The sequence below is a fragment of the Alloyangia pacifica genome (assembly GCF_020524285.1).
Lineage (GTDB): Bacteria > Pseudomonadota > Alphaproteobacteria > Rhodobacterales > Rhodobacteraceae > Salipiger > Salipiger pacificus_B.
Genome location: NZ_JAIVKX010000016.1, coordinates 1 through 113,644 on the forward strand (window position 1 = coordinate 1; position 113,644 = coordinate 113,644).

The 113,644-nt window shown below is 64.3% G+C and carries 104 protein-coding genes and 3 pseudogenes (1 of these 107 cut by a window edge); 46 read left to right on the plus strand and 61 right to left on the minus strand.

Features of this window, described 5'->3' with window-relative positions; translation table 11 throughout:
• From LC039_RS19735 to LC039_RS19745, 3 genes are all read right to left on the minus strand, one after another.
• A partial coding sequence (locus tag LC039_RS19735) for an alcohol dehydrogenase catalytic domain-containing protein (protein WP_226627638.1) occupies positions 1–353 on the minus strand: 353 nt, incomplete at its 3' end.
• Positions 353–1,120 carry an SDR family oxidoreductase gene (locus LC039_RS19740; protein WP_226627639.1) on the minus strand — a complete coding sequence of 256 codons (768 nt, stop codon included), beginning with the start codon at positions 1,118–1,120 and terminating at the stop codon, positions 353–355. The genes LC039_RS19740 and LC039_RS19735, both read right to left, overlap by 1 nt.
• On the minus strand, positions 1,117–2,322 hold the full coding sequence (locus tag LC039_RS19745) for a mandelate racemase/muconate lactonizing enzyme family protein (RefSeq protein ID WP_226627641.1): 1,206 nt from the start codon (positions 2,320–2,322) through the stop codon (positions 1,117–1,119). Before LC039_RS19745 ends, LC039_RS19740 begins: the two co-directional genes overlap by 4 nt.
• Before the next feature lie 177 nt (positions 2,323–2,499).
• On the opposite strand from LC039_RS19745, the gene LC039_RS19750 reads away from it, so the two are divergent.
• Entirely contained in the window at positions 2,500–3,201 is a 702-nt protein-coding gene (locus LC039_RS19750; RefSeq protein ID WP_066108998.1) for a FadR/GntR family transcriptional regulator, read from the plus strand.
• Between the two features lie 162 nt (positions 3,202–3,363).
• Here the strand turns inward: LC039_RS19750 and LC039_RS19755 are convergent, their stop codons facing one another.
• A complete protein-coding gene (locus LC039_RS19755) occupies positions 3,364–3,741 on the minus strand; it encodes a cytosine permease (protein ID WP_226627642.1) in 378 nt (125 codons plus the stop codon).
• A gap of 242 nt (positions 3,742–3,983) precedes the next feature.
• Here LC039_RS19755 and LC039_RS19760 point away from each other — a divergent pair, with 242 nt between their 5' ends.
• Entirely contained in the window at positions 3,984–4,178 is a 195-nt protein-coding gene (locus LC039_RS19760) for an MHC class I heavy chain (RefSeq protein ID WP_226627644.1), read from the plus strand.
• A 30-nt stretch (positions 4,179–4,208) separates the two neighbouring features.
• Here the strand turns inward: LC039_RS19760 and LC039_RS19765 are convergent, their stop codons facing one another.
• The 16 genes and pseudogenes from LC039_RS19765 to rfbC all read right to left on the minus strand — a co-directional run bounded on the left by LC039_RS19765 (position 4,209) and on the right by rfbC (position 21,499).
• Entirely contained in the window at positions 4,209–4,904 is a 696-nt protein-coding gene (locus LC039_RS19765) for a hypothetical protein (protein WP_226627646.1), read from the minus strand.
• 1,538 nt (positions 4,905–6,442) lie between these two features.
• Positions 6,443–8,743, minus strand: coding sequence for an FdhF/YdeP family oxidoreductase (locus LC039_RS19770; RefSeq protein ID WP_226627647.1), 2,301 nt, complete (start codon positions 8,741–8,743; stop codon positions 6,443–6,445).
• Between the two features lie 33 nt (positions 8,744–8,776).
• Entirely contained in the window at positions 8,777–9,604 is an 828-nt protein-coding gene (gene fdhD / locus LC039_RS19775) for a formate dehydrogenase accessory sulfurtransferase FdhD (RefSeq protein WP_226627649.1), read from the minus strand.
• A gap of 133 nt (positions 9,605–9,737) precedes the next feature.
• Positions 9,738–10,535, minus strand: coding sequence for an ABC transporter ATP-binding protein (locus LC039_RS19780; protein ID WP_226627651.1), 798 nt, complete (start codon positions 10,533–10,535; stop codon positions 9,738–9,740).
• Positions 10,532–11,518, minus strand: a complete 987-nt coding sequence (locus LC039_RS19785; RefSeq protein ID WP_226627652.1) for a FecCD family ABC transporter permease — start codon at positions 11,516–11,518, stop codon at positions 10,532–10,534. Before LC039_RS19785 ends, LC039_RS19780 begins: the two co-directional genes overlap by 4 nt.
• Positions 11,519–11,654: 136 nt before the next feature.
• A complete protein-coding gene (locus LC039_RS19790; protein ID WP_226627654.1) occupies positions 11,655–12,569 on the minus strand; it encodes an iron ABC transporter substrate-binding protein in 915 nt (304 codons plus the stop codon).
• Positions 12,570–12,573: 4 nt separating this feature from the next.
• Positions 12,574–13,227: pseudogene (locus LC039_RS19795) on the minus strand (molybdate ABC transporter substrate-binding protein); the annotation flags it as partial.
• A gap of 40 nt (positions 13,228–13,267) precedes the next feature.
• A protein-coding gene (locus tag LC039_RS19800; protein WP_226627657.1) for an IS3 family transposase occupies positions 13,268–14,394 on the minus strand; the annotation gives its coding sequence in 2 pieces (ribosomal slippage) (positions 13,268–14,130 and positions 14,130–14,394; 1,128 coding nt in all).
• Positions 14,395–14,431: 37 nt separating this feature from the next.
• A complete protein-coding gene (locus LC039_RS19805) occupies positions 14,432–15,226 on the minus strand; it encodes a hypothetical protein (RefSeq protein ID WP_226627658.1) in 795 nt (264 codons plus the stop codon).
• 118 nt (positions 15,227–15,344) lie between these two features.
• The gene (locus LC039_RS19810; protein WP_226627660.1) at positions 15,345–15,506 is read right to left on the minus strand and encodes a hypothetical protein; all 162 of its coding nucleotides are present in this window, start codon (positions 15,504–15,506) and stop codon (positions 15,345–15,347) included.
• Positions 15,507–15,797: 291 nt separating this feature from the next.
• Positions 15,798–17,171, minus strand: a complete 1,374-nt coding sequence (locus tag LC039_RS19815) for a phosphomannomutase (protein WP_226627661.1) — start codon at positions 17,169–17,171, stop codon at positions 15,798–15,800.
• 45 nt (positions 17,172–17,216) lie between these two features.
• Complete coding sequence (gene kdsA / locus LC039_RS19820; protein WP_226627663.1) at positions 17,217–18,038, minus strand: 3-deoxy-8-phosphooctulonate synthase; 822 nt, start codon at positions 18,036–18,038, stop codon at positions 17,217–17,219.
• The gene (locus LC039_RS19825; RefSeq protein ID WP_226627665.1) at positions 18,035–18,823 is read right to left on the minus strand and encodes a 3-deoxy-manno-octulosonate cytidylyltransferase; all 789 of its coding nucleotides are present in this window, start codon (positions 18,821–18,823) and stop codon (positions 18,035–18,037) included. The genes kdsA and LC039_RS19825 overlap by 4 nt, the downstream gene beginning before the upstream one ends.
• Before the next feature lie 177 nt (positions 18,824–19,000).
• Positions 19,001–19,879 (minus strand): glucose-1-phosphate thymidylyltransferase RfbA, encoded by an 879-nt coding sequence (gene rfbA, locus LC039_RS19830; RefSeq protein ID WP_226627666.1) that lies wholly within the window; start codon positions 19,877–19,879, stop codon positions 19,001–19,003.
• 2 nt (positions 19,880–19,881) lie between these two features.
• Positions 19,882–20,928, minus strand: coding sequence for a dTDP-glucose 4,6-dehydratase (gene rfbB / locus LC039_RS19835; protein ID WP_226627668.1), 1,047 nt, complete (start codon positions 20,926–20,928; stop codon positions 19,882–19,884).
• Positions 20,929–20,935: 7 nt separating this feature from the next.
• Entirely contained in the window at positions 20,936–21,499 is a 564-nt protein-coding gene (gene rfbC / locus LC039_RS19840) for a dTDP-4-dehydrorhamnose 3,5-epimerase (protein WP_226627670.1), read from the minus strand.
• A gap of 359 nt (positions 21,500–21,858) precedes the next feature.
• Between rfbC and LC039_RS19845 the strand changes: the two genes are divergently transcribed.
• Positions 21,859–23,031, plus strand: coding sequence for an IS5 family transposase (locus LC039_RS19845; protein WP_226627913.1), 1,173 nt, complete (start codon positions 21,859–21,861; stop codon positions 23,029–23,031).
• Positions 23,032–23,514: 483 nt separating this feature from the next.
• On the opposite strand, the pseudogene LC039_RS19850 reads toward LC039_RS19845, so the two are convergent.
• A pseudogene (locus LC039_RS19850) lies at positions 23,515–23,894 on the minus strand (transposase); the annotation flags it as partial.
• A gap of 229 nt (positions 23,895–24,123) precedes the next feature.
• Here LC039_RS19850 and LC039_RS19855 point away from each other — a divergent pair.
• Positions 24,124–25,236, plus strand: coding sequence for a zinc-binding dehydrogenase (locus tag LC039_RS19855; RefSeq protein ID WP_226627671.1), 1,113 nt, complete (start codon positions 24,124–24,126; stop codon positions 25,234–25,236).
• Between the two features lie 49 nt (positions 25,237–25,285).
• On the opposite strand, the gene LC039_RS19860 is transcribed toward LC039_RS19855, so the two are convergent.
• Complete coding sequence (locus tag LC039_RS19860) at positions 25,286–25,966, minus strand: type 1 glutamine amidotransferase domain-containing protein (protein ID WP_226627673.1); 681 nt, start codon at positions 25,964–25,966, stop codon at positions 25,286–25,288.
• A gap of 132 nt (positions 25,967–26,098) precedes the next feature.
• On the opposite strand from LC039_RS19860, the gene LC039_RS19865 reads away from it, so the two are divergent.
• Positions 26,099–27,016 (plus strand): LysR family transcriptional regulator, encoded by a 918-nt coding sequence (locus tag LC039_RS19865; RefSeq protein WP_226627674.1) that lies wholly within the window; start codon positions 26,099–26,101, stop codon positions 27,014–27,016.
• Positions 27,017–27,160: 144 nt separating this feature from the next.
• On the opposite strand, the gene LC039_RS19870 is transcribed toward LC039_RS19865, so the two are convergent.
• From LC039_RS19870 to LC039_RS19895, 6 genes are all read right to left on the minus strand, one after another.
• On the minus strand, positions 27,161–27,409 hold the full coding sequence (locus LC039_RS19870) for a ParB N-terminal domain-containing protein (protein WP_226627676.1): 249 nt from the start codon (positions 27,407–27,409) through the stop codon (positions 27,161–27,163).
• A 738-nt stretch (positions 27,410–28,147) separates the two neighbouring features.
• Positions 28,148–29,284, minus strand: coding sequence for an ATP-binding protein (locus LC039_RS19875; protein ID WP_226627677.1), 1,137 nt, complete (start codon positions 29,282–29,284; stop codon positions 28,148–28,150).
• A complete protein-coding gene (locus LC039_RS19880; protein ID WP_226627679.1) occupies positions 29,281–30,291 on the minus strand; it encodes an ATP-binding SpoIIE family protein phosphatase in 1,011 nt (336 codons plus the stop codon). Before LC039_RS19880 ends, LC039_RS19875 begins: the two co-directional genes overlap by 4 nt.
• The gene (locus tag LC039_RS19885; protein WP_226627681.1) at positions 30,288–30,707 is read right to left on the minus strand and encodes an ATP-binding protein; all 420 of its coding nucleotides are present in this window, start codon (positions 30,705–30,707) and stop codon (positions 30,288–30,290) included. Before LC039_RS19885 ends, LC039_RS19880 begins: the two co-directional genes overlap by 4 nt.
• Complete coding sequence (locus LC039_RS19890; RefSeq protein ID WP_224906250.1) at positions 30,700–31,044, minus strand: STAS domain-containing protein; 345 nt, start codon at positions 31,042–31,044, stop codon at positions 30,700–30,702. The genes LC039_RS19885 and LC039_RS19890 overlap by 8 nt, the downstream gene beginning before the upstream one ends.
• A gap of 10 nt (positions 31,045–31,054) precedes the next feature.
• The gene (locus LC039_RS19895) at positions 31,055–31,930 is read right to left on the minus strand and encodes an STAS domain-containing protein (protein WP_224906248.1); all 876 of its coding nucleotides are present in this window, start codon (positions 31,928–31,930) and stop codon (positions 31,055–31,057) included.
• Between the two features lie 445 nt (positions 31,931–32,375).
• Here LC039_RS19895 and LC039_RS19900 point away from each other — a divergent pair.
• A pseudogene (locus tag LC039_RS19900) lies at positions 32,376–32,786 on the plus strand (sodium:calcium antiporter); the annotation flags it as partial.
• 34 nt (positions 32,787–32,820) lie between these two features.
• On the opposite strand, the gene LC039_RS19905 reads toward LC039_RS19900, so the two are convergent.
• From LC039_RS19905 to LC039_RS19935, 7 genes are all read right to left on the minus strand, one after another.
• Positions 32,821–34,599: an SLC13 family permease gene (locus tag LC039_RS19905; protein ID WP_226627684.1), complete on the minus strand. Its 1,779-nt coding sequence runs from the start codon at positions 34,597–34,599 to the stop codon at positions 32,821–32,823.
• Positions 34,600–35,085: 486 nt separating this feature from the next.
• The gene (locus tag LC039_RS19910; RefSeq protein WP_226627685.1) at positions 35,086–35,247 is read right to left on the minus strand and encodes a hypothetical protein; all 162 of its coding nucleotides are present in this window, start codon (positions 35,245–35,247) and stop codon (positions 35,086–35,088) included.
• 736 nt (positions 35,248–35,983) lie between these two features.
• Positions 35,984–36,955 carry an HAD family hydrolase gene (locus LC039_RS19915; protein WP_226627687.1) on the minus strand — a complete coding sequence of 324 codons (972 nt, stop codon included), beginning with the start codon at positions 36,953–36,955 and terminating at the stop codon, positions 35,984–35,986.
• Positions 36,956–37,054: 99 nt separating this feature from the next.
• The gene (locus LC039_RS19920; protein ID WP_226627689.1) at positions 37,055–38,665 is read right to left on the minus strand and encodes an arylsulfatase; all 1,611 of its coding nucleotides are present in this window, start codon (positions 38,663–38,665) and stop codon (positions 37,055–37,057) included.
• A 162-nt stretch (positions 38,666–38,827) separates the two neighbouring features.
• Entirely contained in the window at positions 38,828–39,187 is a 360-nt protein-coding gene (locus LC039_RS19925) for a response regulator transcription factor (protein ID WP_226627691.1), read from the minus strand.
• A 54-nt stretch (positions 39,188–39,241) separates the two neighbouring features.
• On the minus strand, positions 39,242–39,871 hold the full coding sequence (locus LC039_RS19930) for a response regulator transcription factor (protein ID WP_226627693.1): 630 nt from the start codon (positions 39,869–39,871) through the stop codon (positions 39,242–39,244).
• Positions 39,868–41,784, minus strand: coding sequence for an ATP-binding protein (locus tag LC039_RS19935; RefSeq protein ID WP_226627695.1), 1,917 nt, complete (start codon positions 41,782–41,784; stop codon positions 39,868–39,870). Before LC039_RS19935 ends, LC039_RS19930 begins: the two co-directional genes overlap by 4 nt.
• Positions 41,785–42,296: 512 nt before the next feature.
• Here LC039_RS19935 and LC039_RS19940 point away from each other — a divergent pair.
• Positions 42,297–44,216 (plus strand): DUF3604 domain-containing protein, encoded by a 1,920-nt coding sequence (locus LC039_RS19940; protein WP_226627697.1) that lies wholly within the window; start codon positions 42,297–42,299, stop codon positions 44,214–44,216.
• A gap of 224 nt (positions 44,217–44,440) precedes the next feature.
• Here the strand turns inward: LC039_RS19940 and LC039_RS19945 are convergent, their stop codons facing one another.
• A complete protein-coding gene (locus LC039_RS19945) occupies positions 44,441–45,145 on the minus strand; it encodes a Crp/Fnr family transcriptional regulator (RefSeq protein WP_226627698.1) in 705 nt (234 codons plus the stop codon).
• Between the two features lie 157 nt (positions 45,146–45,302).
• Here LC039_RS19945 and LC039_RS19950 point away from each other — a divergent pair, with 157 nt between their 5' ends.
• Positions 45,303–47,636 (plus strand): sulfatase-like hydrolase/transferase, encoded by a 2,334-nt coding sequence (locus LC039_RS19950; protein ID WP_226627700.1) that lies wholly within the window; start codon positions 45,303–45,305, stop codon positions 47,634–47,636.
• Positions 47,637–49,343: 1,707 nt separating this feature from the next.
• Here the strand turns inward: LC039_RS19950 and rpiB are convergent.
• The 5 genes from rpiB to LC039_RS19975 form a co-directional block, all read right to left on the minus strand.
• Positions 49,344–49,790 carry a ribose 5-phosphate isomerase B gene (rpiB, locus tag LC039_RS19955; protein WP_226627702.1) on the minus strand — a complete coding sequence of 149 codons (447 nt, stop codon included), beginning with the start codon at positions 49,788–49,790 and terminating at the stop codon, positions 49,344–49,346.
• A 24-nt stretch (positions 49,791–49,814) separates the two neighbouring features.
• Positions 49,815–51,089 carry a TRAP transporter large permease gene (locus LC039_RS19960; protein ID WP_226627704.1) on the minus strand — a complete coding sequence of 425 codons (1,275 nt, stop codon included), beginning with the start codon at positions 51,087–51,089 and terminating at the stop codon, positions 49,815–49,817.
• 1 nt (position 51,090) lies between these two features.
• Positions 51,091–51,546 carry a TRAP transporter small permease gene (locus tag LC039_RS19965; RefSeq protein ID WP_226627706.1) on the minus strand — a complete coding sequence of 152 codons (456 nt, stop codon included), beginning with the start codon at positions 51,544–51,546 and terminating at the stop codon, positions 51,091–51,093.
• 89 nt (positions 51,547–51,635) lie between these two features.
• Positions 51,636–52,625 carry a TRAP transporter substrate-binding protein gene (locus LC039_RS19970; protein WP_226627708.1) on the minus strand — a complete coding sequence of 330 codons (990 nt, stop codon included), beginning with the start codon at positions 52,623–52,625 and terminating at the stop codon, positions 51,636–51,638.
• 24 nt (positions 52,626–52,649) lie between these two features.
• Positions 52,650–53,390 (minus strand): FadR/GntR family transcriptional regulator, encoded by a 741-nt coding sequence (locus LC039_RS19975; RefSeq protein ID WP_226627710.1) that lies wholly within the window; start codon positions 53,388–53,390, stop codon positions 52,650–52,652.
• 258 nt (positions 53,391–53,648) lie between these two features.
• On the opposite strand from LC039_RS19975, the gene LC039_RS19980 reads away from it, so the two are divergent.
• Complete coding sequence (locus tag LC039_RS19980; protein ID WP_226627712.1) at positions 53,649–54,071, plus strand: hypothetical protein; 423 nt, start codon at positions 53,649–53,651, stop codon at positions 54,069–54,071.
• Positions 54,072–54,150: 79 nt separating this feature from the next.
• Here the strand turns inward: LC039_RS19980 and LC039_RS19985 are convergent, their stop codons facing one another.
• Positions 54,151–54,621 (minus strand): Lrp/AsnC family transcriptional regulator, encoded by a 471-nt coding sequence (locus LC039_RS19985; RefSeq protein WP_226627714.1) that lies wholly within the window; start codon positions 54,619–54,621, stop codon positions 54,151–54,153.
• A gap of 127 nt (positions 54,622–54,748) precedes the next feature.
• Here LC039_RS19985 and LC039_RS19990 point away from each other — a divergent pair, with 127 nt between their 5' ends.
• From LC039_RS19990 to LC039_RS20035, 10 genes are all read left to right on the plus strand, one after another.
• Positions 54,749–55,252, plus strand: a complete 504-nt coding sequence (locus LC039_RS19990; RefSeq protein ID WP_226627716.1) for an RrF2 family transcriptional regulator — start codon at positions 54,749–54,751, stop codon at positions 55,250–55,252.
• A 112-nt stretch (positions 55,253–55,364) separates the two neighbouring features.
• Positions 55,365–55,574, plus strand: a complete 210-nt coding sequence (locus LC039_RS19995; RefSeq protein WP_226627718.1) for a hypothetical protein — start codon at positions 55,365–55,367, stop codon at positions 55,572–55,574.
• A 24-nt stretch (positions 55,575–55,598) separates the two neighbouring features.
• Positions 55,599–56,621 carry a sulfate ABC transporter substrate-binding protein gene (locus LC039_RS20000; protein ID WP_226627720.1) on the plus strand — a complete coding sequence of 341 codons (1,023 nt, stop codon included), beginning with the start codon at positions 55,599–55,601 and terminating at the stop codon, positions 56,619–56,621.
• Positions 56,622–56,626: 5 nt separating this feature from the next.
• On the plus strand, positions 56,627–57,454 hold the full coding sequence (gene cysT / locus LC039_RS20005; protein ID WP_226627722.1) for a sulfate ABC transporter permease subunit CysT: 828 nt from the start codon (positions 56,627–56,629) through the stop codon (positions 57,452–57,454).
• Entirely contained in the window at positions 57,447–57,734 is a 288-nt protein-coding gene (locus LC039_RS20010) for a hypothetical protein (protein ID WP_226627723.1), read from the plus strand. Before cysT ends, LC039_RS20010 begins: the two co-directional genes overlap by 8 nt.
• On the plus strand, positions 57,727–58,584 hold the full coding sequence (cysW, locus tag LC039_RS20015; protein ID WP_226627725.1) for a sulfate ABC transporter permease subunit CysW: 858 nt from the start codon (positions 57,727–57,729) through the stop codon (positions 58,582–58,584). The genes LC039_RS20010 and cysW overlap by 8 nt, the downstream gene beginning before the upstream one ends.
• A 12-nt stretch (positions 58,585–58,596) precedes the next feature.
• Positions 58,597–59,376: a sulfate/molybdate ABC transporter ATP-binding protein gene (locus tag LC039_RS20020; protein WP_226627727.1), complete on the plus strand. Its 780-nt coding sequence runs from the start codon at positions 58,597–58,599 to the stop codon at positions 59,374–59,376.
• A gap of 105 nt (positions 59,377–59,481) precedes the next feature.
• Positions 59,482–60,999, plus strand: a complete 1,518-nt coding sequence (gene murJ, locus LC039_RS20025; RefSeq protein WP_226627729.1) for a murein biosynthesis integral membrane protein MurJ — start codon at positions 59,482–59,484, stop codon at positions 60,997–60,999.
• Between the two features lie 441 nt (positions 61,000–61,440).
• On the plus strand, positions 61,441–62,646 hold the full coding sequence (locus LC039_RS20030; protein ID WP_226627731.1) for a low temperature requirement protein A: 1,206 nt from the start codon (positions 61,441–61,443) through the stop codon (positions 62,644–62,646).
• Positions 62,643–63,677: an ion transporter gene (locus tag LC039_RS20035; RefSeq protein WP_226627733.1), complete on the plus strand. Its 1,035-nt coding sequence runs from the start codon at positions 62,643–62,645 to the stop codon at positions 63,675–63,677. Before LC039_RS20030 ends, LC039_RS20035 begins: the two co-directional genes overlap by 4 nt.
• On the opposite strand, the gene LC039_RS20040 is transcribed toward LC039_RS20035, so the two are convergent.
• Positions 63,618–64,523, minus strand: coding sequence for a LysR family transcriptional regulator (locus LC039_RS20040; protein ID WP_226627735.1), 906 nt, complete (start codon positions 64,521–64,523; stop codon positions 63,618–63,620). The two genes, LC039_RS20035 and LC039_RS20040, sit on opposite strands and share 60 nt — an antisense overlap.
• Positions 64,524–64,640: 117 nt before the next feature.
• Here LC039_RS20040 and LC039_RS20045 point away from each other — a divergent pair, with 117 nt between their 5' ends.
• The 10 genes from LC039_RS20045 (at position 64,641) to rodA (ending at position 79,062) form a co-directional block, all read left to right on the plus strand.
• The gene (locus LC039_RS20045; RefSeq protein WP_226627737.1) at positions 64,641–65,573 is read left to right on the plus strand and encodes an alpha/beta hydrolase; all 933 of its coding nucleotides are present in this window, start codon (positions 64,641–64,643) and stop codon (positions 65,571–65,573) included.
• Between the two features lie 80 nt (positions 65,574–65,653).
• Positions 65,654–66,616 carry an alpha/beta hydrolase gene (locus tag LC039_RS20050; RefSeq protein ID WP_226627739.1) on the plus strand — a complete coding sequence of 321 codons (963 nt, stop codon included), beginning with the start codon at positions 65,654–65,656 and terminating at the stop codon, positions 66,614–66,616.
• A 769-nt stretch (positions 66,617–67,385) separates the two neighbouring features.
• Positions 67,386–68,210, plus strand: coding sequence for an ion transporter (locus tag LC039_RS20055; protein ID WP_226627741.1), 825 nt, complete (start codon positions 67,386–67,388; stop codon positions 68,208–68,210).
• Positions 68,211–69,238: 1,028 nt separating this feature from the next.
• Positions 69,239–69,610 (plus strand): hypothetical protein, encoded by a 372-nt coding sequence (locus tag LC039_RS20060; protein WP_226627743.1) that lies wholly within the window; start codon positions 69,239–69,241, stop codon positions 69,608–69,610.
• Positions 69,611–69,778: 168 nt separating this feature from the next.
• Positions 69,779–71,506, plus strand: a complete 1,728-nt coding sequence (gene ybaL / locus LC039_RS20065; RefSeq protein WP_226627744.1) for a YbaL family putative K(+) efflux transporter — start codon at positions 69,779–69,781, stop codon at positions 71,504–71,506.
• Positions 71,506–72,135, plus strand: a complete 630-nt coding sequence (locus LC039_RS20070; RefSeq protein ID WP_226627746.1) for an exopolysaccharide biosynthesis protein — start codon at positions 71,506–71,508, stop codon at positions 72,133–72,135. The genes ybaL and LC039_RS20070 overlap by 1 nt, the downstream gene beginning before the upstream one ends.
• Before the next feature lie 217 nt (positions 72,136–72,352).
• Positions 72,353–73,375 (plus strand): TerC family protein, encoded by a 1,023-nt coding sequence (locus tag LC039_RS20075; protein ID WP_226627748.1) that lies wholly within the window; start codon positions 72,353–72,355, stop codon positions 73,373–73,375.
• 6 nt (positions 73,376–73,381) lie between these two features.
• A complete protein-coding gene (locus LC039_RS20080; protein WP_226627750.1) occupies positions 73,382–74,656 on the plus strand; it encodes a hemolysin family protein in 1,275 nt (424 codons plus the stop codon).
• 596 nt (positions 74,657–75,252) lie between these two features.
• Positions 75,253–77,856 carry a protein translocase subunit SecD gene (gene secD, locus LC039_RS20085; protein WP_226627752.1) on the plus strand — a complete coding sequence of 868 codons (2,604 nt, stop codon included), beginning with the start codon at positions 75,253–75,255 and terminating at the stop codon, positions 77,854–77,856.
• A 66-nt stretch (positions 77,857–77,922) separates the two neighbouring features.
• The gene (gene rodA, locus LC039_RS20090; RefSeq protein WP_226627754.1) at positions 77,923–79,062 is read left to right on the plus strand and encodes a rod shape-determining protein RodA; all 1,140 of its coding nucleotides are present in this window, start codon (positions 77,923–77,925) and stop codon (positions 79,060–79,062) included.
• A gap of 499 nt (positions 79,063–79,561) precedes the next feature.
• On the opposite strand, the gene LC039_RS20095 is transcribed toward rodA, so the two are convergent.
• The 3 genes from LC039_RS20095 to LC039_RS20105 form a co-directional block, all read right to left on the minus strand.
• Complete coding sequence (locus tag LC039_RS20095; RefSeq protein WP_226627756.1) at positions 79,562–79,975, minus strand: RidA family protein; 414 nt, start codon at positions 79,973–79,975, stop codon at positions 79,562–79,564.
• A gap of 170 nt (positions 79,976–80,145) precedes the next feature.
• Complete coding sequence (locus LC039_RS26995) at positions 80,146–80,532, minus strand: ester cyclase (RefSeq protein ID WP_226627758.1); 387 nt, start codon at positions 80,530–80,532, stop codon at positions 80,146–80,148.
• A 416-nt stretch (positions 80,533–80,948) separates the two neighbouring features.
• The gene (locus LC039_RS20105; RefSeq protein WP_226627759.1) at positions 80,949–81,899 is read right to left on the minus strand and encodes a DMT family transporter; all 951 of its coding nucleotides are present in this window, start codon (positions 81,897–81,899) and stop codon (positions 80,949–80,951) included.
• Between the two features lie 98 nt (positions 81,900–81,997).
• Between LC039_RS20105 and LC039_RS20110 the strand changes: the two genes are divergently transcribed.
• Positions 81,998–82,780: an AraC family transcriptional regulator gene (locus LC039_RS20110; RefSeq protein WP_226627761.1), complete on the plus strand. Its 783-nt coding sequence runs from the start codon at positions 81,998–82,000 to the stop codon at positions 82,778–82,780.
• Between the two features lie 913 nt (positions 82,781–83,693).
• Positions 83,694–84,650 (plus strand): DMT family transporter, encoded by a 957-nt coding sequence (locus tag LC039_RS20115; protein ID WP_226627763.1) that lies wholly within the window; start codon positions 83,694–83,696, stop codon positions 84,648–84,650.
• Positions 84,651–84,736: 86 nt separating this feature from the next.
• Here LC039_RS20115 and LC039_RS20120 read toward each other — a convergent pair whose 3' ends face one another.
• From LC039_RS20120 to LC039_RS20130, 3 genes are all read right to left on the minus strand, one after another.
• Positions 84,737–84,910: a class II aldolase/adducin family protein gene (locus tag LC039_RS20120; RefSeq protein ID WP_226627914.1), complete on the minus strand. Its 174-nt coding sequence runs from the start codon at positions 84,908–84,910 to the stop codon at positions 84,737–84,739.
• Positions 84,911–85,318: 408 nt separating this feature from the next.
• A complete protein-coding gene (locus LC039_RS20125; protein WP_226627765.1) occupies positions 85,319–85,642 on the minus strand; it encodes a hypothetical protein in 324 nt (107 codons plus the stop codon).
• Positions 85,643–85,700: 58 nt separating this feature from the next.
• A complete protein-coding gene (locus tag LC039_RS20130; protein ID WP_226627766.1) occupies positions 85,701–86,453 on the minus strand; it encodes a FadR/GntR family transcriptional regulator in 753 nt (250 codons plus the stop codon).
• Between the two features lie 90 nt (positions 86,454–86,543).
• On the opposite strand from LC039_RS20130, the gene LC039_RS20135 reads away from it, so the two are divergent.
• The 4 genes from LC039_RS20135 to LC039_RS20150 all read left to right on the plus strand — a co-directional run bounded on the left by LC039_RS20135 (position 86,544) and on the right by LC039_RS20150 (position 90,367).
• Complete coding sequence (locus LC039_RS20135) at positions 86,544–87,299, plus strand: sulfite exporter TauE/SafE family protein (RefSeq protein ID WP_226627768.1); 756 nt, start codon at positions 86,544–86,546, stop codon at positions 87,297–87,299.
• A 53-nt stretch (positions 87,300–87,352) separates the two neighbouring features.
• The gene (locus LC039_RS20140) at positions 87,353–88,498 is read left to right on the plus strand and encodes an HPP family protein (protein WP_226627770.1); all 1,146 of its coding nucleotides are present in this window, start codon (positions 87,353–87,355) and stop codon (positions 88,496–88,498) included.
• 900 nt (positions 88,499–89,398) lie between these two features.
• Entirely contained in the window at positions 89,399–89,716 is a 318-nt protein-coding gene (locus LC039_RS20145) for an H-NS family nucleoid-associated regulatory protein (protein ID WP_226627772.1), read from the plus strand.
• Between the two features lie 18 nt (positions 89,717–89,734).
• Positions 89,735–90,367 (plus strand): plasmid pRiA4b ORF-3 family protein, encoded by a 633-nt coding sequence (locus LC039_RS20150; protein ID WP_226627774.1) that lies wholly within the window; start codon positions 89,735–89,737, stop codon positions 90,365–90,367.
• 46 nt (positions 90,368–90,413) lie between these two features.
• Here LC039_RS20150 and LC039_RS20155 read toward each other — a convergent pair whose 3' ends face one another.
• On the minus strand, positions 90,414–90,926 hold the full coding sequence (locus LC039_RS20155; RefSeq protein ID WP_226627776.1) for an RES family NAD+ phosphorylase: 513 nt from the start codon (positions 90,924–90,926) through the stop codon (positions 90,414–90,416).
• Positions 90,927–91,010: 84 nt separating this feature from the next.
• Positions 91,011–91,673 carry a hypothetical protein gene (locus LC039_RS20160; RefSeq protein WP_226627778.1) on the minus strand — a complete coding sequence of 221 codons (663 nt, stop codon included), beginning with the start codon at positions 91,671–91,673 and terminating at the stop codon, positions 91,011–91,013.
• A 244-nt stretch (positions 91,674–91,917) separates the two neighbouring features.
• On the opposite strand from LC039_RS20160, the gene LC039_RS20165 reads away from it, so the two are divergent.
• Together LC039_RS20165 and LC039_RS20170 are read left to right on the plus strand one after the other, a co-directional pair.
• Entirely contained in the window at positions 91,918–92,124 is a 207-nt protein-coding gene (locus tag LC039_RS20165) for a cold-shock protein (RefSeq protein WP_226627779.1), read from the plus strand.
• 630 nt (positions 92,125–92,754) lie between these two features.
• Positions 92,755–93,933, plus strand: coding sequence for an MFS transporter (locus LC039_RS20170; RefSeq protein WP_226627781.1), 1,179 nt, complete (start codon positions 92,755–92,757; stop codon positions 93,931–93,933).
• 62 nt (positions 93,934–93,995) lie between these two features.
• Here the strand turns inward: LC039_RS20170 and LC039_RS20175 are convergent, their stop codons facing one another.
• On the minus strand, positions 93,996–94,244 hold the full coding sequence (locus tag LC039_RS20175; RefSeq protein ID WP_226627783.1) for a WGR domain-containing protein: 249 nt from the start codon (positions 94,242–94,244) through the stop codon (positions 93,996–93,998).
• Between the two features lie 449 nt (positions 94,245–94,693).
• Between LC039_RS20175 and LC039_RS20180 the strand changes: the two genes are divergently transcribed.
• Complete coding sequence (locus tag LC039_RS20180) at positions 94,694–95,017, plus strand: hypothetical protein (RefSeq protein ID WP_226627784.1); 324 nt, start codon at positions 94,694–94,696, stop codon at positions 95,015–95,017.
• A 1,119-nt stretch (positions 95,018–96,136) separates the two neighbouring features.
• Here LC039_RS20180 and LC039_RS20185 read toward each other — a convergent pair.
• From LC039_RS20185 to LC039_RS20210, 6 genes are all read right to left on the minus strand, one after another.
• The gene (locus LC039_RS20185) at positions 96,137–97,354 is read right to left on the minus strand and encodes a relaxase/mobilization nuclease domain-containing protein (RefSeq protein WP_226627786.1); all 1,218 of its coding nucleotides are present in this window, start codon (positions 97,352–97,354) and stop codon (positions 96,137–96,139) included.
• Positions 97,347–97,898 (minus strand): plasmid mobilization protein, encoded by a 552-nt coding sequence (locus tag LC039_RS20190; RefSeq protein ID WP_226627788.1) that lies wholly within the window; start codon positions 97,896–97,898, stop codon positions 97,347–97,349. The genes LC039_RS20185 and LC039_RS20190 overlap by 8 nt, the downstream gene beginning before the upstream one ends.
• Before the next feature lie 437 nt (positions 97,899–98,335).
• The gene (locus LC039_RS20195) at positions 98,336–99,436 is read right to left on the minus strand and encodes a ParB/RepB/Spo0J family partition protein (protein ID WP_226627790.1); all 1,101 of its coding nucleotides are present in this window, start codon (positions 99,434–99,436) and stop codon (positions 98,336–98,338) included.
• A 2-nt stretch (positions 99,437–99,438) separates the two neighbouring features.
• Positions 99,439–100,182 carry a ParA family protein gene (locus LC039_RS20200; RefSeq protein ID WP_226627792.1) on the minus strand — a complete coding sequence of 248 codons (744 nt, stop codon included), beginning with the start codon at positions 100,180–100,182 and terminating at the stop codon, positions 99,439–99,441.
• A 362-nt stretch (positions 100,183–100,544) separates the two neighbouring features.
• A complete protein-coding gene (locus LC039_RS20205) occupies positions 100,545–101,429 on the minus strand; it encodes an ArdC family protein (protein WP_226627794.1) in 885 nt (294 codons plus the stop codon).
• A gap of 1,004 nt (positions 101,430–102,433) precedes the next feature.
• A complete protein-coding gene (locus tag LC039_RS20210; protein ID WP_226627796.1) occupies positions 102,434–102,949 on the minus strand; it encodes a hypothetical protein in 516 nt (171 codons plus the stop codon).
• A 470-nt stretch (positions 102,950–103,419) separates the two neighbouring features.
• Between LC039_RS20210 and LC039_RS20215 the strand changes: the two genes are divergently transcribed.
• Positions 103,420–105,525 carry an LssY C-terminal domain-containing protein gene (locus LC039_RS20215; protein WP_226627798.1) on the plus strand — a complete coding sequence of 702 codons (2,106 nt, stop codon included), beginning with the start codon at positions 103,420–103,422 and terminating at the stop codon, positions 105,523–105,525.
• Positions 105,526–105,533: 8 nt separating this feature from the next.
• On the opposite strand, the gene LC039_RS20220 is transcribed toward LC039_RS20215, so the two are convergent.
• Positions 105,534–106,754 carry an MFS transporter gene (locus LC039_RS20220; RefSeq protein WP_226627800.1) on the minus strand — a complete coding sequence of 407 codons (1,221 nt, stop codon included), beginning with the start codon at positions 106,752–106,754 and terminating at the stop codon, positions 105,534–105,536.
• A gap of 130 nt (positions 106,755–106,884) precedes the next feature.
• Positions 106,885–107,646, minus strand: coding sequence for a glutaredoxin family protein (locus LC039_RS20225; protein ID WP_226627802.1), 762 nt, complete (start codon positions 107,644–107,646; stop codon positions 106,885–106,887).
• A 148-nt stretch (positions 107,647–107,794) separates the two neighbouring features.
• Here LC039_RS20225 and LC039_RS20230 point away from each other — a divergent pair, with 148 nt between their 5' ends.
• Positions 107,795–108,529 carry a DUF4396 domain-containing protein gene (locus LC039_RS20230; RefSeq protein ID WP_226627804.1) on the plus strand — a complete coding sequence of 245 codons (735 nt, stop codon included), beginning with the start codon at positions 107,795–107,797 and terminating at the stop codon, positions 108,527–108,529.
• Between the two features lie 81 nt (positions 108,530–108,610).
• Complete coding sequence (locus LC039_RS20235; protein ID WP_226627806.1) at positions 108,611–108,808, plus strand: heavy-metal-associated domain-containing protein; 198 nt, start codon at positions 108,611–108,613, stop codon at positions 108,806–108,808.
• 58 nt (positions 108,809–108,866) lie between these two features.
• Here LC039_RS20235 and LC039_RS20240 read toward each other — a convergent pair whose 3' ends face one another.
• Entirely contained in the window at positions 108,867–109,169 is a 303-nt protein-coding gene (locus LC039_RS20240) for an SHOCT domain-containing protein (protein WP_226627808.1), read from the minus strand.
• 167 nt (positions 109,170–109,336) lie between these two features.
• On the opposite strand from LC039_RS20240, the gene LC039_RS20245 reads away from it, so the two are divergent.
• The 5 genes from LC039_RS20245 to LC039_RS20265 form a co-directional block, all read left to right on the plus strand.
• The gene (locus LC039_RS20245) at positions 109,337–109,723 is read left to right on the plus strand and encodes a DUF302 domain-containing protein (protein WP_226627809.1); all 387 of its coding nucleotides are present in this window, start codon (positions 109,337–109,339) and stop codon (positions 109,721–109,723) included.
• Positions 109,724–109,879: 156 nt separating this feature from the next.
• A complete protein-coding gene (locus LC039_RS20250) occupies positions 109,880–110,311 on the plus strand; it encodes a c-type cytochrome (RefSeq protein WP_226627811.1) in 432 nt (143 codons plus the stop codon).
• 105 nt (positions 110,312–110,416) lie between these two features.
• Positions 110,417–112,888, plus strand: a complete 2,472-nt coding sequence (locus LC039_RS20255; protein ID WP_226627812.1) for a heavy metal translocating P-type ATPase — start codon at positions 110,417–110,419, stop codon at positions 112,886–112,888.
• Positions 112,885–113,322: a c-type cytochrome gene (locus LC039_RS20260; protein WP_413463852.1), complete on the plus strand. Its 438-nt coding sequence runs from the start codon at positions 112,885–112,887 to the stop codon at positions 113,320–113,322. Before LC039_RS20255 ends, LC039_RS20260 begins: the two co-directional genes overlap by 4 nt.
• A gap of 168 nt (positions 113,323–113,490) precedes the next feature.
• Positions 113,491–113,644, plus strand: the 5' portion of a protein-coding gene (locus LC039_RS20265; protein ID WP_226627814.1) for a hypothetical protein. It continues 200 nt past the right edge of the window; the window shows 154 of its 354 coding nt (coding positions 1–154); it begins with the start codon at positions 113,491–113,493; the stop codon falls past the right edge of the window.

Sequence of the window (113,644 nt, forward strand, 5' to 3'; positions counted from 1 at the left end):
CGCATGGCCGAGCCGTTGAAGCGCATGTCGAGGCAATGGTTGGCCAGCCCGCGCAGGCAGTATTCGCAAGCGCCGCAGGGCCGCGAGGGGTTCACCGCCACGCGGTCGCCCTCGGCCAACCCAGTCACGCCACTGCCAATCTCGGTGACGATGCCCGACACCTCGTGCCCCAACGCCATCGGCTCGCGCACCCGCACGGAGCCGAAACCACCGTGATGGTAATAGTGCAGATCCGAGCCGCAGATCCCGCCGTGGCTGATTGCGACGCGCACTTCGCCCGCTGCGGGGGCAGGGGCCGAGGCAATCTCGTCGACACGGAGGTCTTTTGGGGCATGAATGACGATGGCACGCATCACAGCACCGAGCTCATGCCGCCATCAGCGAAGATCAGCTGCCCCGAGACGTAGTTCGAGGCATCCGAGGCGAGGAAGATGGCGAGCCCGGCGAGCTCTTCGGGCTTGCCCCAGCGGCGCATCGGCGTGCGCCCCTTGACCCAGGCGTCGAAATCAGGGTTCGACACCAGCGCCTCGTTCATGTCGGTAAGCATGTAGCCAGGCGCGATGGCGTTCGATTGAATGCCCAACTCGCCCCATTCAGCGGCCATCGCCTTGGTCAGCATCTTGATGCCGCCCTTGGCCACCGTGTAGGGCGCGACGGTCGCGCGGGCGAGGTCAGAGGTCAGCGAGCCGATATTGATCACCTTTCCGGAGCCGCGCTGCGCCATGCGTTTTGCCGCCTCGCGGCCGATGACGAAGGCCGAGGTCAGGTTGACGTCGATGACCCGCTGCCAGTCGGCGGTGTCGAGCTCGAGCATCGGCTTGCGGAACTGGATCCCGGCGTTGTTCACCAGGATGTCGATCTCGAGCCCTTCAGCATCGAAGCGGTCGAAAGCGGTGCAGATGGCCGTCTCGTCGGTCACGTCGAAGCAAGCACCCTCGGCGGCGAAGCCAGCGGCGCGCATCTCGTCCACGGCCTGCGCAAGGCGGGCCTCGTTCGAACCGTTCAGCACCACCTTGGCACCACAAGCGGCCAGCCCCTCGGCCATGGCGCGGCCGAGGCCCCGCGACGAGCCGGTGATCAGCGCCGTGCGCCCGGTGAGGTCGAAAAGTTTCAGGCTCATGCGCTCACCTCCGAAACACGGGTGCTGAGATCGCCGCGCTCGAAGAAGGCCGGTACCAATTCGGTGCCGAGGCCGGGCCCTTCCATCGGGTAGACATAGCCGCCTTCGATGCGCGGAACCTCCGTGACGAGCTCGCGGTACCAGCCGTTGTAGAAGGCCCGGACCGACTCTTGGATCAGCGTGTTGGGCTGGCTGAACGACATGTGGATCGCGGCGACAAAACCCACCGGCCCGATGCAGTCATGCGGGGCGAAGGGCCGGTGGTAGGTGTCGGCCATGGCGGCGATCTTGCGGCCCTCGGTCAGCCCGCCGGTCCAGCACAGGTCTGCCATCACCACATGCGTGGCGTCGCGGTCCATGTATTCCTTATAGGCAAAGCGCGAGCCCAGCGTCTCCGAGGCGCAGGTCCAGACCGGCGTCGAGCGGGCGAATTCGGCCAGCGCCTGCGCGTTGTTCATGCGGATCGGGTCCTCAAACCAGCGCGGCGCATAGGGCTCGACCGCCCGCGCGATCTCTTTGGCCGTGGGCAGGTTCCACAGCGAATGCATCTCGAGCATGATCTCCATCTTGTCGCCGACCGCCTTGCGGATCAGTTCGAAGGGCTTGATCGCGGTCTTCATCTGCTCGGCTGTGATGTACATGCCTTTGTTCTCGATCCCGGCCGGATCGAAGGGCCAGATCTTCATCGCCGAGATGCCGTTTGACAGAAGATCCTCGGCGAGTTCATCAGCGCGATTCATGAAGGCGTCGAGATCCTCGTAGGGCGAGGGCTCGGCGTCGAGGTTCCAAGTGTCGACCGGTTTGATCTTATTGGTACGCACATAGCGAGTGCCGGCGCAGGTGTTGTAGACCCGGACCTTTTCCCAGCTCTGGCCGCCGAGCACCTTGTGGACGGGAAGGTCCGCGACCTTGCCAAAGATGTCCCAGAGCGCGATGTCCACGGCCGAGGCGGCGCGATATTCGACGCCGGTCGAAGCCTGCGCGTTGGGCAGGCTGACCATTTCCTTGTGCAGCAGTTCGATGTTCAGCGGGTCTTGACCCAGCAGCCGCACGGCAAGTGTGTTGTGTATATGGGCCTCGCAGGCCTCGGCTCCGTAGAAGGTCTCACCAAGCCCGGTGATGCCAGCGTCGGTCTCGATGTGAACCCAGAGCACGTTCGCAAATTCTTCCGCACGGAAGGTGCGGATCGCGGTGATTTTCATGATTTCCTCCAGACCCGGCGGGCCGAGCTGTCTCTCCGTGTCCCGCGCAGAGCGCATCGGCGTGATGCTTCCGTCGGGTTTCCCGGGACAAGGTGTAGACAGGCTGTTAGGGTATTATCAAGCTAAAATCCATTTTTGGTGTTATCAAAATCGTGAACCTGTATGAAAGGTTGGGAAATGAGCGCACAGGAGAAGGGTCTCGTAGATCGCGTCGTCGCAGACCTTCGGGCCTATATTCGCAAGGAAAACATGAAGGTTGGAGATGCTTTGCCGAGCGAGCAGGCACTGGCGACGCAGCTAGGCGTGTCGCGTACGGTGGCGCGCGAGGCGATGCGCGCACTGGCGGCGCTTGGAGTGCTGCAGCTCGGCAATGGGCGCCGCGCCCGCGTCGCCGCGATGAATGCCGACGCGATGTCGATTCTCCTCGATCACACGGTCTATACCGGGCAGCTCTCCATCCAGCAGGTGCTCGACGTGCGCCGCACGCTCGAACTTCGCACGGTCGGGCTCGCCGCGCTGCGCCGCACGGACGAACAGGCCAAGGAGCTTCTCGAGATCGTAGACCGGATGTTCACCGCACTGCGGACGGAGCCGACGCAGATCATGGAACTCGACATTCGGTTTCACACGCTGATCGCCCGAGCTTCTGGCAACGCGCTCTACGAGCTTCTGGTAGACAGCTACGGGGTGATCACGAGGCAGACTTGGTCGATCGGATGGCATGCACGCGCCACCGAGGCCAATCGCGAAGAGAACATTCGCTGCCACGAACGCATCGCCACCGCGATCATGATGCAGGACAGCACCAAGGCCGAAGCTGCCATGACCGAGCACTTCGAGACCGCGATTTCAGTGCTGATACGCGCAGGCGTAACCTGAAGCGCGACGTGAGCCCGGTCTTCCGGTCACTCGGTATCGAGGAGCCTGCCAACTCTTGGCGACCGCCCTTGTCTGACGTCAGGGCTTTCGCTTTCCTGGCTTAGGAACGGAGTGATGCCCGGATTGCGGTCCGGACATCCTTTCTCATTGGGCGTCAGCGCTTCAGGCGTGGCCGAAGGTGTTGAGCGCAGCCTCACGGACCTTTTGCATCTCGGTGGCAAGATCGACCCTGCGGGCAAGGACGGCGTAGACAATCGAGGAGACCGGCAGCCCGACGATGAACGACACGTCGACCCCGTGCATGCTTGCCGCGAGCGGGCCGGTGTAGATGGCCGAGCTGAAGAACGGGGTCATCGCGACGAAGCCGATGGCGTAGCTCGCAATGCCGATGCCACCCCACGCGCCGTACATTCCGCCGTCCGGGCGCATGATGTCCGTGATCGAACAGCGCCCGCGCCGCACGAGGTAATAGTCGGTCAGGTTCACCGCGGTCCACGGGATCAGGACGTAGCCGAGAATGGCGAGGTAGGCACCGCCCAACTCTTCAGAATTGACACATAATTATCCTTACGCGCCAACGAACAAATGTCGAACATTTGACTTGCCACGCCCCACTTTCGGCCTCTATTCACACGACAAGTCTCGGGCAGAAGCTAGCTCAATCTGCCTGAGGTTGAAATCTCCCCTTGCCGAGACTGGGCCCTATCGCCGACGGTGGAAGAAAGCAGAACACTGCTGCAGGCAAGACATCGAGCGACGGCATCACTGCGCTGGAGGAAGACATGTCAGCCGAATGGATGAACATTCAGATCATGGAATGCGAAGACGTGATCGGCCGCGCCGTCACCGTGTTCAGGCAATCTAATGGAACCCACCAACGCTATGTGCTGGGCAACGGGCGCAAGGTCGAGGCGAACGCGGACGGCACCTTCGTCATCCCAGAGACCGCCACGGAATTGCGGGTCATGGGCATCTAGCGCGGTCTGCAGCGCGGGCCTGGGGCAAGGCTAGGCAGCTGTCCTTTTCCGGGTTCGTGCTGCGAGTCCGCGCATGACCTGCTCGAAATCGCCCTCAGCAAAACGTGCGACCCCATTGTGGGCGGCGCAGACGGACTTCGTGCCGCGCCATCGCGCCCCAATTTCCTCGAGCCAGCGGCAGAACTTCTCTTCCGCACCGTCTTCGGCATTCATCGCCGCCCCTAGCGTGGGATGCAGGACGAGCCGCGGCACGTACCCGCGCAGAGCTCCTGGCACAGGAAGAACATTCAGCGTGTCGTCAACGTGCAGAGACCCGCTGGCCGGATGAAATGCCAGAAGCGAGCCCGCGTGCACCTTCTCATTTTCAGAGAAATACTGGATGCCCGCCGGCAGCGAAAACTGCAGGTCGCGAAAATACCGATCCGCCACCGCCGCGCTTTCCACGCGCTCGGTTTCCCAGGGCACCGAGGTACAGACACGATGGTGCCGCTCGGAGCCGTAGAACTTCGCGGTCGGAAAATCTCGTGCCATGGCAGCGCAGTGCAGCGTGTGGAACGGATGAAGATTGAGGACCGCTTCCACCATACTGCCATCCTGGGTCAGTCCCATGACGAGCTCGCGGATTTCGCCATTCAATGTGTAGCTGTCCAGAAACACGAAACGGCCGTTCTGCAGCCGAACGATCGAGACCTGCGTCCCGACGTTGACGATTCCGGCCACCTTCATGGTGCAACGGATATTCCAGAAACCGCTCCCGAGGTTCACCAACCGTCGAGTCAACGCTCTCTCCCTTTGAATTGGTGCGGCGATCTTTCGTAGCTTTTCCTCGCACCTAGGCCAATGACCTCGTTTGACCAGACCGGAAGAGTAAGTTCCGAGCGAGCCCAGCCGCGTTCACAGTCGTCATGGGTCGGGTGCCACCGTGCATGAGTGTGCCCTGCCACTCTCCCGAGGTCGGGCAACCTTCAGGTCCCGAAAACTGCGTTCACCTTCAGGTAGGCGATCACCGCGACTAGTGCCGAAGTGTAATTTGGCTTGGGCTCTGGAGAATAATCTGCGGTCTTCCCTTGTAGAGCTGGACCGTTCCAGACAGTGCGATAGTCTGGCCCTCAAGTGCGCGAACCTCTGAGAATTGCCTCGAATTACTCTTGAAGATCACACCATAGAACTCTTGATTGGGATACCGACCGCCGAAGTTTATGAAGATCGTCCCCCCACTGCTGACCGAAACCTGGCTAACAACACCTTCGACAGTAACTGAGCTTCCGACGTGGTGTGCTGAATCGCCGGGCGTTATAGTCTCAGCATGAGCTGACAGAGAAAGAAGAAGAACGAAGCCAATGGCCGAAATGATTTTACATGCGAAATTCATACTCAATTCCTACCTAGGCCGGAAGGCATAGGGCGTCGCTATGGCTTCCGAATGTACACTGATACATTCTGTATCTTCGGAAAGTTCCGCTCAAACAAGGAAAACATTCTGAATACTTCAGTCGCGCTATCTATGTCAGACCTCATCTTGAAGAGCGGCCAAAGATCTCCTGAGAAAGGTTCCCACCTATTTTTTCAATAGGATCGCGCAGCCTTCGGAGTTCCGTAGGAGTGCGCGGGACTGGATAGGTGAATTTTGGTGCTGCGCGAATTGGCTCTAAACAAGAGGTATTCTTAGAGATTGACCCACTTCATTCGACAGCGGTTGGTCCATACTACACCGTGTCTCGTGTTCGGCGCGAATGCTGTCATCTCGTGCGCACGACCCGCTTTTCAGCCCACGGAGGAGCGATCTTCATATCTTGCGTGATTGGGTAATTCATATGGTATTCAAAGTCGTCGTATCGACGATCATAAGCGCCCCACTCGCAGACATACTCTACTCGGTACCCTGCCAACTTCATGAGACCTTTGATCATCGCTCCGCCCTCGCGCTCGCTATTTGGCCGGCCACTCGCTGTTGCCGCCGGTCAGTACTTTTAGTTTGGCTGGAACAATTTTCTTAGCCCCGCGGAGGGATGTCGAGGTGGCACCGAAGACGACGTCGCTACCCCTCAGGATAGGTTTGCGGATCAAAGGCGCCATCTGGCTTGTGCGTGCTGAAGGGAAGATGCGGGAGCAGAACCGTATTGGACGGAAACACAAAACGCCGCGGACAGCCGAAGCACAACTCACTCATCGAGCAAGCTCCAAACCTGTTCAAGGGCTCTTCGTCAGTACCAGCAACGATCTAACACGATAGAAGCGCCCCAGCCTGGACGGTCGAGCCCGTCCTAGGGGTCCGCCTGGTTCGCCTCCACCCGCACCAGCACCGATTTCGACGCCGGTGTGTCGCTGCCATCGCCGAAGACCCCATGCGGCACCAGCGCGTTCATCTCGGGGTAGTAGCCAGCCAGGCAGCCGCGTGGGATGTCGTAGGGCACCACCCGGTAGCCCTCGAGCACCCGGACGATCCCGTCGTCGTGCAGCCCGCGCAGGGTGACCGTTGCACCGAGATCCAGCTTCAGCATCCGCGCATCGGCATGGTGCATGAAGACCACCCGGCGTTCGTTGAAGACGCCGCGATACCGGTCATCCATGGCATAGACCGTGGTGTTGTACTGGTCGTGCGACCGAAAGGTCTGCAGAACGAAGCAGCGCTCCTCGCGGCTGGCGCGCTGCCATTCCGTGGCCTCTGACAACGCGTGCCTGCCGAATTGTGCGCGGCCTGTCGGCGTTTGCCAGATGCGTTCCGCCGCGCGGTTGCGCAGGTGGAAGCCGCCGGGCTGGCGCACCTCGGCGTTGAAGTCGCCGAAGTCGGGAAGCACGCGGGCGATGCTGGCGCGGATCAAATCGTAATCCTCGGCCATCGCCGCCCAGTCCACCACCTCGGAGCCCACCGTTGCCGCAGCGATCCCAGCGACGATGCCGACCTCGGACTTCAGCGCCGGGCTGGCGGGCGGATTGAAGCCGCCCGAGCCATGCACCATGCTCATCGAATCCTCCACCGTCACGATCTGCCGTGCGCCTTGCGCATTGCGGTCGATCTCGGTGCGCCCAAGACAGGGCAGTAGGTAGGACTGCCGTCCGGTCAGCAAGTGGCTGTGGTTGAGCTTGGTGGCGATGCTGACCGTCAGCTCGAGCCGCTGCAGCGCCTCGGCGATCAGCGCGCTGTCGGGGGTGGCACGGGCGAAGTTGCCCCCCAGCGCGACGAAGGCCCTGGCCCGCCCATCGAGCATCGCCCCGATCGCCCCTAGCACGTTGTGGCCAGGCGCGCGCGGCATCGCCACGCCGAGTTCGCGCTCCATCGCGTCGAGGAAGTCGTCCGAGGGGCGCTCGTTGATCCCGACCGTGCGGTCGCCCTGCACGTTGGAATGGCCGCGCACCGGGCAGAGTCCGGCCCCGGGCCGTCCGATATTGCCGCGCAGGAACATCACGTTGACCATCTCGCGGATCGTCGCCACCGAGTGCCGGTGCTGGGTGATGCCCATCGCCCAGGTCAGGATCACCCGCTCCGAGGACATGTAGACCTCGGCGGCATGGCGGATCTCCTCGCGGCTCAGGCCGGACTGCTCGAGCACCTGCTCCCAGGGCGTCGCCACCACCTCGGCGCGCCAGGTCTCGAGCCCGTCGCAAAACTCCGCCAGGAAGGCATCGTCGAGCACCGGCGCGCGCCCTTCGGCACGGGCCAGATCATCCTCGGCAAAGATCTCCTTGGCCATGCCGCGGAACAGCGCCATGTCGCCGCCGAGCCGCGGGCTCAGGAAGTCAGTCGAGGTCGGCTTGCTGCCACCGCTCAGCATCTCGAGCTTGTCCTGCGGGTCGGCGAAGCGCTTCAGGCCTTTTTCCTTCAGCGTGTTGACCGCCACCACCCGCGCGCCGCGTGCCGTCGCGCGGCGCAGATCGGCCAGCATCCTCGGGTGGTTGGTGCCTGGGTTCTGCCCGACCACGAAGATCGCGTCGGCGAGCTCGAAATCCTCGAGCCGCACCGTGCCCTTGCCGATGCCGATGGCCGCGCTCAGTGCGACGCCGCTGGCCTCGTGGCACATGTTCGAGCAGTCGGGGAAGTTGTTGGTCCCGTAGAGCCGCACGAAGGTCTGATAGAGGAAGGCGGCCTCGTTGCTGGCCCGGCCGGAGGTGTAGAACTCGGCCTGATCCGGGTGCTCGAGGGCGCGCAGCGCCGCGCCGATGCCCTGGAAGGCGGTCTCCCAGCTCACCGCCTCGTAGCGGTCGGTTTCCGCGTTGTAGCGCATGGGCTCGGTCAGCCGGCCCTGGTGCTCGAGGTCATAATCGCTCCAGCTCCGCAACTCGCTTACGCTGTGCTCGGCAAAAAACTCCGGCGTCGCCCGCGCCCGTGTCGCCTCCCAGGCGACGGCCTTCACGCCGTTCTCGCAGAACTCGAAGGACGAGCGATGCTCCGGATCGCCCCAAGCGCAACCGGGGCAGTCGAACCCGTCTTCCTGGTTGGCGCGCAGCAGGGTCTGCGCCCCGCGCAGCGGCACGCCGCTGCCCATGAGGTGCTTGCCGACGCTCTTCAGCGCGCCCCAGCCGCCCGCCGCACGAGAGGGTTTTCCGGTGAAATCGTCCTTGGCCATGGTCAGGCTCCGTATCTTGTCTGGGAGGGGCTATCAGGCGCTTTGCGCGACAGCGAGGGTCAGTCGGTCCGGGTGGCTGAAGAGATCCGCCGCGCCGTTGCGGGCCGATCCAATCAGCGTGATTCCGGTGCTTTCGGCGAGGCGCAGCGCATGCGCGGTCGGAGCCGAGACCCCGATCAGGCAGCCGCAGCCGGCAATGGCGGTCTTCTGCACCAGCTCCATCGACAGGCGGCTGGTCATCACGATCGCCCCCCTGCCGGGGTCGATGCCCTGCCGCAGCAGCGCGCCGAGCAGCTTGTCGAGCGCATTGTGGCGGCCAACGTCCTCGCGCAGGCAGACCATGCCGTGCCCGGGCACGTAGAAGCCCGCCGCATGGGCGGCGCGCGTCGCTGCGTGCAGCACCTGCCCCTTGCGCAGCAGTTCCGGCGCGGTGAGCACCTCGTCGGCGCTGAGCCCGAGCGCCCGGAAGGGCACCTTGGGTAAGGGACGCATCGCCGCCTCGAGGCTTTCGATCCCGCAGAGCCCGCAGCCGACCGGACCGAGGCCCGAGCGCCGGCGGGCGGTCAGCGCGACGGAGCGGTCCTGCTGCAGCCAGATGCGCGCCTCGACCCCGCCTGCGGCGGCGTCATGTGGCACGATCTCGATCTCGCGCACATCCGTTGGACCGGTGATGATCCCTTCGGACAGGGCGAAACCCAGGGCGAAATCCTCGAGATCGCTCGGGCTGGTCATCAACACCGCCTGGGTCGCGCCGTCGAAGACCATGGCGACGGGCGTCTCTTCGATCAGCGCGCGGCGCGCGGACTGCGGGCTGCCGGGGGTAAGACGCAGGCTCGGTCGGCTTGTATGTGTCGGTCGCACGGGACTCTTTCCAAGGCGTGGCGCGGCGGGAGGGGCCGCATCGGGAGGCATGCTGCGAAGCAGCATCACCTCTCCTATGGCCTGGATTTTAATAGGTAATCAATTTCGTTATTCCGTTTATCGATTGAGATATTCAATCACAACGGATCCCTTTCTGCCTGGCCCCACCTATGTCCGGCAGGCAGACGTGCCGTCCCGACGGCGTCTCTTCCACCGTCAGCGGCACGCCGTAGATCTGGGTCAATCGCGCCGGAGTCAGAACCTCGGCCGCCGGCCCTGACGCCAGCATCCGCCCGCCCGACATCGCCAGCACCCGTGCCGAGAGCGCGAGCGCCTGATCGGGGTCATGCGTCGAGAGGATGACCCCACGGGTGCGCCCGAGGTCAGCAATTCGCTCCAGCACCACAAGGCGGTTGCCGAAGTCGAGGCTGGCGGTCGGCTCATCCATGACGATGAGCGGCGCCTCCTGCGCCAGCGCGCGGGCGATCAGCACCAGCTGCCGCTGTCCACCGGAGAGACGTTCGTAGTCCCGCCCCGCCAATTCGGCGATGCCGAGCCGCTCGAGCGCGTCGAGGGCGATTTCGCGATCCTGCCGAGAGGGTTGACCAAAAGCCCCGATCCGCGCGGTGCGCCCCATCAGCACGACCTCGAGCACCTCGAAGGGAAACGGCGGGGTATGCGCCTGCGGAACACAAGCGACCGCCCGCGCAATCTCGCGCCGAGACAGCCGCGCGATGTCCCGGACATCAAGCTCCAGCGTGCCGCCAAGCCGCGGCAGCAGCCCCAGCAGCGTCTTGAAAAGCGTGGTCTTGCCGCAACCATTCGGCCCGAGCAGACAGATCACCTCTTGCGCGCCAAGGGCCAGCGACAGGCCCTCGCCGATCCGCTGCCCGCCATGCCCGATGGCAAGGCCGCGCGCCTCGAGCCTCATGTCCAACCCCTGCGTCCGCTGGAGAGCAGCCAGACGAAGACCGGCGCGCCGATCACCGCCGTCAGGATGCCGAGCGGCACCTCGGTCGGCGCGATGGTCCGCGCCGCGGTGTCGACCAACAGCATGTAACCCGCTCCGATCAGCGCCGAGGTCGGAAGCAGCCGCCCGAAGCCCGGTCCGACCAGCATCCGCGCTATGTGCGGGATGACCAGGCCGACCCAGCCGACCACCCCGGCGACCGCTGTCACCGACGCCGTCACCAGCGTCGCCGCGCAGATCGCCAGCGCCCTTGTTCGGCCCGCCTCGACGCCGAGCGCGCGGGCCTCCTCATCGCCCATCGACAGCACGTTGACCCGCCAGCGCAACAGGATCAGCGGCACGAGGCCAATCAGCACCGCCGGAAGCGCCGGCGTGATGTCGGCGGCGGTTACAGACGCCAGCGAGCCGAGCAGCCAGAAGGTTATCGCGGGCAACTGGTCGTAGGGATCGGCCAGCACCTTCAACAGCGAAGTGGCCGCCCCCGCCAGCGCACCGATGACAACACCCGTCAACACCAGCGTCAGCACCCGGTCCGCCCCGCGCACAGCCGCGGCAACGGCCATGACCAGCGCGACGGCGAGCAGCCCTCCGGCAAAGGCCGAAAGCTGGATGAGCGCGACCGGCAGCGCCAGGAAGATCCCCGCCACCGCGCCAAGCCCAGCTCCGGCGGAGACGCCGAGAATATCTGGCGAGACCAGCGGGTTGCGGAAAAGCGCCTGGTAGGTGGCCCCAGCCGAAGCGAGCGCTGCGCCGACCAGGCAAGCCCCCGCGACGCGCGGCAGGCGGATATTCCAGACCACGATCGACGCCTGCTCGCCGCCGCGCCCGATCAGCGCCGAGACAACCTGTCCGGACGTTAGCCCGACCGGGCCGATAAGCAGCGCGACGAAAGCCAGCAGAAGCAGCACCGCACCCAATGCTGTGGTCAGTCCGATGCGGCTCATGCGGGGCTCATTGCGGCGGTCGCCCCTCGGCCCATTCGAGCAGCCGGTCGAGCAGCCGGTCGAGCTCGGCGTCATCGAGATCGACCTGGTACCATGCCTTGTAGAAGGCCGCGGTGTCCTCGCGCAGATCGCCACCCTAGCGCTCGGGGTAGAACAGGCGGGCCATCCAGCGCAGCCCCATCATGCGATTGAGCGAGGGCGGCCGGTCGATCCAGCCGAAGGGTGCGGTGGGCGACAGATAGACCTGCCCTGCCCTCACCGCCGCCACCCCGCGCCAGACCGGATCGCTCCAGACTCGATCGTAGAACTGCGGATCCCATGTCACCACGACCTCGGGATCGGCGACGATGATCTGCTCGGGCGAGGCCTGTACCAGCCCGCGCGTGCGCCCGCCGTCGTCGGCGACGTTCACGCCCCCCGCCCGCTCGATGAATTCGGTGTTGATCGAGCCCTTCATGCCGGTCTCGAGCCCATCTGGCCCCCGCGCCAGGTAGGTGCGCGGTCGCTGCGCCTCGGGCACCTCGGCCAGGATCGCGTCGAGCCGGGCAAAGGTCGCCTCGGCATCGCGGGCCAGCATCTCGCCTCGCTCCGGCACACCGAGCACCTCGCCCAGTAGGCGCAGCGCCTCAGGGGTGTTCTCGAAGCGCCCGTCGATGAGCACGTAGGGGATGCCGGTCTGCGCCTGCACCCGGTCGGCAAGGTCGATATAGGTGTCGCGCACCGAGCCGAAATCGAGGATCAGGTCAGGCGCGATCTCGAGCAGCCGCTCGAGGTTGACCTCGCCGCCGCGCCCGGTGAGCCGCCCGGTTTCGGGCAGGTCGCGATAGGGTTCGGCGATATAGTCGCGCTCCTCGGGACGCAGCGCACGGGGCCAGCCGGTCAGCGTCTCGGGCGCCACCACATAGACCAGAACCGAGGCCGGCGGGCCGGCGGCGAAGACCGTCTCGATCCGCTCGGGCAGCTCCACGACGCGGCCGGCGCTATCGGTCACGCTGCGCGCAAGTGCGGGCGACGCTGCGAGGCAGGCGAACAGGAAGGCCCTGAGGATCATTGGCTCACTCCCCGACCATGCCCGGCGCGTCGAAGCCGTAGCTTGCAAGCACGCGCTGACCATCGGGCGACAGGATGTGGAATGCCAGATCCCAGGCCGAGGGCGGCGCATCCTCGAGCACGATCAGGCCATAGTCGGCACCAACCGAGAGCGCTTGCGGCACCGTCACGACTTGCAGCTCTGGAAGCTCGCGCTGCGCCAGCACCGCATTGGTGCAATAGGTCAGGAAAAGATCGGCCCGGTCGTTTTCCATCATCCAGGCGTAGGTGTTACGCCCTTCCGGGGCCGCCTCGCTCTCTGGTCCACCGGTCAGCTGCAGCGCCTTGCTTTCCAACTCGGCTCGCGCGCCGGGACGGAGCTCATCAGCCTTGCCGAAGAGCTGCCAGGCATAGTCCCCGGACGGATCAGCCCCCGGTGTCGAGGTGCCGAGACGGGTGGTCTGCGCCAGCATCACGTCAAGCAGGGTATCGCCGGAGACCTCCAGTCCGGGCCGCGCAAGGCCGCAGAGGCGATTGCGGGCGAACAGCACCACCGGCCCGCCCCTGCCGGCCTCCGCGAGGGCTTCCGGATGCGCCATGTTGGCCGAGGCAAAGACATGCGCGGACGCGCCGTCTTCGATCGACTGGCGCATGAGCCCCGAAGGCCCGAAAGTCGTCTCGACAGCTGAGCTGACCCCATCGAGTGGTCCGGGTTAAATGCTAATGCATCGTCGGCCTTCGATCTATGGGGATGAAGACCTCGGGTGCCGGCGCCCGATACCCGAGGGCACTATGCGGGCGCTCCATGTTGTAGTGTTTTCGCCATCTTTCGATGAGGATTTGCGCCTCCCTCAACGAGTAGAAGACCTCGCCATTCAGCAGCTCGTCCCGGAAGCGCGCATTGAAGCTCTCGCAATAGCCGTTCTCCCAGGGTGACCCCGGCTCGATGTAGGCGGTCTTCGCCCCCACCAGCTCGATCCAGTCGCGCACCTTCTGCGCGACGAACTCCGGGCCGTTGTCGGACCGGATGAACTGCGGCGGGCCGCGCTGGATGAAGAGGTCCGTCAGCGCGTCCAGAACATCGGTGGAGTTCAGCCGTCTGTCGACACGGATCATTAACGCCTCCCGCGTATATTCATCGAGGATGTTGAGCGTCCGGTAGGCTCGGCCGTCACTGGTCCGGTCCTGCACGAAGTCGTAGGACCAGACGTGATTGGGGTGCTCGGGCTTCAGCCGCACGCAAGAGCCGTCGTTCAGCCAGAGCCGGCCGCGCTTCTTCTGCTTGTGTGGGACCTTGAGCCCTTCGCGCCGCCAAATGCGCGCCACCCGCTTATGGTTCACCTGCCAGCCGGCACGCCGCAGCAGCACGGCGACCCGGCGGTAGCCGTAGCGGCCATACTCCCGGGCCAGTTCGATGACGTCGGCGGTCAGCCGCGCCTCGTCTTCCCGGCCCTGGGGCGGCTTGCGCTGCGTGGAGCGGTGCTGGCCGAGCACCCGGCAGGCGCGGCGTTCGGAGATGCAGAGTGTCTCGCACACATGCTCCACGCACTCCCGGCGGCGCGAAGGGCTTAGAAGTTTCCCCGTGCAGCCTCAGTCAGGATCAGCTTCTCGAGCGTCAGGTCAGATACCGCCCGCCGCAGCCTCAGGTTCTCCTTCTCGAGGTCCTTCAGCCGCGACAACTGTGCCCGGTTCATCCCGCCATACTGCTTCCGCCACCGGTAGAACGTATGCTGCGATATCCCGATCTGCCGCACCGCATCGGCCATCGACAGGCCCTGGCCGTGCAGCACCTCGACCTGGCGCAGCTTGGTGACAATGTCTTCCGGCTTCTCTCGCTTTCCAGCCATTCCGTAGTCCTCCTGTTCGCCGAAATCCTATCCGATTTCACGCTTCGTGGGTGGACCACTTCAAAGGGGCTGGCTCACCGAGGCAGCGCCAAGGTCGCTCCGACTGGATGCGACTGCTGTCCCACGCGTGCCGAAAGGCCATCCGCAAGATGCTGAGCAGCGAGTTGAACGTCCTCTTTCGTCTGCGCAGCACATCGACGGACACTTCCTGCACCTCTTCGCGCGATGAGTATGGCATAAAGCCAAAACGTGGCGGCGTTTCGATCACCTGTTTGGCGAGAGCGAGTACGTCAGTTGCGTCAAAGTCTTCGAGGGGCAGATGCGCAAAGCTCGGAACCAAATGGTAGTTGATAAGGATAAGGTTGTTGTAATGGCCGCCAGGAGAGCGCGCCAAGCGAGTCCAGTCTGTGTAGTCGCGAAGAGCATGGCCCACCGTGTAAACATCCCCGATGGGGCATATGCTGATTTCTCGGGTCCTGCCGGTTGGCTTCGGTTCATTCGAGATTCTCTGCACATCAGCCTGTGCGAACCACGCGAAGGCACGCTCCACAGCAAGAGCAAAGGTAACCTGCCCGCGTCCAAGGTTTAAGGCGGGTCCTAAACATTTTTGAATGTAGCGCTTGTCCTTGGTCAGAATACGAGCAGTCCAGTTGCAGGTCCGGCCGTCCGGCCGATGAATCCCAAGGCGTCTACATTTGAGAAGAGAATGCCAATATGGCGTATCTCGATACCGCAGGCCGGCGATTGCCCCTTCGTCGGCAAACGGACACTCTTTGATCGCTGCGCGGGCCATATACTGAATATGCTCTGATGAGTTCAGAGAAGACGTCATGCGAAGCCTCCTTTGGCCATCTGTCAGCCAAAGAAATCCTACGCAGCTTTGGCACCACCGTCTCTCCCGAAAACGACAAATTTGCCGGCCAGTTTCGGCAAAGGAGCGGACTTCTTCATCACTTTGAAGAGAGATTCTCCTGCTCTTCGGCGCGCCGCAAGCCCTCCGAAAAAGCCACTTCCTCCACGCGCTCAAGAAAAAAACTCCGCGCCTTTTCGGTAAGTCCGTACCGGCTGATGTAGTCCGTCACTACGTCGCCCAAAGACACAGTTTTCGTCATCATGGCACTCCTTTCTCTCGGCACATCATACAAATGAATTGCTGAATGAAAGGTTAAGGCTGCGCCTCAATGCGTCGCCCCGCGAACACCGGGACTACCGAATGCCTGCCTAAGGCCTTCGAGGCCAAGCTCGTCGAGCTCCAGAACTGACTTACGTAGAATAGAAAGTCAGACTTTGCGGTCCGGCGTGAATTCACGACCTGAGCCAGACAAATCAGCGCCATCCCAGGAAGCCTGAGAGCCCCATGGCAAAGCAAAATGCTTAGCCATGAAATCGGGTCTGCCACATCTTTATCCTAGGACGGCGCAGCGCAGTTCTACCAGCCCGCGCTCCATCAACTCCTCGGCTCCGGCCCTGTCCGAGGCCTCGACGTAGAGCCGCAGTTCCGGCGCGTTGCCCGAGGGGCGCACATGGACGATGCGGCCATCGGGCAGCGTCATGCGCACACCGTCGGTGAGATCGCAGGCGGCCTCCGCGGCGCTGAGCTGCGACAGGAACTCCGCCCGCGCGCCGGCATCCTCGCGCAGCTTCGCCACGAAGGGCTGCGAGGCCTCTTGCGGCACCTCCTGCAGCCGGTCGGCCATGGTGACCACCGGCGGCTCGGCGGCGACGCGGGCCGAGACCGGGCCCTTCCCGGCGGCGATCAGCACCGTGATCAGCGGCAGCATGCAATCGCGCGTGGGCAGCGGCGCCAGAGTGCCGTCGGGCCCGGCGGCCTCGAACCCCAGCAGAAAGCCGCCGTTGGCCTCATAGCCCACCACCTTGCCGCCCAGCTCTTCCATACCGGCGATGACGAAGGGCGAGCCGATGCGGGTGGTCAGCACCTTGCCAAAGCCCTTGCGGGTGACGCCGGAGTTCGAAGAGATCGGGGTGACTACGGCCTCCGCCCCCAGCGCTTCGGCGGTGATCTGGCCCATGATGTCGCCGGGCACGATTGTGCCGGTCTCATCGGCCAGCAGCGGCCGGTCGCTGTCGCCATCGGTCGACACCAGCGCGTCGAGCCCATGCTCGGCGACCCAGGCCTTGATCTGCGCGCGGGTCTCGGGGTCCACCGCCTCGGTGTCGACGGGGATGAAATGCTCGGAGCGGCCCAGTTCCAGGACCTCGGCGCCGAGGCCTTCCAGCATCGCCCGCAGATCGTCGCGGCCGACGGCGGAATGGGCATAAAGGCCGATGCGCTTGCCCGCCAGCGCCGTGCTCCCGAGCGTGCCGGTGTAGCGCGCGACGAAACGGGCGGCGGCCTGCGGGTCCTGCTCCAGCGTGCCTTCCGCGCTGCCCGCCGGGCGCCCGAGCGCCGCCGAGATCGCCGCCTCGTCGGCCTTGGTGATCTCGCCGGAGCGGGTGTAGAACTTCAGCCCGTTGCGGTCGGCGGGGATGTGACTGCCGGTGACCATGATCGCCCCGGCGCCCATCTCCAGCGCGGCCAGCGCCAGCGCCGGGGTCGGCAGCGCGCCGCAGTCGATCACCCGCAGCCCTTCGGCGCGGGCGGCAGCGATGATGTCACCGGCGATGCGCGGGCTGGAGGGGCGCAGGTCCTGCCCGACGCAGAGCGTGCCGCCGTGATCGCAGGCGCTGGCAAAGGCGCGCACGTGATCCGCCACCAGCTCGCGCGTCAACTCTACCACCAGGCCGCGCAGGCCGCTGGTTCCAAATTTGGCTGCCATCTTCAACCTCTCCATGTCCGATGCCCGGCAGCCAGGGGCCGCGCCTCAGCCTACCTTGGCGATCTCGTCGAGCGCGCGCAGCTTGGCCAGCAGGCCGCCCAACTGATCGATCGGCACCATATTGGGACCGTCCGAGGGGGCGTTGTCTGGATCCTCATGGGTTTCAATGAAGACCGCGGCGCAGCCGACGGCGACGGCGGCACGGGCCAGCGTCGGCACGAACTGCCGCTGGCCGCCCGAGGAACTGCCCTGCCCGCCCGGCAGCTGCACCGAATGGGTCGCGTCAAAGACCACCGGGTAGCCGGTCTCCGCCATGATCGGCAGGCTGCGCATGTCCGAGACCAGCATATTGTAGCCAAAGCTCGCGCCGCGCTCGCAGAGCAGCAAGCGCTCGTTGCCGGTGCTGGCGATCTTGGCGGCCACATTGGCCATGTCCCAGGGCGCGAGGAACTGGCCCTTCTTGACGTTGATCGCCGCCCCGGTCTCGCCTGCGGCCAGCAGCAGATCGGTCTGGCGCGACAGGAACGCGGGGATCTGCAGGATGTCCACCGCCTGCGCCACCGCGGCGCATTGCTCGGCGGTGTGGATGTCGGTGAGCACCGGCACGCCGAACTCGGCGCCGATCTGCGACAGGATCGTGAGGCCCGCCTCCATGCCGAGCCCGCGCTTGCCCGAGAGCGACGAGCGGTTGGCCTTGTCGAAACTGCCCTTGAACACCCAAGGCGTGCGCGCGGCCTCGGCGACGGCGGCGATCTTTTCGGCCAGCATGCGCGCGTGATCGAGGCTTTCGAGCTGGCAGGGCCCGGCGATCAGCGCCAGCGGCGCGTCATTGGCAAAGGTGACGTCTTTGACCGTTACGGGTTTCATGCGATGCCTTCCTTTTGCAGCACGGCCTCGATGCGGGCCACGTCGACGGGGTTGTTGAGCTCCCAGAACACCCGGCCGCGCGCCTCGACCGCAACGCAGGTGACCGGCGTGCCGTTCTCCAAAAACCGCAGCTGCTCGAGTCCCTCGGCGCGCTCCAGCGGACCCTCGGGCCAGGTGGCGTAACGGGCCAGCGCGTCGGGGCGATAGCCGTAGACCCCCACATGATGCCAAACCTCGGGCGGGGTTTCGAGGTTGCCCACATAGGGCAGCACTTCTTTGGAGAAATAGAGCGCCGTGCCATCGCTGCGCATCACCGCGGTGGTGCCCCCCACCCGGCCCGCGTGACGGTCCGAGACGAAATTGGCCAGCGTCTCGGGATCGGTCTTCAGCACCGGGGTGGCCATTTCGACCGCCGGGTTCTGCATGGCCTCGATCAGCGCCTCGATGAACCACGGCGGGGTCAGCGGCGCGTCGCCCTGCAGGTTGATGATGATGTCCGGCGCCTTCTCCAGCTGCGCCACGCCCTCGGCGCAGCGTTCGGTGCCGTTGCGCGCCGTCTCCGAGGTCATCAGCACCTCGGCGCCAAAGCCGCGCGCCGCCTCGGCGATGCGGTCATCATCGGTCAGCACATAAACCGCCGAGACACCTTTGACGCTCTGCGCCGCGTCCCAGGCGCGCTCGATCAGCGATTTCTTCTCGCCATTGGCGCCGGTCAGCTCGACCAGCGGTTTACCAGGGTAACGCGACGAGGCGTAGCGGGCGGGGATGAAGATGACAGCGCTCATGGCCGCGCCCCGGCGCAGCGCAGTTGTACGGAAAAGACCGCCCGGAGGGCGGCGGAGTAAGATTGACGCATCGGGACCACCCGCCTCGAGAAATTTCCTGCTGGATAGCCCGGGCGCAGGCGGCGGATCAACCGAAACCGCCGTTTGAGTTGCTTTGCGGGATGATGCGGCCGCAAGTCATGAGCTCAGCAGCGCCTCAAGATAGGCACCATAGCCGTTCTTGCGGAATTTTTCGGCGCGTGCCGCCAGCGCTGCGCGGTCGAGCCAGCCCATCTGGAAGGCGATCTCATCGGGGCTGCCCACCTGCTGGCCCTGGCGCTCGGTGAGCGTGCGCACGAAGTTGCCCGCGTCCAGCAGAGAGCCATGCGTGCCGGTGTCGAGCCAAGCATAGCCGCGGCCCATGCGCTTCACGTCGAGCGCGCCCTCGTGCAGATACATCTCCAGAAGCGTGGTGATCTCCAACTCGCCGCGCGGCGAGGGCTGCACCTGACGCGCCCGCTCGGGGGCCGTGCCGTCGAGGAAGTAGAGCCCGGTCACCGCGTAGTTCGACGGCGGCACCGCGGGTTTTTCGATGATCGAGGTGGCGCGGAAATCCTCGTCGAAATCCACCACGCCGTAGCGCTCGGGATCAGCCACGTGATAGCCGAAGACCGTGCCGCCGCTCTCTCGCGCATCGGCCTCGGCCATCATGTCCGGCAGCCCGTGGCCGAAGAAGATATTGTCGCCCAGCACCAGCGCCGAGGGCGCGCCATCAAGGAAGTCTTCGGCCAGCAGATAGGCCTGCGCCAGCCCGTCGGGGCTGGGCTGCACCACATAGGTCAGCGAAATGCCCCATTGGCTGCCATCGCCCAGCGTGCGCTGGAACTGCGCCTGATCCTGCGGCGTGGTGATCAGGCAGATCTCGCGGATCCCGGCCAGCATCAGAACGCTCAGCGGATAGTAGATCATCGGCTTGTCATAGACCGGCAGCAGCTGTTTCGACACGCCGATGGTGATCGGATAGAGCCGCGTGCCCGAGCCGCCGGCGAGAATGATGCCCTTGCGTTGCTGTGCCATGTTTACCCCTTCCCCAGCCGCTGCCCGACGCCGTGCCGCGCCTGCAGCGGGCGCCACCAAGCCTCGTTGTTGAGATACCATTCCACGGTCTTCTCGAGGCCCTCCTCGACCGTCACCGAGGGGCGCCAGCCCAGCTCGTCCCTGATGCGGCTCGGGTCGATCGCGTAACGCGCATCATGGCCCGGGCGGTCGGTGACGAAGCAAATCTGATCGGCGTAGGAGCCGCTCTCCTTCGGGCGTTTGCTATCAAGAATGGCGCAGAGCGTTTTCACCAGCTCGAGGTTGCTGCGCTCGTTCTCGCCGCCGATGTTGTAGCTGCGCCCCAGCGCGCCCTTCTCCACCACCAGCAGCAGCGCGTCGGCGTGATCCTCGACGTAGAGCCAGTCGCGGATGTTCTCGCCCGTGCCGTAGATCGGCAGCGGCTTTCCGGCCAGCGCGTTCAGGATCACCACCGGAATGAGTTTTTCCGGGAAATGATAGGGTCCGTAGTTGTTGCTGCAGTTGGTCAGCACCACCGGCAGCCCGTAGGTCTCGTGCCAGGCGCGCACCAGATGGTCCGAGCTGGCCTTGGAGGCCGAATAGGGCGAGCGCGGATCATAGGGCGTGTCTTCGGTGAACTGGACCTCCGAGTCGGCGGGCAGCGAGCCGAAGACCTCATCGGTGGAAATATGGTGGAATCGGAAGCTCTCGGGCTTGCCCTGCTGGGTCCAATAGGCCCGCGCGGCTTCCAGCATATTGAAGGTGCCGGTGATATTGGTCTCGATGAAATCGCCCGGCCCGTCGATCGAGCGGTCGACATGGCTCTCGGCGGCGAGATGCATCACCGCGTCGGGGGTGTGCGCCGCAAACACCCGGTCGAGCGCCGCGCGGTCGCGGATGTCGGCCTGCTCGAAGGCATAGGCCGGGCTGTCGGCGGCTTCGGCCACGTTGTCGAGGCATGCGGCATAGGTCAGCGCGTCGAGGTTCACCACCTCATGACCGCGCGCCACCGCCAGCCGCACCACGGCCGATCCGATGAAGCCGGCGCCGCCGGTGATCAGCAGTTTCATCTGGGTCTTATCCTTCAAAGGTGAACGGGCTGTTGAAATCCTTCAGGAAGGGCGCGGCGGCGTCCTTCTCCGACAGCACAGCGTCCGAAAGGTCCACGCCCCAGTCGATGCCGATGTCCGGATCGTCGAAGCGCACCGCACCGTCGCACTCGGGGGCGTAGTAATCGGTGCATTTGTAGATGATCTCGGTGTCCGGCTCGAGCGTGGTAAAGCCGTGCAGAAAGCCTGCCGGGATCATCAGCTGACGGCCGTTCTCGAAGCTCAGCTCCTCGCCGACCCATTGGCCATAGGTGGGCGAGCCTTTGCGGATGTCGACGGCGACATCGAAGAGCCGACCCTTGCCGCAGCGCACCAGCTTGGCCTGCGCATGCGGCGGCGCTTGAAAATGCAGCCCGCGCACGGTGCCCACTTTAGCCGACAACGAGTGGTTGTCCTGCACGAACGCGATGTCGATGCCCGCCTCGGCGAAGGCCTTGCGGCTGTAGCTTTCAGAAAAAAATCCGCGGTGGTCGCCGAACCGGCGCGGGGTCAGAACCATAACGCCCTGCAGTTTCGTCGGTTCGATTTTCACCCGTCGCGCCCTTCAAATCAGAAAACACCGAGTGACTAACACAACTCCGATCCTGTTTCCCGTACCGCTCCCAACAAAATGAACAGCGTGTCTTCTTGGCATGTTCAGAAAAGTCTCCCCACTAACCTCCAACGGAAACATGCACATTCGCGCTGGCTCGCGCTCCATCGCACGGCCATTACTGCAAGGTTCGAGAAGCGTCTTAGGTAGGCAGGCTGCTCATTGAGCTGGTGAGCAAACAAAAGATCGACGGCGTCTATGTCGTACAGCATTTCACTTAGCAGGCTGCTGAAAAACTCCGGTCTCGACGCGCATCGAGGAACATGATTCATCGCCACCATGGTATGACGGAGGTGGCGATGCGCGGATCGGACGAGGTGACGGGGTCACTGTTCAGCTATATCGATCTTGAGGAGCGCATCCCGTCCCGGCATCCGCTGCGCAAGATCAGATCCGTCGTCAACGATGCCCTGCGTTCACTGGATGCCGAGTTCGATCGACTTTATGCGGGTGAAGGCCGTCCTTCCATTGCGCCGGAACGCTTGATCCGCGCCAGCCTGTTGCAAATCCTCTACTCAATACGATCCGAGCGGCAGCTCGTGGAGCAGATGGACTACAACTTGCTGTTCCGGTGGTTCGTAGGCCTCGGAATAGATGACGCGGTGTGGGTCCCCACGGTGTTCACGAAGAACCGCGACCGGCTGCTGAGCACGGACATGTCCCGCAAGATCATGGCCGCCATCCTGGCGCATCGCGAGGTCGCGCCGCTGCTGTCCGACGATCATTTCTCGGTCGACGGAACGCTGGTGAAGGCCTGGGCATCCATGAAGAGCTTCCAGCCGAAGGACAGTGCGATGCCCGACCGGGACGACGATCCGGGTGATCCGCCAGATGACCGTGTATCGCCAACATCGTCTCCTGACCAATCCACTGCCGAGCCCAAACCCATGCCCCGTCCCGCGCGCCGCAGCCGCAATGCCGAAGTCGATTTTCGTGGCGAACGTCGGTCGAACGCGACGCACGCGTCGATGACTGATCCCGAGGCCCGGCTGTTCAAGAAGTCGCCCGGCGCTGGCGCGGTGCTATGCTTCATGGGGCATAGCCTGATGGAGAACCGTTCCGGCCTGATCGTGCAGGCCGACCTCACGCAAGCTGACGGGCACGCCGAGCGCCGTGCCGCCATCGACATGCTCCATCGGCACTCGCCCGGATCGACGCGGCGTCTGACCCTGGCAGCGGATCGTGGCTACGACAGCGCCGACTTCGTCGCCGAACTGCGCCAGATGGTGGTGACGCCGCATGTCGCCCAGAAGTCCCGCCATTCTGCCATCGACGGTCTGACCACCCGACATCCCGGCTATGCCAAATCCCAGCGATGCCGAAAGAAGATCGAGGAACCCTTCGGCTGGGCCAAGACCGTCGGCGGCCTGACACAGACCATGTATCGCGGCATAGAGCGCGTGCGCGCCCGCTTTACGCTGACAATGGCGGCCTGCAATCTCGCAAGGCTGCCGAAACTGCTGGCGGCCTGACCGGGGAAGCCGCAGTCAGGTCTGCCTGCGCATGCTCCAGCCCCACCCAGCATCCGCGTCGAGGGAAACCATCCCTCACGCGGGCGTTTTTCAGCGGCCTGTTAGCACGACGTGCGTCGAGTGCATGAAGCGAAAGACCTGGTGTTCCCGGATTCTCCTAGCAAGGCATGCGGCGCGCACAACCCTCTGATGGCTGACAGCTTTTCACCTGCACGCCCTTGCTCAGCGAAGGGACATGTTCCTCGCCGTGAAACGGCTTCGACACTTCACACACGAATGACAATGTTTCGACACTTCGCACACACCGACGCGCATCATGCGTTTCAGGCCGCCATGCGGCGTCCGCCATACCCTGCTCTGGATTCCCATATGCGCTGACCTGCTCCCCATAGAGTCCGCGGTTATTAGTTCGCTCTGTTCAGGGTTTGGTCCTCTACTGACCGTTGGTGATACTCCCACGGGGTGAGCCCGTCGAGGCTCGTGTGATCCACGCCGATAGACACGCGGATCAATCCCGGCCAAGGCACAGGCCCGCCGCTGGTTGTAGCTCTTCTCTGTCATGGCCCAGTCCACTGCTCGTCGCCTTGCACCGGGCTTCAGAAGTTTTTTCCCAGCATCTCCTTGAGCGTGGCCACATCCAGCATCTGCTCCGCGAGCATCTTCTTGAGCTTCGCGTTCTCAGCCTCCAAGGTCTTCAGCCGTTTGGCCTCCGACACCTCCATGCCGCCATACTTCGAGCGCCACTTGTAGAATGTGCCCTCACTGATGCCATGCTTCCGGCAGAGCTCCTTGGCGCCTATCCCGGCCTGGTGCTCTTTCAGGATGCCAATGATCTGCTCTTCGCTGAAACGGCTTTTCCGCATTGTCTGTCTCCTCGTTTGGAGAACAGGCTAACTTCAAAACGCGGACTTTTCAGGGGAGCAGGTCAGCAGCTGCTCGCCATGGGTACGGCACGCTTCACCGCCGCAAGCGCACTCGGAGCCCTTTCCAGTCGCTCCGACTACCTATGTTGTGCCGGATGCAGAATTTTTGGATGCGTCGGAATTGGCCCTATATCCACATCACCCGATGAAACGCGAAGGAGGCGCCTGCATGGCCACCACCGGAAAACAGCTGTTCACCACGCTCGAGGCCGACGGCACGCTGACCGTCGCGCTTGAAGACGTTTCATTTGCCGACCCCACCCACAACCAGGTGCTGGTGCGGATGGAAGCCGCACCGATCAATCCCTCGGACCTAGCCATTCTCGTCGGCGGCGCCGACATGGAGAACGCGGATTACACGCCGGGCAAGTTCGTGGCCCGGGTGCCCGATGCAGCAAATGCCGCATCGAAGGCCCGTCACGGTTTGAAATTGCCCGCTGGTAACGAAGGCGCAGGCACGGTGATCGCCGCTGGCGACAGTGCTGCTGCGCAGGCGCTGGTAGGGCAGCGCGTCTCCTGCGTCCCGGGCAACGCCTACAGCCAGTATTGCCTCTCCGACGCGGACATGTGCCTCCCGCTGGGCGAGCATTCCGCCGAAGAAGGCGCCAGCGCCTTCGTCAACCCGATGACCGCCCTCGGCTTTGTGGAGACTGCCAGGGCCGACGGACAGAACGCCATCTTGCACACTGTCGGGGCCTCGAACCTCGGCCAGATGCTGACGCGCATCTGCGCAGAGGATGGCATCGGGCTGGTGAACATCGTGAGAAAGAGCGATCAGGTGGAGCTGCTGAAGGGGCTTGGCTCCGAGCATGTGGTCAACTCTTCCGAAGACGATTTCATGGACAAGCTGACCGACGCAATTCGTGAGACAGGCGCCTTCTACGGCTTCGATCCCGTGGGAGGCGGTACGCTGGTCGATACCGCATTTCGGGCGATGGAGAGGGTCGCAAGGGAGCATATGGCCGAGTATTCGCGCTACGGATCGAACCAGCCGAAACGCATGTTCATCTACGGCCGCCTCGACACCAGCCCTACCATCCTGACACCCAGCTACGGGTTCGGCTGGACCTTATCTGGCTGGCTTCTGTTCCCATTCCTGCAGTCGATTGGGCAGGAGCCCATGGGCCGGATGCGTCAGCGCGTACGTGACAACCTCACCAGCACCTTTGCCAGCAGCTACAAATCTCGCGTCACGTTGGAGGAAATGCTGACCAAGGACGCCGTGCTGGACTACCGCGCCATGCGCACGGGCGAGAAATACCTCGTCACGCCCTGGGCCTGACCCGCAGGGCAGAGAGGCGCCGCCCGTCGCCGGGCAGCGCCACATAAGGTTACAGAAGCTCGAGGACCTTCTTCGCCGCCGCCTCCGACGAAGCCGGGTTCTGCCCCGTCACCAGCCGGCCATCGGACACGGCATGAGGCTGCCAGTCGCCGACGCTCTCGAAGTCAGCCCCCAGCTCGCGCAGCTTCGTCTCCAGCAGGAACGGCACTGCCTCCACCAGCCCCACGGCCTCTTCCTCGCTGTCCGTGAAGGCCGTGACCTTGCGGCCCTTCACGATGGGATCGCCATTCGCATCCACGACTTTGGCAAAGGCCGCCGGACCATGACAGACCGAGGCGACGACCTTGCCGCTATCCCAAGCCTTGCCAATGACCTTGGCTGCAAGCGCGCTTTCCGCAAGGTCGCACATCGCGCCGTGGCCGCCCGGTATGTAGAGCGCGTCGTAGGTTGTGACGTCCTCGTCCTCGAGGCGGCCGGGGTTGGACAGAAGCGCCGTTGCCTCCGTATCTGCGCGGAACCTTGTGACCGAGGCCGGGGCCTCCTCACCAGTCACGTCGGAATTCGGGTCAATGGGAACAGGTTTTCCGCCAAGCGTCACCAGCGTGACCTCATGGCCCGCATCAAGGAAAGCGTAATACGGACTCGCCAACTCTTCGTACCAAACGCCGGTGGGGTTGCCGGTATCGCCAAGGACATCGGCCGCAGTGGACAGGATCAAAATACGTGCCATTTTCATGTCTCCTTGCGTTGTCTCGGAACGTCCCGCGAGGGTCACTGCAGGAACGTCTCCGCAGTGATATGGGACGAATTTGCAAATCGAGAAATTGATGCGCAGCATGTCAGATATCGGTAAGCTGGACACATGACCCCGGACATATCTCTTCTTCGCGTCTTCCACGCCGTGATGGAAGAACGCAATGTCACTGCTGCGGCGCGACGCCTCGGCCAGTCGCAAAGCACTGTCAGCGCGGCACTTGCGCGGCTGCGCGTCGCCTTGGGGGATGAGCTTTTCTTGCGCGCCAGATATGGCGTCGAGCCGACCGAGAAAGCGTTGCAGATCGCGCCGGACGTCGCGGCCGGGCTGAACCGGCTCGAACGGGCGTTCCGTGCCGCCGAGCCTTTCGACCCCGCCCAAAGCACGCGGCGCTTCCGGCTGTTGCTGGGTCCTTACGCAGAGGTCGTGCTCGCCCCGCCTCTGGCCGCCGCCTTCGCGCGTCACGCCCCCGAGGCCGAGCTCGAAATCGCCCCGATCGGCCCGGACCTGGATCCGCGCTCCCTTGCCGGGCAAAGCTTCGATCTCGCCATCGGACGGTTCTCCCCTCCACCGGAGGACCTGGTCGTCTCGGAACTGTTCAATGACGGATTCCGCTGCATCGTAGCCCCCGAGGCTTTGGCAGACGTCGCGACCCTGGATCGCGACCTTTATGAGCGGCTTCCGCATGTGGTGGTGGCGCCGCCCGGAAAATGGCGCACCGGATTGCACAAACTAACCGCCGACACAGGCCTGCGCCGGAACACCGCAGTGATCGTCTCCCATTTCATGACGGCAGCGCCGACAGTCGCTCGCATCGGAGGCATCGCCACTGTCCCTGCGCGTATCGCGGCCCTGATCGCCGAACCTCACGGGCTTCGGGACATGCCGGTCCCACTGAACCTGGGAACATTCCCGACCCAGGTCGCCTGGCACCCACATGACCGGAGCGACGCGCGCCACATCTGGCTGCGAGACCTTCTGAACCATATTGCATTTGGAAAAAAGGAGAGGAGCCGAGACACGTGACCACAAAGTCATTGGCAGCTCGTTGCGCCTGCCTGCCGTCCCGGTCGTGAGCAACGTCTGACCGCGTCTACCACCTCGCCACCCGGGTAATCCCCAAGACCTGACTGTCAGGGACTCCTGGCGCGGCCCGTAGTGTTGTGCGGCTCAGTGTAGCCGAGCGCGCACGAAATGGGCCAGCACGGACTCCTCTCCCAGCACCCGAAGCGCCTCTAGTCGGTGGAGACCTTCGATCACCACGTAGCCGTATCCGTCAGGCTGGAGCTGAATTGGGGTGGTGTGCCCGTCCTCCAAAATGCTCTCGGCGAGCTTGCGGACTTTGTCCTCGCAGAGCGTCATTTTTTGCTTGAGCGAAACCCTATTGTCGCTGATCGCAACGGTATGCTTTTCCAACATCGGTGGAGCATGGGGCAGATTGGCATCAGGCGCGAGTCCTGTCGAAGCTGGGGCGCGTGTCAATGATGTCCAAGTCATCGGGCGGGCCACCAAACGCAATACGCACTTTGCATGCGACCAGTGTCACGCCGCTATCTCGGCGTCCCTTGCCTGCGCTGAGCCGACCCACCCAGTTTTTTTTGGACAGGGCCGTTTGGCTACTTGAGCCCAAACGCGACCTTCGCCCCGAGATGCGTATGCGGCGAAGCGGACCTTCACGCCAAGAGCATGGGGCGGCAGTGGTGCGGACTTTCCGGCCATTCGGCGATTAGCTGGTGCAATCGCAGTATGACGAAGGAATTACTCGCAGCCGCAGCAAGCAGGGTTCTGCGCCGCAGCGCAGATCACGATAGCGGTCGTTCAAGGCCGCACCAAACCCGGGAGCCACAACCCACCATTCGCTGCGCCTTGCCGCAGCGCCGATGCGGACTTTTCTAACGTTCGCTGTGGCTACCAAGGCGACCTGCCTCATCTTCAACTTGCGTCGCAAAGGCGCGGAAACGCCAGCCTTGCGATTAGAGGCAGACCCTGGAGCTGCCGCACCCCGAAACGGTCCGCGGAACATCAAATTGCCACTGCGGTCCCGCGTTCCGCCTGTTCGCCAGTAGCCGATCGAGCGCCAAGCTTTTCGGATTGGGCCGTCGCTGAACCTGCGCGAAGGCTCAGTGCACGTCTCCAATGGCGCCTTTTAACTGGATGTCAGGATTGCGCTGGGAACTTGATGTGCACGCGCAGTCCATCCGAACCGTCCACGGTCAGGGTCGCGTCGTGCTGGAAGGTCAGGGTCCGGATCATCCGCCAGCCGAGAGAATTCGACCGCTCGGGACGCTCGGCATCCGGCGGCAGGCCGACACCATTGTCTGACACGAGCAGCGCTATGCCCTGTTTCAGATCGCCGGACACCTCGACCCGGATGAGCCCTTTGTCGCGGCCGACGAAGGCATATTTGAACGCATTGGTGATGAGTTCACCAACGATAAGTCCGGTGTCGACAGCAAACTTGCTGTCGAGCTGTAGCGCTTCGCAGGATACGTCGATCTTGGCCGTGAGCCCGCCGCCGCTGAAGGCCCGCTCCGACGTTCTCGCGACTTCGTCCAGCATCTCCGACAGGTCGACCTGGCTGGCGTCCGTCCCGCGCTGCATCAATTCGTGGGCCTTGGCGAGCGATCCGACGCGAACTTCGAGTTCGGTCAGGACCTGGTGGGTTTCAGCCTGCTCGGCCTGCGACTTGCTCATCCGGATCAGCGCGACGATGAGTGCCAGGTTGTTGCCGGTCCGGTGATGAAGCTCCTGCATGAGCAGGTCGCGGTCGGCGATCCCTTCGGCCAATTCGCGGTTCTGCTCGCTGAGTGCAGCGGTGGGATCCTTTGCGCTGAGATCACTCAGCGCTTCCGTCGCCTGGTCGATCAGCTGGGGACCGGCGGGCAAGATCGCAGACGGCAGGAACGCCGCGTCGATCCGCGTGCCCTCGTGCCCTGTCTCGACGTCGAAGCGCGTGGCAATCCTCTGCACGCCGCGCAGTCCCAGCCCCATGCCCGCCGAGGAGGACCGCGGGCCGTCCGGCTCGAGGTTCTCTTTCGGGATCCCGCGCCCCTGGTCGGTCACCAGAAGGCCGAGCGCGGGCTTGCCGTTCACCTCGGTGAGCGAGAAGGTCGCGCGCCCCTTCTGGCCATGCTCTATCGCGTTGCGGCCAAGCTCGACGACGGCGGTCACCGTCCGCGTTCGCTCGAACGAGCCGAACTGCAGGACGTTGGTCAGCGTCATCGCTACCTCGCGCAACCGCGCCACGTCGGCGCTCTTCTCCAGGGTCACGGTGGTAAGCTTGGCCGCCTTCATTGCTCGCGCTCCCGGTTGATCCGAATGACGACGATGCTGGCGTCGTCGCGACCCCGGAAGGCCCGGTCCAGAAAGAAGCCGGCGATCAAAAGAAGGCTCTTTTTGAGCAGCCCCGGCGGGAAATGCGCTTCTCGAAGCGTTTTCAGCCCGTCGCTGTGCAGGATCACCATGTCGCCTGCCTCCAGCTGCACCGTTTCCTCGTAGCCGCGCGTCGCTGTACCGCCGATGCGGCCGTCCCGAACCGCCATGCGGCGTACGCCCTGTGCCCCGATCAGCAGCGTCGAGATATTTCCGAGACCCGTGTAGCGCAGTTCCATCTGCGGCTGCGCGACGTGCACCAGCGCCGCCACCGCGCCGCGCCGACCGACGAGCTGCTCGGTGATCTGGCGCATCAGCTTGCCTGGCTCGGAGGACAAACCGCCCGCGGCGAAGGCGGCGTCGGTGACTTCGGCGGCGGCCTCGGCAGCGGCGGGGCCATGGCCGAGACCATCGCAGAGCAGCACGTCGGTCGCCCGCGGGGTCTGCCGGATCTGGAAATCGTCGCCGCAGGAGTCCTCATGCGGATGGCACACCCGCAGGCCGACCGCCTCGACACCGATGTCGGACCCGTCGCCGCGCCCGCCGAAGGTGCAGACGATGGTGGTCCCGTTCTCCGGCGAGCTGAAGATGTCGAAGGTGTCTGACAGACGAACGATGGCCCCGAGGCCAAGCCCTGCGGACTCCGTGGAGCTTTCGCCGTCCTGGAACATCCGGTCGATATCCGGGATGCCCGGCCCGCGATCGGTGAAGATCATGGTGATGAGTTCGGCACCGGGGGTCCGCACGAGTTCGATCAACGCCCGGCCGCGATCGGCGTAGCGCAGGATATTCGTAGTGGCCTCTGTCGCGACGATCGCGAGTTCGTCCAGACGTGTCTCGGGCAGGCCGATCTCGGCGCCATGGCGCCGCGCCAGCCGTCGCACCACGGCGACGGCGCTCCGATCATCAATCTCGACCCACTGGTTCATAGCTTCACGCTCATGGAAACGGTTGTACCCTTCCCGGGCGCGGACCGGACCTCGAACCCGTGTGAGAGCCGCTTGGCGCCGCCAAGCCCCCTGCCCAGCCCTCCCGCGGTCGTGTATCCCTCGGTCATGGCCAGCGTCACATCTTCGATCCCCGGACCGTCGTCCCGGCATTCGACGCGCAGATACTCGTTACGTGTATCGAGATAAATCGAAATCCGGCCACCACCACCGTGCACGATGGCGTTGCGAGCAATTTCGCTCACCGCTGTCGCGAACCGCGTGATGCGCATCACCGAGAGCCCGCGTTCCTTGAGCATTCGCGCGACCGCCTGACGCGCAGCGACAACGTCCCGGCTGGTTGCGAGCGTGATCTCCGCGAGCGCGGGCGTGTCTGATGTCCCTTCGGGATCAGGCACGCCGCAACTGGGAAAGCGCGTGGGTCAGGCTGAGCGCCGTGCGGATCTCGGGCAGGTACATCCCCAGTTCGACCAGGGTCACGGCCACCGCCGGGCGCATCCCGACAACGTAGGTCTCGGCCGCCAGCAGACGCGAGATCCCCGCAAGCTGGGCGATGACGCGCCCGACAAACGTATCGACGATCTCCAGCGAACTGATGTCGAGGATCACGCCCTTGACGTTCTCCTTGGCAATCCGGTTCGAGAGGGTCTCCTGCAACTCCACGATTTCGGTATCGGTGACGTCGTCCTGAATGGACACGAGAAGTGCGTTCTCGACCAGGTTGATGGACGTCACTCCCGACACGTCAGGAAGCCTCGCTGGTCTTGATCACATAGCCGACCTTCTGCAGCGCATCGGACAGCGCCGTGCGGATGCTCGACCGGGTCGACACGGTGCCCACGTCGATGCCGAGCTGGACCATGGTCTGGGCGATCATCGGGCTGATGCCGCTGATGATGCATTCGGCCCCCATCAGACGCACGGCGGCTGCAGCCCGCAGAAGGTGCTGCGCCACTTGCGTGTCGACGGTGCCGACACCGGTGATGTCCATGATCACCACCTCGGCCTGACGCTCGAGGATGGTCTGGAGCAGGTTCTCCATGACCTCCTGCGCCCGGGCGGAATCCAGCGTGCCGATCAGCGGCAACGTGAGAACCCGGTCCCAGAGTTCGACCACGGGTGTCGACAGTTCGAGCATTTCCTGGCGCTGACGCTCGATGATCTGGTCGCGCTCGCCGATGAAAATCTCGTTGGTATAGATCGCGAAGGCATCGACGAGGCGGGTCACCATGAGAACGTCGCGAATGAGCTTTCCGCCCTCGACGCCGGGCATGGCCTCGAGCCGCTTGAACAGCGGCGCCTTGAGCGCCAGCACGAAGGTCGCCATCTCGGTCGGCGTGACGCCGCGACCGACGCGCTCCTTGCTGACGTCGGCCAGAACCGCGCGCAGGTCTTCCCAGGCATCATCGTCGAGGCTGAATTCCTCGTTCACGACACCAGCCCGAATGCCTTTGACAAAGGCTTTCAGGAGTTCCTGGTTCTGCCCACGACTTTCAGAGTCGGAGAACAAGTCCGAGCGCTTCACGCCCTCCTTGACCTGGGTGCCAAGCCACTCTTCCACGACACCGGAGAAATCGGTTTCGAGGATGGTCAGGATGTTTGCCGTCGCGGTTTGCGGCATTTGCGGGAACCTCGGTTCATTGTGATGCGACCTGTAAGCCAATTAATGGGAATAAAGTCAACGGCAACGGTAACGTAGCCTGTCGCAGCGTCAGGTGGAAGGATACGTCATCAACTGACGCTGGCGGAGCCGGGGCTATTCAGTGCCTATCCCTTTGGTTAGCGCTGCCATGCTCTTGCAAGTCTGCTGATAGAGTTCCAGGCACAGGTCAGCTGCGCTCCTATCAAGCCCGCTGGTACGAGACCCGAATTCAGGATCCGCGGCGCACGGCAACGAAGTTCGCTGTCCTACTGCAGGAGTTGATCCTGCGCGCCGCAAGGCTTCAACTCGGCAATCCTGTGAGGCAGAAGATTTCTCGACGAGCCCACTGTCGAGCTCTTGAATGGCATCCCGGGAAGCGCCACGTGCGTCCCAATGCGACGCCTTTGCGACGCTGGAGTTTGACATGTCCGAGACTTGGATGCCGCTTATCGCGGGGTTTGTGCTGCTGGTGGTCGGCGGTGAACTGTTGGTGCGAGGAGCGGTGCAGGCCGCGGAGCGGATGGATGTCTCACCTCTGGTCATCGGGCTCACGCTTGTCGGCTTCGGAACCTCGATGCCGGAGCTTGTGACCTCGGTGCAGGCCGGGCTCAGTGGCTCGCCCGGCATTGCCTATGGCAATATCGTCGGCTCCAACATTGCCAACATCCTGGTGATCGGCGGCATCTCGGCGTTGATCTTCCCGGTGATCGTTGCTGAGGCCGCGCTCCGGCGTGATGCGGCGCTGATGGTGGGCGTGAGTGCGCTTCTCGTGATCTTCGCAGCGACCGCGCGCCGCATCGACCGCTGGGAGCGGCTGGCGCTGCTCGCGGGCTACGGCGCCTATCTCTACCTGCTCTGGCCCTGAGCTCCTACGGCTGCAGCGGCCAGAACACCGGGGCCAGCAGCACCGTCACCACGCCGGCCATGATGTTCATCGGCAGGCCGAGCCGCAGGAAGTCGGTAAAGCGGTAGCCGCCAGCATTGTAGACCATCGTGTTGGTCTGGTAGCCGATCGGGGTCGCGAAGCTGGCGCTGGCGCCGAACATCACGACCACGACGAAGGCGCGCGGGTCCAGCCCCAGTGCCTGTGCCACGCCGACGGCAATCGGGGTCATGATCACCGCGACAGCATTGTTGGTCACCACCTCGGTCAGAACCGAGGTCACCGCGTAGATCAGCGCCAGTGCGAGGATCGGGCTCAACTGCGCCAGTGGCCCCGAAATCCCGTCCACGATCAGCGCCATGGCCCCGCTGCGCTCCATCGCGGTGCCCAGCACCAGCATGCTGACGATCAGCAGCAGCAGGCGGCCGTCGATGGCGCCGATGCCCTCGTCCGGCTCGACGCAGCGGGTCAGCAGGACGATGGCGGCACCGATGATCGCCAGCGGCAGGATCGGCGCAAGCTCAAGCGCCGCGGCCAGCACGACCATGGCCAACACCGCCAGCGCGATCGGTGCCTTGCTGCGCCGGAATGCGCGGGCCTGCAACGGTGCCAGCAGGATCAGATCCTCGTCCCGCGCGAGGCGCGCGATGTCCTCGGCGGGCCCATCCAGAAGCACCGTATCGCCCGGGTTCAGCTGCAGCCGGTCCTCCAGCAGATCACGCGCGCTGCCCTTGCGGTGCAGGGCGATGGGGTAGACGCCGTGGCTGCGCCGCCAGCCAAGCTCCGCGACCGCGCCCTTGCGCTCCTTCACCAATGCTTCGACCACTTGATGACGCCGCGCATTCGCGGGCTCGAGACCGGCAATAGCAAGGCTGCGCGAGCTCTCGCCCCGGTAGCCCGCCACCTCTGTGTCGGAGGTATGCAGCACCACCCGGTCGCCGGGGTGCAGCAGCTCGGCCTGAAGGCTGTGCCGCAGCGAGACATCCTCGCGGATCAGGTCCACCAGCCGGGTGGCGCTGCGCCTGAAATCGGGAATGTCACTCACTTTCCGGCCGATCAGCGGCGAGGTTGCGGGCACGAAGAGCTCGACCCGCCATGACCGTCCGCTGCGCGGCGCCTGCATCTCGGCCAAAGCCATCCGCTCGGGCAGCAGGCGCGGCGCGGCCACGGCAAGAAAGAGGCCGCCCAGCAAAGCCAGCGCGATGCCGAGCGGGGCGATCTCAAAGAGCGAGAAAGGCGCGAGATCGAGATCGCGGGCGACCCCGTCCACAAGGATGTTTGTCGAGGTGCCGATGAGCGTGCAGGTGCCGCCCATGATCACCACGAAGCTGAGCGGCATGAGGAACCGCGAGGCGCTGGTGCCAAGCTGGCGGGCCAGTCCGAAGACTACCGGGATCAGGATCATCACCACCGGTGTGTTGTTCATGAAAGCCGAGGCAATCGCCGCCAGCGCAAAGAAGAGCAGGATCGTCCGCCGCGGATGCCGGAGCATGCCGCGCCCCAGCCATTCGGCCACCGCCTCGAGCACCCCGGTGCGCACCAGCGCGGCGCTCAGCACGAACATCGCGCCGATGGTGGCTGGGGCGGAGTTGCTCAGCGCCTTGAGCACATCGTCGGTGCTTACAAGGCCGAGCAGCAGCGCCACGGCCACACCGCCAAGGGCGGTGACCTCGGCAGCGAAGCGCTCGGTCAGGAACAGGGCAAAGACGGCAGCCACCAGAAGAAGGGCGCCCTGAGGCGCGTAGGAACCGAGATCGAAAAGCATGGGAGGCACCCGGATAAACGCCGCGCTGGAAGGGCGCCGTCGGCAAGGCGCAGGTGGCGCGGGCTCTCGACCCACCGCACCCTCTTTGTGACGATCAACCATGCCACCGATTGAGGTACGCGAGAATAGGGATTCTCAGCGCTCGCGATGCGGGATCTCAAGCCTACCTTTTGCGGGAGCATATGCCCTCGTCCATGCCGTGTTGGTCAGCGCCTCGGTCGGATAGTTGCCCCGCAAAGCATCCCGCGAAGAGCAATCGCTCCGGCGCTTCCCATTGCCGCCTTTGAAGCTGCATTGTCGACTTTGCTAACCAAGATCAACTGGAGCCTTTACGGCGGGAAGAGACCGCGAGAACGCAGTAGGCTGTCTTGCCAAGTCTTCCCGTAGCCTTGCCAGCCGCCCGCCGCACAAGCAATACCGCGCAATTTCAACGCGAGCCAAGGAAGCTCTCTAACTGCTGTTTGCCACCGACAGCCGACTTCTCGATCATTTCGACAAGGATTTGTCTTGTTCCTCAGCCCGGCTCCAGCCTTCCGATGCGGCCTCTCGTTCCACCCGTTCCAGAAAAAACCTTCTGGCTGTTTCCGTCAGACCATACCGGCTGATGTAATCGGAGGTCACATCGCTCAAGGAAACGGAAGTTGTCATCATGGCGCTCCTTCTCCTTCGCCCAGCATACCCGAAAGTGGTGACCAGAAAGTTAACGCAGAGTGCGGTCTGATCCCGCAGGCGCGATGGCAATGGCTCGCAGAGTTCAGCGACAGAAAGCGACGCTTGATGGCGTCTTGGCTGAGCCTGTCCTGCGCTTAACGTTCCTTTCTCGCGGGAGACTTTGTGCCACGCCGACTTGCGCCCGAGTTCCGTTGCGTTAAACCCGGTCCCTAAGACCTCGATCCCATGGAAACGCCTCTACATGACACTTCATTTTCCAAGACTTGGGATCGTCATCGCGATTCTGGTTGCGCTCTTTTCGTGGCGAATGGCGGGCGTCTGGGACGCAGTGAAATGCCGCGATGCGCGAAAGTCTTGGTTTAGCGAACCAGACAACGATGACCGTCATCAACTCTTGAACGACGCATGTGAGTGGTGAGATTCTTGAAGAAATTACGTTCCCGCTCCGGCACCGCAATATTTCAAGAAAAGCATACAATATGATTGTATAACAATACCTTAAATCCCCAAAGCGGAAACGCTTGGAGCGATAGGGCACAAGGCCTACGACGGTATTTGCCGCGACGCGTAGGGGGTCGCAGGATCCGCCCACCGGGTCCCCCATTTCACCCCAGTGGCAGGCTTGGGAGTGAACCAGAGTTGACAGAGGATTCCGCCAAAGCCGAGATCACCAGACAAAGCCCTATCGCGGCCAGAAGCGTGGCGCCCAGGATCACTCCCCGGGCCATACCTTGCTCCAATCCTGTGCCATGTCGACGATCAGCCAGCCGCGGTCTTCGCCCTCATCGAGGCCGCGGGCGAGTTGGCCGACATGGCTGTCCCGGTCATAGGCAAACTCCCGATCCGCGTCGGTGTGATGGACCAGAATCCCGAACCGGGCACCATCGCCAGCCGTCGTGTATTCGAGCATCTGGAAGTCACCATCCGAGTTGCCCGCAGCAAAGATCGGGCGCTGCCCGATGTGGCGCATGATCCCGACCGGCTTGCCTTCCTTGTCGTCGAGGAACGTGATGCCGCCATTCTTCGTCAAGGCGGGCCCGCCATCGGCCACCTCGTAGGTGGTGTCGCCCTCAGTCCCGACGACCTGCCAGGGCGGGATGCCATAGGTGTCCTCGGCAAAGGCGCGGATGAAGTCGATGCCGCCGCCCGAAACGATGTAGGTGGTGAACCCCTCGTCGCGCAGGTAGCTCAGAAGCTCGAGCATGGGCTGGTAGATCATCTCGCCGAAGGGCATGTCCGTCGTTGGGTGCATGGCGCTTTCCAGCCACGCGCCCGCGCTGGATTGGAAGTCTTCGACGGTGACACCTGAGTGAGAGACGTTGATCACGTCAAGCAGCCCCTCCATGCCGCCCGCAAGGATGCCTTCGAGGTCGCCCTCTGCGCCTGCCTTCAGGGCATCTGAGGTCAGGATCGAAGGGTCGCTCCCGGCCTTCTCCTTCAGCACGTCGATGGCGTAGAGGAGTTGGAAGTAGACCGGCTGTTCAGCCCAGAGGCAGCCGTCGTTGTCGAAAGTGGCAATGCGGTCTGCTTGAGGAACGAAGTCCTCTGAAGCCGGGTCGGTGACCGTCTCCACAAAGTCAATGATCGCCGACTTCGCCTCGGTGTCATTCCACGACGGCAATGGGTCGGCGTACGCAGCAACGGCCAGAAGCGTCAGGCAGGTGGTAGCGGTGAACAGGCGCATGGAAAACGACCTTTCGAATGAATTCGATGTGGTGGAATCGGAGGCCGGCCCTGCGCTCGCTGCACAGGGCCGACGTTCTCAAACATCACGAGCCAGCGGTCATTGCGTGCCGCCTGCTTGCGAGAGCTTCTCCATAACCTTGTCGAGGCTGAAGGAGGCCGCTTCTTGACGCGGCGGGAATTCCTGGAAGGTTTCGAGGAAGTTCGCCACATAGGACTGTGCCGGCACCAGCATGTAGGCGCGGTCGAGCATCCAATCGTAGTAGGTGTTCGAGGTCCGGTAGCCACGCTCGTAGGGATCGCGGCGCAGGTTGAAGATCAGCGGCGTGCGCAGGGGCGTCAGCGGCTCGATCCAGGCGCGGAACGTGCTCCAAGCCTTTTGCTCCAGGAAGGTGATCTTCCAATCGGCATAGCGCAGAGCCATCAGGTCGCCATCATCGGAGAAATAGAAGATCTCCTTTCGCGGGCTCTCCTCGGTTTCACCGGTCAGCAATGGCAGGATGTTGTAGCCGTCGAGGTGGACCTTGTAGTCACGACCCTCGCCCACTTCGGCGACAGTGATGCCGTCGAGCAGGTCGTCCTTGATCGTTTCGTTCCCGGCGGCGGCCAGGAAGGTCGGCAGCCAGTCCATGTGATGGACGATCTCGTTGACGACCTCGTCCTCAGGAATATGACCCGGCCAGCGCACCATCGCGGGCACACGCCAGGCGCCTTCCCAGTTGGTGTTCTTTTCACCCCAGAATGGCGTCATCCCGGCATCCGGCCAGGTGTTCATATGCGGGCCGTTGTCGGTGGAGTAGAAGACGATGGTGTTGTCGGCGATACCAAGCTCATCGAGCTTGTCGAGGAACACGCCGATATCAGCATCATGCTCGAGCATGCCGGCGGTGTATTCGTCGACCGGTTTGCCGACGATCTCGTTGGCCAGTGCCCGGTTCTCTTCACTGACGTGCGTGCGGAAGTGCATGCGGGTGCCGCTCCACCACACGAACCAAGGCGTACCCTGCTCGTTGGCGCGTTCGATGAAATCGATCGCCGCAGCAGAGGTCTCGTCATCCACGGTTTCCATACGCGTCTTCGTCAGCGGTCCGGTGTCCTCGATTTCACCGTCAGCGTAGGAGTGAATGACGCCACGGGGGCCGAAGGCTTCCCGGAAAGTCTGTCCGTCGCCGATCATCATGTCGGCCGGGTAGTCCTCGTTCTCGGGCTCTTCCTCGGCGTTGAGGTGGTAGAGGTTGCCGAAGAACTCATCGAACCCATGGTTGGTCGGCAGGTGCTCGTCGCGGTCGCCGAGGTGGTTTTTTCCGAACTGACCGGTGGCGTACCCCTCGGCCTTGAGCAGGCCCGCGATGGTTGGATCTTCGACCTGCATCCCTTCCTGTGCGCCGGGCAGACCCACTTTGGACAGGCCGGTGCGGAACACCGACTGGCCCATGATGAAGGAGGAACGGCCGGCGGTGCAGGATTGCTCACCGTAGTAGTCGGTGAAGATCATGCCCTCTTTGGCGATCCGGTCGATGTTGGGCGTCTCGTAGCCCATCAGCCCCCGCGTGTATGCGGAAATGTTAGACTGGCCGACATCATCGCCCCAGATCACCAGAATGTTCGGTTTTGTGGCGGTGGCTGCGTCTTGAGCCGCAACTGGCACGCTCGACACCACGACTGCGGCCAAGGTGGCTAACAATCTATGTGTTTGGTTTTTTGGTAACATAACTGTCTCCCTGTCTGCGAAATTCTTTCGGTGCAGCCCTGGGGCCGACGTCAAACACACCGATGCCACCAAACAGATCTTGCACCGTATGCGCAGCTTGGCTGCCGCAGCGTCAGCGGAATAGTTGGACCAAGTACCTACCTCGCCCGCGGGCGGGTGGCTTCAGACGTCGAGCAGCGCCGCGAGCACAGTCCGCGAAATCGGCTTGGCGATGTAGGTAGTGGCCCCTGCATTGAGACAGGCTTCTCGCGCTCCGCCGATGTCGCGACCCGTCATCACAGCGATACGCAGGTCGGGCGTACGCGCCACGAGCTTTGAAATAAGGTCGGCCCCGCCGATCCCGGGCAGGTGGAGGTCGAGTAACATGACCGCCGGAGATTGGGGCACCTCGCTGGCAAGCAGAGCTTCTCCACTGTCGAAGGTGTAGACGGAAAAGCCCAGAGATCGGACGGCACGGGACAGCGCCCGGCTGACGGCCGCGTCATCTTCGACGATCAGGACAACTCTGGGTTTCAGCTCCATTCGGCAACTCTACGCAGTGCCGACCGATCCTCATAGTTGCCCTCTGGGCCTACATCATGGCGCATCAATTCGTCTGGTGACGCTGACGCGTACGAGCTCGGCAATCGTGCGCACTCCCATCTTCTTCATCACCCGGGCCCGGTGGACCTTTACCGTCTTCTCGGCGAGGCCAAGCTCATGCGCGATTTGCTTGTTCAGACTGCCGGCAACCACCGCTTCCAGCACTTCCGTCTCGCGGGGCGTTAGACTCTGAAGCCGCTGCTCGTACCTCGCGGTGCCGTGCGTGTCTGCCTGCGTCTCGCTCACCCGCGTTTTGGCGGCGGCAATCGCGTCCAGGAGCTGGTCCGTCTGCACGGGCTTCGTCAGGAAATCGAAGGCCCCCTCCTTCATGGCCTTAACCCCCATGCCGATGTCACCGCGCCCGGTGAGAAACATCACCGGAAACGCCGGCAGGATCGCCGCAATCTTTTCCTGAAGTTCGAAGCCGTTCATCCGCGGCAGGTACATGTCGAGGATGGCACAGCCCGGAACATCGTGATCGAAATCGTTGAGAAACGCCTCGGCGCTCGCATGGGAACGGACGTCATATCCCGCGATCGAGACCAGCCGTGAGAGGGCCCGGCGGATGCTCTCGTCGTCGTCCACGATATGAACGAGGAAGGGTTCAGTCGCGTCCTCGCTCATGTCGGCGGCAGGGCAAGTTCGATGCGCGCCCCGTCCCTTGTGCTGCTGGCGAAGCGGAGCGTGCCGCCATGCGCTTCGGCAATTGACTGGCTGATCGAAAGGCCCAGCCCCATGCCCTGCGACTTGGACGTCGCGAAGGGCTTGAATGGATTGTCTCGCAAGTCCTCAGGCAGGCCGGGGCCGTTGTCGGCCACCGAGAGCACGCGCCGGTCGAGTGCATCAAGACCGGTGGAAATGGTCATTTGCCGATTATCCTGTTCGGCCATCGCATCTGCCGCGTTGATGACGAGATTGAGCAGCACCTGCTGCAACTGCTGGACGTCCGCCTTTACCATGAGCGGCTCCCGAGACAGCCGCAACTGCACCGTGACGCCACGCGCAAGCATCTCATTGGAGACGAGCCTCAAGGTCGATTGCACCACCTTGTTGAGATCTGCGTCCTCGAAGCCGCCGGCACCGCTTCCCATGAGGCGCCGCAGGTTGACGATCACATCCGCGGCACGCCGGTCATCCTCGGCGATGTCACGGAGCACCTCACCAACTTCGGTCAGGTCCAGCGGGTCCTGCGCGAGCAGGGCCGAGCCCGCCTCGGCATTGGCGAGGATCGAGGTCAGGGGCTGGTTGAGCTCATGCGCGATCGCGCCGGACAGCTCACCAAGCTGGGCGATACGCGATAGCCTCGCCATTTCAATGCGGCGCCGGGAGAGTTCTTCGGCGCTTCGGCGCCGGCGGCGGTCCATGACGATCAGCGCCGCGATCGTGCTGGACTGGAGCAGAATGATCGCCAGGGCTCCGATGATCTGCAGCCTGTAGCGCTGCCAGACGCCCGGATCGTAGTACAGAAGAACGCTCTCCGGCGGGCGCCGTTCAGGATCAAGTCCGTACCGCCTGAGCTGGCGCCAATCGAGAACGTCTGACACCGGCACCTCTACGGTATGGTTTGTGCCAGCGGGGCCTTCGAAGATCTTCAGGGCCTTATCCGCTATCGCGGCCCCTGTCTCCTCGAAGGTCGAGAAGCTGCCACCGACGACGCCGCGCCCGATGTTGGAACTGTAGACGCCGTAGGTGGGCGCGGCCGAGACCTCGGCAATTGTCGCAAGCGCATCCGCGGGCACAAAGCGGCGACCGTCAGCATCCTCGAAGATCGTCAGAATGATCAGGATATCAGAGGGGTCGAGCGCCGCCGCCCGGTCTCGAAACTCCTGCAGGGACAGACCGGAGACAAAGTCGACTTCTATATCGCGGACATCCGACAGTCCGCCCTCCGCGAAGGACTTCCATCGCTCATCGAACACCGCCGATCCGGTGAAGATCACCGCCCGTTCCGAGTTCGGTTGTAGTTGCCGCGCCAGTTCGAAAGTCCCGCGCAGGTCATATCGCGACACGACCGCATAAAGACCCTCGACCTTCGCAAATTCTTCGCGAGTGGAGTCGAGTATACCACCGAGCACCACAGGAGCACCGGGCGCTATGCGCTCTCTGACGTTGACTGCGAGGGGCACGGCCTCCGGCCCGATGGTCAGGATCACGTCGATGGTCTGATCACGGTATTTCGTGGCAAGCGCATCCACAAAGCGCTCCGCATCTACCTCACTCGGAAAGCGCTGAGCGTCCCGGTATTCTCCATATACCTCATATCTCGAGTACCTTTCCGCACCAGAAAAGACCGAAGCAATTCCGGACGCCACCGCAACGTTAGCAGCGAGGGTACTGGCGCCAGAATAGATCGCCAGGATACGAAGCTGCCTGGAAGCGTCGTCGCCCTGCGCCATCGCAGGGCAAGACCAAAGCACGATCAACAAGATGCTCATCGCAACACGCAGGCCGAACCTGGATCGGCGCTCCAAAAACACTTTACCGGCTTCGCGTAGCGTCGTCGTAGTCAAAACCCAGGCCCCGAACTCGTGCCTCATGAAAAAATTGAACTAACAGGCAACAGAAAAAACGCTCGGTACTCAATCACCTGCGCAAGGCAAGCATGGTCGTTTCCACCCCTCGGTCAAGGCTTTGATTGCTGTGAGCGTTACGCCCCCGCTCTTCTTGCAAAACCACGGGATGATGGTCCGCCCAGCTCAGTACGTCTCTGCAGGATCGACGGTTATCCGACATCTTGCAGGTGCCGCGAAAGTCCGGAAGAGCCGCGTGTCGTTCATCCGGTTTGTCCGGTCTTCGCAGACGCCGCGAACGGCCGATTTTGCAATGCTGCACCGCTTCATGACGGCTTTGAGCGATCTTCGCTTGGGGCAGCCCCTTCTATGGCCAATGCAGTCAGCGGCTCTTCGCGTGCGAGGAATTGGCCGTTGATTTTTCGAGCTAAATCGAAATCATGATGCACGTATAGATTGCGGACGACTCGCATTGGCCCGTGGCCGCGATATTCAAACACCGATTTTGACATGAACCTTATCCGCAGAAAGGCCGTCACATGGCACGCCATTTCGCCTCTGTCCTGCTCTCCACCACATTGCTTGCCACACCACTTCTGGCTCAGGTGAACACCGACGCCGGCACCATCATGCCCGAGAAGATCGAGCGCTTTTTCAATCAGCCGGGATACTCGCCCTACGCCGGTCGCACCTTCCCCACGTTGCCGCTGTGGGGGGAAATCCACCTGCACACCAGTTGGTCGCCGGACGCGATCGCTGGTGGCACCCGGGTCGGCCCCGAAGAGGCCCTTCAATATGCCAAAGGTGGCGAAATCACCTCGAGCACCGGCCAGAAGGTGAGGCTGTCACGCCCCTATGACTTCATGATGGTCGCGGACCATTCGGACTCCATGGGCGTGATGAACGGCGTTCTGGAGGGCGATCCAAAACTTCTGGCAGACCCGACCCTGAAGAAATGGAGCGACGGCATGAGTGCCGGAGGCGAGGCGGCCACCGCCGTGGTCATGGAGATGATCACCATGCAGGGCCTTGGAACGCTGCCCGAAGCCGTCACCGACCGCGAGGTGATGTACGCCATGTGGCACAAGATGACCGACATCGTCGAACGCGCAAACGATCCCGGCAATTTCACTGCGCTGATCGGTTACGAATGGACCTCGAACTTTGGCGGCGGCAACAACCTTCACCGCAACGTCGTCTATCGTGACGGCAAGGCCAAGGCCGACATGATGGCGCCGATGACCACCTATGACAGTGACATCCCCAACAAGCTCTGGGACTGGATGGAGGCCTACGAGGAGAAGACCGGCGGCAAGGTGCTGGCGGTGCCGCACAACGGCAACCTGTCGAACGGGCTGATGTTCGCGACCGAAACGCCCGATGGCAACCCGATCGATCAAGGCTGGGTTGAGACCCGCGCGAAATGGGAACCGCTGTTCGAGGTCACCCAAAGCAAGGGTACATCCGAGCAGCACCCCTCGCTGGCACCCTCGGACGAGTTCGCGAATTTCGAGATTTGGGACAAGGGCAATCTTAACGTGGTGCCGAAGGAGCCCGGGATGCTCCAGTACGAATACGCTCGCGAAGCCCTGAAGCGTGGCCTCAAGCTGGAAGATGAGTTCGGCACGAACCCCTTCAAATTCGGCCTGGTGGGCTCGACGGACGACCATACGGGTATTTCCTCGAACGAGGAGAACAACTTCTTCGGCAAGTTCCCGTCGAGCGAGCCGGGGCCGGAGCGGTCCACGGGCAACGCCTTCGATTTCGAGGGACGCACGGTCAAGGACTGGCAACTCGGCGCCTCGGGCCTGATGGCGGTCTGGGCACATGAAAACACCCGCGAGTCGATCTGGGATGCGATGGAGCGCAAGGAAGTCTATGGCACCACCGGCCCGCGCATCGCTGTGCGCTTCTTCGGAGGCTGGGACTTCGTCGAGGCAGATGCGCTTGGACGTACGCCCGCGACCATCGGATATGCCAAGGGCGTGCCCATGGGAGGTGACCTGCTACCTGCACCAGAGGGGGCCGCGGCACCGAACTTCCTCGTCGGAGCTCTGAAGGACGCCTTCTCGGGCAATCTCGACCGCATTCAGATCATCAAAGGCTGGATCGATGCGGATGGAGAGATGCAGGAAAAGGTGTACGACGTGGCATGGTCTGGGGACCGCGAGCCCGGAGAGGACGGAAAGTTGCCCCCAGTGGGCGACACGGTGGACGTCGCGACGGCCTCCTTCACCAACACCATTGGCGCCCCGGAGCTGATCACCGTCTGGACCGATCCCGACTTCGACCCGGCGCTCGATGCCTTCTATTACGCTCGGGTAATCGAGATCCCGACTCCTCGCTGGACAGCCTATGACGCCGCCTACTTCGAAGAGTCAGCTTTTCCGGAAGATGCGGTGATGGAAGTCACCGAGCGCGCCTACAGCTCGCCAATCTGGTACAGCCACGGCGAGTGAGCATGATCAGCATCGGGCGTGTTCTTGCCCGGAGGACATGAAATCAACAAGGGCAGCAAGCCTCTTGCTGCCCTTACTCCAACTTCTGGACTGAATCGAATTGAAGCGCCGCGTCATGCGCGACGCGGTCCTTTTGCCGCGATGCCTTATGCGGCGCCAAAGTGAAGAGCAGCTTGATCACCAGAGGATGACGCCGCTCGTTCTGACAGTAGGCGCTTACGCGATCACTGCCCGCCACGGGTCAATCTCGCCTCCATCACTTTCGAAAGCCGCATCGGGTTGAAATGGATCAAGCCATATCGCCCCCGCCAGATCAGCCCATCGCGTTCGAGTCCTCGGAAGGCCGGGCCAACGCTGTTTCGGGAAAGGCCGGCCATCTCGCCAAGGTCCTGTTGCGAGCAGGGGATTGAGATCTCAGCATCAAACAGCATTTCGGGGCCTGCAAGCCGCACGAGCGTGCTGGCGATCTTGGTCCGGGCATCCCCCTTGAGCAGCGAAGCTGCATACATGAGCGCGTTGTCGAGATGGAGCACGGTCAACTGCCCCAGAAAGCGCCACATGTTCGGAAAGACCTCTTCCAGGTCTTCGAGGCGCTGCAGCGAGACATAACAGACGCGGAGGTCCGTTCGGGCCCGGATTTCGACGCGACGGGGCGTTCCGGTGACCGCAGCCCCTTCTCCGACCCACCAGCCCGGTCGGGCGATATGGCCGAGCACGGGCGCCTCGTAGCCCGAGGCGACCAGCACGTCGGCAAAGCCCTCGGCGATGCCGTAGACGCCGCCGGGCGGGTCACCCAACGAGTAGAGCCGGTCTCCTCGCGCGATGCCGCGGAACTCCGCCACTTCCATCCAAGCCTTTCGGAACGGCTCAGGCTGCGCGGCCAGCCATCCGCGTAGGTGAAAAATCGCTCCCAGCTCGCCTTTTGTCATGATGAATCCGCAACCGATGCACAGTACTGGGCAGGTTATTGCCTGGCGCCATGCTAATCAATTGCAGTGACGCGAGGCAAACCAGGTTTGGAAATTTGGTCCAAACCATTTGAGACACCCATCGTCAGATGCGCGAATTTAATGAAAAGGTACTGACATGAAGAGATTTTTCATTGCGGTTGCCGTGCTGGTGCTTGCGAGCCAGGCCCACGCCCAGGACTGGCCCGACCGCAACAAGCTGCCGGTTCCGCTCGCCCCTTTTGAGGGCACCATCGGCGAGACCTACGAGGACTCCGAGCCCGACTGGCAGGATCCAGTCGCAGCGCCTGATGACGCGCCCAACGTCATCGTCATCCTCCTCGACGACGTGGGATTTGGTCAGACCTCAACCTTCGGCGGGCTGATCCCGACCCCAGCGCTTGACCAACTCGCCGATGAGGGGCTGCGCTTTACTCGTTTCCACACGACCGCCATCTGCGGCCCTTCGCGCGCGGCGCTGCTTACCGGGCGCAACCACCACAGCGCGGGCAACGGTTTCCTCATGGAGTGGGCGACGGGCTTTCCGAGCTACTCGACCATGCTGCCGAAGGAGACGGCGACCATCGCCGAAATCCTCAAGGACAACGGCTACGCCACCTGGTGGTTCGGCAAAAATCACAACACGCCGGACTGGGAACAGACGGTCGCCGGTCCCTTCGACCGCTGGCCCACCGGCATGGGCTTCGACTATTTCTATGGCTTCAATTCCGGAGAGACGCACCAATACTATCCGGTGCTCTTCGAGAACACCGTCCCGGTCGAACCCGATAAGACGCCGGAAGAAGGCTACCACTTCATGACCGACATGACGGACCGAGCCATTGCGCGAATGAAGTTCTCGAAGTCGGTCGCCCCAGAAAAGCCGTTCTTCATGTATTTTGCCCCCGGCGCCATGCACGCACCGCACCATGTCACCGCCGAGTGGCGCCAGCAATTCGACGGCGCCTTTGACATGGGCTGGGAGGAGTACCGAAATCAGGTCTTCGCCCGCCAGCAGGAAATGGGAATTGTCCCCGAAGGTACCGAGCTGACGCCTCGCCCCGACTGGGTACCCGCCTGGGACACGCTGAGTGAGGACCAGAAGGACGTCTACAACGCGCTCTTCGAGAATTTCGCCGGCTATTTTGCTTTTACCGACCACGAGGTCGGGAGGCTGCTTGATGCGGTTAAGGAGCTACCAGACGCCGAGAACACCATGGTGGTCTACATCGTCGGCGACAACGGCGCGTCCTCTGAAGGCGGGCCAGACGGCACGCTCAACGAGATCATGAATCTCAACGGAATCCCCACCGAGATCGAGGACATCATCGCCAATCTCGACAAGCTGGGCGGGCCGGAGTCCGAACCGCACTATCCGGTCGGCTGGGCCTGGGCGGGCAACACGCCGTTCCAGTGGGTCAAGCAGGTGGCCTCGCACCTCGGCGGCACGCGCAACCCGATGGTGATCAGCTGGCCCGCGCGGATCGAACATGACGACGCGCCGCGCACTGCCTTCCTGCACCTCGTGGACGTGGTGCCGACCATCCTCGAGGCGGCACATATCCCCATGCCTGACACCGTCAACGGCATCGACCAGAAGCCGCTCGAGGGGGAGAGCTTCCTCGCCAGCTTCGCCGACGGCAGTTACGTGGGTCGCACCCAGCAGTATTTCGAAGTGCTCTCCAACCGCTCGATGTACGCCGACGGATGGAAAGCCAACGCGCAGCACACCTTGCCTTGGCGGCAAGACCTGGCGCCCGGCAACTGGGATCAGGACAAGTGGGAACTCTACAACCTTGACGAGGACTTCTCGGAAGCCAATGACCTTGCCGCCGATAACCCCGAGAAGCTGGAGGAGTTGAAGGCGATGCTGGACGACGCGTTCGAGAAATACGGTGTTCTGCCTCTGGACGACCGCGGGGCGGGCAGGCTCAGCATTCCGAAGCCGCCGGTGCCCGGCACGGTGAAGGGCAACAAGACTTTCAGCTACTCTACGGGGGCCATCCGCATCCCTGAGCCCGCCGCGCCGCCGATGAAGAACACCTCCTGGACGCTGACAGCCAAGGTCGAGACGGAAGGCCCGCAGACTGAGGGCGTGATCATGGGCTTCGGCGGTGTCGCCGCCGGCATCGTCCTCTATCTCGACGCAGGTGTTCCCGTGTTCGACTACAACCTCTTCGAAGCACATACAGTGCTGAAGGGCACCGAACCGCTTCCCGAGGGCGAGGCTGAGATCACCCTCGACTTCGCCTACCTCGGTGCTGAGGGGGAGGCCGGCAAGGGTGCCGAGATCACGCTTTACGTCGACGGCACCGAAGTTGCCAAAGGCGGCATGGAATCGACCGTCGCGGGTCGCTTCGGTGTCGACACCTTCGGCATCGGAGAAGACAGCGGGCAACCCGTGACGACGGCCTACAAGGCGCCTTTCAAGTTCACTGGTGGGATCGAGAGCGTGGTAGTCGAGGTTAAGTGACCGAAGAGCAGCCATCCTGGCAGCCTCTTTGCGGCAGGAATGCAGCGTTTCCAAAGCGTGTATCACGCACCTGAGCTGAGATGTTGTGGTAAAAACCTCAGCTTCCTACCTTCTTGGTGAGCTGCGATATTCCGTTTTCTTTTTCTGCAGCTGACATCAGCGAGGCGCATACACGCTCGCGAGGATGTCTACTCGCCCGGCCTTGAGCCGGGCCTTTTCTTTCCACGCGCTTCACCTGCCCAACCGCCGGGTCATTTATTCGAGCACGCCGATTTCGATTTGCGCGCGAAAGCTCTGACCGCCTTCCGGCACAAACCTCTGAATCTGAAAGGCGAGCAGATCCGGGGCGATCTAAGCGCCGTTCTCAAATATTTGTCCGGGAAGGTGAAATTATGAGAGAAGAGACCGGAGCTAAAAAGAGGCTCTGAAGGCGAAGCGAACATGGTTTCGGATCGCACATGTTCGCCGCTCTCAGAGGCGCCCCTGCGGCCCCCGCCAACGAGAGACACGCGCAGCGCGCAAAGTCTTTCGGCACGGGAAATTTCCTTGGCGGTTTTATCCGCCAAGGAAGAACATGCTTAAATGCAAGACGGCTACGCCACTCACGGAAGAAGCCGAGGGGACGCTAACATCGGCACTCGCCATAACCAAGACTTTATCAATTTGATAGCTTTGAGCACTTCCTTCCCGGAGGCTTTTCGCCTGTTTTAGAAGCCCTAACGTAGAAGGGAATGTCTCTCAGAGCCGAGTGGGGACCGAGATACCCCTAAATTACCCGAACACAACCTCAGAGGGCTCGACTTGCGCTCCGAAGAAGCCTCAAACGAAAAATTCGAACATGCAACGACTGGCGTGTTATCGCTTGTCTGCCAGTATGATACGAGATTTCTTGCGCGGACTATCGGCCGGAAGCATCGTGAATCTGGAACGTGTCTTCTTCGCTCACGGAACGTTCAGCACGGGGGCGCACTTCCCAATTGCGGGAAGTGCGCCCTATCCTGATTATTGGCGGCCTTCGGGTCGTACGCTCCGACGAACACCCGCAAATAGGCCCTATGAAGTCCAGAGCAAGATCGCACGAGAGACCGGGAGCCGGCTTGGAAACCCGCTCCTGTTTAGTCCAGTGATGCCACCCCGATCACCAGTAGGTCCAGTGCGATCAGGCGTACGGCTCTGGCGAGGGCCGTCTTACGGGGATTGGGGCGTGATGCTAAGTCCGACCCTATGGTCGACCTTTAGTTCATTACCGAGATCGAGCTCCTGGCAGCCGGGGATGTTTCGCGTCGGCGGCACTGGGACGATGCAGAAAAGCTTCGAGTCATGAAGGAAAGCTATCTGTGACACCGCCAGGCCACTGCGACGGCGCGGCGGCAGGAAACCGGCCCCCTCCCTGAATCCGCATAAGCGCCAATCTGGTGCAGCCATAGTGGTTATAGAGAGACCTCCCCCCAAAGTAGAAGCCCGTGTTGAGGAGAATCCTTCGCGTAGAAGTCGGCCCCTTGCACTCCCTACCTCGTGGTGACGGCACAACTCCGTCAATGCCTTGCCCACGGCGCTCGCAAGCGCTTCCTCACAATATTGCACAGGGTCCTGCCCAGACGGCAGCACTAAGGGCAGTCTTCGAGCGCACCCCATGGACCGGATCGCAAGCGGTACCGGCTTCGGACAGCGTTGGCGAGAGACCACCCCACCAACGCGCCTGCGCGCTTACCGAGCGTTGTCCATGTCATGCAGCATTGCCACGCGGCGGCGGAAATCCTCGTCGGTCGAGAATTCGGCGGTGAGGAAGGCGTCGATCAGGTCCAGCGCCAGCCACGGCCCGACGATCTGCGCACCGATGCAAAGCACGTTCACGTCGTCATGCTCGACGCATTGATGCGCGGAATGCACGTCGTGGCCGACGGCAGCGCGGATGCCCTTGACCTTGTTCGCGGCGATAGAGGCGCCGACGCCGGTGCCGCAGACCAGCAGCCCGCGCTCAGCCGAGCCGTCGGTGACCGCGCGGGTTACTGCCTGGGCAATCTCGGGAAAGTCGACCGGCTTGTCGTCGTAGGAGCCGACGTCGCTCACCTCGTGACCGAGGCGCTTGAGGTGTTCAACGACAGTAGCCTTGAGCGGGAAGCCCGCGTGATCGGAGCCAATGACAAGACGCATTGTGGGAACCTTTCGAAGTTGGAGTTAGCGAAGCAGTTTCGGCAGGGCCAGCACGAGCCCGTCGGCGAAGGTGATGATCGCCAGCGTGAGCAGCAGCGGCACGTAGAAGGGCAGCAGGGCCTTCAGAAGCTGGCGCAGCGTGACCTTGGCAATCGACGAGACGAGGAACAGCGACAGGCCCATCGGCGGCGTCAGCAGCCCGAGCATCAGGTTGAAGATCACCACGATGCCAAGATGCACTGGATCGATCCCGGCCATCACCATTGGCGGCGCGATCACTGGAACGACCAGCAACGTGGCGGTCGTGGAATCGAGAAACATGCCGGCGATAAAGAAGATCAGGTTGGCGATCAGGAGCAGCACGAAGGGATCACTCGAGATCGTCAGGATCAGCTTCGAAAAATTCTGTGGAATTTGCTCCACCGCGAGGATCCAGCCGAAGAGCGAAGCTGCGGCAACAATGATCAGAATAGCGCTGGTGCTGCGCAGTGTCGTCAGCATAGCGTTCCAGAGGTGGTCGAGGGTCAGTTCCCGGTAAATCAGCCCGCTGATCGCGATGACATAGACCGCCGTCACCGCCGCTGCCTCTGTCGGCGTGAAGAGCCCCAGCAGCATGCCCGAGATCATCAGCACCGGGGCCAGCAACGCCGGCAGTGCCGGAATGAGGCTCTCGCCGACTTCGCGCGGTGTCGACCAGCGCTCGGCGCGCGGCATGTCCTTGCGCACCGCGATGATCGCGGCGGTCACCATGAGCAGCGCGATGCAGATAAGCGCGGGCACGATGCCGGCCATCAGCAGTTGGATGATCGAAACCGATGTCACGGACCCATAGACGATAAGCGGGATGCTCGGCGGGAAGATCGGACCGACCACCGCGGAACTGGCGGTCACCGCCGCGGCGAAGGGCGCATCGAAGCCGCGGCGCTTCATGGCCTCGATCTCGATCTTTCCCAAGCCGCCGACGTCGGCGAGCGCCGCGCCCGACATGCCTGAGAAGATCAGGCTCGAGAAGATGTTCACCTGCGCCAGTCCGCCTGGGATGCGGCCGACCAGCGTGTCGGCGAAGCGAAAGATGCGATCGGTCACCCCGGCGAGGTTCATAAGGTTTCCGACGAAGATGAACAGCGGCACAGCCACAAGCGGGAAGCTGTCGAGCGCATAGGTGATGCGCTGCGTCAGCAACCCCATCGGCAGGCCCTCGAAGACCACGTAGAAGATCCCGGGAAGCAAGATCGCGTAGACGACGGGAAAACCCAGGACGAAGAGCGCCAAGAACAGGACGATCAAAACTAGACCCATCTCAGAGGCTCACCGATTTGGGTTCCGGCTTCTTGCGCAGCTGAAGCACGTGGAAAATGCCCGCGCCAGCGAAGCCTACAAAGCAGGCGCCGAGGAATATCCAGAAGGGGATTTTCAGCGTGGGCGTTGCGTTCCGGAGATTGTCCGAAATGTTCAGCGCGGTCACCACGGCAATGGTGACGCAGGCGCCGAGCGACATCAGAGTGATGACAAGCCCCATCCAGTTTTGCGCACGTTCCGGAAGCATCGCGCGGAACTCACCCATAACGATGTTCTCACCCGAGCGCACGACCAGCGGATATGCGACGAAGACGGTGCAGATGAGCAGGAACCGGGTCAACTCTTCAACGCCAACGATGGCGGAGCCGAAGACATCGCGCATGATGACCTGCAGAAACGGCAGCCCGATCAGCGAGGCAAGCATGGCAACACATAGAATGCGGAGGATCTTGAGCATGAGGCCGGGTTTCCGGGACTTGGGGAAATACTGGGGCACTTGAAGTGTCGAAACGGCGCGGACAAGTCATGTGCCCGCGCCGCGACTGATCACTTCATCGACATGATCTGCTGGATGTACGGCTCGAAATCCGGGAAATCTGCGTTGATCTGCGCCAGAACCTTCTCGCGGAAGGCGGTGAGATCGAGGCCATTCTCCTCGGTGGTAAAGGTCATGCCCTTGCCGGTGAGTTCCTCAACGAGCGCCTGCTCGGACTCCTGCGCCCAGCCGAGCGACTCCATCGCCTTGGCGTCAAGCACCGCGGTGATCGCCGCGCGGTTCTCTTCGGAGAGCTCCTGCCACGCCTTCTCGTTGACGAAGACCGCAAGCACCGATTGCATGTGGCCGGTCATTGCGACGTGGCTCTGCACCTCGTTGAGCTTGTTGGCCGAAATCATGGTCAGTGGATTCTCCTGTCCCACCACCATGCCGGTCATCAGCGCCGTCGGCAGTTCCGAGACCTCAACAGGGGTCGGCGTCGCGCCGAAGCCTTTGACCATCGACACCCACAGGTCGAGCGGGACGGCGCGGAACGGCTTGCCTGCCATGTCATCCGGCGACTTGATCTCGAAATTCGAGGAGATGTGGCGCGCGCCGCGATACATACGACCGATAATCCGTACCCCGCCTTCTTCGATCAGTCGGGCATTAATCTCTTGCAGAGCCTCGGATTTCGCCGGGTCGGTGGCGCGCATGGCATGCTCAGCGTTCTCGTAGACGAAGGGGGCGTTGAAAACCGCAACCTCCGGCGCGATACGGGCCAGCGAGGCGAAGTCGTGATGCCCCATCTGGATCGTGCCCATACGCACCCCGTCCACCATTTCGGCAACATTGCCGAGCTGGCTGGCCGGGAACACCTGCACCGTCACCTCGCCGCCGGTCTCCTCCTCTATGGCGGCGGCGGCCTCTGCGGCGAAACGGGTCTGGAAATCCCCCTCCGCGCCCACGTGGGCATACCGCAGTTCAGCCGCTGCGGCGGGCAGCGCGCACAGGCTGAGTGTCGCGACAGCCAGAAGCTGCCGAGCAGAAAAAGCGAACATGTTCTCCTCCCTTCGCTTGTCGTCTTAGGCCTTTCTGAGCCCTTTCCGATAACTGTCGATCAGGCTCCGGCGACGCAGCTCGTCGCCGATGGCGAAGTGCTCCCGCAGCCGCTTGTCCGCGGCCTCCGGGTCCTTCGCAACGATCGAGAGGAACACCTCTCGATGTGCTTCCACGAGGTCTCCGACCACGGATCGCTCATGATAAACCGTCTTTCGGCGCTGTACGTGGCTGCGCCGAAGCAGCTCCGACAGGGCGCCGTACAGGGTGATGAGCGAGCTGCTGTGGCTCGCTGCCACGATGGAGCGGTGGAACATGAAGTCCGCCCGCCCCCCCGCCTCGGGATCATCCAGCGTGTCGACGAGCGAACCGAACCACTGGCCGATGCGCGCGAGATCCACCTCGTTCGCCCGGGTGCAGGCGAGCCGGATCGCCTGGCATTCTATCCCGATCCGCGCTTCCATCACGTCATCGAGCATGTCCTGCTGCTGAGCGAGGCAGAAGGTGAAGAAGTCCGACACGGTCCCGAGATTGGCCTGCCGCACGTAAGTGCCGCTGCCGTGGCGGACGTCGAGCATCCCGAGCATGGCGAGCGAGCGGATCACTTCGCGCAGCAGCGGGCGGCCCACCTCGAGTTCGCTCGCAAGGTCGCGTTCCGACTTCAGCCTGTCACCGACCCGCAGCTCACCGGACATCAGAGCGTCCTTGAAATACGCAATGACGCGATCCGTCCCCTTCTGCGATTGAGGCTGATCCCCCTCGCTCATCCCTTTGGCCTCCTCCTAGCTGACCAAAGTGAACCTCTGGGTTGGCTTCTTGCCAACTAATATCTGACACCCTGGCGAGCTTCGCCGATATTCTCGGAGCAAGATCGGAGAGATCTCCGATTATCATGTTGTATTTAATCAGAATATTCACAGCGATTGGATCTCTCACCTTGATGAAAGAGGTCTTACCACTTTTGGAAACATGGTGCGCCCACCGGGCTTTAGGAGCGACGGGATTGACACCGCAAGGACGCAAGAATGGTGCCCGTGACCAAGCTAGATCACACGCCTGTCTCGGACCGAATGGCGCGGTGGCCCATCGACGCCTTGCAGGAAGAGGGCTTCGCGCGTAGCGCGATCAGCCTCGCCGGCTTCAGCCAGGGCGGCTGCCTTGCACTGGAGTTCGCCGCGCGCGAGGGCGCGGGCCTCTCCGCCGTCTTCGGCCTCTCCGCCGGCCTCATCGGCAGCGGTGATGGCGAGGGGCCGCCTCGCGACGATCTCTATGGCTTCCCGCCCAAGCGCCTTGACTACCGGCAGCGGCTCGACGGGCTCAGACTGGACATGAGCGTGCACGACCTCGACGCACATCCCGCTCGCCCGCTTCGTCCAGAGCGCGGCGCATCAAAGCCCTCGGCGCCGAGGTCCCACAGCGGGTCTAAGCCGGTCCAGGCCATGCGCTGACCCAGCAGGATGTCAACGCACTCCGGCAGCACCTCAACACCCCCGCTCGGATCGGTGAAAGAGCTTCGGAACGCCGCAGCTAGGCGGAGACCGTGTTGATCGGCAGAACCGTTTGTGCCTTCAACCGCCGCAGCGCGAAGTTCACCGAGAGGTCTCGCACCGGGATCGCCTCGGTGATCTGTCGGCGGATTCGCTCGAACTCGACCATGTCGCGCACCACGATCCGAAGCGCGTAGTCGTGACTCCCGGCCAGCTGGTAGGCCTCCATGACCTCGGGCATGGCATCGACGATGACTTCGAACTTCCGCTGCCAATCCGCGCTCTGCTCCGGTGCGGAAACCGCGGCGAAAACGGTCAGGCCGAGCCCTAGACGCTCGGGATCAACGAGCGCGACACGGCCCCTGATCACGCCGTTATCCTCCAGTTTGCGCACCCGCTTCCAGCAGGGAGTCTGCGACAGGCCGACCATGTCCGCCAGCCGTGCCAGTGGCACAGTCGCATCGGCCATCAGCGTCGCGACGATCTTGCGGTCAATGCGGTCGAGTTCCATCCGGGTCCCTCCTGCGACTCGGGTTACCGGCTCAGCATGTCGCATTTTAACAATATGTCTACCGTCTTTGTCGTGATTAATGGAAAGACGACTTCTCCCGCCGTGAATTTGGTGATTTACTGGCCCCATGATCACGCAAAAGACCAAGTATGCCCTCAAGTCTCTCATGGCTCTCGGAGCGCTCGAAGATGGCGCGGCGCTGACCATCGAGGAGGTCGCACAGCGGTCCGGCGCGCCAAAGCGCTTTCTCGAGCACATTCTGCTCGATCTGCGCAAATCGGGGTATCTTGGGGCCAAGCGGGGCCGCTCCGGAGGCTATTTCCTGATCCGCGAGCCCTCGAAAATCTCGCTCGGCGAGCTGCTTCAACAGATCGACGGTCCCATCGCCCCCCTGCCCTGCCTCTCGCGCCGTGCCTACCGCCGCTGCGAGGATTGCACCGACGAGCAGAGCTGCCAGCTGCGCCGGGTTTTCGGCGAGGTCTTCTACAGCTACCTGCTGCTGATCGAATCGCTGACCCTGCAGGATTTGCTGAAAGATCCTGCGATGGCAGCAAAAACCTTCGGAACCGGCGCGCCTGGAACGGCGGCGCAGGAAAGTGGATCGTCACGGCAGTCGGTCGCCGGAGAATAAAATTCTCCGAAGGCGGCGCAGAACGCTGAACCCCTTCTCTCGAAAACACGACTAAGGCGGTGGATATTTAGGTCATTGGGCGTTCCCGCCCGTTTCCTAAAGGAGGACCTGAATGCCGAACGCTCTTCACACCAGGCCCACAGGCCGGGTCCACGTGCTGCATCTCGTGGCCCGCGACACCGGCCTGCCGCTGCTTGTCGGCGGGCGCGAACTGACCGTGCTCGCCAGCGATCCCGCCTTCGCCGCCCGCGAACTGATGCGCGGCCGCAACCCCGCTCATTGGAGGGTCCGCGTGACCCGGCCCGGGCAACTGCCCGCCTGACTTCCCCTCAAGGAGAGACCCGACATGACCCTTGCCTTCCGTCGCACCCCCGCCCCCCTGCTCGCCGCACTTCTGGCCAGCAGCGCGGTCATGGGCCCCAGCCTTGCGGCCGCCGAGACCCGGCTGCTCAATGTCTCCTACGATCCCACACGCGAATTCTACCGCGCCTACAACGCGCTCTTTGCCGAGTGGTGGCAGGCGCAGGGCCACGAGCCCGTGACCCTCGAGCAGAGCCACGGCGGCTCTGGCGCGCAGGCCCGCGCGGTGATCGACGGGCTCGAGGCGCAGGTCGTCACGCTGGCGCTGGCCTCGGACATCGACGCCATCGCCGCGCGCTCGGAGGTGCTGCCAAAGGACTGGCAGGCCGGCCTGCCGCACAATTCCGCGCCCTATACCTCGACCATCGTGTTCCTCGTGCGCGAGGGGAACCCCAAGGGCATCGCCGACTGGGACGACCTGATCCGCGACGACGTGCAGGTGATCACCCCCAACCCCAAGACCTCGGGCGGGGCGCGCTGGAACTTCCTGGCCGCCTGGGGCTGGGCGCTGAACCAGCCCGGCGGCAGCGAGGAGAGCGCGCGCGACTACGTGACCGAGCTTTTCAAGCATGTGCCCGTGCTCGACACCGGCGCGCGCGGGGCGACCACCACCTTCACCCGGCGCGGCGTCGGCGACGTGCTGCTGGCCTGGGAGAACGAGGCCTTCCTCGCGCTCGACGAACTGGGCGAGGACAGTTTCGAGATCGTCGTGCCCTCGGTCTCGATCCTTGCCGAGCCGTCTGTGGCGCTGGTGCCGGGCAATATCGAGGACGAGGCGCAGCGCGAAGTGGCGCAGGCCTATCTCGACTATCTCTACAGCCCCGAGGCGCAGGCGCTGGCGCTCGCCAACTACTACCGCGCCTGGGACACCTCGCTGGCCGCGGATGACGACATCGAGCGTTTCCCCGACCTCGAGCTGGTCAACATCGCCGATTTTGGCGGCTGGACCGAGGCGCAGCCACGCTTCTTCGGCGATGGCGGCATCTTCGACCAGATCACCGCGGAGTGAGCCTAATGCTGCGCGTAGCCTCGCCCCTGCCCGGCTTCGGCCTCGGCATGGGGATCCTGCTCGTCACCCTGACCGGGGTCGTGCTGCTGCCGCTCGCGGCGCTGCTCGGGCAGGGCATCCTCATGGGGCCGGTGGAGATTTCCGGTCACCTCGCCCCGGCGCGGGTGCGCGCTGCACTGCTGCTGTCGTTCCGTGCGGCACTGGTCGCCTCGCTGTTCAACCTGGTCTTCGGCCTCGCACTGGCCTGGGTGCTGACGCGCTACCGCTTCCCCGGCCGCCGCCTTATCGACGCGGCGGTGGACCTGCCCTTTGCGCTGCCGACAGCGGTGGCGGGGATCGCGCTGACCACGCTCTACGCGCCGAGCGGTGTCTTCGGCCAAGCGCTGGCCCCCTTCAGGATCAGCATCGCCTACACAGAGGTGGGCATCTGGCTGGCGCTGGTCTTCGTCGGGCTGCCCTTCGTGGTGCGCACCGTCCAGCCGGTGATCGACGAGATCGACCCGGAGTGGGAGGAAGCCTCAGCCACGCTCGGCGGCTCGCGCCTGCGCACGCTGCGCCGCGTGGTGCTGCCTGTGCTGACGCCCTCGCTGCTGACCGGCTTCGCGCTGGCACTGGCGCGCTCGGTCGGCGAGTTCGGCTCGGTCATCTTCATTGCCGGCAACCTGCCGGGAAAGACCGAGATCGCGCCGCTGCTGATCGTCATCCGGCTCGAGGAATACGACTACGACGCGGCCGCCGCCATCGGCCTCGCCATGCTCGGCATCTCGTTTGCGATGCTGCTCTTCATTAACGCCACACAGGTCTGGACCCGCAGGAGGATCGGCCATGTCTGAACGAAACCTCTCTAGCCCGACCCCGCCGTGCGCCTGCCGCGGCACGGTGCGGACGGGCAGCCTTCCCCCCGGCAGCGGCTTTGCCATCGGCGGTGCCTTCGGCACGCTCGGCCTCGCAATCGCGCTGGTACTCTGGAACGCGGGCGCGCCGCTCTGGGTCGTGCTGCTCGCCTACCTGACCCTGCCCGGCGCGCTGCTTGCCGCGCTGTTCCTCGCCACCCGCCCCCTGCCTCCACGGACCCGAGTGCGCAGCCTGCACGAGGAGAACCGCCATGTCTGAGTCCAGCCCGCCACATCCGGTCACCACGGAGGCACCGCCGATCCGCGCCCTGTTGACCCTCGCGGTACTGGCGCTGACCCTGGTGCTGCTGATCGCGCCGCTCGCCGTGGTCTTCGCCGAGGCGCTGCGCGACGGGCTCTCCGCCGCGCTCGCCTCGCTGACCGAGCGCGACGCTTGGTCGGCGATCCGGCTCACCCTGTTCGTTGCCGCGGTCTCGGTGCCGCTCAACGCCATCGTCGGCCTCGCCGCCGCTTGGGCCATCGCCAAGTTCGACTTCCGCGGCAAGGCCGTGCTGATCACCCTCATCGACCTCCCCTTCTCAGTCTCGCCGGTGGTCGCGGGCCTTGCACTGGTGCTGCTCTACGGCTCGCACGGCTGGCTCGGGGTCTGGCTGCAGGCGCATGAGCTGAAGATCGTCTTCGCCTTCCCCGGGCTCTTGCTGGCGACGCTCTTCATCACCTTCCCCTTCGTGGCGCGCGAGCTCATCCCGGTGATGACCGAGCAGGGCCGCGCCGAGGAGGAGGCAGCGCTGACACTCGGCGCCTCGGGCTGGCACATGTTCCGCACCGTGACCCTGCCCAACGTCCACTGGGCGCTGCTCTACGGCGTGCTGCTCTGCAATGCGCGCGCCATGGGAGAGTTTGGCGCGGTGGCGGTGATCTCCGGCAAGATCCGCGGCCAGACCACCACCATGCCGATCATGATCGAGATGCTCTACAACGAGTATCTCTCGGTCGCCGCCTTTTCGATGGCGGCGCTCTTGGCCGCGCTCGCGCTGCTGACGCTTGCCCTGAAATCCCTGCTGGAATGGCGCCACGCGGACCTTCTGTCCGCCACCCGCCGGCATTGAGAGGAGACCCCCATGCATATCGACATCGACGAGATCTCCAAGAGCTTCGGCACCACCCCCGCGCTGCACCCGGTATCCCTGTCCATCCCCTCAGGCGCCATGGTCTCGCTGCTCGGCCCCTCCGGCTCCGGCAAGACCACGCTGCTGCGCATCCTTGCCGGGCTCGAACAGCCAAGCGCCGGGCGGGTACTTCTCGACGGCAGAGATGCCACCGGCACTCCGGTGCAGCAGCGCCGCACCGGCTTCGTGTTCCAGAGCTACGCGCTCTTCCGGCACATGACCGTCTTCGAGAACATCGCCTATGGCCTGCGCGCCCGGCCACGCCGCGCGCGCCCCCGCAGTGCCGAGATCACCCGCCGCGTCGAGCGCCTGCTAGAACTGATCCAGCTTCCGCAGATCGCCGCGCGTTACCCTAGTCAGCTGTCGGGTGGCCAGCGCCAGCGGGTCGCGCTCGCCCGGGCGCTGGCCACCGAGCCACGCATGCTGCTGCTCGACGAGCCCTTCGGCGCGCTCGACGCGCGGGTGCGGCGCGAGCTGCGGGCAGGTCTGCGCGAGATCCACGACGCCACCGGGCTGACCACGGTCTTCGTGACCCACGACCAGGAGGAGGCGATGACCCTCGCCGACCGCGTCGCGGTCATGTCGATGGGTCGGATCGAGCAGGTCGGAGCGCCGGCCGAAATCCGCAACCGTCCCGCCACCGATTTCGTCCGGAGGTTCGTCGCCCCCTCGGCGGACATTGCACCTGCGGTCGGCCGTGCGATCCTCGACAGCACGACGGCACCACGATAGCACAAGCGCGCAGCGCGGCCCGGGGCACCCCGCCTTCAGGGCCGCGCGCCGAGCACGATTCTCACGAGGCCCCATGCCTGCCCCTCACCCCGTCTTGCCCGCCCGATGAGAAGCCCGCTTCTCCGAGGTATCCTGTCGGTTGGCAGTTGGACCCTTGCCAGCCGTCTCTTCGGCTTCCTGCGCGACCTGATGATCGCCGCCTACCTTGGCACCGGACCGGTCGCACAAGCTTACCTTGTCGCCTTCAGCCTGCCCAACATGTTCCGCCGGTTCTTTGCCGAGGGCGCGTTCAACACCGCCTTCGTCCCGATGTTCGCGCGGCGTCTCGAGGGCGGCGACAACCCGCGCGGCTTCGCCGAAGAGGCGTACTCCGGTCTCTTCACCGTGGTGCTCGCGGTGTCGCTGCTGGCGCATCTGGCGATGCCCTGGCTGGTGGCGCTCCAGGCCAGCGGCTTTCTTGGCGATCAGAGGTTTGACCTTGCAGTGATCTACGGGCGTATCTGCTTTCCCTACATCCTGTTCATTTCGCTCACGGCCCTGCTCTCGGGCCTGCTGAACGCGGGCGGTCGCTTCGTAGCCGCCGCCGCCGCGCCGGTGCTGATGAACCTCGTGCTAATCGCCGCGATGCTGCTGGCGAACCGGCGCGGCTGGGACATGGGGCTAACGATGGCATGGTCGACCCCGGTGTCGGGGCTGGCGCAGCTGGCGATGGTCTGGTTGGCGGCAAAGCGCATGGGCTTTGCGCTGAGCCTGCGCCGCCCTCGGCTGAGCCCCGACATGCGCCGCCTGCTCGCGGTTGCCGCGCCCGCGGTGCTGGCCGGAGGGGTGGTGCAGGTCAACCTGCTGGTGGGACGTCAGGTCGGCTCCTTCTTCGAGCACGGCATCGCCTGGCTGACCAATGCCGACCGGCTCTACCAGCTGCCTCTCGGGGTCGTTGGCATCGCCATCGGCATTGTCCTGCTGCCCGAGATCGCGAGGCGGCACAAGGCGGGCGACACGGCGGGAGCCCGCCACGCCTTCAACCGTGCGGCCGAACTTGCCCTGCTGCTGACGGTGCCCGCCTCGGTCGCCCTGGTGGTCATGGCCGAGCCGCTGATCTCGGTGCTGTTCCGTCGCGGCGCCTTTCTCGAGAGCGACGTCGGGCCGACCGCGCTTGCACTGGCAATCTACGGCGCGGGGCTGCCAGCCTTCGTGCTGCAGAAGGTGCTGCAGCCGCTCTATTTCGCGCGCGAGGACACAGGCCGCCCGTTCCGCTTCGCGCTGTGGTCGATGGCGGTCAATGCGGTGGTGGCGCTTGGCCTCGCACCGGTCCTAGGCTTCTCTGCCGCCGCGCTCGGCACCACGGTCGCTGGCTGGACCATGGCGCTACAGCTCTGGCGGGGAACGCGCGCCTTTGGCACCGCGGTACAGCTCGACACCCGGTTGCGGCGTCGTCTTCTACGGATACTTCTCGCCTCGGCGGTCTTGGGCGGTGTGGTTTCGGGCGTGCAACACTCGCTCGGCGGCGCGCTGGAAGCGGAAGGCATCCGGTATATCGCGCTCGGCGCTTTGGTGCTGTTAGGAGGCTGCAGTTACCTCGGCAGCTACTGGATACTTGGCGCCCTAAATCACCGTCGCAGCTGACCCGCTCCAAGTTCTTCGCGTATCCACGGATATGCGTTTCAAGGACAGACACCGAATTAGAGAGTCGGCAACACAACACCGATACTTTCCTTCATGCCGAGTCAGACGGTAGCTGTTATCTGCATTGCCGAAAGGCGCCACCTAACCCAGATCTGTGCTTGCCAAGCGGCTCCCTCGCTGCGCGTGCATTCGGCTGGTGTCAGCCCTTCCGCGACCTTCGCCCCGAGTTGCCTACGCGGCGAAGCGGACCTTCACCCCGAGAGCATGGGGCGGCAGCAGCGCGGGACAAAGCTGCCATTGCCCATCCGCAGTCACGCCGATGCTGTCAGGATCAGGCCGTCAGCCCGGGCTTAGCACCTTCCTCAATCCAAAAAGAGTTTTGCGACCTGCCGCTCCTTCTCTACCCCTATAGGGCAGACATCGCTTCGCGAGGGAGAAAACATGCCGCTCAAAGACTTTCCGATCTGGACCCGCCCACGGCACCATCTGGATGTCGAGGGGGGCGCAAGCAACCACGTGCATTGGGTCGAGCTCTTCTACGACCTCGTTCATGTGGTGACGATCTTCCTGCTCGGGAACTACCTGTCGCATCACCTCGACTGGGCCGGGTTCTGGACCTACAGCTTCCTCTTCATCGCGATCTTCTTCGCCTGGGCCGACAATTCGGTCTACAACTCGCTCTACATCTCGACCGACATCCCGCACCGCGTGGCCATGGCGGTGCAGATCGTCACCATGATGTTCATCGCCGCGGCGATCCCCGAGATCACCCACGGGGGCTGGCCGTTCTTCGCGCTCGGCTACGCGCTTAACCGGGCGCTCACCGCATGGCTCTACTGGCGGGCGCGGCATCTCGGGGCCGAGAGCACCTCGCTGGCCTCCGAGATGGGACGGAACTTCTTCATCCTTGCTGCGGTCTTCGCGGTCTCCGCCTTCCTGCCGCGGCCGCAGGCCTACTGGGTGTTCGGCGCGGGGATCGTGATGATCCAGCTGATGTACCTGCTGCCTGGCATCGGCACGCTGCGCTTCGAGCGCTTCCTGCCTCGGCTTGGCCACCTGTCGGAACGCTTCGGTCTGCTGATGCTGATCCTGCTCGGGGAGGGCTTCTTCAAACTCTGCGTCACGCTCGCCGACAAGGGCATCGACGAGGCCTATCCCGGCACGTTTTTCAACATTGCCATGGGTGGGCTGTCGCTCTTTGCCTTGGCGTGGATCTACTTTGACAGCGCGGGCATGGCCAAGCTGAAGACACGCAAGGTGCCGCTGATGCTGTGCTACTGGTTCGCGCATATCGTCATCCTCTGGGCCGCGGTGACCATTGGCGTGGCACTGGCGGGCGAAGTCTATGTCGGCTTTCTCGAGCCCTATCCGCCGGGCTATGGGGCGCTTGGCACGATCGGGCTGGCCGTGTTTCTGGCCGCGCTCTGGGTGCTGCAGCTGCTGGTCGAGGGCCGCGACGAGACCCGGCGCTACCATAGCGGTGGTCTGCGGCTCTTCGGGGTGGCCATGGCGATCTTCATGTTCTTCATCCACTCCTACGTGCCCGCGATCATCGGCAACCTCGGCTGGGGCATCGCGCTCTTCTCGCAGATCGGCGTGCCGCTCTACCGCGCAGTCCGTGACCTGCGCGCCACCCCGGCATCGTGAGCCACGGCAAGGAAAGCCTTCGGCGGCGGGCCTATCTGCTGCTCGAACACCCCGGGACCGGGCCGAGGCTGGCGCGGGTGCTCGACGTCGCGCTCATCCTGCTGATCATCGCCAATGTGATCGCCGTGGCGCTGGAGACCGTGCCGCGCATCTACGCCGCGCATCACGCCAGCTTCCGTGCCTTCGACACGATCTCGGTCTCGATCTTCTCGGTCGAATACATGCTACGGGTCTGGGCCAGCGCCGAGCGTGAACCCAGGCTGCCGCCTTGGCGCGCCCGGCTGCGCTACATGCGCAGCCCGATGGCGCTGATCGATCTCGGCGCGGTGCTGCCCTTCTTCATCGGGCTCGTCTTCACTTCGGACCTGCAGATGCTGCGCATCCTGCGGCTCTTCCGCATCTACAAGCTGACGCGCTATTCCCCGGCGCTGTCGGTGCTGATCTCGGTGATCCGCGAGGAAGCGGGCGCGTTGGTGGCCGCCTTCTCGATCCTGACGATCCTGCTCGTCTTCGCGGCGACCGGCGCCTATCTCGTCGAGCACGAGGCGCAGCCTTCGGAGTTCGGCTCGATCCCCGCCGCCATGTGGTGGGCACTGGTGACGCTGACCACGGTGGGCTACGGCGACGTGACGCCGATCACGCCTCTGGGCAAGGTCTTCGGCGGGTTCATCACGGTGCTCGGCGTCGGCATGGCGGCACTGCCCGCCGGTATCATCGCCAGCGGCCTTGCCGATCACCTGCACCGCCGCCGCGATCACCTGCGCAACGAGTTTCGGCTGGCGCTGGAGGACGGCAAGATCGACCTCGAGGAAGGCCGCCAGATCGAGCGGCTGCGGCGCGAGCTCGGCATCAGCCGCGACATCGCCCATGCCATCCTCTCGGAGGTCCGGCTGCGGCAGGTGCCACGCGGGGAGTGCTGCTGTCCCGCCTGCGGCCATGTCTTTGACAGCCGCAAGATGGCCAGCGCCAGATCAGCCGAGCCGTCGCAGCCGGACCTTCAACGCGTCGACGACAAGCCGGAACGCCGGTGAGCTGTGCCGCCGGTTCGGGTAGTAGAGATGATACCCCGGCAGCGCAGGCGTCCAGTCTGCCAGCACTTGGCTCAGAGTGCCCCGTGCCAGATCGTCCTCGACCTGGTCTCGCGGGAGATAGGCCAGACCTTGCCCCAGAAGAGCGCTTTTCCGGATCAGCTCGACGGTGTTGAAGCTGAGCGCGCCCTCGACCCGGACCCGCTTTGCCTCGCCATTCTTTGACAGCCGCCAGGCGTTGATCGTCTCGGATGACGGCAGGCGCAGATTGATCGCCCGGTGCTCGACGAGGTCCTCGGGGGTCTTCGGCACGGGATGCTGCGCGAGGTAGGCGGGAGCGCCGACGATCGCCATAGGAATGTCCGGGCTGATACGCACCGAGATCATGTCCTTCGCCACCTGCTCGCCCAGCCGCACGCCGGCGTCGAACCTGTCGGCCACGACATCGACGAGCCCGTAGTCGACGATGACCTCGACGTTCACGTCGGGATAGTCCGGGAGCACCTCCGCCAGCGCCGGGATGAGGATGGTCTTCGCCGCATGTTCGACCGAGGTAATGCGGATATTGCCCGTCGGCGTGTCCTGGAATTCGCTCAGCTCGGCGAGATCGCTGTCGATCTCGCGCAGCAGCGGGCCAAGGCGCCGGACCAGCCGGTCACCTGCGGGCGTGGGGGCAACGCTGCGCGTCGTGCGCGCCAGCAGCCGCAACCCGAGGCGATCCTCGAGCCGCCGCACGATCTGGCTCAGTGCGGACTGAGATATGCCCAGCCGGGTTGCGGCCTTGGTGAAGCTGCCCTCTTCGGCCACCGTCACGAAGGCCGTCAGATCGGCAATATCCTCGCGCCGCATTTATCACCTCACTTATAGGTCCATGAAGAACTTACCGTCTAATCACTGAGCGGCTCAAGCGTCATATTGGCTCCATCACCAGCGGATCGGTTCGATCCCACCCCCAAGGAGACGACCATGACCAAGATCACCTTCGCCAACACCAACAACCCGAACGTCGAGATGTCGGCTGTCATCAACCTGCCCGAGGGCTTCGAAGAGGGCGCCAAATACCCGACCATCGTCGTCTCGCACCCCGGCGGCGGCGTGAAGGAACAGACCGCCGGCACCTATGCCGCGGAACTGGCCAAGCAGGGCTTCGTGACCATCGCCTATGACGCCTCCTACCAGGGCGAGTCCGGCGGCAGCCTGCGCCAGCTCGAGAACCCCTACATCCGCACTGAGGATGTCAGCGCGGTCATCGATCACCTGACCACGCTGGACTACGTCGACACCGACCGGATCGGTGCCATGGGGATCTGCGCGGGTGCCGGTTACACCGCCAACGCCGCGATCAACGATCACCGGATCAAGGCCGTCGGCACGGTCAGCGCGGTGAACATCGGCGCGATGTTCCGCAATGGCTGGGACAATGACGTGGCCGATGCAGACGCGCTGCCCTTCCTCGAAGCTGGGGCCGCCGCCCGCACTGCGGATGCACAGGCACTCGCCACCGGCGGTGATCTGGCGCAGATCCCGATGGCGCCGCTGAAGGAAGAAGATGCCCCCAACGAGGAGCTCCGCCAGGCTTGGGAGTATTACCACACCCAGCGCGCGCAATGCGCCACCGCCCCGGGCTACGGGCTGGCACGCAGCCTGACCCAGCTGATCAGCTACGACGCCTACAACTTCGCCGAGGCCTTCCTGACCCAGCCCCTGCAGATCGTCGCGGGCAGTGTCGCGGGCAGCAAATGGATGAGCGACGACCTATATTCCCGAGCCGCGAGCGGCGACAAGACATTCCACGTCGTCGACGGCGCCAACCACATGGACCTCTACGACGGCGCGAAATTCGTCGATGAGGCGGTCAGCGTGCTGGCGCCCTTCTTCCAGGAAAAGCTCGGCGCCTGAGCCGCCGCAGACAACGCGTGCCCCGCCCGGATCGCGAGCGGGGCAGCCTCTGCCAATTTGACGCCCAAGGAGTTCAAACCATGGAAAGCGTGACATTTCAGAACCCCGACATGGCCTGGCACATCGCGGCGGACATTCACCTGCCGCCCGCCTTCAAGGCAGACAAGCGCTACCCGACGATCGTCAGCATCCACCCTTTCGGAAGCTGCAAGGAGCAGACCTCGGGCAGTGTCTACGGCAAGACGCTCGCCGAGCAGGGCTACGTCGTCATTGCCTTCGACGCGAGCTATCAGGGCGCGTCCGGCGGCAGCCCCCGCTGGACCGAGAGCCCGAGCCAGCGAGTCGAGGACGTCAGCCATGTGATCGACCACGCGGTGACGCTGCCTTTCGTCGATGCGGATCGGATCGGTGTCATCGGCGTCTGCGGTGGTGGCGGCTACGCGTTGAATGCCGCGTTGACCGAGAAACGGATCAAGGCGGTGGTCGGGATCACCCCGGTGAACCTCGGTCGCCTCTTCCGAGAGGGTTTCAGCGGCTTCGATCCGGTCGGCGCACTGACCGCCATGGCCGGACAGCGCAGCGCCGAGGCGCGCGGCGCAGAGCTGCAAGTCAATGAACTGCTGCCCGCCAGCCTTGATGCGGCACGCGAGGCGGGGATGACCGAGCGCGACGTCTTCGAGGCGACGGACTACTACAAGACGCCGCGCGGTCAGGCCCCCGGAGGGGCGACGCGCATGGTCTTCAGCCATGCCCAGAAGACCCTCTCATGGGATGCGTTTGCCTTCGCCGAGACGCTGATGACCCAGCCGATGTTGGTGGTCATCGGCCAGAAGGTCGGCGCCTTCGGGGCCTATCGGGACGGCATGGAAATCTACGGCCGCGCGATGGCATCGAAGGAGCGGAAACTGGTCGAACTGCAGGATTGGTCCCACTACGACCTCTACGACCGGGAAGAGCCGGTCGGCTTAGCGCTTGAGAAGATCATTCCGTTCTTCAAGAAGCATCTCGGCGAAGATGACGTCGCCGCTGCCGAAGCTGCCTGACGACAAGACGGCTCGGTCCTGCGCTGCGGGATCGAGCCGTTGCATGCTGAAAGCGTCAGCTAAGGTCTCTTGGTCCGCCGCTGATCTGGACCGGGGGCTGTATGGGTCCGCTTTGGGCTCGGTGAAGCCGATCGCTGCGCCCCGCCTGAACGGCAGCTTTCGGGGCGCGTACCGAGCCGGGCAAAGTCCGGTTACTGCGCTGTCCTGCCTCACCAGAGCAGCGTGCTAACCGTCCGCTTCCTTCGTTGAGCGTCCATAGGTGCAGATCGCTGGGAATGACTGCTCTTAGCTCTCCCTGTCTCGAGATTTCGCGGGCGCAGCGTGAAACGAGCACATGCAGCGAATGGCTGAAAGGTCCCGCAAATTGTGAGTTCGCCTTTGCCTCGGCTTCGCAACCGCAGCGAATGGCCGGTCGTGGGAAGATGCCCCACCGCGGCGGAATTGGGACCTGCCACCAGCGCGGCAACGTAGCTGTCGCTCAGCATGCGGGGCGAAAGGCCGCGGGTCATCACCGCCTAAATCTTACCGGACCTCGAGCGTCGTAAATGGTCCACGCTAAAGGGACTGGTCTCCTCGCTCATCTTGTGCGCATGCGACGGAAACCAACGATCCTCGAGGTTCCTGCACTGCTACGCGGCTTCCCGCGACAGATTGCCAAGCCATTCCTCGCAATCGTGATCACACCAAAGCGGCGATGCGTTCCTTCGGGCTGGCACATCACCTCCGCCGAACCTAGATGCCTCAGGATTTCACAGGGAGCCGACGCAGGATGCGCCAGACCATTTCCGATTTTCTCGACCGACCTACAACGCGTTACACGATCATGGGGGTGATCCTATTCAACGCGATCATTCTCGGGCTCGAGACTTCCGGGACGGTGATGAACGTCGCTGGCGACCTGATCGTCGGGCTAGACACGGTCTGTCTTGCGATCTTCGTGGCTGAGCTCGCTGCCAAGCTCTACGCGCGCGGATTGCGCTTCTTTCGCGATGCTTGGAACGTCTTCGATCTTCTGGTGGTTGGCATCGCCCTTGCCCCGGCCACCGGAGGGCTCGCGGTGCTGCGCGCGCTCCGTATTCTCCGTCTGCTCCGGGTGATCTCGGTTGCGCCGACGCTACGCCGGGTGGTGGAAGGATTCATCTCCGCACTACCTGGGATGGCTTCGGTGTTTCTGCTGATGGGGGTGATCTTCTATATCGCCGCCGTGATTGCGACCAAGCTGTTTGCCGCAACTTTCCCCGAATGGTTCGGATCTCTGGGCCAATCCCTTTACACGCTGTTCCAGGTCATGACGCTGGAGAGCTGGTCGATGGGCATCGTCCGTCCGGTAATGGAGGTGCACCCCGAGGCATGGATGTTCTTCGTGCCCTTCATCCTGATTACAACTTTCGCAGTGGTGAACCTCGTGGTCGGCCTCATCGTCAATTCGATGCAGGACGCCCATGCCGAGGAGAGCAATGCCGCCACGGACACCTACCGCGATGAGGTCATCCGGCGCCTCGCAGCCATCGAAGAGCACCTGAAGGATACAGATGGAGCTAAGGATCTGCGTGCCGACGGCCTGAGTGGCGAACGGGTCCGGGCAAGTCGATAGGTCGACAGAAGGACGTCCGGGTCGACCCGGTCAAAATATTCAGGGCTGGCGGAACCCGTCGCCACTTGGATGCGAACCATCGCTGGGTTCCGTTCCTTGCTGCGTCGATGTTCCACTTGCTGGCCAGCCCGCCACCTCGCAAGCGACCGATACCTTGTCTCCCATTCCTCGCCGCAGTCCCGTCGCGTCAGGTGCCTTCCCAAGTGCATCCACAAACCAGCACAGGACGGAGCCGACCTCATCGTCATGCCCACCTGATTAGCGCTGAATGGGCTCGAGGTCAGGATCACTATGGCGGGACCGCCCAGCCTGGCGTGCGCGAAAAAGCGTCGACGTTGCCATAGTGTGTCGCGGCCCGGCCTTGGCGCTCGCAAGCCAATGCAGCATACAACTCCGCTACAGCGAACAAACCGCCCAAGCATGTACCGAGATGCGCGCGAGGTTCCCCGACGCGACCTTCGCGTGAGGCGGAAACACGCCCAGACTTCATCAGGTTGAAGACACGCACACCTTGAAGGGGAGGTCGGCGATGCTGCCTCTGGTTGGCAACATATCCACTCACGGTATGGACGATCAGAGGCGCACTTTCCTTTTTCGGGAAGTGCGCCTCATTCGTGACGGGACCTCTCTCCACAGGCAGCGCTGATTGTAGCCGGTGGCGTCCGAGGCCCGGACCATGCTGCCTCACTAAATGACGATGCCCAAAAGACCCTTTCCCGAACACGAAGTGCGACACCCCAGCGGAGAGACCTCCGGCTCGCTCCATGTCACCGCGACATCGGCAGCCCCGCGTCACCCGCGCCTTGAAGCGGTGTCTGCCCACCAGCGCGACGCCCTCAAGGGCGCCCCGCACCCCCGCGTCTCGCGGCAGGGCGAACTGCACCCCCGCGTGCATGCAGCCCCGGCGCATCCGCGGCGCACCCGGCGTCCATGACGTTTTGGTATCCAAGCCTCGCGCGCCAAAACTTTTTTCCCCAGCGATGATGCGCCCATTGCATTGACCGCCGCCGCGCCCATCTCCACAACATATGTCTGCAATCCTGTCCCGCCTTGCCCCCACCTTCCGCCTGCTGCTCTGCAGCCTGATCGTAGCGATCGGGCTCATGCAGGCTAATGTCTCGGCGCGCAGTCAGGGGCAGAGCCTGGCACAGGAGCGGGCCGAGCTATCGGCAGCGGTGCGCACCACGCTCACTGCGGATGCGGCCATTCTCGCGCCGGCGATCTCGCTCATCGACCATCACAAGCCGCGCGCGGCGGCGCCGGCCGCGGGGGCGCTGCCGGCGCTCCCCGAGCTGACGCCGCCGCCGCGCTACCTGCTGCTGGCCGCGCCGCGCGCGCCGCCGCTGGCCGAGGGGCTGCCGCCCGGCAGACCCCGCGCAAGAAGCCCTCCGCAAGCCTGACATCCGAAACCCCGACCCGCCCCGCGCGGGCCGGGTGAACTGCGTTGGCGCGCCGCCTTTGGCGGAGCTCCGGCGCCGGGGTGCCCGCGTTGACCATTGCGCGCCCGGCCCTACGCCCGCGCAGTTGTCTCGCTCTATGTCGACGCTTCCAGTCAAAGGCATCCCAACTTGCTTCACGACACCCCTCTCATCGCAACCATCGTTGCGGGCCTCGTGCTCGCATGCCTCCTAGGCCTTGCCGCGCAGCGACTGCGGCTGCCTGCGCTCGCCGGCTACCTGCTGGCCGGCGTTCTTATCGGCCCGTTCACCCCCGGCTATGTCGCCGACCAGCACCTTGCCTCGGAGCTTGCCGAGATCGGTGTCATCCTGCTGATGTTCGGGGTCGGGCTGCATTTTTCGCTGAAGGATCTGAGCGACGTCAAGGCGATCGCCATCCCCGGCGCCATCGGCCAGATCCTCGCCGCCACGCTGGTCGGCGCCACGCTCGGCTGGGGGCTCGGCTGGGGCTGGGGCGGCGGGCTGATCTTCGGCCTCGCGCTCTCCGTCGCCTCGACCGTGGTGCTGCTGCGCGCGCTGCAGGACCGGCGGCTGATCGAGACCGAGCGCGGCCGCATCGCCGTGGGCTGGCTGATCGTCGAGGATCTGGTGATGGTCCTCGCGCTGGTGCTGCTGCCGCCGCTCGCCGGGCTGCTCGGCGGCACCGCCCCGATGCCGGCCGCCGTGGAGGGCTCTGCCCTGTCCGGTGCGCTCGGCCTCAGCCCCCTCCTCGCGACCCTGCTGCTGACCGGCTTCAAGGTGGTCAGCTTCGTCGCGCTGATGCTGATCGTCGGCCGGCGGGTCATCCCGCGCGCGCTGCAATACGTCGCCGGCACCGGCTCGCGCGAGCTGTTCAGCCTGGCGGTGCTGGCCATCGCGCTGGGGGTCGCCTTCGGCTCGGCGCATCTCTTCGGGGTGTCGCTGGCGCTTGGCGCCTTCTTCGCCGGCATGGTGATGGCCGAGTCGCCGCTGTCGAGCCGCGCCGCCTCGGACACGCTGCCGCTGCGCGATGCCTTCGCGGTGCTGTTCTTCGTCTCGGTCGGCATGCTCTTCGATCCCCGCGCGCTGATCGAGGCGCCGCTGGCGCTGGCCGCGACCGTGGCGATCATCGTCGGTGCCAAATCGCTTGTCGCCTACGGCATCGTCCGCAGCTTCGGGCATGACCGGCAGACCGCGCTGACCATCGCCGCCAGCCTTGCGCAGATCGGCGAGTTCTCGTTCATCCTCGCGGTGCTGGGCACCAGCCTCGGGCTGCTGCCGACCGAGGGCCAGGACCTGATCCTCGGCGGCGCGATGCTGTCGATCCTCGTCAATCCGGCGCTGTTCCGCGGCACCGACTGGCTGGCGCGCCGGCGCCAGCCCGAGCTGCCCGAGGGCGCGCCGGTGCCGGAGGTGCCGCCCGCCGATGCCGCCGCCGAGCTTGCGGATCACGTGGTGCTTGTCGGCTACGGGCGGATCGGCAGCCAGGTCGCCGCCGCGCTGGCGCGCGAGGGCGGGCAGGTGCTGGTGATCGACGACCAGCCCGAGCGCTGCGCCGAGGCGCGCGCCGCGGGCCATGCGGCGCTTGTGGGGCTCGCTCAGGACGAGACGCTGCCGGCGCGGGCGAACATCGCTACGGCGCGGGTGCTGGTGCTGACCATCCCCAGCGCGCTCGAGGCCGGGACGCTGGCGCGCCGCGCCTGCGAAGCGAACCCGCAGATCGAGATCCTTGGCCGTGCCGATGCCGAGGGCGAGGTGGCGCATCTCTATGACAGCGGCGTCGATCACATCGTGCGCGGCGACATCGAGGTGGCCCGCGGACTGGCCGAGCTGGTCGATTCGCCGGGGATCCGCAGCGCGGCGCGGGGCAACGCGGCATGATGCGCGCCCCGCCCCCCAAGGTGCCGCTTTCGGTGCTGCTGCTCGGCCACAGCGCCGGCGCCGGGCTCGCGCCGGCCGGAACCGCCGCCGAGCGCGTCTCGATCGGCGACCTGCTGACCCTGCTCGCCGGCCGCAGCGGCGCGGCACTGATGCTGGTCTTCGCCCTGCCCAACGTGGTGCCGATGCCGCCCGGGGTGTCGGGGCTGCTTGGCTGGCCGCTGGTCTACCTCTCGTGGCAGCTGATGCTGCGCCGCCCGCCCTGGCTGCCGCGGATCATCCTCGAGCGGTCGACCAGCGCGGCGGGCTTCCGCGCGCTGATCGCCCGCGTCGTGCCGTTGCTGGAGCGCGCCGAACGGCTGCTGCGCCCGCGGCTGCCGCTGATGACCACACCGCTCGCGATGCGCGCCGCCGGCGCTGTCTGCCTTGGGCTGTCGGTGATCCTGCTGCTGCCGATCCCGCTGGGCAACATGCTGCCGGCGCTGGCGATCAGCCTCTTCGCGCTGGGGCTGCTCGAACGCGACGGGCTGTGCCTGCTGCTCGGCTTTGCCGTGGCCGGGCTTTCGGTCGCGCTGGTCTGGGGCGTGCTCTGGACCCTGCTCAAGGCGGTGGCGCTGCTATGGCCGCTCTGACCCCCGCCCCCGCAACACCGCGCGTGCAGAAATGCCCACGCGGCGCCCTTGTTCTTCCGCTCCGTCACTCCCACCTCGAGACCCGCGGGCCGGGCCCCTCTGGCGAGCGCCAAAGCGCACGTGATGTCGGACCGCATCGAGAGCGCTCGATGCCCGGCCCGGATCGCCAGACGACCCCCCGCGGACCTCGAGCCTCGTTTCTTCGATGAGGTCCATTATGGAAATCCTTCTTACCCTGTTTCTGGGGCAGCCGCTGTGGATGTGGCTGACCTTCCTTGCCATCGTGATCGGGCTGCTGGTGCTCGATCTCGGCGTCTTCAACCGCGACGACCACGTGATCGGCGTCGCCGAAAGCCTGAAGACCTCGGCGCTCTACATCACGCTCGGCCTTACCTTCGGCGGCTTCGTGTGGTGGCAGCTGGGCACCGAGCCGGCGGCGCAGTACCTGACCGCCTTCGTGGTGGAAAAGACGCTGGCGCTCGACAACATCTTCGTCATCGCGCTGATCTTCGGCTTCTTCGCCATCCCCGCCGCCTACCAGCACCGGGTGCTGTTCTGGGGCATCCTCGGGGTGATCGTGCTGCGCGGCATCATGATCGGCCTCGGCGCGACGCTGGTCGAGCAGTACCACTGGGTGCTCTACGTCTTCGCAAGCTTCCTGATCCTCACCGGGATCAAGATGCTGTTTGCCGGCGGCGAGGAAGAGCATGACCTTGCCAGCGACCCCGTGGTGCGCTTCCTCAAGCGCCGGCTGCGCGTCACCGATGAGATCCACGGCCACGCTTTCACGGTGCGCAAACCCGACCCCGCCACCGGCAAGCTCATACGCTACGCCACGCCGCTGCTGCTGGCGCTGATCGTGATCGAGCTGGCGGATCTGGTGTTCGCGGTGGACTCGGTGCCGGCGGTCTTCACCATCACCACCGATCCCTACATCGTCTACACCTCGAACATCTTTGCGATCCTCGGACTCCGGGCGCTCTACTTCGCGCTGTCGGCGATCCTGCGGCGGTTCACCTACCTGAAATACGCGCTGTCGGTGCTGCTGGTGTTCATCGGCTCCAAGGTCTTTATCGCCGACCTGATGGGCTGGGAGAAATTCCCGCCGGTCTGGTCGCTGGGCATCACCTTCGCCATACTGACCGTGGGCGTGGTCTATTCGCTGTGGAAGACCGGCGGCGATGCCGGCACCCCGCCCGAGACCGGCCCCCACACCCACCCCGCAAACGAGGCCCGGTAACCGCCCATGTATCTCGAGATTGCCATTGTTCTGGCGCTGATCCTCGTCAACGGCCTGCTCGCCATGTCCGAGCTGGCCATCGTCTCGGCCCGGCCCGCGCGGCTGAAGGTCATGGCCGAGGAGGGGCGCAGCGGCGCCGCCACCGCGCTGCGGCTTGCCGAGGATCCGGGCCGCTTCCTGTCCTCGGTGCAGATCGGCATCACGCTGGTCGGGGTGCTCTCGGGCGCCTTCTCGGGTGCCACGCTGGGCGCCCGGCTGGCGGCCAGCCTCAGCGGCTGGGGCCTCTCGCCCGCGGCGGCGCAGTCGCTCGGCGTCGGCGGGGTGGTGGTGGTCATCACCTACCTGTCGCTGATCGTCGGCGAGTTGGTCCCCAAGCAGATCGCCCTGCGCGCCCCCGAGGCCGTGGCGACCCGCGTCGCGCCGCTGATGCGGGGCATCGCGCTGGTCGCCGCGCCGCTGGTCTGGCTGCTCGACCGCTCGGGCAAGGCGGTGCTCGCGCTGCTCGGCCAGTCCGGCGACCGCGGCTCCGACGTCAGCGACGCCGAGGTGCGGCAGGTGCTGACCGAGGCGCGCAGCGCCGGGGTGCTGGAACATGCCGAGACGCAGATGATCGCCGGGGTCATGCGCGTCGCCGACCGTGCCGCGCGCGACCTGATGACCCCGCGCCACGAGGTCGCCCTGCTCGACCTGACCGACCCGCCCGCCCGGCTTCTTGCGCAGCTGCGCGACAGCGGGCTCACCCGGATGCCGGTGCGCGACGGCCCCGACGGCGAGGTGATCGGCGTGCTGGCAGCGCATGACCTGCTGAGCCCCGATGGCAGGCGCCTCGACCCGCGCGCGCGCCTGCTCGAGGCGCCGGTAGTGCGCGACGGGATGCCCGCGCTCGACCTCATCGAGACGCTGCGCGGCACGCCCGCGCACATGGTGCTGGTCTACGACGAATACGGCCATTTCGAGGGGATCGTGACGCCGATGAACGTGCTCGAGGCCATCGCCGGGGACTTCGGCGCCGCGCCCGAGGCGGAGGAGCTGGTCATCCGCGCCGATGGCTCGATGCTGGTGGCGGGCGCGATGCCGGTGGACGAGTTCGCCGACCATCTCGGCGTGACGCTGACGCCGGGCCGCGCCTATTCCACCGTCGCCGGGCTGGTGCTCGACGAGATGGGCCGCCTGCCGCAGGTCGGCGAGGTGCTGGACTGGCGCGCCTGGCGGATCGAGGTCGTCGACCTTGACGGGCGGCGCATCGACAAGCTGCTGGTCAGCCGCGAGGAGCTCTCATGACATCGGGCAGGAAACCTGTCGCCACTCTGTCGCACCGCGGCTCCCGCGGCGCTGAGCCTTGTTTGTGAGACCAGCACCATGAGGAGCGGGGTCACGCGGATTGCCGCCAGGATCGGGGCGCTCGTCGCCCTTCTTGTCGTGCTGTCTGCCGTCGTTGCGCATCCCTCGCCGCACATGCCACTGGCCGGCGCCCTGGCCGCCGAGGCGACGATCGACGGCCCGGCCCACCCCGGGCCGCAGGGCATTTTGCCACCGGCCGCAGCCGAACGCGCAAGCCTGCGCACCATCGACGCCGCGGGACCCGACCCGCTCTGGCTGCGCGCAATGCCGCCCCAGCCATCTCATCAGGCGCCGCCCCGCGCGTCGGCGCGATGCGCGTTTTCCGCGCCCGCCTGCGCCCTTGCAGGCGAGAGGGGTTGCCCAGCCCATCCGCCGCGCGCCCCTCCCTTTGCATGATCCCATGATCTCCTGAGCCCCATCTGCCGCTGGCCGCATCAGCGCCCGCGCCGGGGCAACTCCTCCGAACCTCTCTTCTCACCAAGACATAACGACACGTCCCTTGTTGCTCCGGCATCGGGATCTGTCCGGGAACCATCATGCAAAGACCAACTTTCTGGAAACGCCTCGGCATATGGGGCGTCTGCCTCCTCTGCCTCTGGCTCGCCCTGCCCAACGCCTTCTACGCCCGCGTCGAGCAGCACAACGACCTCGCCGCAGGGACCGCGACGGGCACCACAGCCCCCGTCTCACGCACCGACGGCTGGCCAAGCTGGCTCTCCTCCGACCTCGTGAACCTCGGGCTCGACCTGCGCGGCGGCGCGCATCTGCTGGCCGAGGTCGACGTGGAGGGCGTTGCCCGCGAGCGCATGGACGGGCTCTGGCCCGAGTTGCGCGACGCGCTGCGGGAGCTGCGCGCGCAGGTCGGCACGCTGCGCCGGCTCGATGCCCCCAAAGGTGAGCTGCGCGTCTCGATCTCCGAGCCGCAGGGCATGGATGCCGCGATGCAGGCCGCGCGCAGCTTCGCCTCGCCGGTCTCGACGCTCGCCGGAGCGGGGCAGTCCGATATCGAGGCCGTGGACGAGAACGGCACGCTGGTCCTGCGCTACACCGAGGCCGGGCGCTCCGAGCTGACCGACCGCGTCGTGGCGCAGAGTCTCGAGATCATCCGCCGCCGCATCGACGAGGCTGGCACCCGCGAGCCCACCATCCTGCGCCAGGGGCAGGACCGCATCCTTATCCAGGTGCCGGGCATCGACAGCGCCGAGACCCTCAAGAGCCTCATCGGCACCACCGCGAAGCTCTCGTTCAACGCCGTGCTCGGAGCTGGTGGGGATGCGGGGCCCGACGCGATCACCCTGCCCTCTGCCAGCCAGCCAGAGCAGAGCTACAACCTCGATCCGCGTGCCGTGGTCACCGGCGAGGACCTGACCGACAGCCAGCCCAGCTTTGACCAGAACGGCCGCCCCGCGGTCACCTTCCGCTTCGACAGCTCGGGCGCCCGCGCCTTCGGCGACTTCACCGCCGCCCATATCGGCGAGCCCTTCGCCATCGTGCTCGACGGCAAGGTGCTCTCGGCCCCGGTGATCCAGAGCCACATCCCCGGCGGCTCCGGCATCATCACCGGCCAGTTCACCGTCGAAGAGGCGACCGAGCTCTCGACCCTGCTGCGCGCCGGTGCGCTGCCCGCCGAGCTGCAGTTCCTCGAAGAACGGACCATCGGGCCGGAGCTCGGGCAGGACAGCATCACCGCCGGCGCCCGCGCCGCCGTCGTCGGGCTGGTCGCGGTCTGTGCGCTGATGGTGCTGAGCTACGGCGGCTTCGGCCTTGTCGCCACCTTCGCGCTCGGCATGAACATGGCGATGCTGCTGGGGCTGCTGTCGGCCATCGGCGCCACGCTCACCCTGCCCGGCATCGCCGGGATCGTGCTGACCATGGGCATGGCGGTGGATGCCAACGTGCTGATCTTCGAGCGCATCCGCGAGGAGCTGCAGGTCGAGAAATCGGTCTGGCGGGCCGTCGGCAAGGGCTTCGACAACGCCTTCTCGGCCATCCTCGACTCCAACCTCACCGGCCTGCTAACCGCCGGGCTGATGTTCTGGCTTGGCTCGGGCCCGGTGCGCGGCTTCGCGGTTACCATGGGGCTCGGCATCCTGACCTCGATGTTCACGGCGATCTTCGTCACCAAGCTGGTGCTGCAAAGCTGGCTGGAATGGCGTAAGCCGCGGACGCTGCGGATGACCGGCCTGCTATCGCGCCTGCCCGAGAAGACCTCGATCAACTTCTTCCGCGCGCAATACGCCACCTTCGGGGCCTCGGCGCTGGCGGTGGTGGTCTCGGTCTTCCTGATCGCCAGCATGGGGCTCAACCTCGGCATCGACTTCAAGGGCGGCACCAGTCTCCGCGCCGAGACCCACCAGACGCTCGACATCGGCGCCTACCGCACAGCGCTGGCCGGGATCGGCATGCAGGAGGCGGTGATCACCGAGGTCTTCGACCCGACCTTCGCGCCCGACCAGCAGGTGGTCTCGATCCGCATTGGCGCCGAGGGCGGCGACGCCGCGCTCTCGCAGGAGACGCTGACCAAGGTGCAGGACGCGCTGCGCCAGACCGATCCGGGCATCGCCTTCACCTCGGTCGAGACGATCGGCGGCAAGGTGTCCGCGGAACTGCTCTGGATGGCCCTGCTGGCGGTCGGTGCGGCGACGGCGGGGATCCTCGTCTACGTCTGGTTCCGCTTCGAATGGCAGTTCTCGGTCGGGGCGGTGGCGGCGCTGGTGCATGACGTGGTGGTCACGCTCGGGGTCTTCTCGCTGTTCCAGCTGAAGGTCGACCTGACCATCGTCGCGGCGCTGCTGACCATCCTCGGCTACTCGATCAACGACACGGTGGTGGTCTTCGACCGGGTGCGCGAGAACCTGCGCAAGTTCCGCCAGATGCCGCTGCGCGAGCTGCTCAACCTCTCGGCCAACGAGACGCTGAGCCGGACGCTGATGACCTCGCTGACCACTCTGGTGGCGCTGATCGCGCTGCTGGTGCTGGGCGGCGACGTGATCCGCGGCTTCGTCTTCGCGATCACCTTCGGCATCGTCATCGGCACATGGTCGTCGATCTACGTCGCCAAGAACATCGTGCTGATGCTCGGCGTCGACCGGCGCAGCCGGGAGGAGCGCGAGGCCGCGCTGGCCGCAACCCACAGCTGAGCCCCGGCTCGCCGACCCGCCCGCAAGAGCGGGCGGGCCCAAACCCTTGTCCAGAGCAGATCGGCCATGTCCTACCTCATCAGCACCCACAGGGCGGAGCCCAGGGGGCTTCGCAAACTTCTTCATCTCAACTGGCCGCTCGCCGTCCTGCTGACCGCCATCGCCTGCGTCGGTTTTCTCACGCTCTACTCGCTCGCCGGCGGCTCGGCGGAGCCCTGGATGGCGTCCCAAGTCAAGCGTTTCGGGCTCGGGCTCTGCGTCATGCTGGCCGTCGCCATGACCCCGATCTGGGTCTGGCGGAGTGTCTCGTTCCTTTTCTACCTCGGGGTCCTGCTGCTGCTCCTGCTGGTCGATCTCATCGGCTTTGCCGGCGGCGGGGCGCAGCGCTGGGTGGATCTCGGCGTGATCCGCCTGCAGCCCTCGGAGCCGATGAAGATCGCCATCGTCATGGTGCTCGCCGCCTATTACGATTGGCTGCCGGTCTCGCGCGTGTCGCACCCGCTGTGGCTGGCGATCCCGGTGGCGCTGATCCTGCTGCCCGCCGCGCTGATCCTCGAACAGCCCGACCTCGGCACCGCGCTGCTGGTGGTCGCGGGCGGCGGCGCGGTGATGTTCCTCGCCGGGGTCCACTGGCTCTATTTCGCGACGGTCCTCGGCGGCATCGGCGGGCTGGTGGCGCTGGTGATCGAGAGCCGCGGCACGCCCTGGCAGCTTCTGAAGGACTACCAGTACCGGCGCATCGACACCTTCCTCGACCCCACGAGCGACCCGCTCGGCGCCGGCTACAACATCGCGCAGGCCAAGATCGCGCTCGGCTCGGGGGGCTGGTCGGGGCGCGGCTTCATGCAGGGCACCCAGACCCGGCTCAACTTCCTGCCCGAGAAGCACACCGACTTCATCCTCACCGCCATCGGCGAGGAGCTCGGCTTTCTCGGCACGGCAAGCCTGCTCGGCCTCTACATGCTGACGCTGGTCTTCGGCACGGCGACGGGTCTGCGCACCACCGACCGCTTCGGCTCGCTCCTGGCGCTCGGCATGGTCATGACCTTCTTTCTCTACTTCTTCATCAACATGGGCATGGTCATGGGGATGCTGCCGGTGGTCGGCGTGCCGCTGCCGCTGGTCAGTTACGGCGGCTCGGCGATGATCGCGCTGATGGTCGCCTTCGGCTTCATCCAATGCGCCCATGTGCATCGCCCGCGCTGAGCGGGCGGTGCCGACAATGCGGTCTCGGTGCCCGGTGCCCGCCACAGGCGTCCACGATCTGACCTGAAAATCTGGACCCAAGCCGTGAGCCGAGCCCCCAAAGCCGCGCTCATGCATGAAATCTCGGTGCCGAACCTGCCATGCATCTTGCGCAGGCCAGATTTGCGTCGGGAAAGCTTGCGCTGCGCCGCGGCAATTCCTATCTGGGGAGTACAGCACGGCGACGTGCTGGCGGAATTTGCCGGACTCTCTCCTCCTCCCTGAGCCCCGCATTTCAGCGGCGGCCCCTCTCCTCCTCCCTTGGGGTCGCCGCACTCCCACCCCCCTCCTATTTTCCGACCGCCCATCTCGCCGAACGCGTCCGCTATCCGCCGCAGTCAGTCCTGATACACTAGGCATTGGGCCGCGTCGTTCCTTGCCAGGTTATTGGCCTGATGCGCCCTTAGCTGACCGCGGCGTTGATCTGGCCGGATGACCACACCTCGATCAAAGCCGGCGTTCATTCTCGCAGGGCAGCGACCGCCTTTATCTCGACTTTGAGTTCGGGCCGGCTCAGCCCAGAGATGCCTATGATTGACCAGGCAGGGAACGGGCTCTTGATGAAGCGCTGTTTGACTTCCATGAAGTCAGAAAGCGTCTCTTCGATGTCCACGTGATAACTGGTGACGTCGACTAGATCGCTCAGATCCAGCCCGGCGATCCGCAGGAGTTCCTTGATGCGTTTCAGGGCCCATTCGGATTGGCCGGCGACGTCTTCTGGGGCACTTCCATCCGGACGAGCACCGACCTGCCCGGAGATGAACAGGAACCCTCGCGATTTGACGGCGGGAGAGAAACCGTATTTTTCGAACGCCGCCCGATAGCCTTCGAACATCTCATTACCGTGCGGTATCTGCAAAACTTCTGGTGCCATGCCTACTTCTTTCGTTTTGTTGCGGAAGGGACGAAACGGCAGCGCGTTTTTTGGGGGAGCTCCCTGAATCCTCAGGCTCAAGATGCCACGCTCAGGGCTGCGACCCGCTACGGTCGTTGGCGTACCGCGTGCCAGGGGAGAACTTCGAGCCCATGCCGGCCTGCAATGTGTCAGATTTGCGCGGCAATACTTGTCTTGTCGATGACGGACCAGACGTTCTGTATCTTTCGATCCTGGAACTCGTAAAACACGTTCTCGTCAAAGCGAACCCTTTTGCCGTTCACTGCCATTCCGAAGAGGTAGCCTACCGGGGTGCAGTCGAATGCCAAGCGGCTGGCAATCATGGGCGGGTCGCAGACAAGACCTGCGATGTTGAAATGGAGATCGGGTATCGCGCGGAAGTCCGCAACGAGCATGTTTGCGTAGCCGTCGAGACCGATCGAGACCCCGTTGTATTGCACCTGGTCGGCGACATAGAGATGAAGATCCTGCCAGCCCTGCCTGTTCAAACACGCGATATACCCCTGATAGGATTCAATGATCTCGTCTCGCCCCACTGCTCCCGCCTCTGTATTCCGCCTCGACGGACTGTAACCTGCGGGAGAGAAGACGCAACGGCACGACTGGCGACTTCGTCCGCTCTGAGGTCGACCGACGCCGCATTGCCGAGAATCTGCACCTAGGGCTTCGCGATCGCTCACGCACTGCGGCACTGCGCAACCGAAAACGCTTGCCGCTGTTTCGTCAGGAAGAAACCGGATACAACGCTTAGCGGCGTCTGGATAAGCACGAGACATCGCAATGCTACCTGCCGGCGATGCACAAGCGTGAGTGCTACAACAAGGAACGACCGCATAGTGCGCTCGGATATCGAGTACCTGCGCCTAAGCTCTTCAGCCCAGTAGATCGAAGGTCAGCCGGCATCAGCATTTCACCCGGACCACCTGCTGGGTTCAGCTCATCTTCCTACCGGTCAGGCACGCTCACACATTGGCACCCGGTCGGCGCGCAGCGCCCGGCGGCTGATGATCCACTCTTGCGCCTGCACGACGATCATGCCGACAAGCACTAACGCGCCCCCCAGAAGAAACTCCGATGTCAGAGCGTCCCCCAGCAGGACGGCTCCGCTGACCACGCCGAAGACCGGGGTCATAAAGCTGAGCACCCCGAGCCGCGAAGAACGGTAAATCTGCAGCATGCGGAACCAGACGAGGAAGCTGAGGCTGCAGACAACTATCGTCTGGAATGAGAGGCTGACCATCACCGCAGGCGTCGGTTCGAGCGACAGCCGCCCCGTCAGTGTGCAGAAGCCAAGCGCCGCTGCCCCCGCGATAACCAACTGGTAGAAGAGCGTCTGCGCCGGCGGCGCCTCGGAGACGCGGGTGGTGCGGATCACCACGGTCGTCATCCCCCAGCAGACGCCCGCAGCCAGTCCGAGCACGTCACCGAGGACCAGCCCGGGGGTCAGCGCGGCGCCCGGCCCGCGCAGCTCGGGGAGCACGAAGATCGCAGCGACGCCGACAAAGGTGATCGCCACCCCGACCCATTGCACCGCCCCCATGCGTTCGTCGGGCTGCGCCACATGCAGGCCAATCGCCGCGAAAATCGGTGCGGTATAGAGAAATACCGCCATATGCGAAGCCGTGGTCCAGCGCAGCCCCTCGGCAACCAGCAGGAACTCGAGCGCGAAGAGCGCCCCCGCAAGCAGGCCGGGCCCGAGAAACAGCCCGCGGTGCCAGCGGTCGCGCAGAAACACCCGGCTCAGCGCCAGGACAATCAACGCGGCACAGGCCGAACGAAGGCCGATCTGCAGCATTGGATCGACCGAGTCCGCGACGATCTTCATTGCGCTCTGCTGCAGCCCCCAGATCAGGCACAGCAGGATCATCACGGCGATGGCGGTGGTATCAATGGGTCGTTTCATGGGCGCACCTTGGCAGGCAAATCATGAGCCCTGTTTAGACTGGCCGATTACCTATATATAGCGAAGATACGCCAAACAATCGTCCCGGACCGCCAGCCATGACCCCAGCCCAGAGCGCGCCGCACCTGCGCCATCCGCCCTTTAGCGATAAGCTGCCCGCTCCGATCTACTTCCGGCTAGAGAGCATGCCAGACAACGCCACATACCCGGTGATGCGGCATCCGTGGGGAGAGTTCGTATATTCCTTCAGTGGCGTTACCGAGTTGCGGCTCGCGGGGCAGCATCTGCTCGCGCCCCCACACATGGGCTTTTGGATCCCGCCCCACGTAGAGCACGTGGGCTTCAACCGGCGCGCCGCGGTGCATTTCTCGGCGTACATCAGCGAAGAGTTCTGCGACGCGATGCCGGATCGCACATGCTCGCTTCTTGTCACCCCATTGCTGCGCGCCATCCTCAATAGTCTCGCGGAAACCCGGTTCACTAATACCGAGACGCAGTCCCGCCTGTTGCGCGTCATGGTCGACGAGCTCGAAACTTGTTCAATTGCCGACAGTTTCGTGCCGGAAACCAGTGATGTGTTGCTGGCCCCCGTGCTTGAGGCACTTCGCGATGCGCCCGCCGATCCACGCAGCAATGCGCAACTCGCCCGGGCTTTTGGGATGAGTGACCGGACGCTGGTCCGACGCTGTACGCAAGAACTTGGTATGTCGCTCAGTGAATGGCGCCAGCGCGTGCGCGTGGTCCGGGGCATCTCGTTGTTGCAGGACGGCGCCAGCGTCGAGAGCGTGGCGCTCGATCTCGGCTACGGCACGGCCTCGGCCTTCATCGCCATGTTTCGGCGCATCACTGGCAGCAGCCCTGCGCGTTTCATAGGCCGGTAGAGGTCCCGCCTGGTCCGACCACGCCGCCGGAACGACAAGGCCCCCACGATTTCGTCGGCACCTACGTATACGCGTCAGGTTTAGCCGTCACCGCGCCGGGCAAATTCCCTAGTGTCCACTGAGCGGAGCACCGCAGCGCGTAGTCTCAATGTGTGCATCATTTCGACTTCAACTTACCCTAGGTAAGCTCTTTTACTGCGCAAACTGCCAATTGTTTCACCGTTATGCGCCAAAGCACTGCGAGGGGCCATCCGCGGTGCCAGTGTTGTCTCGAGATTTTCATGTGCACCCGCTAATCTGTCTCGGTAGGCTTGGGGAGGCGAGCATGCACATCTCGGTATCACGAACTGACAAAGGCTACAGCGTTAAGCTCCTGTCAGCGCAGCTTACCATTCAGGGCGAGGTCTGCTTTAGACTGAAATCTGATGCCGTGGAATTTGCCGAGCTTTGGCGCGATTGGGTCGGCGCTCAAAGTATCGTTGCGTAAGCACACCCCAGGGCAAGAAAAGTGAGACCGCTGTACAGCAGTCCGTCCCCAATGCCCTGACAAAACGCCGGTCATCAAACCCAACGCTGATACCGAGCGGCCCGATGCTTCCGCCCACTATATGTCAAAGTCGAGTCCACCTCGCGATGGTAAGACGATGCCCGACACAATCCGGTCCGAACCGCTGGGATACCCTTGGCCGGCGATGGACATGAGCCCAAGCGATGGTCTTCAACTCTGCCATCCGTCTCATCTCCCCGTCACGGATGTTTGGAGGCGAGAGATGCACCTTGATCTCGAACGGCTCCGCCGCAAGACCGCGCGTGCCCAGTGGCAGTATCTGCCTTCGCCGAAAAATCGCTGCCCGCCGGGTCCGGGCGACTCTGCCCTCTTGCCAAATAAGGGCGCTCCGCTCATGGCATGCGGATGCAAACCACCAACGCCCCTCGCACGCCCCCCATCGCATCTCCGCAGATCGACCGGCCGCTGCTCGGCGCGGTGCTCATGCTTGGCTTCTGCGCCACGGCGCCGCTTATCGATGTCGGCTCAAAGCTCGCGACGCGCAGCCTGCCCGTTGCCGAGATCACCGTAGCACGCTTCGTCGTGCAGGGCGTCCTCATGGTGGCGCTGGCGTTGGTCCTGCGCATCCGCCTGCGCCTGACCCCGCGCGAACTCGTCCTGACAATCGCACGCGCGGCGCTGTCGCTAATCGCGACCATCGGTTTCGTCGGTGCCATGGTGCGCATGCCAATCGCGGACGCGCTGGCGATTGCACAGATCGAACCTTTCGTGCTGATGTTCCTCGGCTGGGCCCTGCTGGGCGAAAGCGTCGGGCCGCGCCGGATCCTCGCCTCCATCGTGGGGTTCGGCGGCGCACTCCTGGTGGTTCAGCCAGGGCTGGCAAGCCACGGCATCGCGGCCATCCTGCCGCTGATTACGGCGGTGGCCTTCGCTGGCTACATGTTGGTCACCCGGCAGCTTCGCAGTCTGGCCCCAGTGGCGCAGCAGGCCACGACCGCCATCGCTGCGGTGATCCTTGGGCTGCCCTTCCTGTGGCTTTTGCCAGAGAGCCTTGGCGGCGGGGCCACTTGGCCACAGGGCGTGGCGTGGGTCCATCTCGGCGGCATGGGCCTCGCGGCGACCCTGTCGCACATCTTTCTAACCTACGCGCTGCGGCTCGCACCCTCGGCGCTGATCGCCCCCTTGGGATATCTTGAGCTCGCCTCGGCAACCGTCCTGGGCTGGCTGGTGTTCGGTGACTTCCCCGCGCCTATGGTCTGGGCGGGGATCGCGCTGATCGTGGGCTCCGGGCTATATCTGATCCATCGCGAGCAGCTGGCGCACCGCCGCCCGCAGGTGCCGGTCACCTCGAGCACGCTATAGGCATTAGCCCTGCCCCTGCGCATCATACCGCGAGAGGATCGCGGCAACCTCTTTCTCGCTCAGCATGCGCGGCGACAGGCCACACGTCATGATTTCCCGTCTGGCCCCGCCTCGAGCTCTTCGATGGCGCGAACTGCAGCTTCGAGATTCTCGCCTGCCGCAACCGCCCCATGGTTGGCCAGCATCCCAGCCCATCGCTTGTCCGACAGCCCTTGGATCGTGTTGTGGATCGCCAGATCGCCGGGCAAGAGATAGTGCAGAACTGTATCCCCCCGAGCTTCATGACCGGATAGGGCGTCGGTGGCGACAGCAAGTCATGCAGATCCGCATCGAGTATCAAAAACATTGCCACGCGATAACACACGGCAGATGCACGGCACTCCGGACGGCGCCAAGGACCTCATAAAGCGCGCTGTGCAGCGGCATATCCTTTGTCGGCGCATCGCCCTCGACATCGGTCAATTGCGCCTCGATCCGAGGGACAGCCCCTGAGTGGAAAACGTGGAGGCGTAGCCGCACACCTGTTCGCGTAGGGGCGCGAGCTCGTTCATGACCGCGCCACCAGCACAGAGATCACTTGACGAAAATCGGAGCACCGTTTGCCGCCGAAACGCGCGCCAATCACTTCGCCGCGGTCTTAGGACACACGTCCCCTTCGGCCCCTGCCGTCATGCCATACCGCCGTAGCCCATGAAGCCGACGCTCGGATTGCTGCCATCCGAACCCACCTGGCAGCGCCAGGGGGCGCCGCTCGGACCGATCCGCATGTAGACCGAGCTTCTTGCGCCCGAGGCCTGCGATCCGACGACCTTCAGCCTGCCCGAGGTTTCCGCCGCCAGCTTGGCCCGGCATGCCGCCACGGCCGCGTCGCTCGCGGAAAAGCTGCCCTCGACAAAGCCCTTGGTCAGCGGTTGAATCTGCGGGTCCTCGGCACAGGCGGCAACGCCGGCAAGCGCGGCAAGCAGCGCGGCGGTCCGGGCAAAATCAACCATCAGGGGTGTCCTCCTCTTGTGGCAATTCCGGCCAGCCTGCGGCAGCGGGGGACCCGGCTCAAGGGGGGCTGGCGCACTCGTGTCCGAACGTTTCCGCGTGCCGGTCGCGCCCGCCCGCCCCCGGCAGCCCGGCGCCGCGCATCGCCTCCGAGATGGTCTCGAGATGCGCCCGCATCGCCGCTGCCGCGCGGTCCGGGTCGCGCCCCGAGATCGCCGACGCAATGGCCTCGTGCTGGGCGCTATGGCGCTCGGTGAACGCGCTGACGCCGAGCCGGCGATAGGTCAGCTCCCACTCGCGCTGCCAGGCCGCGTGACGCCGCACTCCCGCAAGATAATCAAGCAGCCCCAGCAGGATCGGGTTACCCGTCACCTCGGCGATGCCCCGGTGAAAGGCCGCGTCGAGCTGCTCGCTTTCGGGCCGCGTGCGTGCCCTGCGGCCGCGCTGCGCCAGATCCGCCAGGTAGGCCGCCTGCTCTGCGGTCGCGAGCCGCGCCGCCTCGGCGGCCACCGAGGGCTCGATGGTCTGCCGCGCCTGCATGAGCTGCATCGGCGCGGCACCCTGCACCAGGATCTGCTCGCGGATCGGATGGCCGAGCGGCCGCGGACCGCAGAAAGTGCCTTGCCCGACATGCCGCCAGAGCTCGCCCTCGCGCTCGAGCACCTGCAACGCGCCGCGCAGCGTCTCGCGGCTGCAGCCGAGCTGGCGGGCAAGTGTGCGCTCCGCGGGCAGCCGCGCGCCGACCTCGGTGGCCAGATCGGCCACTAGCCCACGGAGTTCCGACAGGACGACCTGCCCCCGCTTCGATGTCATGCCGTGCCTCCCACTCCGGGCAAAAACCAGACCAATTTGCAGACCAATGCCATGCCATGCAACACCGCGCCGCTCTCGAGGAGGACCCAGATGCTGACCACGACCATCCTTGCCCTTGCCGGTGTCGGCGCAGGGGCGCTCAACGCCATCGCGGGCGGAGGCACATTCCTGACCTTTCCCGCGCTGGTCTGGGTCGGCGTGCCGCCGATCATGGCCAATGCCACCGCCACTTTCGCCGCCCTGCCCGGCTATGCCGGAAGCAGCTGGGCCTATCGGCGCGACATCCAGGCAGGCGACGGGCCGAGCCTGCGCGCGCTCGTCGCCACCGCCGTGCTTGGCGGGATCCTCGGTGCGCTGCTCTTGCTGGTCACCCCCGAGGACCTGTTTTCTGGCGTCATTCCCTGGCTGCTGCTGATCGCCACGCTGGCCTTTGCCGCCGGCCCCGCGCTGCTGCGCCGGCTGATCGCCTCGGGGCGCCGCCCGCCCGATGCGGTTTCGCCGGCGCTGCTGCTGCTCGTCTCGATCTACGGCGGCTATTTCAACGGCGGGCTCGGGATCCTGCTGCTGGCCGCCTTCGGACTCATCGGCATGAGCAACCTGCACCGGATGAACGGGCTGAAGACGCTGGCCTCGCTGGTGCTGTCGGCTGTCTCGGTCGCCACATACAGCCTTGCCGGGCTGATCGACTGGACCGCGCTGCTTGTCACCGGCATTGGCTGCGCCACGGGCGGCTACGTCGGGGCGTATATGGCCCGCAAGGTGCAGGACCTGTCGCTCCTGCGGACCTTCATCGTCACCGTCGGGCTGGTCACCACCATCGTCTTCTTTGCGCAGGCCTACGGTTGAACTTTTCGCAGAATGCTGAATTTCTGCGCGGCAGGCACAGAAGGCAGCTCCCCATGCACATCCTCCGTTCCCTCGGTCCCGCCGTGGCGCGCGTCTCCCTCGGCGAGGCGCTCCGCGCCGGTCTCGGCGCGCTGCTCGGCCTTGGCATCACCGGGCTCTTCCTGCTCTCGCCGCAGATCGACCTGAGCCTCGGGCTCTATCTCGTCGCGCCCTTCGGCGCGACCTCGGTGCTGCTCTTCGCGGTGCCCAACAGCCCCCTCGCGCAGCCCTGGTCCGCCATCGTCGGCAATACCGTGGCGGCGCTGGTGGGCGTTGCCACCTGCCTGCTGGTCGCCGATCCGGCGCTGCGCATCGCGCTTGCCGTGGGGCTGGCGATCACCGCGACGATCCTGTGCCGCGCGGTGCATCCGCCGGCGGGGGCTGTGGCGATGACCGCCGCCATGAGCCCCGAGGCCATCGACCATCTCGGCTTCTGGTTCGCGCTGACCCCGATCGCCGCGGGCACCACCGCGCTGGTCGTGCTTGCCGCGCTCTACGCCCGGCTGACCGGGCGGCACTACCCGTTCCGGCAGTTCGACGCCCCCGGCCAGCACGGCACCGGGGACCGTGCCCCCTCCGAGCGCCTCAGGCTCTCGGAGACAGAGCTTTCCGGGCTGCTGGAGCGCTACCGGCAGTCGTTCAACCTCGGGGTCGAGGATCTGGCCCGGCTCATCGGCGCCGCCGAGTTGCAAGCCGCGAGCCACCATGCAGGCCCGCTCTGCGCCGAGGACATCATGTCGCGCGATCTGGTCACCGTCGGCAGCGACACCCCGCTCGCCGAGGTCGCCCAGCTGTTCCGGCGGCATCGCTTCGCCTCGCTGCCGGTGGTCGGGCCGGGGCAGAGGTTTCTCGGGGTGATCTTCCAAATTCACCTGATCACCCGCGCCCGCGAAGACGCAGAGCGGCTCGAACGCGGCTTCCTGCCCGCCTTCCGGCGGCTCGTCGATCTGGGGCGCGAGACCCCGGTGACCGCCTCGGACATCATGAAGGTCGCCGGCCCGCGCGCGACGCGCGGCTCGCCGGTCGCCGCGCTGCTGCCGATGATGGCGGATGGCGACGTCGATGCCATCCCGGTGCTGGAGCGCGGGCGCATCGTCGGCATCGTCACGCGCACGGACATGATCGCCGCGCTGGCGCGCCAGGCGCTCCGCGAGGCCTGAGACACCGATGAAGAGACGTGCGAACAAAAAAAATGGCCGAGACAAGCTCGGCCGAAGTCCAACAGGGAGGTAGGGAAAGATGAGCTTTTCAGCTCAAATCCGAACCCTGCGCCCTATCTATGGGCGAAATGAAAACTTCTCAACAAGAAGCACCATGCGTGTGCAGCATACCCGCCACCCAGGTCTCGCGGTCCCGCTGATGGTCTGCGCCTGAGTGGGGCCGAAACCCAAGCTTTCAAACACTCGGCCGTAACTCTGGTCGTGCCGGCAAACTGGGCGTCGAGCGTTCTAGGCATCTTGCGCAGGACAGATTTGCGTCGGGGAAGCTTGCGCTGCACCGCAGCAATTCCTATCTGAAGAGTACGGCACGGCGACGTGCTGGCGGAATTTGCCGGGCTCTCTCCTCCTCCCTGAGCCCTGCATTTCAGCAGCGGCCCCTCTCCTCCTCCCTTGGGGTCGCCGCGCTCCCGCTTTCTCAATTCCAAACCAACACACCCCGCCGAACCTGTCCGGCATTGGTCTGTTTCACCTTTTGGTGTGTCGCGCTCATCGTGAACGACGCACGGCTCCTTGCGCCATCAGCTGAGTGCGGCGTGGCAGCGCGGCGCACTGATTTCTCCAGCTCGATCCTACACGCGGATGACTGCCCGGGATCACGCTTGCGTCGGCGAGTAGTTCAAACCGAGCGACCGGTTGCCACCTTGGAAGGCTATGAACTCTGGCGGTGGCGACTATAAGGTCTGAACGCTGCGACCAGGCGTGGCAGGGAACACCGGGTACGCCGTGCCGCTAAATCCAAGGTATCATTGCAAATGCCGCGGAAACCCCGCTCATGTTCTCCATGTCAATTGTCAGGCGCATCTTGCTGCAATACACATTCAGGAAAATCTGGAGCGATAAATGTCCAAATTCGACCTTGATGCCCTTTCTCTTGAAGACTTGAAGAAACTCCAAAAGCAGGTTGCGACAGCTATCGCCAGTTACGAAGCGCGCCAAAAGGCCGCCGCTTTCGAAAAAGTCGACGCCGTTGCCAAAGAGCTTGGCTACTCTCTCTCGGACCTTGCCGAGTTTCGTGCCGCGCCCAAACGCCCGGCCTCGATCCCGACGTATCGCCATCCGGAGAACCCCGAAGTCACATGGAGCGGACGTGGTCGGAAGCCGGCCTGGCTTGCGGAAGAGATTGCCGCCGGAAAAAAGCTTGAGGATTTTTCCATCTGAACTCGGAGCCCAGGAAGCATGGGTCAGGAACGAAACGCGGTTCGCCTGCTTGTCACGCTAGAGGACATCGATCCGCCTATCTGGAGGCGGCTGGTCCTTCCGTCAACCTGGACGCTCGATCGCCTGCATCTCGTTCTTCAAGCTGCGTTCAGCTGGACCGACAGCCATCTGCATGAGTTCCACATCGGCGGACTCCGCTACGGCAATCCGGAGATCCTCGACATCGGTTTCGGCAACGCAACGACTTTCGACTACCGGACCGTGCGCATGGCGGATTTCATCGATCGCGACATCGCCTTCACCTATGTCTATGACTTTGGCGACAACTGGCGGCACCGCGTCGTCCTCGAGGATATCTTGGTCCTCGACCCCCTGCCCCGCCATGCGGAATGCCTCGAAGGCGCGCGGGCAGGACCACCAGATGACGTCGGTGGTCCTTGGTCTTACCCTGAGTTTATCGAAACCCTGCAAGACGCCGAGCACCAGGATCACGCGAGCAACCTGCGTTGGGCCGGGGGGCATTTCGATCCAGAGTGGTTCGACCTCGCGCTGATCAACAAGGACATCCGGAACACCTTCCGCGCCAATGTTCGCAGGCGCTGGCATCAGCCCAAGCCCTTGATTGGCAAGAGCTCGAAGCGTGGCGATTGACTTACCGTAGTCGGCCCGCGCCCGTCAGCATTGCCACTTTGACGCGCTATGTAAGGTCATCGTTCAAAGTCACACTCAGCCCCTCAAGCACATCACGGAGTGACCGGACGCACTCGAGCCCGATCGCCGGGTCAGCCGTCAAGCACTGGTCAATGCTACGGTCGTAGACCGCTATGCAACGACCTCGGGTAAGACGCGAAAGGTACATGATGCCGTCTAGCTCTGGAAATTCCGCGTGAAGCGCATCTGAAAACTCTTGCCCGGTCAGATGAGCCTTGGCCCCGGCTGCATCTGTATCGAGGCCAATGCGCAGCGGGCCAACGCTCGTCAAATCAAGAAGGTTCAATGCCTTCTTGCTGTGAACTTCCGCGATTGCCCAATTCAGCACCTCGGAGAGGTTTAAGATCCGGTCAGCAACGGGAATTGCTTCAAACCGGTCGCGAATGATCGTCTCGGCAAGCGATGTTTCAATCTGCTGCCCCACGTAGATGACCTTGAAGGCCCGAGTTCTGGAAGACCAGCGCGACGCGCCGAAACCACGTCCCAACGGCGTTTTCATATGCGCTGCCGGCATAATCCTGAGCCAACGTGTTAGTCTGATGGAGACCGTCAGATCTGCGACAACGGCAGAGTCGAAGTGCATTTAGCCGATGCTCCGCTCCGCTGCCGCGAAGACCGCAGTTTCTTCCCCCTTTGACAATGCGGCGATGGGCGGCTCGGCATTGAAGTCCAGGTGCGGCGTTGTCAGCCAACTCCAGGCCAGGCTTGCTGACCCATGTGCAATATCGAGGACACGGCCAATCCCCGCCATCGGCCTCCCCTCAACAAACTGAGCCATGGGAATGACGTGGGCAGCCTTGCCCTTTGGGATCGCGATGATCTCCCCCTTGGTTCGCCAGTTGTCGAGCGTAGAGCGCCGGACCCCCAAGGCTTCCGCCGCCTTGGAGGGCCCCATCACCTCGCCCGCCCAAGCTTCGAGGGGCAGTTTGACAGCGCGCTCCTGCAGCAAAGCAATGCCGTCCTTCGAAGAAACTATTGCCGACAGCCCTTGGCCAGCGAGAGTGGCCTCCCCAGCTTCGTCGGACCCACGTTTCGAGCGCGGCGACTTCATTCGAACTTGCGCTTTGCGGCCTCGCGCGACCCGAAGATCGATGCCCTGCGCCGCGAGCACAGCTTTCGCGGCGGCGGTCATGACATCCGCAACCCGGCTCAGCGTCTCTTGGTCGACTGAGCCATCGTCCTGCATGAAAGCTTGAGCCAGAGCTTCCTGGTCAACCGTGACGACATCTCTCTTGTGAATTGACATGGCGGCCTCCTAGTTGCCCAGAGATATAGTCCAATATGTCCATTTTGTCTATCCACGTAGAGATAAACGCTGAACTCTGGCAAAACCGCCTCATTCACCAGAACGACAATAAAGCATGGGCTCAGCGCTGTGTCGCCGATGTCACGGCCCAAGGGCTTTCCTCGCAGAGCGCACGCCCCGAGGTCGCCCGGCGCGCGATCCCGCCTACACTCACCGACAATTCCGCCCCTCAGGAGAGACTGCGATGCCCACCGGTACTGTCAAATGGTTCAATTCTGAAAAAGGTTATGGGTTTATCGCGCCCGATGACGGGGGCAAAGACGTCTTCGTCCACATCAGCGCGGTCGAGCGTTCCGGGCTGACCGGCCTCAATGATAGCCAGAAGGTCTCCTATGACCTGCGAGAGGGCCGCGATGGCCGCCAGATGGCGGCGGACCTCGCCCTCGCTTGAATCTGCCTTTCCCTGCCTGCGCAGGCCAGAAAGCTAATTTTCGGACTGGCATGCGCAGGCTACTCGACGCCTCTCGGAAGGTGTTGGCATGACACCCCATCGTCGGCATCGACACATCCCCGAAACCCGCGCAACATGGCCAAGAGCGCGGCTCGGCACATGATCTCCGGGCGATCCTTGCACCCGTTGCCCGAGAACCTCTTGCGACCGCGCCGCGCTCACCCTCGGGCACCAGCCCGAGCCTGGCTGCCCGATGCCGGCAACCTGGGCGAAAGACTCTCCGTCATTCCACCGCACGGCGCTCTCGCGCGCTTGGGGCCGCGGGCCGCCGCCGGTTGACAGATATCCGGCGACCGATAGGGTGCAGGGCATGAGGTAACGTCCTCACCCGTCATGGGAATGAATGTCCGGGAACGGCCCGGCCCTTGCAGGAGGGCTGAAAGTGCCGCTCAAACCAAATCTGAAATTCCTTAGTGACGCGGCCAATCTGTCGGACGGCAATGCCACCTGCCAGCCGCGCTACGGGAGCCGAGTGTCGGCGCTCGCTGTACAAACTACTGCCACCTTTGCAACCGGCATCGCTGCTTCTGCAAAGGGGCCTTTCGGTCCTGTTGCCGTGCCGAGATCACAATGACCGACACCACCCTCACCACAGATGTCCCGGCGCAGCCGACACAGGCTTTGCACTCGACACCGATGCTGCGCTGGTTCACGGCCTCCGCCGCGCTGACGGTGCCCCAAGCTACCGCGCCCGTCGCATTCTCCCTCGTTGCCTTGTCCATCCTGGGGGACGCGCGCCTCGGCGCGGCAATGGTACTCGCCATGACGCTGGCGCAGGTCGTCGGGGCGATCCCGATCACCCGGATGGGCCGCGGCAAGCCCATCGCATCCTTCCTGCGCATGCTGGTTCTCTTGCGCAGCGCAGCCCTTGCCGGGATCGTCTTTGGGCTCTATGCCGGGGCCCCCTTTGTCGCCCTCATCGCGCTTGCCGCTCTGGCTGGGCTGGTCAATGGCGCGACCTACGGCTATCTGCGCGCCCTGCTCAATACGCTGACATCGGCATCCCGGATGCCGCGAGCCTTGGGCGTTGCGGCAACGCTGAATGAAGTCACCTTCGTATTGGGCCCGGTGCTGGCCTCCGGGCTCGGGGCCGTCTCGCCGGCCCTGGCTGTTGCCGCGATGGCGGTTCTGGGCGGACTGCCCGCGCTGGTGATCTCAGGCGATGCGAGCATGCCCGCTGCACCTGAAACCCACATGACCGGCCGCCTGGTCACCCCGGAAATCCTGCTCTGGCTCACCTGCGCGGCGGCCGGGGGCGCGACCATCGCCGCCATCGAGATCGGCGCGGTCGCGCTCGCGCTGCAGTTTGGCTTTGACCCGGCGATGGCCATCCTGTTCACCGTGCCGCTCTGCGTGGCCTCGGTCCTGGGCGGCATCTGGATCAGCATCCGCAATCGGGCCTCTTCGCCCCGCGCTGTCGTTGTGCAGCTGGCGCTGTTTTCTCTCGGCATCGGAATGACAGCCCTTTCGGGCTCTTTGGTACCGACAATCCTGGGGGCAGTTCTAGCCGGCCTGATGCTCGCCCCTCTGGGCACGCATTACGCCTTGGTGCTCGACGCGCTCGCGCCGCCGCATCGCCGCGCCGAACTTTTTGCCCTCTTGCGCACGGCAAATGCGGGCGGTGTCATTGTGACCAGCGCACTCCTGACCCTTTTGCCACTGAACATGGCTCTCTCGGCCGTTGCGGTATGCATGGTCGTCACGACCGGCGTGGTCGCGCTCAGGACGGTCCGGCCAGAGGCGGGTTGAGCGGGGCAGAGCACGCGTTTTCTACGTGCGCCCGCCTGTTGTCCGAGACATCAGTCGGGGCGTCAGGCAAACATGGCGAGTTGCTGGGGCTCGACCCAGTAACCGCGCCGACGCTTCGCCACCTCGAGGGTGATCAGCGCGGTGATCGCCTGCTCCCTATCCGCGAACCAGTCCATCCGGGTCTGGCAACTCAAGCCGACGAGACCCCACTCCTGATGAAGGCTCCACTCGCCAAAGAGGTTCGGAAGGATTTCCATCCGGCAGAAATAGACCCCGGCCCCAGGGCGACGTTTCTCGAGATAGGTGCGCATAGCTCTGGTTAGGTACTTGCAGGACAGATCGGCAACCAGGTCTGCCTAGATCCCTGCTTGGTCCTTTGTGTTTTCAATACTGTCCCGCGCAACGGTAGCTGCGTGACGGGCAGCTTGCCGGTCTGACGTTGGATATATCCCGAAAAGCGCCGTCGCAAGCGGGGTTCGGTGCCACCACGTTGCTGTTCTTGAGACTTCACGAAATCCCGACCAGCGCATGCTAGAGGAAAAATCGTTCAGGTTCTGCCTTCGCTGAGCACGCCGAGAGGCCTCGGCTCGAAGGCCATCCATAAATGACAGTCCAAGCGATGCACAATTTCTGGCCCATCGGCAGTTCACCGCTGAGTTGTGTCATTTAAGTCGACAACATGTTTAACGCGACTCCCAATTATGCAAGCCTCCGCCACGCCACTCGGCACATCAAAGGCCCTGAAGTGAAAGGCAAAAGTATGAGAGAGTTTTCCCCGGTGATCCCGATTGCAGAGCTGAAGCCGACCCTTGAGGCCGGAGGGAAAATTGAGGTCGAATGCGTGGAGGAGCCTACGCGCGTGAGCAACCAGTACCAGGCGGTCTGGAAGTTCTACGCGGTAGCCGAAAATGGAGGGCAGCAGCACCGACTCCTGGTCGTGCATGGCAGAGACGTCAAGCCAAGAACCATCCGAACCCTGACGGGTCTTCTTTCGTTCGCCATGGATCTTGGGGTCTCGCCGATATCCATTCCACGCCATGCTGGGGAACGTGCCGTGTGGGAGCCCTATAGGGGAGCAGCCTGATCCACGCTAAGCCACTGTCACAGTTGATAGGATGCTCGGCGAACCCAAAGATATGATTGCAGTCATGGCGATCAATCTCCGGTTCTCCGAAGGAAGCGTGGTGACGGGAGGCCGGGCGCTATCGCGGCCGAAACAAGGTGACGACGGGCGTTGCCGAATTGGCCCGCGTCACCCTCGTGACCCAGTCATCGGCTTCCAGCTCTATCTCTGCCTCTTCCAGAACTCCGGGATGAGGCGCGACCCGGGCTGGCACCCCCCTCAATCCTTCACCTCGATGACCAATCGGCATCACACCGTCCGCGGCGCCGGATTTGCACCCGTTCCCAGAGCAGTAACGGCCAACCGCGCTCTGCGTCCAAGGGCGATATTGCGTGGTGGGTGGCCCGGGCCTATTTTCGGGAACGAGAACAGGAGCACTGCGAGATGTCGCCCGTTGCGTCGAAAATCCTGGCAACCATCAACGCGCCTTACAACGCGGGCGTGTCTGCGTGGGAACTCGCCAGTGTATCTCCAGTCTTGACGCAATGAAAAAGGCGTATGGTCCTACCTTCTCCTTTTTCACGGAGGTGGAAGCGGAGGCGCAGCACGCTTTCGTCGAGGAGATGCACCTCGATGCCAACGCCGTGAAAGCTGTGGCATAGCACGTCGCGACCAAGGTACCCTTCCCTATCGCACTCGCTGCGTAAACACGCCGTCTCCGCACCGTTGAGGTGGGCTCTTCGACGTAGCAATGTGCTTTGGCGGCGGTACCAAGTTGATGCTTCAGGTCGGACATCGGGAAAGCCAGGACATCGCCGTCCCAAAGCACCTGCCCTATCTGAATCCCAAGACACAAGGCTTCGAGCCAAGTCTTCCTTGAACAGCCACCTCAAGGCGAGCAAATTCACAGGTGCCGCCCAGCTCGTCGCAAAGCTCAGTCGTGGGCATCGACAAGTCCGCAAAACCCAAGCAACATGACGCTGAGCGCGACCCGGGGCATATTCTAAGGCGATCTTTGCACCCAATGCCCGGGAGGGGCCCCATTCCTCTTGCGACCGGGTCGCGCTCGACCCGCCCCGGGGGCGCTTCGACGGTCGCCGCCCCTATCGCCTAGCGTGGCCCACCTCGGCGGAACGCCCCCTATCGCTCGGGACCACGATCTTTGCGCTTGCCCCTGGCCTCAACACCGCGCTCCTGATCTCGCTCTTGCGATCGATAAGCCTCTGCACCCTTGCGCCCACCGACGCCCCTCCCCCTGCCCTCGATGTCGAGGGTCAACGCCATCTGTCCACGCTGCGTCGTGACATCGGTGAGCCTTGCGGAGAATTTGCGTGTCGCCTCGGCCAACTGGCGATCTTCGGGATCCTGCGACTGCGCGAGGATGCGCACCGCATTCCCGTAGGTCGTCATCACCCGGCTCCGCCGGGCCACCAGCGCGTCATCCCAAGGCTTTTGCGGCAGGCGACCACCATTGTCCTCGAGATCGCGCTTCACCTCCCGGGCCTTGCGCGCATCGACGAGAGGTTTCCCACCACGCTGGCGAATTTTGTAAACCGGAGTTGCCTCGCCCCGGCGCGTCGCGCCGCGCGCGTGGCGCGGTGTCGACTCCGCCTCGATCCCGCGCCGCCGCAGCGTCTCGGCAAAGGTATCGCGCAAGTGCTGCAGGTCCGGCTTGCCAAACCGCAGCTTCACCCCGTCCTCGCCGACGGTGCGCAGGGTCAGATGGACATGCGGATGATGCGTATCTGTGTGCAGCGCCATGACATAGTCATGCCGACCCTGGAATTCCTGCTCTGCCAGCATCCGCACCGCGTCCTTCACGGCCTCTGCATTGACGCTACCCGGCATGGAGAACATGATGCTGGTAGTGATCCGGGTGCGGTCCGACGCGTACCCGACGGCCCGCGCGTCATCGTGCTTCTCGAGCCATTCGCGAAACACCGACGCCACTTCTCGAGAGCCGTTGAAGGTCTCGCCCCGATCATTCTCGATCTCGATCTTGCCGTTCCGGCTGATGTAGGCGAGGTGCTCGGACACCCGCAGCGCCTCGGTCCCGCGCGAGACCTTGATCGGGTTGCCATGCTTGTCGACCCTGGCCGGCTTCGAGACTTTCACCATCACCTCGGGAGCGCCCTTCACAACGCGGGCCAGCCGAGCCTTGTCCGACCCGGAAATCGCCTGCGCCTTATCGGCCTCTCCCCGCCGCCCGCGCGCGACCTCAGCCCCGCTCTTATCACCGGGCGCTGTCCTGCCCGATGCCTTCCCGACCTGGGCACCACCCGGACTCTTCAGTGTCCGCGCGCTCCGGGGCTGGCTCCAGCAGTCCTCGAACCCGAGCTCGGGTTTGAACTCACTCATCTCTATCTCCCAGTACCTGGACCTGGTACCGCCCCGCCGCGACCGCCCTCAGCTCTTTGCGCAGGCTCGCCACTTCCGCAGTCAAAGCCCGAACCTCTTCGGCCGTGAGCGCCGCCCCTGCCCCGGTCAGCACGCCCCGGTTCAGCGCATGGGCGATCTGGTTGACGTTCACCGCCACCCCGCTGAGCTGACGAAAGGCACGCTGGAACGCCGGACGGTCATTTGGCAGCGGCTGCGGGCCGCCCCGGTAGCGCGCCCGGATCATCGACGCCGCCCAGGTCGCAACCGAGACGCGGCGCTCGCGAGCTTCCTCGTCCAGGGCATCCCGAACGTCCTTGTCGAGGCGTACCGTCACCTTGCCCTCTCGCCGGGAGCGCGACGGAAGGCGCTCCGCCGTCGGGGGCGCTTCCCCCTCCACGACATTCTCCACGAGCACGCGCAGCAAACCGGACAGGGTCAAACCGGCCTCCTCCGCGAGGGCTTCGAGCTTGGCGCGGGTGTCGGGCGTGACGCGGGTTTTGACGAGGGCTGTCTTCTGGGTCATCCGATCATTTGTGTCACATTGCCAGCGCAAGCGCTATCCTGCATTAGTCCCTACCCCAACCCAAAATGTGGCCACTGGCCACATTTTTCGCGCGCGGACCCCAAGCCCGCGCGCCCACCGAACCTGCCCGAGAATGGGCCCCCAGGGCCCAATGCGAGGACCTTTTCAGGCGCCCCCTCGAAACGAGCACCCTGCCTGACTTCCAGCGAGTCGGTCCGGCCTCCCAAAAAAGGAAACGCGCCGCCCAGGGCGACGCGTTCAAAATGAACCTCAGCTCATCGGCCCGCAAATGGTGACCGCTTGTGGTGCAAACCATCGGCCTTTCGACCACTGCAGCCAACAGGCGGCAGACCATCAAATGTGGGGGCCGATCCGCGCTTCGCGCCGGGGCAGCTCAACTCTCCTCGCGCTGTGATCATCGTCGTTTCACCCGCCGCCTATGACCGGCGCACCTCAACGAGCTCTAACTCCGACAGCGCGATCTCTTCGACTATTTCGTCCTCTCGAAAGCTCACCAAGACCGACGTGGGCGAGGACGCCGCCCGCTCGAGCAGCACCTCCCCGAGCCGGTCCCCGTGTCGCGCAACAAGCGTGACGGAGACGGACCCGCCTTCCGCCGCCTTCGGTGCCTGTGCTGAGGGTTGGGCCGTCCCGGGAAGAGAGGGTTGGTGGAGAGTTTGGTCCGACAGCTCCGGCGGCCCGCTTGGGTGATCTGTTTCGCCCACCTCGCTCAAGAGCGGGTGCACCTCCATTGCGAGACCCTGCGCCTCGACCGCCTCATGCGGCACCTCTTCGTGTTCGATGGTGGGCTGGGATGGACTCTGAGCGGCGGTTCCTAAGGAGCCAGACGCGATGCTGGATTTCAGCGCCGCGACCGACGCCCGCGAAATTTCCGTCGGGTCTGTCTCGGCGAGATAGACCCGAACCGCTTCCGCGTCATCCTTCCAAAGCGCATGCAGGTCGGACAGCGTTCGGATCGTCACGTTCTGCGCAGCTGCCGCCCGCAACTCCTCCGGCATCTGCGCGAGTGCCGCAAAACGCGAAATTGCCGCCTCGCTCCAGCCGAGCGCGTCCGCAATCGCGCTGCGCGACTGGCCTGCCGCGCGCATGGCGGCCACCGCCTCAGCGACCTCCAGCGTCGTCAGGTCCGCCCGCTGAACATTCTCCGTCAGCTGCGCCATGCGCAATTCTGCGGTCATTTCGCGGATGACCACCGGGATGGTTTTGAGCCCTGCGCGCTGCGCGGCCTGGAACCGGCGCTCTCCCATGATGATCCGATGCTTGCCGTCCTCATCCGAAGGCTGCACCGTGATCGCCTGCAGAATGCCCTGCGCCTTGATGCTCGCAGACAGGGAGGCGAGCTGCTCCTCGTCGAAATGGCGTCGCGGCTGCTCCGGATCGGCCACGATTTCCTCGAGAGGCATCTCCCGCTGCGCCGGAGGCAAAGGCGCGTTCTTGCGCATCAAGGCGCTCAGCTGTCCGCTGGCGGCGAGACGGTCCAAGGTCTCCGTCGTGCTGTTGAACTTCTTGGGAGCCATGGTCAGTCTTCCTTCTTCTTGATCGCCTGCATGAACCATTCAAAAAATGCGCCGAACTCGGCCGCGGCTTCCTTGCCGCTCCGCGTCGGTACGTCGAACACCGGGATGCCCTGCGCCTCGGCTTCCTCGTAGCCGGTGCGATTGCGGATCGCGTGCGGGATGATCAGGTTTGCGTAGGCCTCGATCACCTGGCGCAGGGTCTCGCGCTCGGTCTTCTTCACCGCGTCGAACCGCGACGGCAGAAGACCGAGAAACCCGATTTCCTTGTTGATCTGCTGCACCTGCACATAGGCGCGGAGCACCGCCTCGACGCCATCGAGCGAAAACCGCTTGAGCTCGATCGGTGCCAGCATGAAGTCCGCCGAGATGAGGGCGCCATATACCAACCCGGTGAAGGCGGGCGGCGTGTCGATGATGCAGAAATCCGCACCGCCCAATCCGCCAAGGACCTCGACCGCTGAGCGCAGGCCTACATCGTCCGAGTTGACCGGCACATCGCGGTCTCCCTCGATCAGCACCAGTTCGCCCGGTACCACGGTGAACTCTGGGGTCTTGCGGCTATCGACCATCTCCAGCGCATTGCCGATAATCCGCGCACCCTGCAGCGCGCTGGTCAGGTTTCGCTGCCCATCGAGATCGACCGCGATCACCGAATAACCGTCACGTATGAGATAATAGGCGAGTTGCGACGCAGTGGTTGTCTTGCCCACCCCGCCCTTGTTGTTTGCGATGACGATCGTCTGCACCGCCTGCTCCTTTCCTGTCGTTCCAAATGGAGCCGCAGCGCAGGGGTGCGTCGCGGGCAAATCTGGCGCAGCGCTCCGGGCAGGTGCGCCCAAGATCAGACGTCCAGCGAGGATCGGCATGCGGCAGGTTTGCAAAGGAACGATTAGGAAACCGTCCTCCCTCCGGCCTGTCATAAGCGCGGCGCCCGACATGCCGGGCGGCTGACCGGGGGCCTGGGAGCCGCGGCGAGACGAACGTCTCGGCGCGGCAAAATTTGGGACCCGGTCGCGTGACGGCGCCACTCAATGCACACGCTTAAGGAGAGCACAAACGCAAAGAGACCCGCGGATGCGGGCCCCTCTCTTTATCGGCTTGATTTCGCTTACGCCGCGACAGCTTGGCTCCGACCGGCCTCCGCCGCCGCAATCAGAAAATCCGCCGCCTTTTGCGCAGCGCTTGCTGCCCTGAAGATCGCGCGCTTGTCCTCTTTCAGCGCCTTGAGCCAGTCCTCGAGGTAAGAGGCCGCCTCCTCGATGGTCGGCTCGATGCCGATTTTCGCCCCGAGGAAGCAGCTGCCGATCTCAGCAATGAGCTCTTCGCGCGCATGGTCGGCCTTGGTCGATCCGAGCTTGAAACGGTCCAGCCGCGAGCGATGGCCTGACCAGTGGATTCCTTCATGGCAGAGGGTTGCCGCGTGCGCCTCGGGAGAAATGAATGCCGAAACCGGCGGCATCTGGATACGGTCTTCCGAGGGAATGTAGCAGGCCCGGTCGCCGCCATAGGTAATCTTTGCGCCGATCGCGGCAAAGAACGCGTCGACCTCCGGCAGGGCTTGCGTGCCAAGATCCTCCTGCACGTCGGGCACGCCATAGTAGTGGTCGGGCAGACCCTCGATTTGGTCAGCATTGAAAACCCGGTAGGCCCGGGCATAGGGAATGGTCACCTCATCGCCCGCATCGTTCTCCCGCGCAATCGTGCCGTATTTGACCACCGTGGAAGATTTCGAGCCCTTGCGCACATGCGCGCCAAGGTCCTTGGCCTGCCGGAATGTGAACCAATGCGCCGAGGTAAATCCGTTCGACTGCGCAGCCAGCCAAAGCATCAGCACGTTGATGCCGCGGTAGGGCTCGCCGCTGGAGCGCAGGGGGAACTGACCGGTCTGACCACCGCCGGACCACGGTTGCCGCCACGGCGCGGTGCCTGCCTCCATCGCGTCGATGATCTGATCGGTGACGTGCTGGTAGATGTCGAAATCGGACTTTGCCATTTGTGGCCTCCTGTCTGGTGAGGCGGTCGGGCTTGGTGCCTGCGTCCCGCCGATGGGCTCGGCCTCGCCACTCTGATTTGGCGAAAACCATGTTTTCGGCGGAACAGAGTGGGGTGGGCGAAGCCCGACCCACGGGCCTGAGCCGGACAGTCAAAGGATCGCAGACGGGGATGGTGCGGCCCGCAGGCCGAAGGCCGAGGACACGGTCCACGGCGGAGACGACGCGCAGCGCGCGGCGCTTGTCTTTTGACTTTTCGGGGCAGGTCTGTTGGCGGACAATCTATTGGATGATGCCAGGGCGGGGGTGAGCGGGCGCAGCCCGTCGATCCCCCGCCCTGACTTTCGAGATCATGCGAGGCGCGCGCCTCGCGCGGCTCTCCATCTCTATCATCCGAATGAACATTCCCGACATTCCGCTGACTATCTGACCCCGCAACAGGCCGAGCATCGCGAGGGAAGACCGTCACCCGAAGGGACGAGACTTGCCCTCTGTATCGACCATGCCGGCGCGACGCGGCCGGGCTCGTAAAGACCGGACGCATCGCACTTGGCCGGCAGGGAGATCAGGGGGCAAGGCTCGGGGAGCGCTCCGGCAACGCCGGGGCGTTCCTAGGGCCCGATCCTGGATGTCCCCGGTCGCGGGCAACTGCACGCGACAGGGGACGGCCGGGAGTTGCCTAGGCCTCCGATCCGCGTGACAAAGAATTGCCGACGGGCCACACTTTCTCTAGCTCTATATGCATGACGCCCGGCTCCGAAAACGTGACCTGCCTTGCCGCCTATCGCGCGGAGAGGACACCTGCGACCCGTCAGTTGCAGACAACAACGGATAGTAACGGGTAACAGTGGACAATAGCGCCGCTACGCCCTATGTACTTGGGCATAGAAGTTCGTGATCGACTGAAAGAGCTTCCCCGCCACCGTCAGGTGGTCCAACCGGAAGGGTGGATAGTTAAGAGGATGTCGAGTTAGCCAAGGGGTCCTCGCGGGCCCCTTCGGTGTTTCTAACGCCTGTACTTCACCATGCGGCCCTTGAGGCCCTCGGACAATACAGCCGCCAGCTTGGTCTTGGTGCCCTTTTGCGGTTGCACCGTGTGGTAAGCGCTTTCGACGAAAAGCTCCAAGTGATGCCGCGCCCCATTGTAGCGGCCCTTCTTGCGGCGGACCTTGAAGAAGGCAGTGTAGCACAGCCCGTCCTCGGCGATGAAGGACATGTTGTAAACAGCATAGTTGCGTTCGCTGGCCGTGACGTACAGGCGATGCTGATCGAGGGCGCGCATCAGGTCGGGAAGGTTATGGGAGGCCTCAAGCCGCGCCATATCGAGGACACGCGGGCGGGTGCCGTCCATGATGCGCAACAGACCGCCCGGGTGGGCCATGTCGAGATTGGTAGTCCAGCAGTGGCAGCTGTAATTAATCAGCAGGCCGATGCTTTCACCCTCGGGCAGGATCCAGCGTTCGACATGCGGGGCGAGGTGCTGGACCTCGATCTCCTCCGCGTCGATGTGGACGAGACCCAAATCCGCGCATGGAGCCCCATCCCGGGTCAGCAGTTCTCCGGCGGGTGAAAGGTAATATGATCTCATGCGATGGACGTACCACCAGCGGCAGAGAAGCCGCCAGCGCGATTTACGCAAATGCTGCGCAAGAGTTCGCGCCCGAAGGCGCGGTCTTGGAAGGGGACGAAGAGAGCTTCGGCGCAGAGCTGCCGTTTAGGTTTTGCGCGGCGAAGGTCGGTAGCGAGCCCTTTCGCGACGTTCGCATTGTGCCATCTTGCTCGATCTGTTTGCGACCGCAGAAAAGCTTACCAACCATGAACCCGGCGAGATCAGCCGTGCGTAGGGAGCGTTTGCAGCATGTGGCGAACTCGACCCAAACGAACCGGTTCCACGCGGTTTCGTCATGCCTAAGGACCGCGCATGTCACGCCCTCCTTCATCAGGGCAACCGAGACACATGACATCGCCTGTTGATGATCGTACTTCTTTCGGATGGGATTTTCGGTTGACCAGATCTTACCATCTCTCGAGAGCTTTGGGCTCTGGTCCTACTGGATCATAGGTCTCGCCGCGCTGCTTGAAGCGGTCTTCGTGACCGGTGTCTTTCTTCCCGGAACGCTGGTGGTCGATGCGGGCGGTATTCTCGTGCAGCAGGGTGCGCTCGACTTTTTCGACCTTGTCTGGTTCGTGGCCATTGGCTCAGTCGTCGGCGGTGAATTCAGCTATCGGCTTGGTCACCTGCTACTTCAACATGTGGCGAAGCGCAGGAAACTCGAAGACTCGGCCAGTTACAGGCGCGCTGTCCGGTTGTTCGAGCGCTACGGCGGTCTTGCGCTGGTGATGGGGCGTTTCCTCGGGCCTGTATCGGGGCTTGTGCCGCTTGCCGCCTCGGCTGCCGGGATGCCGCGACGGCGCTTTGCGCTGTGGAACGCCGTCAGCGGCGTGCCCTATGCACTTGTCCATGTCGGTTTCGGCTTTGTGATCGGGCATGTCGCCACCAGCTTTGGCCCATACGCCTCGAGGCTGGGGATCATCGCCGTGGTGGTACTGGTCGCAGTGCTGCTCTTGTGGTGGGTTGTCCTGCGGATCCTGCGCCTGCTGCCCTTCTTTATCTCTGTGCTCACCTCGGTCGCACACGCGATCCGCGACAATCCCGACGTTCGAAAATGGACAGCCAATCACCCAAAGACAGCTGCCTTTCTGGCAAGGCGGTTTGACAGGACGAGGTTTACCGGCCTGACAGCAACGGTTCTGGGCTGCGCGGCCGTTTATATTCTCTGGATCTGGTGCGGGTCGGTCTTCGACTTTCTCATGGCCGATCCCATCGTGCTGATCGACACGCGGCTGGCGAGTCTCATCCACGCCTTTTGGTCGCCGGATCTGCTGCGCCTTGCCAGCCATGTGACCGCTCTTGGCGACTGGCGGGTCATCGCCTTGCTCGGAGCAGCGGCCGCTGTACTTCTGCTGGAGCGGCGGCGACCAGACCTGTTGCTGGGTCTCGGCGTCGCGCTGGCGGGGGATCTTGTCTCGGTCTTCCTGCTCAAGCGCATTTTCCACCGCCCGCGTTCCGATCTCGGTTTCTTCACCGAGGTCTCGGGGAGCTTCCCCTCCGGCCATGCCGGGCTGTCGGTCGCCTTCTACGGATTCTTGTTCTTCATCCTTTGGCGCGTGAAGCTGCTGCGCGCGCCCGTGGCCTTGGTCGGCGCTGTCACGCTGGCGTTTTTCGTCGGGCTGAGCCGGGTCTATCTCATAGAGCACTACCTGTCTGACGTGCTGAACGGCTGGCTCGTCGGGGCGATCTGGCTACTCGCCGGCGTGGCGGCCTCTGAGTGGTGGCGCGACAGCCGGTCGGTGCCGAAACGCCCCGAGCGAAGCGCGCTCGGGCGTATCGCGGTCCTCGGTCTTGCGGTGATCTCTGTCACCGGAGCGGCATGGCAGATCGCGACCTACGACAAGGCCCGCAATGTCCCGATCCCTATGCAGGCGGACACCGAATTCGAAAGCATGGACAGGCTGATTGCGTCCGGGCATCTGCCCGGGGGGACCGAGTCCGTCGCCGGCACGGCGCTTGAGCCGATCAACGCGATGTTCCTCGCGCGCGACGTGGCGGCGGTTGAGTCCGCGCTGACCAAAGCGGAATGGGTGCGTGCGGCGGACCCAGACTTCGCGACCCTGACCCGGGCCGCGCTCGCGGCCTGGAGCAACGGAGCCGATGCAACCGCGCCGGTGACCCCCTATTTCTGGAACAACCTGCCAAACGATCTGGCTTTCCAGAAGCAGACCTCGGACGCGACCTTGCGCAAACGACACCACATCCGGCTGTGGCGCACCGATTTCGCCAATGCCGAGGGCCTGCGGCTGTTCGTTGGCGCCGCCAGCTTCGACGACGGTCTCAACTGGGGTGTCGACTGGGGCCTGCTGCACCACATCGATCCGAACGTCGATGCCGAGCGAGATGGGGTCGTGGCTGATCTCCAGGCCGCCGGGGAAGTCACCGCCAGTACAAACGTCCGGCTTTCCCAGCCTCGGCTCGGGCAGTCGGTGGCTGGTGATCCATGGTTCTCGGACGGTATCGCCGCGGTGCTGACCCTGCGCTGACGCCGGGCTCACCCGCGCTTCGGACCTCCGGCGAGCTGGCGTCGCAGCGGCAGCAGTCCGAGTACCGACACCGCTGCGAACCCCGCCCCGGCGAGGAAGGTGGCGGCGGAACCATAGGTTTCCCAGAGCGCCCCGGCCAGCAGGCTGGCGATCAGCAGGGCCACGCCGGTCACCAAGTTGAACATGCCGAAGGCGGTGCCGCGAAGCTCCTCGGGCACTGTCTCGGCGACGAGCGCCGACAGCAGGCCCTGCGTGAAGCCCATGTGCAGCCCCCAGGTCAGCAGGCCGACCGCGATCCCGGCAAGCCCCGGCGACAGCGCCAGAATAAGATCGGCCACGATGAGAAGGCCGAGCCCGCTAAGCAGCAGCCCCATCCTGCCGATCCGGTCTGACAGCACCCCCACCGGCCAGGCCGAGAGGGCGTAGGCGAGGTTCATCCCGACCAGCACCAGAGGCACCAGCATCAGCGGGGTGCCGGCGCTCTGCGCGCGCAGGATCAGGAAGGCCTCGCTGAACCGCGCGAGCGTGAAGAGCGCCGCGACGGCGACCACCCACCAGTAGACCGGACCCAGCAGCCGTAGCTCGGCCCGCGCAAGCGGATTGCGCACCTTGCGCCTTCCGGCGGGATGCGCGGGTTCCTTCACGATCCACAGGAGAAGCCCGACGGACAGGAAGGCTGGGAGGACGGCAATCCAGAACACGCTGCGGAAATCATTTGCGAACAGCCACATCAGGCCGATCGCCATGAGCGGGCCGAGAAACGCCCCCACCGTGTCGAGCGACTGGCGCAACCCAAAGGCCGCGCCGCGCATACCGGGCGGCGCGAGATCGGCGACCAGCGCATCGCGCGGCGCGCCGCGGATGCCTTTGCCCACCCTGTCAATGAACCGGGCCGCGACCACCCAGCCGAGCGAAGAGGCCAGCGGGAACACCGGCTTGGTCACCGCCGCCAGCCCGTAGCCGAGCGCAGCCAGTTCCTTGCGTCGCCCGATCCGGTCCGAGAGTGCGCCGGAAAACACCTTGGTGATCGCGGCAGTGGCTTCGGCAATCCCCTCGATGACGCCGACCGCCAGCGTCGACGCACCAAGCCCGACCGTCAGGTAGACCGGCAGCAGCGCGTGGATCATCTCGGAGGAGACATCCATCAGCAGTGACACGAAACCCAGCGCCCAGATGCCGGCGGGGAGGCGTTTCGTGACCCTCATGTCGTAATCGGTGGGCGCTGACATGGGCGTGTCCGTCTTACTGCGATGTCGCGAAGAGACACCGGGACAGTTCGCAGGCGCAAGAGTGTTTCCGCTTGGACAGCGGCGTTCCGAGTGATTTCAAAGAGGTCGCTGAACGCTTGCGAGAAGCGGGTCAGACCGCAAGCAGGAACCGCGACCCCATCCAGAGCCCCATCGCGATCATCATCAAGTTCTCGGTGAGCGATACGAACCCCAAGGGCACATTGCTCCCGCCGCCGACGCAGGCGCACTTCAGCTCTCGTTTGTCGACATAGACGGCCTTGAACACGGACACCGCTCCGACGGTACCGATGAACAGGGCCAGCGGCGCAGAGAGCCATGTCAGCGCGCCGGCGATCATCAGCACTCCGGCGAGGGTTTCGGCGAATGGGTAGAGGTAGCCGTATCTGACCCATCGGCGGGCAAGCAGGTCGTAGTTCAGGAACATCGTGGAGAACCCCTCCACGTCCTGCAGCTTCTGAATGCCGAGCAAGGTCATCGAGATCGCGATGAACCACTCGAGGACGCGGACACTCAGGACGGTTCCGAGCGCCGCCCAGCCGACCGCCAGCGCCATCAGGAAGGCAACGCCGAAGATCGCGATCACCGGCGTGTAAGTCGTCTCGCCTTCCGCGCGCAGGGGCCTGCCAAAATATTTGCGCAGGGCGTCGTAGCCCCCGATCCGCTCATTGTCGATCCAAGCCTGCGGCGTGGTCTCGACCTCATGCCGCTGCTTGAAGCGCTCGGTCTCGTCGTGGGTCTCAAGAAGGTGATCCTCGACCTCGAACCCCTCTCGTTCCAGCAGGTCCTTCGACTTCAGGCCGAAGGGACAAAGATGGCCGGGCATGGCCATTCTGTAGAGCTGCGCTGTCTTTTGCTGAGCATCAAGGGGCATTGGTCTCCTCCGGCGGATAGGGCTCCTAATCCCTCAACGACCTTCCAGCGCGGGAGGGTTCCGAAAAGGACCGGAAAAGCGCTCGCAGAGACTTGGCGAGGATAGATTTTGCATCAGGTGCAGGGCCGGAAGACAACAGGAGGCTCTCATGATCCCGACTTGGTTGCACTGGATTTCAGTCCTTTCGCTTCTTGCAGGGGCTCTCTCGGCCCTCGTCATCGCCATCGACGAAAAGCGCGACCCGCAGCACATGTGGATCATGAACATCGTCTGGCCGGCGGTCGCGCTCTTTGCCCACGTCTTGGCGCTCTGGGGCTATTTCACCTACGGCAAGCTTGCCGCGCACAGCCGCGCGCATCCGGCGATGGAGCGTGGAGAAGAGATGCCGAGCAAGACGCAGACGCCGTTCCCCGCGATGGTCGCCAAGGGCGCTGCGCATTGCGGAAGCGGATGCGCGCTGGGGGACATCATCGCCGAGTGGCTGGCCTTTGCCGTGCCGGCGAACGCGGTCTGGTTCGGCTGGCAAAGCCTGTTTGCCGAGAAGATTTTCGCGGTCTGGATCCTCGACTTCATCCTCGCCTTCCTGTTCGGCGTGGCCTTCCAGTATTTCACCATCAAGCCGATGCGCGATCTCTCGCCCGTGCAGGGCCTCGTTCAGGCGGTGAAGGCGGACGCGCTTTCGCTGACCGCCTGGCAGGTGGGCATGTATGGCTTCATGGCCGTGGCGCATTTCTGGATCTTCAAGCACGTTCTGGGCGTGAAGCTCGAAGTCCCGACGCCGGAGTTCTGGTTCATGATGCAGATCGCCATGCTCTGCGGCTTCGCCACCTCCTACCCGGTGAACTGGTGGCTCATTCGCAAAGGCGTGAAGGAAAAGATGTGAGCGCGCGGAGCCCCGGCCATTGACCTTCCAGCGCGGGAACCTCCCATTTCTTTGGTCATCACACACTCGAAGGAGCTGAACATGAGCACCTACAAAGTCGAAGATATGAGCTGCGGCCACTGCGTCGCGACGATCGAAGAGACCGTCAAGATGGCCGACCCTGCCGCCGATGCCGCCTGCGATCTGCCGTCGAAGACGGTTGCGATCACTGGCGCGCAGAACGAGGCCCTGATCCTGCAGGCGCTTCGTGATGCAGGCTATCCGGCTGTGCAGGCTTGATGGCTCGAGGGTAATTCAAACGTGCCGGGACCGCCGAAGTCGGTCTCGGCACGCGCTGTCAGCCCGCCAGCAGCTTTTTGCGGGCGGTATACTCCTCCGGTTCGATCTCACCGCGGGCGAGGCGCATATCGAGTTCTGCGAGGGCGCTCTGCCGGCTACGCGTGGCGCTGCCCTGCTCGTGCTGTCGGAAAAACCAGATCACGCCGACCACTACCAGCCCCAGAACGATAAGCCACAGGATCGGGCCAAAAATCATGGTCACGCCGTGGCCGTACCCCCAGTCCATCATGTGGCCGTATTCGTCCGGATCCGCCAGCGCGGGTGTGGCCAAGGTCATAATTGCGAACGCAAGACGTTTCATCATGTCCTCCTTTCGGGAAATGACATGGCCGCAGGCTGATCCTTTGGCGGGGAAACCGCATTGATCGACCGCAAGTCAGAGATCACATTCCAAGTTTGGAACGCAAAGTTCCCCAAATGCATTCCTTCTGCGAACGGCTGCCATCACAGCGAAAAGGAGACCAGACCATGAGCTATACCATCGACAGAACCATCCCCGATGCCACCCTCGCAGAGGTCGACACGCGCACCCGTGAGGCGCTCAAGGCACAGGGGTTCGGCGTGCTCACCGAGATCGACGTTCAGGCCACCATGAAGAAGAAGCTGGATGAGGACATGCCCGGCTACCTGATCCTCGGCGCGTGCAACCCGAAGATGGCGCATGCGGCGATCGGGCTCGAGCCGAAGGTGGGGGCGATGTTGCCGTGCAATGTCATCTTGCGTCAGGTCGGCTCCGACGTAGAGGTGAGCGCGGTCGATCCGCAGGCGTCCATGTCCGCGATCGACAATCCCGAACTGCTCGGCGTCGCCGGAGAGGTGCGCGCGATGCTCGAGAAGGCGCTCGCAGCAATTTAAATTTGTGAAAGCAATTGGCTTGGGATCACGCGGCCTGTCGCGTTAGGGTCCTTCAGGCTTCTGGGCGGCCTCCGCCATGCCCAAGCGACTGGGATAAAGAACGACTGAGATAAAGAGACCGGGCCAGCGAGCCCGGTCCGCCAACGAGGAGACAGGATGAAGACCCAAGTACTTGCTGCGATGATCGCCGTCACCGCCGCCGGCGCGGCGCTTGCCCATGGTGGCGTAGAGAACGAAACCGTCCTTGCCCGCATGGAGGGGATGAAGACACTCAGCACCCAGCTCAAGATCTTGGGTGCGATGGCCAAGGGCCAGCAGGCGTTCGATGCGGCAGCCGCGCAGGCCGCGCTGGACCGTCTGAGCGAGGAGGCCGCGCAGATCCTGGCCCATTTCGAGGAAGAGGTGATCGTTGAGAAGTCCGAGGCCCGTCCCGCGATCTGGCAAAGCTGGGAGGATTTTGCGGCCAAGGCTGACGATCTGCATCAGCGGTCCGCTGCTCTGGAAGTGGCACAGCCCGGCGATCTCGGCCCCGCGCTGCGTGACCTCGGCGGGGCCTGCAAGGCCTGCCACGCGGACTACCGCGAGTAGGGCCTCTTGCGGTTAGGATCGGCGGGTCGAGGGAATTTCTTGACCTTCCCCCTACTGGAAGCCCAAATCATCGTGGGACACTGACACCCTCGCCGGGAGGTTCCCATGGCCCATGCTCACCATACACATGCCGCCGCGCCAGATGGCGCGGCTGAGGCGGCGACCCGCGATCCGGTCTGCGGCATGACCGTAGACCCGGAGGCGGGCAAGCCCAGCCTCAAACACGCCGGGCATGTGTACCACTTCTGCTCCGAAGGTTGCCGCGAGAAGTTCCGCGCCGATCCCGGCGCCTATCTCACCGCGACCGACCCTGTCTGCGGCATGCAGGTCGACCGCTCCACGGCCGCCCATATGCTCAAGCATGACGGCGAGAAGGTCTACTTCTGCTCCGAGCGATGCCAGTCGAAGTTCGAGGCGGAGCCTGAAGCCTATCTCGGCGACCGCCCCGCGCCGGAGCCGATGCCCGAGGGCACGAAGTACACCTGTCCGATGCACCCCGAGATCATCCGCGATGCGCCCGGCGACTGCCCCAAGTGCGGCATGGCGCTGGAGCCGATGACCCCCACGGCAGACAGCGGCCCGAACCCAGAATACGTCGACTTCAAGCGCCGCCTGAAGATCACTGCGCCGCTGGCGGCGCTGGTCTTCGTGCTGGAGATGGGAGCGCACATCGGCATCCCCTTCGCCGACTGGACCGGACATACGCTCTTTGGCTGGCTGCAGTTCGCGCTGGCGACGCCGGTGGTGATCCTCTGCTGGCCGTTCTTCAAGCGGGGCTGGGCCTCGATCGTCAACCGCTCGCCCAACATGTGGACGCTGATCGCGCTCGGCACCGGGGCGGCCTATGTCTTTTCCATTGTTTCCCTGCTGGCGCCCGAACTCTTCCCCGAGGCGATGCGCGACGAGATGGGCATGACGCCGGTCTACTTCGAGGCGGCAGCGGTGATCCTCGTGCTGGTGCTGGTCGGACAGGTCATGGAACTGGCCGCGCGCGAGCGCACCGGAGACGCGATCCGCGCGCTTCTCGATCTCGCGCCCAAGACGGCGCGGCGGGTGACGGGCGGGTCGGAGGAGGACGTGCCTCTGGATGAGGTCGCCTCGGGCGACGTCCTGCGCGTGCGTCCCGGCGAGAGCGTGCCGGTGGACGGCGTGGTAACCGAGGGACGCTCTTCGGTGGACGAAAGCATGATCACCGGCGAGCCGGTGCCGGTGGAGAAAACCGAGGGCGAGCCGGTCACCGGCGGCACGCTCAACAAGACCGGTAGCTTCCTGATGAGGGCCGAGAATGTCGGCTCCGAGACCACGCTGTCGCGCATCGTCGAGATGGTCTCCAAGGCGCAGCGCTCGCGCGCACCGATCCAGGCGATGGCCGACCGGGTGGCGGCCTATTTCGTTCCCGCCGTCGTGGGCGTGGCTGTACTGGCCTTTCTCGCGTGGACGGTCTTTGGGCCGTCCCCGGCGCTCTCCTATGCCTTCGTCGCAGCCGTCTCGGTGCTGATCATCGCCTGCCCCTGCGCGCTTGGCCTCGCGACGCCCATGTCGATCATGGTGGCCACCGGGCGCGGCGCTCAGGCGGGGGTGCTGATCCGCGACGCCGAGGCGCTGGAGCGGTTCTCGAAGGTGGGTGTGCTGGTGGTCGACAAGACGGGCACATTGACCGAGGGCAAGCCGACGCTGACCGACGCCGAGCCCGCAGGGGGCATGGAGAAGACCGAGTTGCTCGCCTTCGCCGCCGCGCTGGAGCGCGGATCCGAGCACCCGCTGGCCGAGGCGATCACCGCTGGCGCGCGAGAAAGCGGGGCGCCGGAGCGCGAGTCCTCGGACTTCGAGGCGGTCACCGGCAAGGGCGTGACCGGCAGCGTCGGCGGACAGCGCGTGGCCCTCGGCAATGCGGCGCTGATGGCGGATGAAGGTGTGGACCTCGGCCCGCTCAAGGACCGGGCGAGCGTGCTCCAGAATGACGGCAAGACCGCAATGTTCGTCGCCGTAGATGGTCGCGCCGCCGGGCTGGTCGCGGTCGCCGACCGGGTGAAGGAGAGCACGCCCGAGGCGATCCGCGCCCTGCACGAGGCCGGGCTGCGCATCGTCATGGCCACCGGCGATGCGAAGGCCACGGCCGAGGCGGTCGCACGGGAGCTTAATATCGACGAGGTGCATGCCGAGGTCAGCCCCGAGGACAAGCACGCGCTGATCGAGAAACTGCGCCGCGAGGGGCTCTCGGTCGCCATGGCCGGCGACGGGGTGAACGACGCCCCGGCCTTGGCCGCCGCCGACGTCGGCATCGCCATGGGCACCGGCGCGGACGTCGCCATGGAGAGCGCGGGCATCACGCTGGTGAAGGGCGATCTCGGCGGCATCGTCCGGGCGCGCCACCTCGCCGAGGCGACCATGCGCAATATCCGCCAGAACCTCTTCTTCGCCTTCGTCTACAACTCGGCGGGGGTGCCGCTGGCGGCGGGCATCCTCTACCCGCTCTTCGGCATCCTGCTCTCGCCCATCGTGGCGGCGGCGGCGATGAGCCTGTCGTCGGTCTCGGTGATCGGCAACGCGCTGCGACTGCGCGGGGTGAAGCTGTGAGGTGGCTGGGTCTGGTCGTGCTGACGCTGGTTGCGCTGGCGGGTTGGTTTGTCTTCGCCGGGGCCGAAACCGCCCCGGCGGAGAAGTCGCAGATCGCCGAGGGTAAGGCGCTCTATGCCGAGACCTGCGCCGCCTGCCATGGAGCGAACCTTGAGGGACAGCCGAACTGGCGTAGCCCCGGTCCCGACGGGCGCCTCCCGGCGCCCCCGCATGACGCCTCCGGCCACACATGGCATCATCCCGACGAGGTGCTCTTCCGGATCACCAAGCTCGGCACCGCCGCCGTGGTCGGCAACGGCTATGAGAGCAACATGCCGGGCTTCGGCGATCAGCTTACAGACGCGCAGATCGAGGCCATCTTCACCTACATCAAGTCGACTTGGCCCGAGGAACTGCGCGAGCATCAGGCGGAGATCTCCGCATCGCCCGGATAACGCGCGTGGTCCTGGCACCGTCCCACAGGGGCCCTTGGCTCTCACGGCAAACTCCCCCGTGCTCGCCCTCATCGCGGTCGCATTGACCTCGCGAACCTCCGCGCAGACCACACCCCCATGCCGCGAACGTGATCTGACGCCGACCCGCGAAAGGCGTAGCGTTGCGCCATGACACGGCTCGTGCTTCGCCTTCTACTGCTGACCCTGCTTGGGGTCTGGACCGCCTTGCCGGCAGGTCCGGTGCGCGCCATGGCGTTCAGTGCGCTGTGCTGCGATCACCATGCCAGCATGGAGGCGCACCAGCCCAACTCCGCGCACCAAG

Bases quoted from the DNA above. Each gene is read 5' to 3' on its own strand.
- LC039_RS20140 (WP_226627770.1), top strand. From the start codon at position 87,353: ATGCACATCCTCCGTTCCCTCGGTCCCGCCGTGGCGCGCGTCTCCCTC.
- LC039_RS19910 (WP_226627685.1), bottom strand. From the start codon at position 35,247: ATGACAACTTCCGTTTCCTTGAGCGATGTGACCTCCGATTACATCAGC.
- LC039_RS20220 (WP_226627800.1), bottom strand. From the start codon at position 106,754: ATGTCAGCGCCCACCGATTACGACATGAGGGTCACGAAACGCCTCCCC.
- LC039_RS20245 (WP_226627809.1), top strand. From the start codon at position 109,337: ATGAGCTATACCATCGACAGAACCATCCCCGATGCCACCCTCGCAGAG.
- LC039_RS19790 (WP_226627654.1), bottom strand. From the start codon at position 12,569: ATGATCCTCAGGGCCTTCCTGTTCGCCTGCCTCGCAGCGTCGCCCGCA.
- LC039_RS19815 (WP_226627661.1), bottom strand. From the start codon at position 17,171: ATGGCAGCCAAATTTGGAACCAGCGGCCTGCGCGGCCTGGTGGTAGAG.
- LC039_RS19920 (WP_226627689.1), bottom strand. From the start codon at position 38,665: ATGTTACCAAAAAACCAAACACATAGATTGTTAGCCACCTTGGCCGCA.
- rfbB (WP_226627668.1), bottom strand. From the start codon at position 20,928: ATGAAACTGCTGATCACCGGCGGCGCCGGCTTCATCGGATCGGCCGTG.
- LC039_RS20130 (WP_226627766.1), bottom strand. From the start codon at position 86,453: ATGACATCGAAGCGGGGGCAGGTCGTCCTGTCGGAACTCCGTGGGCTA.
- LC039_RS20070 (WP_226627746.1), top strand. From the start codon at position 71,506: ATGCGCGCCCCGCCCCCCAAGGTGCCGCTTTCGGTGCTGCTGCTCGGC.
- LC039_RS19845 (WP_226627913.1), top strand. From the start codon at position 21,859: ATGCGCGGATCGGACGAGGTGACGGGGTCACTGTTCAGCTATATCGAT.
- LC039_RS20215 (WP_226627798.1), top strand. From the start codon at position 103,420: ATGGGATTTTCGGTTGACCAGATCTTACCATCTCTCGAGAGCTTTGGG.
- LC039_RS19915 (WP_226627687.1), bottom strand. From the start codon at position 36,955: ATGCGCCTGTTCACCGCTACCACCTGCCTGACGCTTCTGGCCGTTGCT.
- LC039_RS20185 (WP_226627786.1), bottom strand. From the start codon at position 97,354: ATGAGTGAGTTCAAACCCGAGCTCGGGTTCGAGGACTGCTGGAGCCAG.
- LC039_RS20045 (WP_226627737.1), top strand. From the start codon at position 64,641: ATGACCAAGATCACCTTCGCCAACACCAACAACCCGAACGTCGAGATG.
- LC039_RS20180 (WP_226627784.1), top strand. From the start codon at position 94,694: ATGAGAGAGTTTTCCCCGGTGATCCCGATTGCAGAGCTGAAGCCGACC.
- LC039_RS19960 (WP_226627704.1), bottom strand. From the start codon at position 51,089: ATGGGTCTAGTTTTGATCGTCCTGTTCTTGGCGCTCTTCGTCCTGGGT.
- LC039_RS20115 (WP_226627763.1), top strand. From the start codon at position 83,694: ATGCAAACCACCAACGCCCCTCGCACGCCCCCCATCGCATCTCCGCAG.
- LC039_RS20135 (WP_226627768.1), top strand. From the start codon at position 86,544: ATGCTGACCACGACCATCCTTGCCCTTGCCGGTGTCGGCGCAGGGGCG.
- LC039_RS20160 (WP_226627778.1), bottom strand. From the start codon at position 91,673: ATGTCAATTCACAAGAGAGATGTCGTCACGGTTGACCAGGAAGCTCTG.
- LC039_RS19940 (WP_226627697.1), top strand. From the start codon at position 42,297: ATGGCACGCCATTTCGCCTCTGTCCTGCTCTCCACCACATTGCTTGCC.
- LC039_RS20030 (WP_226627731.1), top strand. From the start codon at position 61,441: ATGCCGCTCAAAGACTTTCCGATCTGGACCCGCCCACGGCACCATCTG.
- LC039_RS20165 (WP_226627779.1), top strand. From the start codon at position 91,918: ATGCCCACCGGTACTGTCAAATGGTTCAATTCTGAAAAAGGTTATGGG.
- LC039_RS20080 (WP_226627750.1), top strand. From the start codon at position 73,382: ATGTATCTCGAGATTGCCATTGTTCTGGCGCTGATCCTCGTCAACGGC.
- LC039_RS20235 (WP_226627806.1), top strand. From the start codon at position 108,611: ATGAGCACCTACAAAGTCGAAGATATGAGCTGCGGCCACTGCGTCGCG.
- cysT (WP_226627722.1), top strand. From the start codon at position 56,627: ATGCTGCGCGTAGCCTCGCCCCTGCCCGGCTTCGGCCTCGGCATGGGG.
- LC039_RS19980 (WP_226627712.1), top strand. From the start codon at position 53,649: ATGGTGCCCGTGACCAAGCTAGATCACACGCCTGTCTCGGACCGAATG.
- LC039_RS19865 (WP_226627674.1), top strand. From the start codon at position 26,099: ATGACCCCGGACATATCTCTTCTTCGCGTCTTCCACGCCGTGATGGAA.
- LC039_RS19825 (WP_226627665.1), bottom strand. From the start codon at position 18,823: ATGAGCGCTGTCATCTTCATCCCCGCCCGCTACGCCTCGTCGCGTTAC.
- LC039_RS19965 (WP_226627706.1), bottom strand. From the start codon at position 51,546: ATGCTCAAGATCCTCCGCATTCTATGTGTTGCCATGCTTGCCTCGCTG.
- LC039_RS20050 (WP_226627739.1), top strand. From the start codon at position 65,654: ATGGAAAGCGTGACATTTCAGAACCCCGACATGGCCTGGCACATCGCG.
- LC039_RS19875 (WP_226627677.1), bottom strand. From the start codon at position 29,284: ATGAAGGCGGCCAAGCTTACCACCGTGACCCTGGAGAAGAGCGCCGAC.
- LC039_RS19990 (WP_226627716.1), top strand. From the start codon at position 54,749: ATGATCACGCAAAAGACCAAGTATGCCCTCAAGTCTCTCATGGCTCTC.
- LC039_RS19770 (WP_226627647.1), bottom strand. From the start codon at position 8,743: ATGGCCAAGGACGATTTCACCGGAAAACCCTCTCGTGCGGCGGGCGGC.
- secD (WP_226627752.1), top strand. From the start codon at position 75,253: ATGCAAAGACCAACTTTCTGGAAACGCCTCGGCATATGGGGCGTCTGC.
- LC039_RS20095 (WP_226627756.1), bottom strand. From the start codon at position 79,975: ATGGCACCAGAAGTTTTGCAGATACCGCACGGTAATGAGATGTTCGAA.
- LC039_RS19810 (WP_226627660.1), bottom strand. From the start codon at position 15,506: ATGACGAAAACTGTGTCTTTGGGCGACGTAGTGACGGACTACATCAGC.
- LC039_RS19745 (WP_226627641.1), bottom strand. From the start codon at position 2,322: ATGAAAATCACCGCGATCCGCACCTTCCGTGCGGAAGAATTTGCGAAC.
- LC039_RS20125 (WP_226627765.1), bottom strand. From the start codon at position 85,642: ATGGTTGATTTTGCCCGGACCGCCGCGCTGCTTGCCGCGCTTGCCGGC.
- LC039_RS19930 (WP_226627693.1), bottom strand. From the start codon at position 39,871: ATGAGCGAGGACGCGACTGAACCCTTCCTCGTTCATATCGTGGACGAC.
- LC039_RS19950 (WP_226627700.1), top strand. From the start codon at position 45,303: ATGAAGAGATTTTTCATTGCGGTTGCCGTGCTGGTGCTTGCGAGCCAG.
- LC039_RS20255 (WP_226627812.1), top strand. From the start codon at position 110,417: ATGGCCCATGCTCACCATACACATGCCGCCGCGCCAGATGGCGCGGCT.
- LC039_RS20020 (WP_226627727.1), top strand. From the start codon at position 58,597: ATGCATATCGACATCGACGAGATCTCCAAGAGCTTCGGCACCACCCCC.
- rfbA (WP_226627666.1), bottom strand. From the start codon at position 19,879: ATGGCACAGCAACGCAAGGGCATCATTCTCGCCGGCGGCTCGGGCACG.
- LC039_RS19860 (WP_226627673.1), bottom strand. From the start codon at position 25,966: ATGGCACGTATTTTGATCCTGTCCACTGCGGCCGATGTCCTTGGCGAT.
- LC039_RS20010 (WP_226627723.1), top strand. From the start codon at position 57,447: ATGTCTGAACGAAACCTCTCTAGCCCGACCCCGCCGTGCGCCTGCCGC.
- LC039_RS20150 (WP_226627774.1), top strand. From the start codon at position 89,735: ATGGGTCAGGAACGAAACGCGGTTCGCCTGCTTGTCACGCTAGAGGAC.
- LC039_RS20250 (WP_226627811.1), top strand. From the start codon at position 109,880: ATGAAGACCCAAGTACTTGCTGCGATGATCGCCGTCACCGCCGCCGGC.
- LC039_RS20175 (WP_226627783.1), bottom strand. From the start codon at position 94,244: ATGCGCACCTATCTCGAGAAACGTCGCCCTGGGGCCGGGGTCTATTTC.
- cysW (WP_226627725.1), top strand. From the start codon at position 57,727: ATGTCTGAGTCCAGCCCGCCACATCCGGTCACCACGGAGGCACCGCCG.
- LC039_RS19765 (WP_226627646.1), bottom strand. From the start codon at position 4,904: ATGAAGGTGGCCGGAATCGTCAACGTCGGGACGCAGGTCTCGATCGTT.
- LC039_RS20170 (WP_226627781.1), top strand. From the start codon at position 92,755: ATGACCGACACCACCCTCACCACAGATGTCCCGGCGCAGCCGACACAG.
- LC039_RS20105 (WP_226627759.1), bottom strand. From the start codon at position 81,899: ATGAAACGACCCATTGATACCACCGCCATCGCCGTGATGATCCTGCTG.
- LC039_RS19855 (WP_226627671.1), top strand. From the start codon at position 24,124: ATGGCCACCACCGGAAAACAGCTGTTCACCACGCTCGAGGCCGACGGC.
- LC039_RS19805 (WP_226627658.1), bottom strand. From the start codon at position 15,226: ATGACGTCTTCTCTGAACTCATCAGAGCATATTCAGTATATGGCCCGC.
- rpiB (WP_226627702.1), bottom strand. From the start codon at position 49,790: ATGCGTCTTGTCATTGGCTCCGATCACGCGGGCTTCCCGCTCAAGGCT.
- LC039_RS19935 (WP_226627695.1), bottom strand. From the start codon at position 41,784: ATGAGGCACGAGTTCGGGGCCTGGGTTTTGACTACGACGACGCTACGC.
- LC039_RS20055 (WP_226627741.1), top strand. From the start codon at position 67,386: ATGCGCCAGACCATTTCCGATTTTCTCGACCGACCTACAACGCGTTAC.
- LC039_RS20110 (WP_226627761.1), top strand. From the start codon at position 81,998: ATGACCCCAGCCCAGAGCGCGCCGCACCTGCGCCATCCGCCCTTTAGC.
- LC039_RS20075 (WP_226627748.1), top strand. From the start codon at position 72,353: ATGGAAATCCTTCTTACCCTGTTTCTGGGGCAGCCGCTGTGGATGTGG.
- LC039_RS20060 (WP_226627743.1), top strand. From the start codon at position 69,239: ATGTCTGCAATCCTGTCCCGCCTTGCCCCCACCTTCCGCCTGCTGCTC.
- LC039_RS19780 (WP_226627651.1), bottom strand. From the start codon at position 10,535: ATGAGGCTCGAGGCGCGCGGCCTTGCCATCGGGCATGGCGGGCAGCGG.
- murJ (WP_226627729.1), top strand. From the start codon at position 59,482: ATGAGAAGCCCGCTTCTCCGAGGTATCCTGTCGGTTGGCAGTTGGACC.
- LC039_RS19945 (WP_226627698.1), bottom strand. From the start codon at position 45,145: ATGACAAAAGGCGAGCTGGGAGCGATTTTTCACCTACGCGGATGGCTG.
- LC039_RS19870 (WP_226627676.1), bottom strand. From the start codon at position 27,409: ATGTTGGAAAAGCATACCGTTGCGATCAGCGACAATAGGGTTTCGCTC.
- LC039_RS20205 (WP_226627794.1), bottom strand. From the start codon at position 101,429: ATGGCAAAGTCCGATTTCGACATCTACCAGCACGTCACCGATCAGATC.
- LC039_RS19995 (WP_226627718.1), top strand. From the start codon at position 55,365: ATGCCGAACGCTCTTCACACCAGGCCCACAGGCCGGGTCCACGTGCTG.
- LC039_RS20195 (WP_226627790.1), bottom strand. From the start codon at position 99,436: ATGGCTCCCAAGAAGTTCAACAGCACGACGGAGACCTTGGACCGTCTC.
- LC039_RS20145 (WP_226627772.1), top strand. From the start codon at position 89,399: ATGTCCAAATTCGACCTTGATGCCCTTTCTCTTGAAGACTTGAAGAAA.
- LC039_RS19740 (WP_226627639.1), bottom strand. From the start codon at position 1,120: ATGAGCCTGAAACTTTTCGACCTCACCGGGCGCACGGCGCTGATCACC.
- LC039_RS19895 (WP_224906248.1), bottom strand. From the start codon at position 31,930: ATGCCGCAAACCGCGACGGCAAACATCCTGACCATCCTCGAAACCGAT.
- LC039_RS19975 (WP_226627710.1), bottom strand. From the start codon at position 53,390: ATGAGCGAGGGGGATCAGCCTCAATCGCAGAAGGGGACGGATCGCGTC.
- kdsA (WP_226627663.1), bottom strand. From the start codon at position 18,038: ATGAAACCCGTAACGGTCAAAGACGTCACCTTTGCCAATGACGCGCCG.
- LC039_RS20155 (WP_226627776.1), bottom strand. From the start codon at position 90,926: ATGAAAACGCCGTTGGGACGTGGTTTCGGCGCGTCGCGCTGGTCTTCC.
- LC039_RS20240 (WP_226627808.1), bottom strand. From the start codon at position 109,169: ATGAAACGTCTTGCGTTCGCAATTATGACCTTGGCCACACCCGCGCTG.
- LC039_RS19905 (WP_226627684.1), bottom strand. From the start codon at position 34,599: ATGCTTTTCGATCTCGGTTCCTACGCGCCTCAGGGCGCCCTTCTTCTG.
- LC039_RS20000 (WP_226627720.1), top strand. From the start codon at position 55,599: ATGACCCTTGCCTTCCGTCGCACCCCCGCCCCCCTGCTCGCCGCACTT.
- LC039_RS20040 (WP_226627735.1), bottom strand. From the start codon at position 64,523: ATGCGGCGCGAGGATATTGCCGATCTGACGGCCTTCGTGACGGTGGCC.
- rodA (WP_226627754.1), top strand. From the start codon at position 77,923: ATGTCCTACCTCATCAGCACCCACAGGGCGGAGCCCAGGGGGCTTCGC.
- LC039_RS20190 (WP_226627788.1), bottom strand. From the start codon at position 97,898: ATGACCCAGAAGACAGCCCTCGTCAAAACCCGCGTCACGCCCGACACC.
- LC039_RS19880 (WP_226627679.1), bottom strand. From the start codon at position 30,291: ATGAACCAGTGGGTCGAGATTGATGATCGGAGCGCCGTCGCCGTGGTG.
- LC039_RS19970 (WP_226627708.1), bottom strand. From the start codon at position 52,625: ATGTTCGCTTTTTCTGCTCGGCAGCTTCTGGCTGTCGCGACACTCAGC.
- LC039_RS19985 (WP_226627714.1), bottom strand. From the start codon at position 54,621: ATGGAACTCGACCGCATTGACCGCAAGATCGTCGCGACGCTGATGGCC.
- LC039_RS19925 (WP_226627691.1), bottom strand. From the start codon at position 39,187: ATGGAGCTGAAACCCAGAGTTGTCCTGATCGTCGAAGATGACGCGGCC.
- LC039_RS19785 (WP_226627652.1), bottom strand. From the start codon at position 11,518: ATGAGCCGCATCGGACTGACCACAGCATTGGGTGCGGTGCTGCTTCTG.
- LC039_RS20225 (WP_226627802.1), bottom strand. From the start codon at position 107,646: ATGCCCCTTGATGCTCAGCAAAAGACAGCGCAGCTCTACAGAATGGCC.
- LC039_RS20230 (WP_226627804.1), top strand. From the start codon at position 107,795: ATGATCCCGACTTGGTTGCACTGGATTTCAGTCCTTTCGCTTCTTGCA.
- LC039_RS19760 (WP_226627644.1), top strand. From the start codon at position 3,984: ATGTCAGCCGAATGGATGAACATTCAGATCATGGAATGCGAAGACGTG.
- LC039_RS19750 (WP_066108998.1), top strand. From the start codon at position 2,500: ATGAGCGCACAGGAGAAGGGTCTCGTAGATCGCGTCGTCGCAGACCTT.